Genomic DNA, 115,343 nt, shown 5'->3' with positions numbered 1-115,343 from the left:
CGATCGGCATGGTCCTGGTGCTCTTCGACGCCCTCTACTCGGCCGTGTTGCACAGCGGCCCGACGGCGCCACGGCGCCTGCTGACCACGGTTGGCGGGGTGATCGGCGCCGGAGCCGTCGCCAGTTTCATCGTGACCGGCAACCTGCAGGTGAGTCTGTGGACGTTCATCCAGTTGTTCGCGCTGCTGGGCACGCCCCTGTGGTGGGGCATGTCCGTGCGCCAGCAGAAGAGGTTGACCGAACTCGCCTCGGCCCGGGCGAGGGATCTGCAACGGTTGGCGGAACTGCGCCACTCCCAGGCACTTCAGGACGAACGCGCCCGGATGGCCCGGGACCTGCACGACGGGCTGTCCAGCAATCTGTCCGCGATCGCGATCCATTCCGAGGCAGCCCTGCAACCGGCAGGCGCCGCTCGGGCACCCGATCCTGTTCGGGAGCGGCGAGCCCTGACCGATATCCGGTCCGCCAGCCTCGCTGCCCTGAAGCAGATGCGATCGATGGTGCTGCTGCTGCGGGAGGGCGGGGGTGGTACCAGCCCACCGGCGCGTCTGGCCGAACTGCCGGGCCTCGTCGAACAGGCGCGTGCCACCGGCCTGGATGCGCACCTGCGGCTGGAGGAGGAGGACGTCCGCGAACTTCCCACCGAGACCGAGCACGCTGCCTATCGCATCGTGCAGGAGGCGCTGACGAACGCCGTCAAGCACTGCCCGGGCGGGCGAGCCGGCGTCGCCATCCATCGAAACGGTGACGCGCTGCAGGTCCAGGTGGACAGTACGCCCGCCGACGCGCCGATCGGGGTGGATCCAACCGGGACCGGCCCCGGTGTGGGTCTGACGCACATGCGGGAATGGGCCGAGATGCTCGACGGCTCCCTCACCGCCGGATGGCAGGAGACCGGCGATGGCCGATGGCAGGTCCGGGCCGACCTTCCACTGACGGCGCCGTCATGACGATCCGGGTGCTTCTGGTCGATGACCACGCCGCGATCCGCTCCGGCCTGCGGTTGATGCTCTCCGCCGCCGAGGACATCGAGGTGGTGGGCGAGGCCGGGGACGGCGCCGCGGCGGTGGCCAATGCCCGCTCGCTGCGTCCCCATGTGGTGCTGATGGATCTGCGGATGCCCGGAACCGACGGGGTCAGCGCCACCGAGCAGATCACCTCCCGGGGTCTGGCCGAGGTGCTGGTGCTGACCACCTACGACCTGGACGAGTACGTCGACGGGGCGCTGCGGGCCGGTGCAGCCGGGTTCCTGCTGAAGTCGGTCGAGGCCCAGGCGCTGCTCGACGCGGTGCGACGGGTCGCCGCCGGGGAGGCGGTCCTGGCCCCGGAGGTCACCCGGCGCCTGCTCGAGGCATTCGTCGAGGCCCGCACCGCCCGGGATACCGAGCCCGAACCGGCCTGGCCGGCCGAGTTGACGGAGCGGGAGCGGGACGTGCTGACGTGTCTGGGGCGAGGGATGTCGAACGCCGACATCTGCGCGACCCTGACGATCTCCACCGCGACCACCAAGACCCACGTGTCCCGGGTGCTGTCCAAGCTGGGCTGCACCTCCCGGACCCAGGCGGCGATCCTGGCCCGGGAGGCCGGACTGGTGTAGGCCCGGGTGTGCGGGCTGGTCAGCCCCGCACGCGCTCCATCACCAGTTCGCGCACTCGCCCGGCGTCGGCCTGCCCCCGGGTGGCCTTCATCACCGCACCGATCACCGCACCGATCGGGCCCATGTTGCCCGACCGGATCTTCTCGGCGATGTCGGGCTGATCGGCCAGGGTGGCGTCGATGACCTCCAGCAGCGGGCCGTCCTCGGAGACTACCCCCAGACCGCGGTCGGTCAGCACCTGCTCCGGGTCACCCTCCCCGGCCAGGACTCCCTCGAGTACCTGGCGGGCGAGTTTGTCGTTGATCCGCCCGGCGTCGATCAACTGTTGCAGCTGGGCGATCTGCGCACTGGTGACATCCAGGTCGGCCAGCTCCACGCCGTCGTTCTTGGCCTTGCGCGCCAACTCGCCCATCCACCACTTCCGCGCCGCCGCCGGGGGCGCCCCGGCGGCCACGGTGTGCTCGATCAGGTCCACCGCGCCGGCGTTGATGGCATCGCGCATCTCCTCGTCGGCGAAACCCCATTCGAACTGCAACCGGCGACGACGCAGGGCCGGCAGCTCCGGCAGGCTCGCGGCGATCTCGGCGATCCACTCCCGCGACGGGGCCACCGGCACCAGGTCCGGCTCGGGGAAGTAGCGGTAATCCTCCGCATCGGACTTGATCCGCCCCGAGGAGGTGGTTCCGGTGTCCTCGTGGAAGTGGCGGGTCTCCTGCACCACCGTGCCGCCACCGGCCAGCACCGCACCCTGACGGGAGACCTCGTAGCGCACCGCCCGTTCAATGGAACGGAAGGAGTTGACGTTCTTGGTCTCGGTGCGGGTACCCAGGGGCGCATCGGCGTCGGCGCGCAACGAGAGGTTCACGTCGGCGCGCACGTTTCCCCGCTCCATCCGGGCCTCCGAGACGCCCAGCGCCACGAAGATGTCCCGCAGCATGCGCACGTAGGCGCTGGCCACCTCGGGTGCGCGGTCACCGACGCCGGTGATGGGCCGGGTGACGATCTCCACCAACGGGATGCCGGCCCGGTTGTAGTCCACCAGGGAGTGGGTCGCGCCCGAAATTCGACTGCTGCGGCCGTCCGCTGTTCTATGGGTGTTCTTCCCGGCGTCCTCCTCCATGTGCGCCCGTTCGATCTCCACGCGCACCACGGTGCCGTCGGCCAGTTCCACATCCAGGTAGCCGTCATAGGCGATCGGCATGTCGGACTGGGACGTCTGGAAGTTCTTCGGGATGTCGGGATAGAAGTAGTTCTTCCGGTCGAACCAGCACACCTCGGCGATCGTGCAGTTCAGCGCCAGTCCGATCTTGATCGCATACTCCACCGCCTTGCGATTCAGCGCGGGCAACGCCCCGGGCAGGCCGGCCGAGACCGGCGTGATCGCGGTGTTCGGCTCCGCGCCGAAGTGGGCCGGGGCACCGTCGAACATCTTCGAGGCGGTACCCAGTTCGACGTGCACCTCGATGCCCAGCACGGGGTCGAAGCGGCCGGTGGCGTCGTCGTAGTCCAGCAGGTCCTGGGTGCTGATGTCGGAACTCATGCGCCGGCCTCCACGGAACGGATTCGGTCGATCAACGGGCCACCCCACGCGCTGAGCTGGTGGGCCTCCAGGGCCGCGCCGACCCGGTACAGGCTGGCGTCGGCCCGGGCCGGGGCGAGAATCTGGAACCCGGCCGGCAGGTCATCCTCGGCCAAGCCGGAGGGCAGCGACAGGGCCGGGATCCCGGCCAGGTTCGCCGGGATGGTCGCGACGTCGTTGAGGTACATCGCCATCGGATCGTCCACCTTCTCACCCAGCCGGAACGCCGTGGTCGGCGTGGTCGGGGAGACCAGCACGTCCACCTGCTCGAACGCGGCGGCGAAGTCGCGTTGGATCAGGGTGCGCACCTTCTGGGCGCTGCCGTAGTAGGCGTCGTAGTGCCCGGCGGAGAGCGCGTAGGTGCCCAGGATGATCCGTCGCTTGGCCTCCGCGCCGAACCCGGCACCACGCGTGGCTGCCATCACCCGCTCGGCGGTGACGGGCCCCTCGGACGGTTCCACCCGCAGGCCGTAACGCATCCCGTCGAAGCGGGCCAGGTTGGAGGAGGCCTCCGAGGGCAGGATCAGGTAGTAGGCCGCCAGCGCCGCATCGAAATGGGGGCAGGAGACCTCCACGACCTCCGCCCCGGCGGCCACCAGGAGGTCCAGGGACTCGCTGAACCGGTCCCGCACACCCTGGTGGTAGCCCTCGCCGCCCAGTTCACGCACCACGCCGACGCGCAGGCCGGTCAGGTCCGCGTTCGCGGCGCCCGCACGGGCTGCGTCGGCGTAGGGCTGCGCGGGCTCGGGCAAGGAGGTGGCGTCGAGCGGGTCGTGCCCGGCGATCACATCGTGCAGCAGTGCCGCGTCCAGGACGGTTCGTGCGCACGGCCCGGCCTGGTCCAGGCTGGAGGCCAGCGCGACCAGTCCGTACCGGGACACCGAGCCGTAGGTGGGCTTGACCCCCACGGTGCCGGTGACGGCGGCGGGCTGGCGGATCGAACCACCGGTGTCGGTGCCGACGGCGAGTGGAGCCTGGAAGGCGGCGACCGCCGCGGCCGAACCGCCGCCGGACCCGCCGGGAATGCGGCTGGTGTCCCACGGATTGCGGGTGGGCCCGAACGCGGAGTGCTCGGTGGAGGAGCCCATGGCGAACTCGTCCATGTTCGTCTTGCCCAGGATCGGCATCCCGGCGGCACGCAGTTTCTGCACGATCGTGGCGTCGTAGGGCGGCACCCAGCCCTGCAGCATTCGCGACCCCGCGGTGGTGACCTGTCCCCTGGTGACCACCAGGTCCTTGACGGCGACCGGCACCCCGGCCAGTTCCGGAAGGTCCTCACCGCGCCCGCGGCGGGCGTCCACATCGGCGGCGGCGGCGAGCGCCTCGTCGGTGTTGACGTTCAGGAACGCGTGGATCTCCTCCTCCACCGCAGCGATCCGGTCCAGGTGCGCCTGGGTGGCCTCGACGCTGGAAATCTCCCCAGCGCCCAGACGGTGGGCAAGGTCCGCCGCGGTCAGTCCGAACACCTCGCTCATGCGTCCTCTCCCAGGATCTGCGGGACGGCGAACATCTGGTTCTCCTGCGCCGGCGCCTGGGACAGCACCTCATCGGGGTCGAGGGTCTGGGTGATCTCGTCCTCACGGAACACGTTCGTCAGCGGGATCGGGTGGCTGGTGACCGGGACGTCGTCGCCGGCCACGGACGACACCTTGGCCACCGCCTGCACGATCACGTCGAGCTCACCAGCCAGGCGGTCGGTCTCGGCGTCGGTCAGGTCGATCCGGGCGAGCGCGGCAAGGCGCGCCACCTCGGCGGTATTGAGGGTGGACATGGTCGCGAGTCTACCGAGCATCGGGGGTGCTCCCGTGCGCGGCTACCCTGGTGCGGATGAGTCACCCCGGCACCCCCGACGACGGCGAGCGGCACCTCTCCCCCGATTCCACCGAGCCCGGTGGTCGACCCGCCGAGCCCGGTGTTAGCCCGGCGGAGCCCGGTGGGGTTGCTGAGCCCGGTGGGGTTGCTGGGTCCGGTGGGGCTGCTGGCAGCGCCGAGGATGCCGGCCTCACCCCGGAGACCACAGGTACCGACTCGGAGACCACCGAGGCGCCGGTCACCTTCACCGAGCGCCACCGGGTGCCGGTGGGCGCGACGGCGGTCCTGGCGTGCCTGGCCGTCGCGACGTTCTTCGCCGTGGCCGGGCCGGCCGGTGCTGAGCGCCCGGGTGCGTTGGGCACCGCCCTGCGCTGGGGCACACCGGCGATCTGGGTGCTGCTGGCCGCGGTCGCCGTCGCCTGGACCATGCGGGTACGCCGCGAGATCGTCAACCGGATGGGATTCGTGGTCCTGGGGGCCTACCTGCTCTACCTGATCGTCCGAGCGGTCTGAGCCCACCCGCCGCTACCCGGCGCTATTATCGGTGCCACCAGGCACAGCGGAGGACGGCGCCACGATGGCGAAGGTCGACACAGTCACGGTGGCCGACGTGGAAGCCCTGCGGGGACCGCTCACCGGGTACTGCTACCGCCTGCTCGGTGCGGCCGCGGACACCGACGACGCGGTCCAGGAGACGATCATCCGCGCCAGCACCCGGCTGGAGACGTTCGATCCGCGCCGGGCCCGGCTGACCACCTGGGTACACCGGATCGCCACCAACATCTGCCTGGACATGCTCCGGTCCGCTGCACGCCGCGCCCTGCCGGTGGACCTGAGCCCGGGATCGGCCGGTGCGGCCGCCTTCGACGCCCCGTTGCCCGCGGAACGGTTCGTCGAGCCGATGCCCGATGCCCGCCTCTTCGAGGCGACCGATCCGGGCCACGTGGTCGAACGGCGCGAGACGGTCCGGCTGGCTTATATCGCTGCGCTGCAACACCTGACGCCCCGCCAACGTGCCGTCCTGGTGCTTCGCGACGTCCTGGGATTCTCGGCCGCGGAGACCGCGGTGGTCCTGCAGGTCTCGACCGCCGCCGCGAACAGTGCCCTGCAGCGGGCTCGGGCCCGCCTCGCCGCCGCTGCGCCGCAGCCCGCAGAGATCACCGACCCTGCGGATCCGGCGCAGCAACAACTGGTTCAGGCCTTCATCGACGCCTTCGAGGGCCACGACGTCGAGTCGATGATCCAGGTGCTGCACGCCGACGCCGTCCAGACCATGCCACCGTTGGCCTGGCAGGTGGCGGGCGGAGCGCAGATCGCCCACATGATCTGCACCAGTGACGCCTGCGCCCGGAACCGGATGCTGCCGATCGCGATCAACGGCTCGATCGGCGTCGGCCAGTACCGGCCCGATGAGACCGGGGTGCTGCGGCCGTTCGCGCTGGTGCTGCTGGAGAGCGCCGGTGGGCAAGTCATCGAGATGGTGACCTTCCTGGGCACCGAGGGGCGGTTCGCCGAGTTCGGCCTGCCGCACGTCCTCGAGCCGTCCGCGGCGGGGCGGTAGAGCACAGCGCCCTTCCACCACGTACCGAACCTGCCGGGGGGCGAGGGGTCTGTGGTGGCTGGCTTGGGACTGGCGCCCGCGTCGGCCGGCGCGCGTGCCCGGCGGCGAAGGTCCGTAGGAACGACCGGAGCATGGGGCCGGGCGCGATGAGTTCGCCGGGTCTGGTTCGTACAAGCAGTGACCGTACGCACCCGACCTGGCCGAGGAGACCAACCATGACCACCGAGGACCTGACCGCTCACACCCACGCCGAGCGGGAGCGTCTCGCAGGCGTCCTGTCCTCGCTGTCCGAGGAGCAGTGGGCCGCACCCTCCCTGTGCGCGGGCTGGCGGATCCGGGAGGTGGTGGCGCACATCACGATGCCCTACCGGATCGGCGCAGCCACGTTCTTCCTCGGGCTGGCCCGATCGCGGTTCAACTTCGACCGCTACGCCGACCGGGCCGCACGGGCCGACACCGCCCGGCTCACGGACGCCGAACTGCTCGAGAGTCTGCGTGCCAACACCCACCATCCCTGGCGGCCGCCGCGCGGCGGGCAACTCGGCGCCCTGAGCCATGACGTGATCCACGGCCTGGACATCACCGAACCGCTCCGGCTGCCGTCCTGCCCGCCGGAGCGGATCGCGCTGGTGCTGCGCCAGACCGGTTCCCAGAACCTGGGCTACTTCGGCGTGGACCTGGCGGGCCGGCAGCTCATCGCCAGCGACGCCCGGGCCAGCCTCGGCGAGGGCACCCCCACCTATCTGCCGGCCAAGGAGATCCTGCTGATAGCGACCGGCCGGCATCCGCTTCCCGCCCCGGGTGCCTCCGATGCCGACCAGGACGGTCAGGCCGGCGCGCACCGAACAGACCAACCGGGTCACCGCGACGAGCGCCGTACCCGGCCCGGCCCGGCCCGGCCACCTGAACCCCACGCAACCACCGACCTTCAGGAGCCCTAGTGACCACCACATCTGCGCCGTCAGCCGTCCTCATCGCCCTGCCCATCGCCGATCGGCCGGCGACCATGGCGTTCTACGCCCGGGCCTTCGGCTGGCAGCCACTGGGAGAACCGGACCAGGACGGTGTCCCCGAGCCGCTGCAGTACTCCCTGGATGAGCGCACGAGGCTCATGTTCATCCCGACCGGCGGCTTCGGGTGGGTACTCCCCGGCCGTGACATCGCCTCTGCAGGCGTGAGTGAGTGCCTGCTCGGCCTGACCCTGCCCGGGCGCCGGGACGTCATCGAGGTCATCGACGCGATGCGTGTCGCCGGCGGGGACGTGCTGGCAGAACCCGCCCAGCAGGCGTGGGGTTTCACCGGTGTGGCCACCGACCCCGACGGCCACGCCTGGCAGATCCTCAGCGACCCGGAAGGGTAGTGCGTCGCCTCTCATCGGATCGCTGGGGCGGAGGAAGCCTGGCCGAGGTCGACGGCGCTGAGGTCACCGGGTCGGTCACGGTCACGAACGGCCCGACCTCCCTGCTCGACAACGGCACCGGGCGGTTCGTCGAACGAGATGAGGCCGCGGGCCGGATCGTGATCACTGCCCGAAGAACGTCGCACCTGAGCGCACGTGCACACGCCGACACCCCGGGGGCCGCCCCGCCCGCGCTACGGTGAACCGGGAGATCGCACGACCCGGGAGGCGCGATGGGCTGGCAGTTCTGGATCGACCGCGGTGGGACGTTCACCGACGTGGTGGCCCGCGACAGCCACGGCGAGTTGCACACCCACAAACTGCTCTCGGAGGACCCCGAACGCTACGACGACGCCGCCGTGGAGGCGATCGGCCGCCTGCTGCCCACCGGCGAACGGATCGATGCGGTCAAGATGGGCACCACCATCGCCACCAACGCGTTGCTGGAACGCCGCGGCGAGCCCACCGTGCTGGTGATCACCGCCGGGTTCGCCGACGCGTTGCGCATCGGCTACCAGGACCGGCCCCGCATCTTCGACCGACAGATCGTGTTGCCCGAGCTCCTGCACACCCACACGATCGAGGCCGACGAACGCCTGGGCGCCGATGGCCAGGTGCTGCGGCCGCTCCGGGCCGAGGCGCTGCGAGACGAACTCGCAGCCGCGCGCGCTGAGGGTTACCGGGCGGTGGCGATCGCATTCCTGCACTCCTACCGCGAGCCCGTCCACGAGCAGCAGGCCGCACAGATCGCCCGCGAGGTGGGCTTCACCCAGGTCTCGACCTCGGCGGAGGTCAGCCCGCTGATGAAACTCATCTCCCGGGCCGACACATGCGTGGTGGACGCCTACCTGTCCCCGTTGATCGACCGGTACATCGCCGGGGTGCAGGACCAGTTGCCCGGCACCGAGTTGTCGTTCATGCAGTCCAGCGGCGGCCTGGCCCCCGCGGAGGCGTTCCGCGGCAAGGACGCCATCCTGTCCGGGCCGGCCGGCGGGATCGTGGGGATGGCCCGCACCTCCCAGGCGGCGGGGTTCGACAAGGTGATCGGCTTCGACATGGGCGGCACCTCCACGGATGTGTCGCACTTCGCCGGTCAGTACGAGCGCCAGTTCGAGACCCAGGTGGCCGGGGTGCGGATGCGCGCACCGATGATGTCCATCCACACCGTGGCCGCCGGCGGCGGATCGATCCTGCACTTCGACGGCTCCCGCTACCGGGTGGGGCCGAACTCTGCCGGCGCCCGGCCCGGGCCGGCCAGTTACCGGGCCGGGGGCCCGCTGACCCTGACCGATGCGAACGTGATGCTCGGACGCATCCACGCCGAGTTCTTCCCCCGGGTGTTCGGGGACGGGACCCAGCCGCTGGACACCGAGATCGTGGCCACCACGTTCGCCGAGTTGGCCGCCCGGATCGACGACGGGCGCTCTCCCGAGCAGGTCGCGGCAGGTTTTCGCCAGATCGGGGTGGCGAACATGGCCAACGCCATCAAGAAGATCTCCATCCAGCGCGGCTACGACACGTCCGACTACACCCTGAGCACGTTCGGTGGCGCCGGTGGCCAGCATGCCTGCGCGGTGGCTGATGAACTGGGGATCACCCGTGTGCTCATCCATCCCCTGGCCGGGGTGCTGTCCGCCTACGGGATGGGCCTGGCCGACCTGACGGCGATGCGCGAGCGCAGCATCGAAGCGCCCCTGGCCGCGGACCTGAGCGAGCACCTGGAACAGATCGCGGGCGAGTTGGCCACGGCGGCCGCCGCGGAACTGGGTGCCGGGGCCGACGAGGTGCACGCGCGCGCCCACCTGCGCTACGCCGGTACCGACACCTCCCTGCAGGTGCCGCTGGGGCAGGCCGATCAGATGCTCGCCGACTTCGAGGCCGCCTACCGCAGGCGTTTTTCGTTCCTGATGTCGGACAAGGAGGTGATCGTCGAGGCCGTCTCGGTGGAGGCCGTGGTCTCCTCCGGCATCGAACTCACCGAGGATGAGGACGTCGACGGCGACCCCGCGAACGGCGACAGCGCCACCACCGGCGCGCCGGTCGAGGCGCGCGCTCAGGTGCCCATGTTCATCACCGACGCCTGGCAGCAGGTGCCGCTGTACGAGCGCGCGGACCTGCCGACCGGCCAGGTGGTCAACGGCCCGGCCATCATCGCCGAGGACACCTCGACCACCGTCGTCGAGGCCGGTTGGTCGGCGCGGGCCACCTCCTCGGGCAACCTGCTGCTGCGCGCAGTACGCGACGCCGATGAGGTCCGGGTGAGCACCGAACGCGACCCGGTGCGCCTGGAGATCTTCAACAACCTGTTCATGTCGATCGCCGAGCAGATGGGAGTGCGCCTGCGCGGCACCGCCCAATCGGTGAACATCAAGGAACGGCTGGACTTCTCCTGTGCGATCTTCGATGCGCAGGGGAACCTGATCGCCAACGCCCCGCACATCCCGGTGCATCTGGGTTCGATGGGCGAGAGCATCCGGATGGTGATGCGCCGCAATGCCGGCACCATCGGTCCCGGGCAGGTGTTCGCGCTGAACGACCCGTACAACGGGGGCACCCACCTGCCCGATGTGACCGTGGTGACCCCGGTGTTCATCGGCCAGGACCTGCAGTTCTTCGTCGCCTCCCGGGGCCACCACGCCGAGATCGGCGGGATCACGCCCGGTTCGATGCCGGCATTCAGCCGTCATCTCGACGAGGAGGGGGTGGTGATCGACAACTGGCTACTGGTCTCCGACGGCCGGATGCGGGAGGCCGAGACCATCGATCTGCTCACCTCCGGTCCCCACCCCAGCCGCAACCCCCGGGCGAACCTGGCGGATCTGCGTGCGCAGATCGCAGCCAACGAGCGCGGTGTGGCCGAACTACGGGCCATGGTCGACACGTTCGGCACGGAGGTGGTGCAGGCCTACATGGGCCACGTCCGTGACAACGCCGCCGAGGCGGTGCGCCGGGTGATCGACGCCCTGGACGCGGGCAGTTACTCCTACGAGATGGACAGCGGCGCCGTCATCGTCGTGCGGATCACGCCCGATCCTGCGCACCGCACCGCCACGATCGACTTCACCGGGACCAGCGAGCAACTGGAGTCCAATTTCAACGCCCCCTCAGCGGTGGCCAAGGCCGCGGTGCTGTACGTGTTCCGCACCCTGGTCGACGATGAGATACCGCTGAACGACGGCTGCCTGGAACCGTTGGAGATCATCATCCCCGAAGGGTCCATGCTCGCCCCCACCTACCCGGCGGCGGTGGTGGCGGGGAACGTGGAGACCTCCCAGGCCATCACCGGCGCGCTGTACGCCGCCCTGGGGGTTCAGGCCGAGGGAGCGGGGACGATGAACAACGTGACCTTCGGCAACGACGAGCACCAGTACTACGAGACGTTGTCCTCCGGCTCCGGTGCCGGAGACGGTTTCGACGGCACCGACGTGGTGCAGACCCATATGACCAACTCCTGGCTCACCGACCCCGAGGTGCTGGAATGGCGGCTGCCGGTGCGCGTCGATGCCTACCAGATCCGGCGCGGAAGCGGCGGGGCCGGCCGGTTCCGCGGCGGCGACGGCGGACGACGGCGGCTGCAGTTCACCCAGGACGTCACCGTCACGGTGCTCAGCGGACACCGTCGGATCCCCCCGTACGGGATGGCCGGCGGGCAGCCCGGGGCCCTGGGCCGGCACTGGGTGGAGCATCCCGACGGGTCCACCACCGAGATGGCCGGGTGTGATTCGGTGGACGCTTCCGCCGGGGACACCTTCGTCATCGAAACGCCCGGCGGCGGTGGCTATGGCTCGCCCGCCCGGGAGTGACCGGGCCGCCCGGGAGTGACCGGGCCGCCCGGGGATGAACGCGCCAGCCAGGGATGAACGGGCCGGGTCAGGCCGGTTCGACGGCGTGGCGCACCAGGTCCAGTAGCCCCTGCCCGTAGGCCTCGGCGGGTGTGCGGCCGGTGTAGGTGGCCTCGGCGCCGTCATGGGAGCGGGTGGTCAATTCGTAGTCGTCGCCGACGCGTTCCAAGCGCACGAAGGCCCCGCCGAGCCGGTCGCGCAACTGGTCCTCTCGGGGCAACCACAGCGCATCCTCCTTGGCCACGCTGTCCAGTGCCCATTCCGTGGTGCCATTGAACCGCAGCACGGTGCCGGTGTCGAACTCGCGGGCCTCGATCACCATGTGGGAGAGGATGAACACGTCCTCGGTCAGGGCCTGAGCGCGGATCCGGAAGTGGTCGCCGGCCTCGGGGTGCCAGACCAGCCCGGCATCCTGCAGTTGCTGCGCCAGGGAGTCACTGATCAGTTCCTGCTGGGGACGAGACATATCTCCTCCCTACCCCACTCCGGCGGGATCCGCTACCGCCCCGTCAACGCGCGTCACCCCCGGGGGTCCGGTTCGATGAGGTCGGCGACCGCTTCCGGCCCGCCGGCCAGCAACGCCTCGAATCCCGCCTCGTCCAGGATGGGCCGGCCCAGTTCGCGGGCCTTGGCTTCCTTGGACCCGGCACCGGGACCGACGACGACGAAGTCGGTCTTCTTCGACACCGACCCCGCTGCCCGGCCGCCCCGGGTCACGATGGCTTCCTTGGCCCCGTCCCGGGTGAAGTGCTCCATCGACCCGGTCACCACCACCGTGAGGCCCTCGAGGGTGCGTGTGACCGACTCGTCGCGCTCATCGGCCATCACCACCCCGGCAGCGGACCACCGGTCCACGATCGCCACATGCCAGTCGTGGCTGAACCACTCCACCAGTGCCTCGGCGATGGTCGGGCCCACTCCCTCCACCGCAGCCAGTTCCTCCACGCCCGCGGCCCGGATCGCGTCCAGGGATCCGAAGTGGGCCGCCAGCGCCCGGGCCGCCGTGGGGCCCACGTGCCGGATCGACAGCGCCACCAGCACCCGCCACAGCGGTGCCGTCTTGGCCTGCTGCAGGTTGGCCAACAACTTCTCCCCCGAGGCCGACAGGACGCGCCCGGCCAGCACCGCCTCCTCGGGGTCGGTCTTCTTCGCCGTGCGGGTGTACAGGGGCACCGTGCGCAGTTTCTCCGGGGTCAGGTCGAACAGATCCGCTTCATCGGTGAGCACCTCGGAGGTCAGCAACGCGCCGGCGCCCTCCCAGCCGAGCGCCTCGATGTCGAACGCGCCCCGCCCGGCCAGCGCGAACAGCCGCTCACGCAACTGCGCCGGGCAGGTCCGCGCGTTCGGGCACCGAATGTCCACGTCGCCTTCCTTGGCCGGTGCCAGTTCGGTGCCGCACGCCGGACAGTGGGAGGGCATCACGAACTCACGCTCGGTGCCGTCGCGCAGCGCCACCACCGGTCCGAGGATCTCCGGAATCACGTCCCCGGCCTTGCGCAGCACCACGGTGTCGCCGATCAGCACGCCCTTGCGGCGCACCTCACTGGCATTGTGCAGGGTGGCCATCTCCACCGTGGAACCGGCCACCAGGACCGGTTCCATCACGCCGTAGGGCGTGACCCGGCCGGTGCGACCCACGTTCACCCGGATGTCCAGCAACGTGGTGTTGACCTCCTCCGGTGGGTACTTGTAGGCGATCGCCCACCGTGGCGCCCGGGAGGTGGACCCGAGCCGGCGCTGGGCGTCGATCAGGTCCACCTTGATCACCACGCCGTCGATCTCGTGAGCGACCTCGTCGCGGTGCTGGCCGTAGTAGGCGATCATCTCGCGCAGTTCAGCCAGGTCCGGTGCGACCTGGTTGCGCTCGGAGGTGGGCACCCCCCAGGAGCGCAGCAGGTCGTAGACCTGGGACTGTCGCGTCAGGTCGGCCGGGCGCTGCCCGCCCCAGGTCAGCGCACCGATCCCGTGGGCGTACAGACCCAGCGGCCGGGATGCAGTGACCCTCGGGTCCTTCTGCCGCAATGACCCGGCTGCGGCGTTGCGGGGGTTGGCGAACGGGGCCTTGCCGGCCTCGACCTGAGCGGCGTTGAGTTCGGCGAACTTCTCCTGGGGCAGGAACACCTCGCCCCGAACCTCGATCAGGTCGGGCACCGGGCGCTCCTCCGTGGCGGTGAGCACGTGCGGCAGGCCCTCGATGGTGCGCACGTTCAGCGTGACATCCTCACCGGTGCGTCCATCGCCGCGGGTGACCGCTCGCACCAGCCGGCCCTCTTCGTACACCACCGAGACGGCCAGGCCGTCGATCTTGAGTTCCCCCAGCAGCGGGACGGCATCGGTCTCCAGTTCGCGCAGCACCCGCTCCCACCACGCCTGGAGTTCCTCGTCGGTGAAGGCGTTGTCCAGCGACATCATCTGCTCGAGATGGTCCACCGCGGTGAACTCGGTGGAGAACGTCCCGCCGACCTGTTGCGTGGGTGAGTCCGGGTTGCGCAACTCCGGGTGAGCCGCCTCCAGTTCCTGCAGGTCCCGCAGCAACTCATCGAAGCGGGCATCGGACATGACCGGGGCGTCACGCACGTAGTAGGCGAACTGGGCGTCGCGGATCTGTTCGGCGAGTTCGGTCCACCGTGCCCGGGCACCGGGGTCGCCCGAGGACAGATCGTCGGGAAGTGTCTGCTCGGCGTTCATCAACCACCATTCTGTACCCAGTCGCCCACATCGGCCCATGTGGTGGGATAGGCCCGTGACGTACCCCGCACGCCGCGCGCCCGAGTCGCAGACGCAGGCCGTGCCCGGCCCGGCGCCGGCCGGGCCGACGGGGCCGCGTGCGGCCGGGCCCACGGGGCCGGCTGTACCCGGGCCGCCGTCTCGCGGCCGCGGCGGCCTCGGGATCCTTGCCGGCCTGGTCCAGTTCGCGCTGCTAGCCGGCATCGTCTGGTCGGTATGGCGTTTCAGCCCGGAGTCGGTGATGCGGGCCTCAGACGCGGTCGCAGCCTGTGAGCGTGCCGGCGGCAACCTGTCCTGCGTGACCAGCGCGCCGGTATGGCGGCACGTGTTGTGGCCGCTGGCGGCGGTGCTTGCGGCGTTCAGCCTGTTCCGCGGCGCCCGGGTGGCCAATGCCCGCCGTCCCGGGGATGGCCTGGTGCTGAGCCTGCTCGCCATGGCCATCCTGGCCGGAACCCTGATCTGGGCGATGGGCTGAGGCCGCGATGACGATCTATGACCCCTATGGCGACCCGAACCGGGTCCCGACCACCGTGGACACCGGGCGACGGGACCGTTCGGCCCGGGGCCGGGCTGAGACGCACGCGCCTGCGACCCACGTCACGACCCAGGTGGGTCCCACAACCACCGAGAACACGTCCGACCCGTACGCCTCGCACGTCGGCGGGCAGATCCTGGACCGGAACCGCCAGGGCGAACCGGACTCACCACGAGCGATCGACGAGCCCTATCCCTATTACGGTCGCCCCCCGCACCGCTCGCCAGTGCTGACCGCTCTCGGCTCCTTCGTCTCCCTGAGCATCATCCCCCTCACCGTGATCCTGATGATGCTGATCTGGCTGAACCAGCAGTTGTGTGCCGACGGCCTGTCCACCATCGAATGCCCGGGCACCGAGGCCACCGGGAACGGACTGATGGCCACCGCCATCACCGGGGTCGCTGCGCTTGTGGTGGGCATGATCGGTGGCGGCCGGATCAAACGGACCCGGAACACCGCCGGGGTCGTGCTGGTGACACTGGCCGCGGGCGCGATGACGATCCTGATCGCCTGGCTGCGTCAGAACCTCGGCGTGCCGTTCCCCTTCTGAGAGGTCCGGGCTGGTTCAGCGGGCCGCCACCGGCGCCTGCTCGGAGAACTGCTCGCGTGCGGCCCGGCCAGCGGCGCTGATCGTGGCCTGGCCCAGCACCCGGGTGCCCCCATAGACCACCAGCGACTGGCCCGGGGCGATGCCACGCATCGGCTCGGCCAAGGTGACCCGGACGTCGTCGTCAGTTCGGACCACGGAGGCGGCGACCAACTGGCCGTGCGCACGCAACTGCACCTGCGCTCCGAACGCCTGGCCCACCGGTGACCCACTCGCGAACCACACCACGTCGTCCGCGACGATGTCGTGCACGCTGAGCAACTCACTGGCGCCCACGACGACCTTGTTCGCCGCCGGGTCCACCTCCAGCACGTACCGGGGCCTGCCGTCGGGCGCCGGGCGGTTCAGGCCCAGACCACGGCGTTGGCCCACGGTGTAGGCATAGGCACCGTCGTGCTCTCCGACCACCTGGCCGTCGGCGTCGACCACCTCACCGGGCCGCGAGCCCAGGCGATCGCGCAGGAAACCCTTGGTGTCGCCGTCGGCCACGAAACAGATGTCGTAGGAGTCCGGCTTCGCCGACACGCCCAGACCGCGGCGCTCCGCCTCCGCTCGCACCTCGTCCTTGGAGGCCACATCCCCCAGCGGGAACAGCGAACGGGCCAACCGCTCCGGGCCCATCACGGCCAGCACGTAGGACTGGTCCTTGGCCTCGTCCACCGCCCGATGCAACTCCAGATCGCCGCTGGTGCCCGTCACGATCCGGGCGTAGTGGCCGGTGGCCACGGCGTCGAACCCCAGCGCCATCCCGCGGTCGGCCAGCGCGGCGAACTTGATGTGCTCGTTGCAGCGCACGCACGGGTTCGGGGTGCGCCCCGCCTCGTACTCGGACAGAAAGTCGGCCACCACGGTGTCCTCGAACTCCTCCGACAGGTCCCACACGTAGTACGGGATGCCGAGCAGGTCGGCGGCGCGGCGGGCATCGGAGGCGTCCTCGATCGAACAACACCCGCGGGAGCCGGTGCGGTGCTGGGCCCGCGAGCGCGACAGCGCCATGTGCACCCCGACCACCTCGTGGCCGGCATCGACCGCGCGGGCGGCCGCTACCGCCGAGTCCACTCCGCCGGACAGTGCTGCCAGAACTCTCATCAGGCCACCTCCACCTGGTCACCACGTCTGGGGCTGTAGGCGGCCCGGGCCCGCCGGACCACCTCGGGCAACGCCTCCAGCACGGTCTGGATATCGGCCGGGGTGCTGGTGTGTCCCAGCGTCAGCCGAAGTCCGGAACGGGCTCCGGCCTCGTCCAGGCCCATCGCCTCCAGTACGTGCGAGGGCTGGTTCACCCCGGCCACGCACGCCGCCCCGGACGCGGCGGAGATCCCCGCCATGTCCAGACCGAACAGGACCGCCTCGGCATCGGTGCCCTCGATCGTCAGCAGCACGTGGGAGGCGAGCCGGTCCGGACCGGGCTCCGGCCCCCGCAGCACTGCGCCCGGCACGGTGTCACGAACCCCGCCGATCAGTACGGTCGCCAGCGCCGAGAGCCGGGCATGCTCGATCTCGCGCTCCTGCTCGGCCATCTCCATCGCACGCGCCAGGGCCACCGCCCCGGCCACCGGCACCGTGCCCGAGCGGACCGAACGTTCCTGTCCGCCACCGTGCAGCACCGGCGTCAACGGCACCTCGCGGCGCGCGAGCAGCGCCCCGATGCCGACCGGGGCCCCGAGCTTGTGTCCGGACAGGCTCAGCATGTCCAGGTCCGAAGCGGCGAAGTCCACGGGTACCCGGCCCACGGCCTGCACCGCATCGGAGTGCACCAGGATCCCGTGATCGCGCGCCAGGGCCGCGACCTCGCGGACCGGCTGGATCGTGCCGGTCTCGTTGTTCGCCCACATCAGCGAGACCAGCGCCACCCGCTCACCGTGGCCGGCCAACAGATCGGCCAGTTCCTCGATGCGCACGCGCCCCTGCTCGTCCACCGGCGCCAGGTGCAGCGGCGCACCGTGGGTGTCGGCGAGCGCCTGGGCGGTCTCCAGCACCGCGTGATGCTCGACGGCGGAGGTCACCACCTCCCGGCGCTGCGGTTGGGCGGCACTGACCCCGAGCCAGGTGCCCGTCACGGCCAGGTTGTCGGCCTCGGTGCCGCCGGAGGTGAAGATCACCTCGGTGGGGTGGGCTCCCAGGAGGGCACCTACCTGCTCGCGGGCCTCCTCCAGCATCCGCCGGGTGCGCCGCCCGTCGGCGTGCAGGGAGGAGGGGTTGCCGACCACGGCGCAGGCCTCGGCGTAGGTCTGCGCCACCTCCGGGCGCACCGGGGTGGTGGCCGCGTGGTCCAGATAGATCGTCACAACGTTCGAGTGTACGAAGCCGGTCGCCCCGTTGCCCAGGGGCGGTGATCCAGCACACCCAGGAGCCGCACGGGGGCGGAGCGGTTAGTCTGTGCGGGGCAGGGCGTGGGAAGGGCGGAACGTGGGGCGTTGGTCGGACCGGCGCGCGGCCAAACGCGCGCGCAAGCAGTACCTGGCCGACTACTACGGTCAGGACGATGCCGGGCCCACCGGGCCTGCCAACCCCTACCGCAGCGCACTGCCACCGGAGTCCACCGCGGGCCGCACCAGCACGGCCGGCACCGGCCGTGGCTCCCGCCGCCGGGTCCGGCGCGCCCAGCGCAGGAAGCGCCCGCGCCATCAGGTCCCGGGGTGGGTGAACCAACCCGCCCGGCTCGATCCGGCCCTGGCCGGGCGGCTGGCACGGGAGCAACGCCGGACCGAGGCCGGTTGGCCCACCGCCCGGCACACCCGGTTCGGCGCCTCGGCACGGGCCGGTGGCGCCGCCGCCCCGGCCTCTACCACGCCCGCCGCATCCACCTCCGCCCCCTCCGGCCGTGACGGTGACCGATCCGGCCGCGGCCGCAACCGAGGTGGCCTCGCCCGGTCCGCAGCCACACCGTCTGGGTCCCGGCCCCGCCGGACGGGGCGATCCGGAGCGGTACCGAGGCGCCAGTGGATCCGCCCGGTCCTGGTTCTGGTCGCCGCGTGCGTGGTGATCCCTGTGGTGGCCGGGCTGCTCCTCGCTGCTCCCGGGGGCACCGACCTGTCCGAGCGCGTCGCGGCGGACTTCGAGGTGATCTGGGAGACGGAGGTGCCCGAGTTGGACCCGGACGGCGGCTACAGCTCGCTGGTGCCCGTGGACTCACCCGACCGGTATACCTCGGCCGGCACCGAGATCGTCACCACCGAGGACACATGGGTCGTGATGGTCGAGCAGGACACGTCCCGGGCGTTGCTGGGCCTGGATCCCCGGGACGGGTCGGTGCGGTGGCGCCAGGACCTCGACCGGTCCCACTGCAGCGCGCGCACCGGCCCGGACGGCACGGTGGTGTGCCTGTCCCAGGAGGCCCCCGGCGGTTCGGCCTGGACCGGGCACGTGCTCGACGCCGCCAGCGGCGACGAACTGACCTCCTGGCAGGCACCGCTCACCGGGGCGTGGGGGGTGCACCTGACCGATGCCGGCCTGCTGGTGCTGGCCGAGTCGGACGCCCGGACCTACGACCGCCTCACCCTGCTCGACGTGACCGACGGCACCGAGGCCTGGGCGGTCGACCTGCTCGACATCGACGACGCGGAGTCGATGTTCTACGAGCGCGAGGTCGATGACGTCGAGCACACCATCATGAGCACCCGGCAGTGGCAGGACGAGGGCGAGCACGCGACACTGTCCGCCTCGACCACGGCGTTGTTCGTCGACACCGGCACCGGAGATGTCACACCCCGGCACTGCTATCCGATCCTCCTCACCGAGGACGCCCTGGGGTGCGACTCCTACCGGCACATGGTGTTGTACCACCTCGACGGTACCGAGCGTTGGTCCTCGGCGCGGGTAGACCTGGCCCAACCGGCGTACCGGGGCGAGCACGTGCTGGTCAACATCGCCGGTGAGTCGCTGCACCACACCGACTGGGACAGCGGCTATGTGGGAGCGTCGGTGCAGCGGGTCGAGCGTGGTTCGATCGCCACCGGCACACAGGCCGACCCCTTCCTGATGAGTGACCACGAGTTGCTCAGCCTGGCCCCCGACGGTTCCCAGGTGCGCTGGAGCGAGGAGATCCACGGGATGAACTCGATCACCACGGTGCTGGTGACCGATGAGGTGGCCATCGTCAACGCCTTCAGCGCGATGGGCCTGGACCTGACCGCCGGGGAGCGGTTGTGGACGCGCTACGGCCGCGGCAACCTGCAACTGGCGGGTGACGCGCTCATCGCCACCAACAGCAGTTCTGTGGCCCTGCTGGAGATCCCCTGACCTACGATCGGACCATGCCCGCCCGCCTCCACCTCGCCCCGGCTCGGCATCACGTCGGTGAGTCGGGGCGCGCTGTGAGGAGACATCCATGATCGAGCGCGAGATCACCGAACGCGTCGCGTTGTGCCACCCCGATGGCCGGTTGAACCCCGAAGCCGTCGGTTGGACCCGTAAGCCCCAGCACGACACCTCCGGAATCGGGCGTGGCCGCTACGCCCGGGCCCGGAACAAGCGCTGGGAGTACTGGAACGTCACCACGCCCACGCACATCCTGGCGCTGACCATCTCCGACATCTCCTACGCCGGCGTCCACGAGGTGTGGGTGTTCGACCGGGCAACCGGCGAAGCGATCGGGGCCAACGCGATCGCCCCGTTCGCGGTGAACACGACGCTGCCGGGCACGCTCGGCCAGGGCCCGGCGCGCGCCCACGCCGCAGACCTGGCCATCGCGATCGATGAGGTCGAGGGTGGCACCCGGCTGCGGGCGATCACCTCCCGGGTGCGCTTCGATGTGCTCGCCTCCCGGCCGCCCGGCCATGAGGCGATGGGCGTGGTGGTGCCCTGGAGCGAGCGGTTGTTCCAGTACACCGTCAAGGACGTGGCCCGTCCCGCCGCCGGGCGGCTTTGGGTCGACGGCGTGCGCCAGGAGGTACCGGAGGGCTCCTCCTGGGCGGTGCTCGACCACGGCCGGGGCCGATGGCCCTACCGGATGCGGTGGAACTGGGGCGCGGCCTCCGGCATCGTCGACGGCAGGCGGATCGGGGTGCAGATCGGCGCCAAGTGGACCGAGGGGACCGGTTCGACCGAGAACGCGCTGGTGGTCGAGGGCGTCGTGCACAAGATCAGCGAGGAACTCACCTGGACCTACCACCCGGGCAACTGGCTGGCGCCGTGGCGGATGCGGGGTGAGCGTGCCGACCTGACGTTCACGCCCTTCTACGACAAGAGTTCGCGCACCTGCCTGGGCGTGGTCGCCACCGAAGGTCATCAGTGCTTCGGTCACTACACCGGCTGGATGAGCGAGTCCACCGGAGCCCGGGTGAGCGTGGACGGCCTGACCGGCTGGGCCGAGGACGTGGCTCAGCGGTGGTGAGTGCGCGCATGACCGATGCCCGGATCACGGAGGTGGTCGACGCCGGCACCGTGACCTCCCTGGCCGCCCGGCGCGAACGCCTCGGCGCCCACCTGGTCCCGGGCGGGCTGGACGTGGTGGTGCACGCCCCGCACGCCACGCAGGTTCAGGTGTGCCTGCTCGACGTCGCTGCCGGGGGCCTGCGGGAGCGCCGCTACTGGCTGGTCCCGGGTACCCACGGGCGCTGGTCCGGGCACGTGCCCGGGGTGGTCGCCGGGCAACGGTACGGACTGCGGGTACACGGGCCCTGGGATATCGCCCACGGGTACCGGCACAACCCGAGCAAGTTGCTGCTGGATCCCTATGCCCGTGCGGTCACCGGCGAGGTGGACCTGGTTCCGCAGATCTACGGCGGCGTAGTCGATGAGCACCTGGAACCGGTGTCCGACGAGCCCGACGGGCGTGACTCGGCTCCCTACGTACCGCACGGGGTCGTGGTCGCAGAACCCGGGGTCGTGGAGCACCGGCCCCGCCTGTGGTGGTCCGAGACGGTCATCTACGAGGCTCACGTCAAGGGCCTGACGATGCAGCTGCCCGGGGTGCCGGAGGAGCTTCGGGGCACCTACGCCGGGCTGGCGCATCCGGCCACCATCGCCCACCTGCGGGGACTGGGCATCACCGCGGTGGAGTTGCTGCCCATCTTCGCCAAGGCCACCGAACCGGCCCTGAGACGCCGCGGCGCGGTGAACTACTGGGGCTACAACACCCTGGCGTTCTTCGCCCCCGAGCCCTCCTACGCCACCGCCGCAGCCCGCGCCGCCGGCCCTGCGGCGGTGATCGAGGAGGTCCGCGCGATGGTCGAGTCCCTGCATGAGGCGGGACTGGAGGTACTCCTGGACGTGGTGTACAACCACACCGCCGAAGGTGGCGTGGACGGGCCGATGCTGTCCTGGCGGGGGCTGGACAACGCCGGATACTACCTGCACACCACCAGCACCCACGGCCGGTACCTGGACGTCACCGGAACCGGGAACTCGGTGGACTTCCGCTCCCAGCACGCGGTGGCCATGGCGATCGACTCGATGCGGTACTGGGTCGAGCGGATCGGGGTGGACGGGTTCCGGCTGGACCTGGCGGTCACGCTGGGTCGCAACGGCACCGAGTTCGACCCCCGGCACCCGGTGCTGGTGGCGATGGCGATCGATCCGGTGCTGGCCGGGGTGAAGCAGATCGCCGAGCCGTGGGACGTGGGGCCGCACGGGTGGCGCACCGGTCAGTTCGCGGCCCCGATGGCGGAGTGGAACGATCGGTTCCGCGATGTCACGCGGTCCTTCTGGCTCTCCGATGTCGCATCGATGCGCTCGGGCGGGCAGGGGCAGGACCTGCGTGACCTGGCCACCCGGCTGGCCGGGTCGGCCGACCTGTTCGCCCACACGGGCATCCCGGGCGGACGCGGGCCGACGTCGTCGGTGAACTACGTGACCGCGCACGACGGGTTCACCCTGGCGGACCTGACCTCCTACGACGTCAAGCACAACTGGGGCAACGGGGAGGACAACCGGGACGGCTCCGACCACAACCACTCCTACAACCACGGTGCGGAGGGACCCACCGAGGATGCGGAGATCCAGACCGCCCGGCGCCGGTCGATCCGGGCACTGCTGGGCACGCTGTTGGTCTCGGCGGGCACCCCGATGCTCACCGCGGGTGATGAGATCGGCCGCACCCAGAACGGCAACAACAACGCCTACGCCCGCGACGACGCCTCGGTGTGGGTGGACTGGAACACCGAGCCCTGGCAGCGGGATCTGTTGGCCACCACCACGCACCTGCTCGCCCTGCGCCGCGAGCACCTGGCCCTGCGCACCGACCGGTACATGACCTTCACCTCCGGTGCCCACGACTGGAGCGCACTGGTGGCCTGGTTCGATCGCAACGGCTCGGCGATGGAACTGGACGTCTGGCACGACGCCGACCACCGCATCCTGCAGATGCTGCGGCATCCGCCCGAACCGGGTGCTGCCCAGGCACTGGTGCTCTTCAACGGCACCCTGGCCGAGGCCGACGTCCCGCTGGCCGGCCAGCACGACGTCACCCTGGTCTGGGATTCGGTGTGGGAGCGGCCCGGCCCGGCCGGACCGGTGCGCACCCCGGGTACAGCGGTGCGGATCGCGCCGCTGAGCATGCAGATCTACCTGAGCGGGCCGCTGCCCTGAGTAGCCGCCGATCGGTGCCCGCCCGGCGAGTAGGCTGGACGCCGTGAGTTCTGACACCAAGATCGACGGTACCGACGGTCCCCACCTGGACAGCGCCGAGGCGCTGGACCGGTCGCTGAGCGCCGCGCAGGCCCGCAGCGACCAGATCGAGCAGCAACTGGCCACCGACCCGAGCAACTTCCGCATGCTGACCGGGGACCGGCCCACCGGGCGGCTGCACCTGGGACACTACCTGGGCACCCTGGTCAACCGCGTGCGCCTGCAGGATCTCGGCCTGGAGACGATGGTGCTGGTGGCCGACTACCAGGTCATCACCGACCGGGACGAGACCGGCCGGCTGGCCGATGTGGTGCTGGAACTGCTCACCGACTACCTGGCCGTGGGCATCGACCCGGCCAAGTCCACGATCTTCGCCCACTCGGCGGTGCCGGCCCTGAACCAGCTGATGCTGCCGTTCCTGTCCCTGGTCACCGACGCCGAACTACGCCGCAACCCCACGGTCAAGGCGGAGTTCGAGGCCTCCGGAGGACGCCCGATGAGCGGTCTGCTGCTCACCTACCCGGTGCATCAGGCCGCCGACATCCTGTTCTGCAAGGCCAACCTGGTGCCGGTGGGCAAGGACCAACTGCCGCACCTGGAGATGTCCCGGGTGATCGCCCGCCGGTTCAACGAGCGCTACGGCGGCGGACGGCAGGTCTTCGGCGCCCCGGAGGCGCTGCTGTCACCCGTGGTGAACCTGCTGGGCACCGACGGGGTGCACAAGATGTCCAAGTCCAAGCACAACACCATCGACCTGGCGATGACCGAGGACGAGACGGCCCGGGCGCTCAAGCGCGCCGTCACCGACTCCGACCGGAACATCACTTATGACCCGCAGGACCGCCCGGCGGTGGCGAATCTGCTGTCCATGGCTGCGCTGTGCTCCGGGGCGGACCCTCGCGACCTGGCCACCCAGATCGGCGACGGCGGCGGTGGTGCGCTCAAGGCGCTGGTCACCGAGGCGGTCAACGAGCGCCTGCGGCCGGTACGTGCCCGTCGCGCCGAACTGGCCGCCGATCCCGGTTACCTGCTGAGGGTGCTGCGCGAGGGCAATGCCAAGGCCAACGAGATCGCCGACGCCACCCTCTCCGAGGTGCGCGAGGCGATGGAGATGGTCTACTGACCGGGCGCGGTTGCTGCGCCGGTGCCAGCGGTCAGCGCACCTTCAGCCGCGCGGTGAACGTGGCCCCGAAAGCCTGATCTGTTCGCGCGGTGATCCGGGTTCCGCCAGGGGCGGGTTCGACGTGCACGCCCTCATCGGCCTCGATCACCTCGGGAGCCCGCCCACCGCGCAACGTCAACGGGATCTGCGACCGGCCCATCGTCGGATCGGAGACGGCAATGTCGACCTCACCCCCCTGCTCACGCATCAGCACGCATGCCGGCCCCTCCACGCTGAGCAACCGGGCCCTGTGGGTGCCGGCGGAGAAACTGTTCATCGCGGTGATGCCCGAGGCGGGGTGGCGCACGGTCTGGGCGCGCTCGTCATTGGCCAGCACGTGCACGCCCCCATCGCGGTAGGCATCGGCCACCGCTGCGTCCCCACCGGGAACGATGACATAGGCCAGCTGCGGACGTTCATGGCTGACCGAGACCGTGAAGACCTGCCGGCTCACCACGGTGTCGGGGTTGCCGGCACGCACCGAGCGCAGGCTCTGCTCCACCTGCTCGTTACGGACCTCCACCGGGTCGCCGTCCAGGAGCGCATAGGCCACTGCGACCCCCGTGCTCTGGTTCGCCCACCGCAACCAGGCCAGATCGGCACGGTCCTGCCCCGTCCACGGACGGCCGCCAGGGTTCGCGCCGGTGATCTCGACCTGGTCCTGGGGGCCGGCCACCCGGGCATCCAGGGTGGTCGTCACCGGCCCGCGCTCGGCGGGGTCGGTGATGCCGGCCGCCAGCACCACCACGGCGTCGTCGAATCCGAACCAGGACTTCACCCCGCGCACCCCCGCGTAGGCGACGAAGTCCTCCGGCAGCAGCCCGGCCTGCTTGTCCCGGTAGGCCACGTCGTCGGACAACACGAGCGCCGCACTTCCGAACCCGTCCAGGGTGACGCCTCCGGAGTGGTCGGTGGTGCCCACCGGGAAGTAGACGTAGGTGTTCTGGGACTCCGAGGAGGAGGTGAACTCCAGCGGGTGGGAGGGGTTCTCGTACCAGAACTGTCCGTACAGCTCCGGGATGGTGGCGCGCTCCTCATCGGGTGCGCTGACGCCGGGCAACCGGTAGGGAGAGACGGTGGCCAGGAACCGGGCGCCGTAGGCTTCCTCCTGGTCCTGCCCGGCCAGGTACAGGTGGAAGGCGCCGTCACCGGAGAACCAGGGCATCAGGTTCTCCCCGTTCATGTACTCGTACTTGCTGATCCGCTCCGAACTGCGCGAGACCGTGAACGCGAACCCCGGCCGGCGGTGGACCATCCGTTCCATCGCGTTGTAGGCCACGCTCGACGCCTCCGGGTTCAGATCGGACGCCCGGACGTCGTCGTCGGCCATGATCTGCGCGTGCCGGACCACCGAGACCGGGGAGACCCAGGAGGTGGTGTCCGGCGGATTGGCCGCCGCGGTGGCCAGGTGCTTGACGTAACCGGCCAGCCGTTCTGCGCGCTCGGGTGAGCTGCGGTCGATCAGGTCCACCACCGCCTCGGCGACCGACCCCACGTCGGCATAGCCGGAGTTCGTCCGCGAGACGGCCCGGCCCTTGACGGCCTCCATCATCCAGCCCTCGAAGATCAGCGGGGCGAACCCGTCGGCGACCCAGTCGAAGACCACATCGGCCAGGTCGGTGGAATCCGAGCCGGCATCGGCCCCGTCCAAGATCTTGATGGTCTGCATCACCCGGGTCAGCAGGATGCGGCCGTAGGAGCCGGTGTAGGCCACTGTGTGGTGCTGGATGAAGGAGCCGTCGGCGTAGTAACCGTCGGTCACCCCGTGCTGCAGGTCGTAGGGATCGATGGTGGCATAGGCGGTGGCCTGGTCCGAGACGGCCTTGGAGATCCGCCCGGAATCGCCGGTGAGCGCGCCCTGCAGGATCCGGTTGGTGGTGATGTCGGCGAGGTTGGCACCGGTGTGGAAGCGTGAGTCCAGATCCACATCGCCGTCGGAGCCGTTGCGCAGGTAGTCATCCATGACCGCGACGTAGTCGCCCACCCGCTCCGGATCGGCCTCCTCGGCCAGCAGCACCAGCGTGCGGGTCAGGTGCGTGGGGATCCCGATCTCCCAGGCGTACCAGTTGCCGTAATAGCCGGAACCGGTGTCGGCGAGGAAGTCGGTGTGCACCCGGTGCACTTCGGTGAGCACGCGCTGACGTACCTCGACGTCCCCGACCAGATCCGACTCCACACCGGGCGTACAGGTAGCCAGGGCGATCTGGTACAACCGCTGCAACGTGGTGGACAGGTTGGCCTCGTTCTCACCGAGCGGCACGCCGGCGAAGACCTCATCCGGCCCGGCCGCCTCGAGTTGCCTCAGCCGGGTCCGGGCAGTGTCGTGGATGCGCTGCAACGACGCGGCGGCCGCCGGGTGGGCGTTCACCTCACCGGTGCCGGCGACCATCGCCACGGTGTTGTCCAGGATTCTCTCGTGATCGGTCACCGCGTCGGCCCTGGCCTGCAACCGGGGCCTCAGGGCAGCGACGGCCAGGCCCGCTGGAGCCAGGGCGAGCAGGTGACGGCGGGACATATGCACCATGGGTGAGCCTTTCGTGTTCGTCCTCGAACGCACCCGCCACCCAACCAGAAGGCACCGAAATTGGCAATGCCTTACTGCTTCAATGCTGGAAGGGTAACCCGCCTACCGAACCGGCCGCCCGGGTCGCACCCGCTACGATGCCGCGGCCACCAGTCCCAGTTCGGTGTCCCCCACCAGCAACTCGTGCGACGGCACGACGCGCACGGTGTAGCCGAACGATCCGGACTGATCCATGGTGAAGGTACGGGAGAACCGGTGCCGGCCCTGCTCGTATGCCTCCGCGTGGTGCAGGTCCGCCGTCGAGAAGTCCACGAGTTCGTCGTTGTCGAAGACGCTGCCGTACACGACCTGCACGCGCACATCCGCCGGGTCCAGTTCGCCGAGCGAGACGAACGCGTTCGCGGTGATCCGCTGGCCCACCTGGGCGGACTCCCCCGCCCCCTCGGACTCCACATGGTCCACCCGCACGCCGTCCCAGGCCGCGCGCAGCCGCTGCTTCCACTGCGCGAAGGCGACCGCGCCGGAGTGCCCCGGGCCGTCCATCGCCCGGGCCGCCGCCGCGGTGGGGGTGTACAGGTCGGTCACGTACTCGCGCAGCATCCGGGTGGCCTGCACCTTCGGGCCCAGCGTGGCCAGGGTGTGGCGGACCATCTCCAGCCACCGCTCGGGCACCCCGTCGGTCCGGTCGTAGAACCGGGGCACCACGGTGTTCTCCAGCAGGTCGTACAACGCCGCGGCCTCGAGATCATCGCGCCGGTCGGGGTCCTCGACGCCGTCCGCGGTCGGGATCGCCCAGCCATTGCGCCCGTCGTACATCTCGTCCCACCACCCGTCCAGGATGGACAGGTTCAAGGACCCGTTCAGGGCCGCCTTCATCCCCGAGGTCCCACACGCCTCCAGCGGGCGCAGCGGGTTGTTCAGCCACACGTCGGTGCCCGGGTAGAGGGCCTGGGCCATCTCGATGTCGTAGTTGGGCAGGAACACGATCCGGTGGCGGACCTCGGCGCTGTCGGCGAACTGCACCAGACGCTGGATCAGGCTGACGCCCTGCTCATCGGCCGGGTGGGACTTTCCGGCCACCACGATCTGCACCGGGCGTTCGGGGTCGGTCAGCAGCGCCTTGAGCCGGTCGGTGTCGCGCAACATCAGCGTGAGCCGCTTATACGTGGGCACCCGCCGCGCGAACCCGATGGTCAGCACGTCCGGGTCCAGCACGCCCTCTACCCATCCCAACTCGGCCGGAGATGCCCCGCGCCCCCGCCACGAGGCGTGCACCCGTTGGCGCGCATCGGCGACCAGGCGTTCACGCAGCCGGCGGCGCAACTGCCACAGGGTCGCGTTGTCCATCTGCTCGCTCAACCAGCCTGAGCCGTCGGCGATCTGCTCGGGTGTGAAGTACTCCGCCTGCGCCGCGGTGAACAGCGGATCGGTCCAGGTGGGGCCGTGCACCCCGTTGGTCACCGAGGTGATCGGCACCTCGCTGGTGTGGAAACCCGGCCACAACGCGGAGAACATCCCCCGCGAGACGCTGCCGTGCAACCGGGCCACGCCGTTGGCGTACTTCGCCATCCGCAGGCCCATCACCGCCATGTTGAACACGGTCGGGTCACCCTCGTGGTAGGTCTCCCGCCCCAGGGCCAGCACATCCTCGACGTCGACACCCTCGATGGCGTTGCCGTCGCCGAAGTAGGTGGCGATCAGGTCGGCGCCGAACCGGTCGATCCCGGCCGGGACCGGGGTGTGCGTGGTGAACAGGGTGCCGGCCCGCACCGCCTCCACCGCCGCGTCCCAGGGCAGGTTCTCACTGGCCACGAGTTCCCGCACGCGCTCCACGCCCAGGAACCCGGCGTGCCCCTCGTTGCAGTGGTACACCTCCGGGGTCGGGGCGCCGGAGAGCCTGGTGTAGGCACGCACCGCCTTCACCCCGCCCATGCCCAGCAGCAGTTCCTGCTGCAGCCGGTGCTCGCTGGTGCCTCCGTAGAGCCGGTCGGTGACGCCGCGGGCAGCCTCGTCGTTGTCGGGAACCTGGGAATCCAGCAGCAGCAACGGCACGCGGCCCACGTCGGCCCGCCACACCTGTGCGTGCAGCGTGCGCCCACCCGGCAGCGGCAGGCTGATGCGCACCGGGGCGCCGTCACCCTCGCGCAGCAGCGTCAGCGGCAGGTTGTCCGGATCCAGCAGCGGGTAGGTCTCGTGCTGCCAACCGTCTCGAGTCAGCGACTGGCGGAAGTAGCCGGAGTCGTACAGCAGCCCGACGCCGATGATCGGCACACCCAGGTCGGAGGCACTCTTGAGGTGGTCACCTGCGAGAATCCCCAGGCCACCGGAGTACTGCGGCAGAGCCGCGGTGATGCCGAACTCGGCGGAGAAGTAGGCCACTGCCGCGGGCAGCGCGTCCTCACCGGCCTCCGCTCGGCGCGCAGCCTCGCTCTGGTACCAGCGAGGCTCGTCGAGGTAGTCGTGCAGTTCCTGGACCTGCTGCCGGACGCGGACCACGAAGGCCTCATCCGCGGCGAGGTCGGCCAGGCGTTCGGTGGGGGTACCCGCGAGCAGACGCACCGGTTCCCCCCGCACCTCCCGCCACCGCTGCGAGTCGATGCTCTCGAACAGCGCGCGGGTCGGCTCATGCCAGGACCAGCGCAGGTTGCGGGCCAGATCGTCCAGACCCGCGATCGGCTCGGGCAACACGTTGCGGACGGTGAATCGGCGAATGGCTCTCACGCTCGCGAGCATAAGTCACGACCAGCACGTCGCACGAATACCGGCGCTGTGGGCTGCACCGCATCCGCCGCACCGCTCACCCCAGCAGCCACGCCACCCAGACCACCGCCGGCGCCACCACCAGCCCGCCACCCGCGCCCGTCCGTGCCACGGACCAATCGACACCGATCGGCACCTATCGGTCCACTCGACCTGCCACACACCGGCCCTTCTGGGTAGGTTCGGACTGTGACGTACCCGCAGCCAGTGCCCCAGAGCCCGATCGGGCGGATCCCCGTCCTCGACGTGACCCCCAGCGCCCAGGGCGGACGCTGGCCCACGAAGGCGGTCGTCGGCGAAGCGGTGCCGATCCGGGCCACCGTGTTCCGGGAGGGTCATGACGCGGTCGCGGCCACCGCGGTGCTGATCGCGCCCGATGGCACCGAGCACACCCGCACCCCGATGGTCGACGTCTCTCCCGGCAACGACCTGTTCGAAGCCACCGTGGTGCCCACCAGCACCGGCATCTGGACCTTCCGGGTGGAAGGCTGGTCCGACCCCTACGGGACCTGGCACCACGACGCCACGATCAAGGTGCACGCCGGGGTCGACACCGAACTGATGCTCGAGGAGGGTGCCCGCGTCCTGGAGCGCGCACTGGCCGAGGTCCGCAGGGCCGAGCCCCACCGACACCTGCTCTCCGATGCCGTCACCGCGCTGCGCGACACCTCCCGTCCCGCCTCCGTGCGCCTGGCCGCGGGCACCGCGCCCGAAGTGGTGGACCTGCTCAGCGCCGCCCCGCTACGGGACTATGTGTCGCCGTCGGCCACCTACACCCTGGTGGTGGACCGGCCGCTGGCGCTGGCCGGAGCCTGGTACGAGCTCTTCCCGCGCTCCGAGGGTGCCCGCCGGGACCCCGACACCGGGCACTGGGTCACGGGCACCCTGCGCACCGCGGCGGAACGGCTGCCGGCGATCGCGCAGATGGGTTTCGACGTGGTCTACCTGACCCCGATCCACCCGATCGGGACCACGAATCGCAAGGGTCGCAACAACACCCTGAACGCCCGGCCCGAGGACCCCGGCTCGCCGTACGCGATCGGGTCGCCCGACGGCGGCCATGACGCGATCCACCCCGACCTGGGTGATTTCGATGACTTCGACGCCTTCGTCGCCCGCGCCCGGGATCTGGGCATGGAGGTCGCCCTGGATGTCGCTCTGCAGGCCTCCCCGGACCATCCCTGGGTCACCGAGCGCCCCGAGTGGTTCACCACCCGCGCCGACGGCTCGATCGCCTACGCGGAGAACCCGCCGAAGAAGTACCAGGACATCTACCCGCTGAACTTCGACAACGACTACCCCGGGATCTACGCCGCGGTACGGGGCGTGCTGCAGACGTGGATCGATCACGGTGTCACGGCGTTCCGGGTGGACAACCCGCACACCAAACCGGTCCGGTTCTGGGAGGAGATCCTCGCCGACGTCCGCGCGGACCACCCCGACGTCATCTTCCTCTCCGAGGCGTTCACCAAGCCGGCGATGATGCACGCCCTGGGCATGGTGGGGTTCCACCAGTCCTACACCTACTTCACCTGGCGCCACTCCAAGGCAGAACTCGCCGCGTACTTCACCGAGGTGGCGCACGAGTCCGCGCACCTGATGCGGCCCAGTTTCTGGCCCACCACCCATGACATCCTCACCCCCTACATGCAGCAGGGCGGGCAGGCGGCGTTCGCGATCCGGGCGGTGCTGGCCGCCACCGGCTCCCCCACCTGGGGCGTCTACTCCGGCTACGAACTGGTGGAGCACATAGCCCGTCCCGGCGCGCAGGAGCAGATCGACAACGAGAAGTACGAGTTCAAACCCAGGGACTGGGAGGCCGCGCGGACCGAGTACGGCATCACCGACCTGATCACCCGGCTGAACCAGATCCGTCGTCGTCATCCGGCGTTGCAACAACTACGCAACCTGACCGTGCACCCCACCACCGACGACGCCACCTTCTGCTTCTCCAAACGCCTGCGCGCCGAACACGCCCCGGACGGGCGCGAGGACGTGGTGATCGTGGTGGTCAACACCGACCCCTACTCATCCCGCAGCGCCCACCTGGACCTGGACATGCAGGCTCTGGGCCTGGCCGCCGATGCCACCTTCACCGCCCACGACGAGCTCACCGGCGAGAGCTACCCGTGGAACGCGCGCCCGTGGGTGCACCTGGACCCGTTCGGACGGTGCGCCCACGTCCTGGAGGTGCAGACCGGATGAAGCGCCCGGCCCGCACCTTCGCCCTGCCCGGACCGGACCCCGGGGGGTCGGGCCTGAGCGAGGACCCGCACTGGTACACCACCGCGGTGTTCTACGAGGTGCTGCTGCGCGCCTTCTCCGACTCCGACGGGTCCGGGGCCGGTGACTTGCGCGGGTTGATCGACAACCTGGACTACCTGGCCTGGTTGGGCATCGACTGCCTGTGGCTGCCCCCGTTCTACCCCTCGCCGCTGCGCGACGGGGGTTACGACGTGGCCGACTACACCGCGGTGGCCTCCGAGTACGGCACCATCGATGACTTCACCGAGCTGATGCAGGCCGCCCACTCCCGTGGCATCCGGGTGATCATCGACCTGGTGATGAACCACACATCCGACGCCCACCCGTGGTTCCAGTCCTCCCGCTCCAACCCCGAGGGACCCTACGGGGACTTCTACGTCTGGCGTGACGATGACACCGAGTACTCCGATGCACGGATCATCTTCGTGGACACCGAGACCTCGAACTGGACCTTCGATCCGGTGCGCCGACAGTACTTCTGGCACCGGTTCTTCTCCCACCAGCCGGACCTGAACTTCGAGAATCCGCGGGTTCTCGAGGCCATGATGGACGTGGTCCGGTTCTGGTTGCGCAAGGGCGTGGACGGGTTCCGCCTGGACGCGGTGCCCTACCTGTTCGAGGAGGAGGGCACCAACAGCGAGAACCTGCCCGCCACCCACGAGTTCCTGGCCGACGTCCGGGCGATGGTCGATGCGGAGTTCCCCGGCCGGTTGATGCTGGCCGAGGCGAACCAGTGGCCCCGGGACGTGGTGGCCTACTTCGGCACCCCGGAGCGGCCGGAGTGCCACATGTGCTTCCACTTCCCGGTGATGCCGCGGATCTACTACGCGCTGCGGGAGCAGAGCGCCGGAGCGATCGCGGAGATCCTGGCCGATACCCCGGACATTCCCGCCGGGGCCCAGTGGGGCACGTTCCTGCGCAACCACGACGAGTTGACCCTGGAGATGGTCTCCACCGAGGAACGTGCGGCGATGTACGGCTGGTACGCCGAGGACCCGCGGATGCGCGCGAACGTGGGGATCCGCCGCCGGCTGGCGCCGTTGCTGGAGAACTCCCGCGCCGAGATCGAACTCGCCAACGCTCTGCTGTTGTCCCTGCCCGGCTCGCCGTGCCTGTACTACGGCGATGAGATCGGGATGGGCGACAACATCTGGTTGCCGGACCGGGACTCGGTGCGCACCCCGATGCAGTGGAACCCGGACCGGAACGCCGGGTTCTCCACCGCCGACCCGGGTAAGCTCTACCTGCCCACGGTGCAGTCGCTGACCAACCACTTCTCCTCGGCGAACGTGGAAGCGCAACTGGCGATCCCGACCTCGCTGTTGCACTGGGTGCGAGGCATCCTGCAGGTGCGCCGGGCCCACCCGGTGTTCGGCAACGGGGACTACATCCCGCTCACCTGCGACAACCACGCAGTGCTGGCGTTCCTGCGGCGCAATGACAACGAGACCGTCCTGTGCGTGATGAACCTGGCCAACACACCGCGCTCGGCCACGGTGGAACTGCCCGGTCTGGGTGGGGCGGGCCTGCAGGACGTCTTCGGCGGGACCGCGTTCCCGCCGGTGGCCGTGGCCGGTTCGCCGGGCCAATCCGCCGACGACGGCGAGACCGCCGACCGCGACGAGGTCGCGATGGGTGGGGCTGCCGTGGGCGGACCTGCGGTGGGTCCCGGCAGTGCCGACGACGGCGACCGCGCCCCGAGCAGCGAACGCGCCACTGCGGACGCGCGCAGCCAGGGCGCCACGGGCGTGGGCGGCGTGGGCGTGCATGGTGAAGGCGTGCCTGGTGAGGGCGTGGCAAGTGGGGCCGCCGATGCAGCCGCGCACGCCGACGACACCGGCGTGCGGCACCACACCCCGGACTATGCCCGGCACGACGGGGATACTCAGCCGGCACCCCCGGTGACTCACGCCCCCATCACCCCCACGCCGTCGGGCCCCGACGGCGTGGCCACATTCACGTTGGGTAGCCGGGACTTCTTCTGGCTGCAGGTTCGGGAGCGCCCGTGAGCACCGACCAGGACCCGCCGAAGGCACCTCCCGCCCTGAGCCCGGCCTTCGGGGACTTCCTGCCCGAGTGGTTGATGCGCCAGCGCTGGTACGCCGGCAAGGGACACACACCGGTGCTCTCCCGTGTGGGCGGACTGCGGTGGCAGGACCCCGAGGGCGAGGTGGGGATCGACACCCATTTGATCCTGGACTCCGCCGGGGACGAACCGGTGCTGTACCACGTGCCGCTCACCTACCGCGGGGAACCACTGCCGGAGCGGGTGGCCGGTCGGCGGGCGCTGGTGGCCACCGTCGAGCACTCCGAACTGGGGAAGCGCTGGATCTACGACGCCTGTTATGACCCGGTGTACGTGCAGGTGCTACTCGACTCCCTCACCGGTGCCGGCGCGTTACCGGATCTGCAGATCCGCACCGAGCCGGCACCGCCGGACTCGCAGCGCTCCGATCCGCCTCCGGTGCGGTCCGAGCCGGCGCCCGACGCCGCACGCGTCACGGTGCGCTCCTCCCGCGTGCTGCGCGGGGAGCAGTCCAATACCTCGATCGTGGTGAACGCCGAGGACGGGACCGGTCCCGGCGGGGATCAGGCGCGCGCTGCCGGGGATCCGGTGCGCGCTCCGGTGCATGCGGCCGGTGCTGCCGAGCACGCTGACCCCGAGCACCCCGAGCACCCCGAGCACCCCGAGCACCCCGAGCAGGTGATCATCAAAGTGTTCCGCGTGCTGCGGCCCGGCGCCAACCCCGAGGTCCAGGTGCAGTCGGCGCTGGCGGCCGGCGGCAGCAGGCTGGTCCCGGCTCCGGTCGGGGCGCTCTGGGCCTCCTGGCTCCCGGAATCCGGTGGGCACCTGGCCTTCGCAAGTGAATTCCTTCCCGGCGGGAGCGATGGTTGGACGCTGGCGCTGCAGTCCGCCGCCGGCACCGGCACTACTAGCACCGGCACCGGCACTAGCACTCGTGACTTCACCGCCGAGGCCTTCGCCCTGGGCGAGGTAACCGCCCACCTGCACCAGCAGCTGCGCTCGGTGTTCGGGTCCGCTGGGCCGGCGGAATACGCCCAGGACGGCGATGGGGCGGATGCTGATCAGATCGAACTTGCTGATCAGGCCGAACAAGCCCGCGCCCATCTGATCGTCGACGTGCGCTCCCGCTTCGCCACCGCCGCGGCCGAAGTCCCCGACATCGCCGGGTACGCCGGCGCGCTCGAGCAGATGATCGCCGACGCCCTCGCCGAACCCGACTGGCCACCGGTGCAGCGCGTGCACGGCGACTATCACCTGGGCCAGCTGCTGCACACTCCCGACCGTGGCTGGGTGGTGCTGGACTTCGAGGGCGAACCGTTGCGCCCGATCGCCGAACGCACCGCTCCGTCCTTCGCACTGCGTGACGTAGCCGGGATGCTCCGCTCGTTCGACTACGCCGCCGGCTCGGTAGCCGCTGGCGCCCCGCCGCCCGGCGAGGCCCCGCCCACGGCCGGACTCCCGCCGTCGGGCATCCCATCGCCGTCGACCCTCCGGTCGGACTGGGCGCGCGGCACCCGGGCGGCGTTCCTGGACGGCTATGCCCGCACCGCCGGCGCCGAAGCGATGAACCATCCGGCGCTGCTGCGTCTGCTCGAGATCGACAAGGCCTGCTACGAGGCCACCTACGAAGCCCGCAACCGTCCCGACTGGGTGCACATCCCCGTGTCCGCCATCCGGTCTCTCTTCGAGGAGCACACCGTGACAACCCCGGATCCGCACACCCCGCCCGCCTCGTCCCCATCCACAGAACCTGAGCCGCCGGCGGCCGATCCGGCAGCCCTCGCCCCCGCCGCCCCGGCTCCGGCCGAGTCCGACCAGACCGACCCCGCAGTCACGCCGATCCGCGTGGACGCCGCCACCCTGGCCGCCGTCGCCCGTGGTGAGCACCACTCCCCCCACGACGTGCTCGGCGCCCACGTCGCCGATGAGGTGGTCACCTTCCGCAGCCTGCGCCGGTTCGCCGAGCAGGTCCGGATCGTCACCGACACCCAGTACCTCGAGGCCAGCCACGAACAGGACGGCATCTGGGTGGCCACCATGCCCGGTGCCCACGTTCCCGACTACCGGGTGGAGGTCACCTACGACCGGAGGGCCTCCGTCGTCGATGATCCCTACCGGTTCTGGCCCACCCTCGGGGAGGTGGACCTGCACCTCATCGGTGAGGGACGCCACGAGCGGCTCTGGCAGGTGCTGGGTGCACACGTGCGCACCTTCCCCTCCGAGCTCGGGACGGTCCGTGGAACCTCGTTCGCGGTCTGGGCGCCGAACGCACAGACCGTGCGCGTGGTGGGCGACTTCAACAACTGGGACGGGACCGCCCACGCGATGCGCGTCCTGGGCGGCACCGGGGTCTGGGAGTTGTTCATCCCCGGCGTCGGGGTCAACAACACCTACAAGTTCGAGATCCGCGGGTCCGACGGCACCTGGAAGTCCAAGGCCGACCCGATGGCCCGGGCCACCGAGCACCCCCCGGCCACCGGGTCGGTGGTGACCGATTCCCACTACGTCTGGGGCGACGGGGACTGGATGTCCGAACGCGCGCAGCAGGACCCCCACACCGGTCCGTTCAGCGCCTACGAGGTGCACCTGGGTTCCTGGCGGCCCGGGCTGGGCTACCGGGAACTGGCCGAGGAACTGGTGGAGTACGTCGCCTGGATGGGCTTCACGCACGTGGAGTTGATGCCGGTGGCCGAACATCCCTTCGGGGGATCGTGGGGCTATCAGGTCACCTCCTACTACGCTCCATCCTCCCGGTTCGGCAGCCCGGATGAGTTCCGCTACCTGGTCGACGCGCTGCACCGGGCCGGCATCGGGGTGATCGTAGACTGGGTCCCGGCGCACTTCCCCAAGGATGACTTCGCCCTGGCCCGCTTCGACGGCACGGCGCTGTACGAGGACCCCGACCCGATGCGCGGGGAGCAGATGGACTGGGGCACCTACGTGTTCAACTTCGGGCGCAACGAGGTCCGCAACTTCCTGGTCGCCAACGTCCTGTACTGGCTGCGCGAGTTCCACATCGACGGGCTGCGGGTGGACGCGGTCGCCTCGATGCTGTACCTGGACTACTCGCGCAAGCCGGGCCAGTGGCGCCCGAACGTGCGCGGCGGACGGGAGAACCTGGAGGCGATCCAGTTCCTGCAGGAGGCCAACGCGACGGCGTACCGCACCTCCCCGGGGATCATGATGATCGCCGAGGAGTCCACCGCCTGGCCCGGGGTGACCTCCCCCACCGAGGCGGGCGGGCTCGGCTTCGGGCTGAAGTGGAACATGGGCTGGATGAACGACACGCTGCGCTATCTGGCCGAGGAGCCCGTCAACCGGCGCTACCACCACGGGGAGTTGACGTTCTCCCTCGTCTACGCCTTCTCGGAGCAGTTCGTGCTGCCGCTCAGTCATGACGAGGTGGTGCATGGGAAGGGGTCGCTGCTGCGCAAGATGCCCGGTGACCGATGGCAGCAACTGGCCGGGGTGCGGGCGTTGCTGGCCTACCAGTGGTCGCACCCGGGCAAGAAGTTGCTGTTCATGGGCTCGGAGTTCGCCCAGGAGGCCGAGTGGTCGGAATCGGCGTCGCTGGACTGGGCCCAGGGTGACTCGCCGGAGCACTCCGGGGTGCGTTTGGCGATGAAGCGACTGAACGAGGTCTACCGTGAGCATCGCGCGTTGTGGGCCGAGGACTTCAGCCACGCCGGCTTCGAGTGGCTGGAGGCCAACGACGGCGACCACAACGTGCTGGCGTATCTGCGCAAGAGCAGTGCGGCGGAGCCCGGCAGGGTGCGGGACGCCTCCGATGGAGCGGGGAACACCTCCGACCGGGTGGGGACCGACCCCGATCGAGCAGGGCATGATCCCGACGGGGCTGGCAACGCCCCGGACAGGGCGAGGGCCGACTCCCACATGGCGGGCATCGGCTCCGACGTGGTCGCGGTCGTGGTGAACTTCGCGGGTACCCCGCACGAGAACTACCGCGTGGGCCTGCCGCACGGCGGGGCCTGGGACGAGGTCTTCAACTCCGACGCCACCGAGTACGGCGGGTCCGGAGTTGGCAACCTCGGGCAGGTACGGGCCGAGGAGGTGCCCTGGCGAGGTCAGCGGTACTCGGTCGCCCTGCGGGTACCTCCGCTGGGGGCGGTGTTCCTGGCGCCCGCGAGGGACTGACCCAGGCAGCTCACCGCCCCATTCCTCGAACGCGCGTGCGGAGAATGTCAGTGGTCGGCGATACCGTGGTTCCATGCCCAGCACCGCTGCTCAGCACCCGGGGGTACGCACTCCGGGCGATGACCCCTGGAGCGAGCGGAGAAGGGCGGCCCGGGCGCTGGCGGGCACGCATCCGCACCGGCGGATCTTCAAGCGCCTGAAGTCGTACCTGAGCAGTGGGACCACCGATGCCGGCGTGCTGACCGAGATGGTGGCGTGCTGCCGTCGACTGCGCTCGAACCTGGATGGCATCGAGGCGGAGATCCTGCAGCGTCTCCAGGACGCCCATCCCGGCACTGGGACAGCCGAGGAACTCGCCGCCCGGCTACGGATCACCACCGCCGCAGCCGACCGGATGCTGAACCGGGCAGCAGCCCTGGATGACTATGCGGAAGTGCACTTCGCCCTCCTCGGCGGAGAGATTGACCTACCGAAGGCCGAGGTGTTCATCGACGCCACCAGGACGTTGCCCGATGCCCAGGCACGCGCGATCCACCGCACCCTGTTGCCGGAGGCTCCGGACCTGACCTCCGGACAGTTGCGCCACCGTCTGCGCGCGGCCGTCCTAGCGGTGGATGCCGACCTTGCGCAGGAGCGGCATGAAGAAGCCGCCACGCAGCGCCATGTCAGCGTCACCGCGGCCGACGACGGCATGGCGTATCTGACCTTCTACCTGCCGGCAACCGAAGCCGTCGCGGCCATGACGACGCTGGACTGCCTCGCGGTCAAGGCCGATCCGGACGACGACCGTCCGGTCGGGGCGCGCCGCGTGGACGCCTTCACCGACTTGATCAACCAGACGATGACCAGCGGTCGGACCCCGGAGGGACGGCCGGTGCCGACCCAGCACCGCAAGCGCCCGCACCTGGTCCTCACCATCGCCCAGTCCACTCTCGACGGCGACGACGACTCGCCGGGTTACCTCGCCGGCTACGGCCCTCTCTCGGCTGAGGTGGTCCGGCACCTGGCCGCAGAGAGCGTGCCGTCCCCGACGGTCGCGGGCACCAACGCGGCGCATGCGGAAGTCGCAACCACCAACAGCCGGGGCAAGGGAACCGATGCCACCGCGGCCCAGGGCGAGGGAACCAGCACCACAACCGTGCAGGCCGAGGACGCTGCCGGCACGGCGGGTGAGGTCGAGGCGACCACCCCCACGGCGGCCCAGGCCGAGGACGCGGCCGATGGTGCGGAAGCGGCCCAGGCCGCGGCACCCGCCGTCGCAGTCGCCCAAGCCGAAAGAACTCACGCCGCAGGCACTCGCGTCCGGGGAACCGACATCACAACCGCCCGAGCAGGACGGGTCACGACCAGGGCGATCCGCACTGACGCCTTCACCGGCACGCTGCTCCCGCCGAACCCGTCACCGGTGACCTTTGTGAGCCCAACTCCGCAGGGCTGCTTGCTTGACCACGATCCGATCGCCTCGATCTTCGAACGACTCCAACGCCGTCAACCAACCCGGTCAGAGACGCCGAATGTCCGGACGGACGCGAACGGAACAAAGCCCGACGACGCAGCCGACCCCGTTGCCGTCATGGCGGCGCTGGGGATCCTCAGCAGTGACACCTATCAACCGGCAGCGGCCCTGCGCGAGTACATCCTCACCCGGGACGCGACCTGCCGGTTCCCCACCTGTCGCCAGCCGGCCCGGCGCTGCCAGTTTGACCACATCGTCGCTTTCGACCCCACCCGGCCGGCCTGGACCCAGACGCACCTGGGCAATCTGCACCTGCTGTGCGCCCGGCACCATCAACTCAAGACCGCCGGAGTCTGGTCGGTTCGCCGTGATCACCACACCGGAGACACGCACTGGACCTCACCACTGGGCTTCCACCACACCAAGCCCGCCGAGGTCGTCGATCCTGCTCATCACACCGACAAACTGGTCCGCGCGCTGATAACCATCCGGGCCGAGCACGCCGAGGATCCCGGATGGCTCAACCGGGCCGCCCCGGTCAGTCCCGGAATCGCCAGCGACGCCGAACTCGACGAACTCACCGGTCGCGATCCCACGCCACTGGACCGACATCGTGTCCAGGATTTCCCGAGCACCACCGGACCTCCGCCGTTCTAACGGGCGGCGGGGTGCTGGAGCGCGCGGTGTGGTGTGGCGTAGCGACGCCGTCACGCTCAGTACAGCGCGACAGCCAGTTCGCGCCGGGCCTTGAGCAGTTCCGGCGAGCCCTCGGGCACGATGAGGAAGAGTTCGAGAAGTCGCTTGCGTGCGCGCTCCCGATCGTCGCCGGCCGTTACCCGCACCAGCGAGATCAGCCGGGAGAAGGCCTGCTCGATCTGCCCACTGGCGGCCTCGACGTCGGCGGCGGCAAGGTGAGCCTCGACGTCGTCCGAGGCGGCCTGGGCCACCGTAGTGAGCACGCTCTGGATATCCAGACCGGAGAGCCGCCGGCCCAGGTCCACCTGGGCCAGGCCGGCCTTCGCTTCGGCATCGGCCGGGTTCTCCTTCAACCCTTGCTCGAATGCCTCGGCAGCGGCGTCCAGGTCGTCATTCTCGATCGCGTCGTAGGCGGCCTGGATGTGCGGCGGCAACGGCTCCTCGGCGGCCTCCTCACCGTCCTCATCCTCAGCCGGTTCCTCCACGCCCTCGACCTTGCCGGTCACCCCGTTCTCGGCCGCGACCCGGAGCACCTCATCGATCACCGCGCGGATCTGCTCGAGTGGCTGCGGTCCCTGGAACAGCGGTAAGGGCTGGCCCTTGATCACCGCGCAGACCGCCGGGGCGCCCTGCACCTGGAAGGCCTGCGCGATCTGTGGGTAGGCGTCCACGTCCGCGCGGGCCAGCAGGAACCGTCCGCCGTACTCCCCGGCCAGGGTCTGCAAGGTCGCGCTCAACTCTCCCGAGGCGGGCGAGCGGGGCGAGCGCAGATCGATGATCACCGGCACCTCGACCGAACGCTGCACGACCTCCTGGAAGGACTGCAGCGTCACGTCGACCACTGCGCCGCCGCCCGAGGACGGCGCCTCGCCACCGGGCGGCGACGGGGGTGCGGACAGGCTCGACAGGTCCACGGCGCCGCGCAGGTTGATGGACGGTTGACTCATCGCACTCTTCCTCGCTGGTTCACGAATCTCACTCCTCGGAGACATCCGCGAGAACACGCTCCACACCGAGCACGGTGATCTGGGCGTCCTCCTGCTCCGTCGGCACGTACAGCGCCACCATCACATGGTAGGTGCCGCGCAGGCTTTCGTTCACTTCGCCGTCGTCCTCCGACAGCGCCGCCAACTGCCCGCCCACCTCGACCTCGCCGTCGTCCTCGGTCTTGGTGAAGGTGTGTCGGGTGCGCATCGCCCCGATCACCACCACCCCGCCGTCGGCGGTCAGCATCGCGACCGTGTCGTCCTCACGCACCGCGGTGTCATGGGTGAACTCACCGGCCGCTTCCACGTTCTCCGACAGGGTCTGCGCCTCCTGCTCGACGAGTTCGCGGAAGGGCTCCTCGGCGAAGTCATCGGCGAACTCACTGTCCTCACCCTCGGTGAGCAGGTCGGCGTAGTTCTCCAGCGCCTGTTGGGGGCTGGTCAGGAAACTGTCATCTGCTGGATCAACGGGGGTACTCCCGATCTCGGCCACGTCGGTCTGCGGGGTCGTCACGCCGGGCAGCAGCCGCACCCACGAGAACATCCGGTACGGCTCCTGCGGAGTCTCCTGGCGCAGACCGATCAGCAGGGGGCTGTTGGCCTCATCGGGGATCTCGGTGATCACGAACACCGCTCTGGGCCACTCCTCGGTGGCGGCCACGATCGAGACCGCGCTGGAGGTGGTCAACGGCTGCAGGCCGGTCTCGTCGTCGGTGTCGGCGGTGGCGCTGCGCAACCGGTACTCCGCTGTGCGCACCGCCAGCGCCGGGTCCTCCATCCGCTCGGCGAGGATGTCGCCGTCGGACTCTTCATCGGCGGCGTTGATGTGTTCCTCGATATCGGCCAGCACGCGCTCCAACCGCGGCACATCCAGTACCGGCTGGGCCTCGGTCTCCTCGGGGTCGGGCGACACCTCGGGAATCTCCGGTGTGCAGGCGACAAGCAGTACCGCCAGTGCCGCACCGACAAGTGCCGCCACACGGTTCCGACGGATCATCGGTTGTCCTCCTGCTGAATACCCCAGGTCTTTCGCCACCGCGCCCCCGAACTGTGCGGGTCCTCGGTGTCCAACGGCTCCGGTTCGCCTTCAGGTAGGTCCTCGGGCGCCTCCGGCTCAGGGGCGTGGCGCTCCTTCCGGCCCCACAACTTCTGCCACCGCACCGGAGGCCGTTCCTCGTCGTAGTCCTCCCTGGTTCCAGGCTCGTCCCCGGCTTCGGGCTCGACCGCTGCGGCGTCGTACTCGGCCTGCTCCGGTGTGGCCGCGCTCGGGGACAGGCCACTCCCGGGGGCAGATTCAGTTCCGGCTGGTGTTGCACCGGGTGCGGCGGCCGGGTACGTGCGGATCGGGCCCGCCTGCGTGCCACTTCGGCCGCTGCTGACCCAATCCGACAGTTCCGTGGCGGAGTGCTCGGCGTCCGCCTCGGCGTCGGTTCCGTGCCGGGCATCCAGGCGGTCGGCCCCGTCCGCACCGGCAGCACCGTCGCCGTCGGCCACATCCTGGCCCTCGACCGTGCCCTCGCCGTCGGCCTTCTGCTTCGCCGGACCGGACCCGAACCTCCACCACGCGCGCTTCGCGCTGGCACGCTCGGCCTCCTGTCGGGCACGCTCACGCTCGCGCAGTTCCCGCCGGGTCAGGGGCTCTCCGTCGGCGCCGAGCACGCTGGTGGGCAGCTCGCCGGTATCGGTCGGCGGTTCCTCGGCGTCATCCCGCTCCGCAGCACCCGCCTCGGCGCTGGGCCAGCCAAGCCGTTCGGCGTAACTGAGTTCGTCATCGGTGGTCGGCTCACGGTGGCGACCCTCGCGGCGCGCCGGGACCTGGGTGTCGACCACCTCGCTCTCGGTGCGGGCCCGGCGGGCTCGTGCGGTCTCCCGATCCATCAGCAGGAACAGGATCAGGGCGATCAACCCGGCCAGTACCAGCACGCCGCCGACGATCAGGCCTGGAACCAGCAGCGGAGTCTCCACCTCGCGGTCCCACGTCAGTTCCACCTGCGGAGCGGGTTCGGTTCCGTCGGAGGCGGCGAGCAGCACCCAGCGCCCGGGCACCACGGTCCACTCATACGTCAACTCGGCGGTACCGGTGACCTCTTCGATCCACAGGTCCGAACCGGCCGGGTCCGGCAGGATCGGCTCCTCGGCGGCGTCCTCGTCCTCGGCGGCCTCCTCGTCCTCGGTGGCCTCGTCCTCGTCGGGTTCGGGCTCGACCGCCTCCACCTGGCGGACCGCCAGCTGCTCCCACGTGGTCAGGCCGGTGATCTCCACATAGGGCGCCCCGTCGATCCAGGCGTGCACGTCCGCCTCGCGGCCCATCGCCAGCACCACCGGGGTGGAGTCCGTGGCACCGACCACCCGCACCTCGACGGTGTCGTCCACCATGTCCAGCACGCCGGGAGCGGTCACGACCACCGGCTCCTGGGGCGCCGCCGGCATGGTTGCGGTGACGCGGTCGTCAGGACGCCAGAAGGTCGCCGAGCCCACCGCCCCGACCAGGGCGGCGATTCCGATCACGATGATCGCGATCGCGATGATGCGTCGAAGCACGAGCTAGGAGTCCTCCAGGTTGCGCGGGACGCCGGACCGACTCCGGCGCCAGTCAACAATACGTGACCAAACCGTGATCTAGCACCATCCTGTGCCGCGCAACACAACCCGACACTTCACGCACACACGGCCTGCACACCACTCCGGGGGCCCGGTGCTCCACGTGCTCGGTTCCGCCGGCTCCCCTTGGGCGCCCCGATCCAGACGGACTACGCTGTGGTTTGCTCATCCCTAGCGAAGGAGGCCACGTGGCCGAGGCCGGTTCGAACTTCCCTGTCGTCATGCGTGGATACGACCGCGCCCAGGTCGATCACCACATCCAGTCGCTGCAACGCCAGTTGGACGATGTGCGCGAACAGGTGGAGGCGCTGGACACGGCGAACATGCAGATCTCCGGCGAACTCTCCGAGGCGCAGGCGCAGTTGCGTGAGGCCGAGAAGCCCTCCTACTCCGGCCTGGGCTCCCGGGTCGAGCAGTTGTTCCGCTCCGCCGAGGAGCAGTCTGCGGACCTGCTCACCCAATCGGACGCCCAAGCCAAGGACATCGTGGCCCGCGCGCACGCCAACGCCGAGCACCTGACCGAACAGGCAGAGAGCGAGGCTGCCGAACTACTCGCCAGCGCCCGCCGGGATGCGGCCACCGAGCGGCAGTCCGCCCAGGCCCAGGCCGAGGGCACCATCACTTCCGCCCGAAGCCGCGCCGAGGAACTGGTCTCCTCCGCCGAGCGGGAGGCGGCCCGGATCACCAGTGAGACCAACGCCGAGCTCAGCGAGAAGCGGGCCAGCCTGGACCGTGAGCTGGGCACGTTGCGCGCCACCACGGAGAACGAGACCACCCAGGTGCGGGTGAACAGTGAGCGCGCCGCCCGCGAACTCAAGGCCGCCAGCGAGGCCGAGGCCGAGGAGTTGCGCGCCCAGGCGCGCGCCGAGGCCGAGGCGCTGCGCGAGGACGCGATCCGGGAGGCCGATGCCGTCCGCGCCACCGCCCAGACCGAGGCCAGCGAGATCCTGCGTGCCGCCAACGCCGAGGCCGAGACCACCCGCCGGTCCGTCGCGGAGTTGCAGGAGGAGGCGGCCCTGGAGATCGCCGCCCGTCGCCAGGCCGCCGAAGAGGCAGACGCCGCGAACCATGAGCAGGCCCGTGCCGAGACCGAGAACATGATCACCCAGGCGCAGAAGCACGCCGAGGACGCCGAGGCCCGGGTCGCCGAGGCACTGGAGCAGGCCGAGAAGGTCCGCACATCGGCGGAGGAGCAGGCCGCCCAGATCATCGCCGATGCCCAGGCCAGTGCGGACCGGATCACCACCGAGGCGCGCGAGAACGCCGACCGGCTGCGTACCGACACCCGTGCCGAGACCGACCGCGAGCGCCGCAGCGCCCAGCGCCACCTCGATGAACTCGAGGATCAGCGCCGGACCATCACCGGCTACCTCGATGAGTTGCGGGGGCTGTTGGGGTCGGGACAACTCAACCAGGCGGCGGAACTGGCCGACCAGGGCTCGGCGCCGGAGCAGATCTCGGGCTCCAGTGCCGGGACCGGTTCCGATCCGGATGAGGGTGCGGACGGGGACATGGGACCAGCCACGAGTACCGGCGGGGACGCCGAGGTCGACGCGGATGCCGAGGCGGAGGCGCGCGCAGACGCGGACACGAGCGCAGACGCAGACGCAGACGCAGACGCCGGAGCGTCCGGCGACACAGTCGACACCATCGACGCCGATGCCGAACCCGTGACCGATGATGCCCAGCCCACCGAGGTGATGGTCGCCGTGGGTGCCGAACCGGGCCCCGAGGATGATCCAGCCGGCCCCGAGGCTCAGGCCGAGGCGATGGCCGATGCCGTCGCCGACGAGCAGGAAGCGGCCGAGGAGCAGGTTGAGGCCGACGAGCAGGGAGTGGCCGAGGTTGAGACCCGTGCAGGGGACGCCGACCCGGATGAGACCGTGGTCATCGAACCCATCGGTGTAGCCGAGGACGACGAGCCGCAGCGCTGAGCACCGGGCGGCCTGAGGCCTCCGATGCTCCCTCGGGCTTCCTCAGCGCACCATCCGCACCAGGGTGAGACCGCCGAACTCCTGCGCCCGCCGGACCTGCCCGTCGGTGACGAAGTCGTGGCGGGCGTAGAACGACCGGGCCCGGGCATTGTCACGAGCCACCCAGAGGAAGCACGGCGCCTCACCCACTGCGCAGACGAGCAGGTCGTCGGCCACGCCGGTGCCGTAGTGCTGCTCCAGGACGTACAGACCGATGAGCTCCAGCGGCCGCACCTGTCCCGGGCCGGCGGCTTCGGCCCAGGAGAAACCCACCATCTGCCCGGCCCGCTCGGCTACCCAGTAGGCCGCGTGGCCCGGGTCGGCCAGTCTGCGGGCCCACTGCTCGGCCGCGTTGTCGGCGTGGGCCTGCACCACCTCGGCCGGAAGCAGGTCCGCGAACGCCTGCCGCCACGTTCTGATGTGCACCTGCGCCAGGATCTCGGCGTCTCCCGGTCCTGCCGATCGGATCGCCGCGCGCTGTCTGCCCTGTCTCACGATGAGGCAGACTACGCCATGTGCACGACTCCGACTGGGCCACCCGACGCACCGAAGCCGCCCGCATCCATGCCGAACGCCTTCAGGCGCGCAAAGACGTCGAGCACGAACGTGCTGAGTCGCTGCTACGGGAGTTCGTCACCGCCGCCACCCGTGCCGGCCTCGCGCCGCAGCCCTTGCGCGTGCGTGGGTACGGCGGCTCGGCGTCGGCACGCACCCCGCTGACCGGCTGGTACCTGCGAAGTGACGCCAGTGCGGGGGTGAGTACCGAGGCGGACTTCTACGTTCTGACCGCGCCGTTGAGCCTGCTGGACCGACTCCGTGGGGTACGGCCTGAGCCGGCCCGGCCACCGTTGGTGCTCGGCGCCGGCGGTAAGGACGGTGAGTCCATCGACCTGACCGAGGCGCTGGAGCGACTGCTGCCGGGCTGGCGCACACGGGACTGACCTCGTCGCTGCCGCTCAACCGCAGCGCTTGTACGCATTCAAATGCTGCGTTGGTACAACTGGGCGAGCGCCTCGGCCACGGCCGCCGGCTCCTCCACCGCGCTCAGGTGCCCGGCCCCCTGGACCACCACCGGTTCGGTTCCCAGGGCTCGCGCCATCGCCTCATGCGCCTCGGCGCCTGCCAGGGCGTCCTCCGAGCCGTACAGCACCAGGGCGGGCACCTGGAGGGTCTGCAACACCGCGAGCCGGTCCGGGCGCGTGGCCATTGCCCGCTGCGCGCCCGCGATGCCCTCCGGGGGCGCCTGGGCCAGCCAGTGCCGGACCTGCTCCACCACCTCTGACCTCTCGGCGCGCGAGGTCGGCCCGAGCAGGCCCTCGATCATCCCCGCGACCGCCTGCGCCCCGTCCGGGCCGAGGGCACGGTTCGCCACGGACAGTCGACCGGTGCGCGCCTCCACGGTGTCCTCCCCGGCCTTGGTGTCCAGCAGCCCCACGCCGGCGAGCAGGTCGGCGTGCCGCTGGGCCAACGCCATCAGGACGTATCCACCCATCGACAGACCCGCCACCACGGCCCGGGAGATCCCGGCATCCCGTAGCGCCCCGACGACGGCGTCGGCAAAGGACTCCAACGTCGCGCCGTCGGGCTCGGCCGCCTCCCGCGCCGCACCGAACCCGGGCAGGTCCACCGCCAGGACCGGGATCCGCGGGAGTTCGGCGATCACCTCGGCCCACATCTGCGAGTCCAACGGGAATCCGTGCAACAAAACCAGTGGTGGGCGACTGGCACCGGGCGACGGACCGTGATGATGGACGACGGCGACCATGGTGTCCCCTTCGACTGACACTGACTCCACTGCGCACTCACCGTCCAGACTAGAGCATTGCCCATCACGGCGGCATCTGCCCAACCGTGCCCCTGCGCCCGGGTGACAGGTCCGTCGGAGCCTGGTTTGCTGTGACTCATCGCGAGTCCGCGAGGTCAGACCAGCACCGGAGGGGTAATCCACGATGGGTGATGACATCTCCACTTCGACCTTCAGCCGCGAGCAGCGCCTGCGCTATCGGGAGAAGGTTCGACGCTGCCTGGACGTCTTCGCCCGGATGCTGGCGGAGGACGCCTTCCACACCGAGGTCCGCCTGACCGGACTGGAGATCGAACTGAACCTCGTCGACTCCTCCCTGCGGCCGGCGATGGCCAACGCCGAGGTACTCCGGTCGATTGCCGACCCAGCCTTCCAGACCGAACTCGCGCGCTACAACATCGAGTTGAACGTGCCGCCCCAACCTCTACCCGGTGATGCGGTGATCGACTTGGAGGAGCAGTTGCGCACCTCCATGAACGAGGCCGAGGCCAAGGCCGCCAAGCACGACGCCTCGATCGTGATGATCGGGGTGCTGCCCACCCTGCGCACCGAGGACCTGACCGGTGACTGGATGAGTGCGAACGAGCGGTACCGGGCCCTGGAGGAGGCGATCTTCTCCTCCCGACGCGAGGACATCGAACTCGACATCAGCGGGGTTGAGCACCTGCGCATGCTCACCCCGACGATCGCCCCGGAGTCGGCCTGCACCTCGGTGCAGTTGCACCTGCAGGTCACTCCCGACGCCTTCGCGCCCACCTGGAACGCCGCCCAACTCCTGGCCGGGCCGCAACTCGCCCTGGGTGCCAACTCGCCGTTCCTGTTCGGCAAGCACCTGTGGGCCGAGACCCGCACCGAACTGTTCCTCCAGGCCACCGATACCCGCTCGCCCGAGTTGCGCAACCAGGGGGTCCGCCCGGTGGTCTACTTCGGGGACCGCTGGATCACCTCGATCTTCGACCTGTTCGAGGAGAACGTGCGTTACTACCCCGCCCTGCTGCCCGAGACCACCGAGGAAGACCCCGAGGCGGAACTCGCCGCGGGCCGGGCGCCGAGGTTGCAGGAACTGCGCCTGCACAACGGCACCGTGTACCGCTGGAACCGTCCGATCTATGACGTGGTCGAGGGGCGCCCGCACCTGCGGGTGGAGAATCGTGTCCTGCCGGCCGGGCCGACGGTGGTGGACGTGCTGGCCAATGCCGCGTTCTACTACGGCGCCGTGGAGATGCTGTCCGTCGACGACCGGCCGGCCTGGACCAAGATGTCCTTCGAGGCGGCCCGTTCGAATTTCGCTGAGGGCGCCCGTGCCGGCGTGGACGCCAGGTTCTATTGGCCAGGGTACGGCGAGGTGCCGTGGGACGAACTGATGGTGCGCCACCTGCTGCCATTGGCTGCCGAGGGGCTGACCCGACGGCGGGTCTCGGCGCGGGTGGTGGACCGGTACCTGGGCATCGTGGAGGAGCGCTGCAAACTGCGCCGCAACGGGGCCTGGTGGCAGGCCGAAGCCGTTCGCCGACTGGAGTCTTCGGGGATGGACCGCGATGAGGCCCTGGTACGGATGCTCGGTCTCTACACCGAGGGGATGCACAGCAATGAGCCGGTGCACACCTGGGACCTGCCGTGACCGGGCTGCCTTGACCGGGACGCTCGAACGGACCTGCCCGCCGCTACCCGAACCGCCGCGCCCGCCAGCAACCGGTGTGCCAGTGCCGCCGTTCGGCCAGGCCTGCCTCAGCGCCGAACAAGTGCTCCTCGGTCCAGGCGACCACATGTTCGATTCCTGCCGGAATGGTGTGCATGCAGCCGGGGCAGATGTAATCCTTCTGCCCCCCTGCCAGGGTCCGCACCCGCCAGCGCAGCCCGTCCGGACCCGTCTCCGTGCGCGTCATCCCACGCAGCACCATGTCCGGGTCCAGTTCCCGGTGCGGATCGCGGTAGGGACGGCGGCGGGATCGGCGGGCCATCCACCCATTGTGGCCCACGTGTGGCAGGAGGCTCGGCCCAGTTCGATCATGCGTGAACTGGTCCGGCGCCACGGGCAGTGCACCCGAACCCCGCGGGCCCGCGCACCGGAACTCCAACTCCTCAGAACAGGCGTGAACTGGGGTCATCCACCCCGCGCATGGCGTCGTAGTCCAGCACCATGCACCGGATTCCGCGGTCGGTGGCCAGCACTCGGGCCTGCGGCTTGATCTCCTGGGCGGCGAACACGCCCTGCACCGGGGCCAGCAGTGGGTCCCGGTTGAGCAGTTCCAGGTAGCGGGTCAGTTGCTCCACGCCGTCGATGTCGCCACGCCGCTTGATCTCCACCGCCACCGCCGCGCCCGCGTCGTCCCGCGCCAGGATGTCCACCGGTCCGATCGCGGTGGGGTACTCGCGACGCACCAGGGCGTGCCCGGGGCCGAGCAGGTCGATCTGCTCGGCCAGCAGAGCCTGCAGATGTGCCTCAACGCCGTCCTTGATCAATCCCGGGTCGACACCCAGGTCCACCGAGGTGTCGGAGATGATCCGATGCAGCACGATCCGCAACTGGTCATCGCTCTTGGTGGCCTGCACGGTCCACACCTGGCTGGCGCCGGCTTCGGCTTCGGCGCCCTCGGCCGGCGCGGTGGTGAGCGTGCACGGCGGGCTCATCCAGTTCAGCGGCTTGTAGGAACCGCCGTCGGAGTGCACCAGCACCGACCCGTCGGCCTTGACCATCAGCAACCGGGGCGCCAGCGGTAGGTGCGCACTGAGCCGGCCGGAATAGTCCACGGCGCACTCGGCGACGACGATCCGCACGGTCCTGCCTCAACTCCTCAGATGGTCTCGTTCGCCGACCTGGGTGGGGCGGCCTCGAGCCAGGACACCAGGCCGTCCAGGGCGCTGCTCTGCGCGGCCAGGTAGAACTCACTGTTCTCGTGCCGGCAGTGCATCTCCACCACCCGGCTGGCCCTGCCATCGATCTGCCGATTCCGGCGGGCCAGTAACACCAACTCCTCCCGGTCCCAGCGGCGGCTCGGGCGCAACGACAGGGAGACCACCCGGTGCCAGTCCAGACCGGAGCGGGTGTAGGTGGCGATCCCGGCGTGCCAGTGCTCGCCCTCCCGGACCGCGCACTCGAAGGATCCGACCCGGCGCCCCAGTGCGTGCAGGCGCCACAGCAACAACCCGGCGACGAGCAGACTGGCCGCCAGGAGCCCGCCGATCCAGATCAGTGCGGTGGCCATCGCCTCCCCGGTCCGTGTACGTCAGTCCTGCCCAGGTGTCTGGACCTGGGGCGCCCCGTCGATGTCGGCGGTGCTGGGGTCGATGACCACGGTGACCTGATCCTGGTCCACGGACAGGAAACCTCCGTCGACCTGCATCTCCATGTCCTGGTCCTCGATGGCATCGATCCGGATCTTCCCGGTGCGCAGCACCGCGAGCACCGGCTGGTGCCCGGTCAGGATACCGAGATCGCCGTCCGAAGCCGGGACAGAGACCGACCTTGCCTGGCCCTCCCACAAGAGGCGCTCGGCGGAGACCACTTCCACAGTCAGTGGCACGTCGCCCTCCTTCTTCTCGTCACTCGCTCTGGCTCGGTCAGCGCAGTTCGGACTGGATCCGGTCCCAGTTGCGTTCCAGGTCCTCCAGGCCACCAATGTTGTAGAAGGCCTGCTCGGCGACGTGGTCGTACTCACCGTCGGCGATCTTGCCGAACGCCTCGACCGTCTCGCTCAGCGGCACGGTCGAGCCGACCACACCGGTGAACTTCTCGGCCATGTAGGTGTTCTGGGACAGGAACTGCTCGATCCGCCGGGCCCGGTTCACCGTGATCTTGTCCTCCTCGGACAACTCATCGATACCCAGGATGGCGATGATGTCCTGCAGTTCCTTGTTCTTCTGCAGGATGGCCTTCACCCGGGTGGCCACGCGATAGTGGTCCTCGCCCAGGTAGCGCGGGTCCATGATCCGGCTGGTCGAGGCCAACGGGTCCACCGCGGGGTAGAGCCCACGCGAGGCGATGTCACGGGACAGTTCCGTGGTGGCGTCCAGGTGGGCGAACGTCGTGGCCGGCGCCGGGTCGGTGTAGTCGTCGGCGGGCACGTAGATCGCCTGCAGCGAGGTGATCGAGTGCCCCCGGGTGGAGGTGATCCGCTCCTGCAGCTGGCCCATCTCATCGGCCAGGTTCGGCTGGTAGCCCACCGCCGAGGGCATCCGTCCCAGCAGCGTGGAGACCTCCTGGCCGGCCTGGGTGAAGCGGAAGATGTTGTCGATGAACAGCAGCACGTCCTGCTTCTGCACGTCCCGGAAGTACTCCGCCATGGTCAGCGCCGAGAGCGCCACCCGCAGCCGGGTGCCCGGCGGTTCATCCATCTGGCCGAAGACCAGCGCGGTCTTGTCGAAGACGCCGGCCTCCTCCATCTCCACGATCAGGTCGTTGCCTTCACGGGTGCGCTCACCAACGCCGGCGAATACCGACACACCACCGTGGTCCTGGGCCACCCGCTGGATCATCTCCTGGATCAGCACGGTCTTGCCCACACCGGCGCCCCCGAACAGGCCGATCTTGCCGCCCAGCACGTACGGGGTGAGCAGGTCGATCACCTTGATGCCGGTCTCGAACATCTGGGTCTTGGACTCCAGTTGGTCGAAGGCCGGTGGCTGGCGGTGGATCGACCAGCGCTCGGTGACGTCCAGGGTCTCGCCCTCTTCGAGGTTGAGCGGCTCACCGATCACGTTGAACACCTTGCCCTTGGTGACATCACCAACCGGCACGGTGATCGACTCACCGGTGTCGCGCACCTCCGCACCGCGGACCAGGCCGTCGGTGGGCTTGAGCGCGATCGCCCGGACCAGGTTGTCCCCCAGGTGCTGGGCGACCTCCAGGGTCATCTCGGTGCCGGCGTCGTCGGCACCCATGGTGATGGTGGTCTTCAGGGCGTTGTACATCTCCGGCAGGGCGTCCGGGGGAAACTCGATGTCGACGACGGGGCCGATCACCCGAGCAACCCGGCCCACGCCCGGCTCACGCTCGGTGGTGTCCGGGCCGGCGGTCTCGGTGGCAGTCATAGTGGCGTCCTTCTCCTGTGGTGGGCTTAGCTCGCGGCCATGGAGTCTGCACCCGAGACGATCTCGCTGATCTCCTGGGTGATCTCCGCCTGCCGGGCCTGGTTGGCCAGCCGCGTGTAGTTACGAATGAGGTCTTCGGCGTTCTCGGTGGCCGTGTGCATGGCCCGCTGGCGAGCTGCCAGTTCGGAGGCACTGGCCTGCATCATCGATGAGAAGATCCGGATCCGGATGTACCGGGGCAGCAGGGCGTCCAGCACCTCATCGGCGTCGGGTTCGAAGTCGTACAGCGGTAGGGCATCGGTGCCGGGCTCGGCCACCCCCTCCACCACCTCCAGTGGCAGCATCCGGACCACCTGGGGCTCCTGGGAGACCATGGTCCGGAACCGGGTGTACACCACGTGCAACTCGCCGACACCGCCTTGCTCAGGGTCGGTCAGGAACGCCCGCAGCAGGGTATCGGCCACCTCGTTGGCCCGGTCCAGACTGGGTGAATCGGAATCACCGGTCCACGACTTCACGATGCTGCGCTGACGGAAGGTGTAGAAACTCACCCCGCGCCGGCCGAGCACGTACAGGTCGATTTCCTTGCCCTCGTCCTGCAGATGCTCGCGCAGCCGCTCGGCCTCGCGCAGCACCATCGCCGAGTACGCACCGGCCATCCCTCGGTCCGAGGTGATGACCAGCATCGCGACCCTGCTGGTGTCCTCGCGCTCGGAGGTGAGCGGGTGGGCGATGTCGGTGTGGGTGGCCACCGCCGAGACTGCACGGGTGATCGCGCGCGTGTAGGGCACGGTCTGCAGGGCGCGGTCACGGGCCTTACCGATCCGTGAGGCCGCGATCAACTCCATCGCCCGGAACATCTTCTTCAGAGTCTGGGTGGAGCGGATGCGCTGCTTGTATACCCGTTGGGACACTGCCATTGGTCAGCCCCGCTTCTGCCCGACGATCTGCTCCTGGTCGATGTCGACCTCCGGATCGTCCTCCACCTCGTGCCCCACCGGGGACTTGCCATTGGTACCCAGGAAGGTGTCGCGGTAGTCCTCCACGGCCTTGGTCATCGCCTCGATCGTGGAGTCCTCGAGTTTGCCGGTCTTCTCGATCTCATCGAGTACGTCGGTGGTACGCCCGACGTGGTCGAGCATCTCCCGCTCGAACCGGACCACGTCATCGAGTTCGACCTGGTCCAGGTACCCCTTGGTTCCGGCCCAGATCGACACGACCTGCTCGGCCACCGGGTAGGGGGTGTACTGGGGCTGCTTGAGCAGTTCCATCAGCCGGGCACCGCGGGTGAGTTGCTGGCGCGAGGCGGGGTCCAGGTCGGAGGCGAACATCGCGAAGGCCTCCAGCGAGCGGTACTGGGCCAGGTCCAGCTTCAGCGTTCCGGAGACCGCCTTCATCGCCTTCACCTGAGCATCGCCACCGACCCGGGAGACCGAGATCCCCACGTCCACCGCTGGGCGCTGGTTGGCGTTGAACAGGTCCGACTGCAGGAAGATCTGCCCGTCGGTGATCGAGATGACGTTGGTCGGGATGTAGGCCGAGACGTCGTTGGCCTTGGTCTCGATGATCGGCAGCCCGGTCATCGAACCCCCACCGAGTTCATCGGAGAGCTTGGCGCACCTCTCCAGCAGCCGGGAGTGCAGGTAGAACACGTCACCGGGGTAGGCCTCACGGCCCGGGGGCCGGCGCAGCAGCAGCGAGACCGCACGGTAGGCCTCGGCCTGCTTGGACAGGTCGTCGAAGATGATCAGTACGTGCTTACCGCCGTACATCCAGTGCTGGCCGATCGCCGAGCCGGTGTAGGGAGCGATGTACTTGAACCCGGCCGGGTCCGAGGCCGGGGCAGCCACGATGGTGGTGTACTCCAGCGCGCCGGCGTCCTCCAGGGCGCCGCGCACCGAGGCAATGGTGGAACCCTTCTGACCCACCGCCACGTAGATGCAGCGGACCTGCTTGGTCGGGTCACCGGAGTCCCAGTTGGCCTTCTGGTTGATGATCGTGTCCAGGGCGATCGCGGTCTTCCCGGTCTGCCGGTCACCGATGATCAACTGCCGCTGGCCACGGCCGATCGGAATCATCGAGTCGATGGCCTTCATCCCGGTCTGCAGCGGCTCGTGCACGCTCTTGCGCATCATCACCCCGGGTGCCTGCAGCTCAAGCTCACGCCGGCCATCGGTCTCGACCTCGCCGAGGCCGTCCAGCGGCTGGCCCAGTGGGTCCACCACGCGACCCAGGTAGCCATCCCCCACCGGAACGCTCAGCACCTCACCGGTGCGGCGAACCTGCTGGCCCTCCTCGATCCCGGCGAACTCACCCAGGATCACCACACCGATGTGGCGCACGTCCAGGTTCAGCGCCAGGCCCAGGCTGCCGTCCTCGAAGCGCAGCAGTTCGTTGGCCATCGCGCCGGGCAGACCCTCGACCTGGGCGATTCCGTCGCCGGCCAGGATCACGGTGCCGACTTCCTCGGCCACGCTGGTTGCCGGCTCGTAGGATTGCACGAAGGAATCCAGCGCCGAGCGGATCTCCTCGGGCTTGATCGTCAACTCAGCCATCGTTTCTCGTCCTTTTCTCCTGACCGCCACGGTGGGCGATCGTTTCGTCTCGTTCAGCCGGCCAGGCGCCGGCGGGCGTCGTCCAAGCGGGTCAGTATGGTGCCGTCCAGCACGTCGTCACCGATCTGGATCCTCACCCCACCCAGCACCGTGGGGTCCACAGCCACGTTCACCTGGACCTGGCGCCCGTAGGAGCGGGCCAGGATCTCTCCGAGCCGGTCCCGTTGGGCGGTGGTCAGCGGGGTGGCGGCCGTCACCACGGCCACCAGCCGACGACGACGGTGCGCCGCCAGCTCGCTGATCTCGGTCAGTGCCGCCGCCAGCGAAGCATGCCGGACGCTGCCCAGCGAGCGGTCCAGCAAGGTGGCCGTGGCGGGGCTGACCTTGTCGGCGAACACGGTGCGCAGCAATTCCTGCCGCCGGCTCACCGGAATCGCAGAGTCCGCCAGCGCCAGCCGCAGTTCGCGGTTGGCGGCGAGCAGACGTCCCACCCGGAACACCTCGTCCTCGACCTGCTCCAGGGAGTCGGCGGCAGAGGCGCTGGCCAGCATCGAGTCGATCGCGAGTTGGGACAACGCGTCGGCGATGTCGCCCTCGGACGACCAGCGACTGCGGGCCATCCCCGAGACCAGGTCCACCACGGCCTCGGAGACCTTGTTTCCGAGCAGGTCGGCCACCACCTGGGCCTTGTCCGCTCCGTCCCGGCCCGGGTCGGTCAGGGCGCGGCGCAGTGCCGCCGAGCCGTCCAGCACGTCCACGACGGCGAACAACTCGGTGCCCAACTCCAGCGCGTTCTCTCCGGCATCGGCCAGCACGGACTCCCACCGCTGCTCGGCCGCCTCCAGGGAGGCCTGACTACTTGCCCGCATCACTTCTCCTGGTCAGCCGGGCCGGTGTCAGCCGAGACACCGGCGTCAGCGAGTTCCTGCTCGCCGGTGCCGGACTCCAACTCATCCAGGAAACGATCGATCACCCGCGACTGGCGGGCATCGTCGGCCAGTGCCTCCCCGATGATCCGTGAGGAGAGCTCCGTGGCAAGCCCCCCGATCTCGGAGCGCAGTGACACCACCGCGCTGCGGCGCTCGGCCTCGATCTGCCGGTTCGCGGTTTCGACCAGACGGGTCGCCTCCGCCTTGGCCTGCTCGCGCGCCTCGGCCACGATCTGGGCGGCCTGGGCGTTGGCGTCCTCCCGGATCTCCGCCGCTTCGCGACGAGCCCGGGCCAACTCCTCCTGCCGTTCGCTCTTGGCCGCCGCGGCATCCTCCTGAGCCTGCTCGGCCAGCGCCAGCCCGCCCTCGATCTTGGCGGCGCGCTCGTCCAGGACCGCGTTGATCCGCGGCAGCAGGAACTTGTAGAAGAAGAAGCCGATGATCACCAGGACGACGAGCGACCAGAGTATGTCGTAGCCCGGGGGCACGAACAGGTTCGGCTCGTACTCGTCCGCCTGGATCACAGCGGGTGACTGGATGTACTGCATGGGCACCTCTTTCAGCGTTGTGCTGGTATCAGAGGATGATGCCCGCGACCAGACCCAGCAGGCCGAGCACCTCGATCAGACCGGCACCGATGATCATGTTCCGGAAGAGCTGGCCGGACACCTCGGGCTGACGCGCGGTGGCCGCCTGGGTCTGGCCGATCATGATGCCCAGACCCACACCGGGTCCGAGGGTCGCAAGACCGTAACCGATGGTGGCGATGTTGCCGGTGACGTTGCTATCCACTGTGTTTCCTTCCTATGGCGCCCGGGCTGGGCGTCGGTGGTGTAGTTCAGGGTAGTTCGGTGAGACGAACATGGGGCCGGGCGTTCCCGGCCCGGCCCGTCAGTGGTCTTCCAACGCGAAATTGAGGTAGACCGCGGACAAGATGGTGAAGATGAAGGCCTGAAGGGCCGAGATGAACACTTCCAGGACCGTGATGAACAGGCCACCGAACAGCGTCACCGGGGCGAACACGGTCATCCCCGCGCTGGCCTCCAGGAGCAGGAAGTGGGTCGCGGCGAATGCCAGCACCAGCATCAGGTGCCCGGCGACCATGGCCACGGTGAGACGGAGGGTGAGCGTGGCCGGCCGCAGGATGAATACCTGCAGGATCTCGATCGGGGTGATGATGAAGTACATCGGCCACGGGATGCCCGGGGGGAACAGTTGGCCCCTGAGGTACTTGCCCAGCCCCTGGGCCCGCACACCGGCGGCAAGGTAGGTCAGCAGCACCCACACCGCCATCACCAACGGTAGGCCGACCCGCGAGGTGCCACCGATGTTCAGGAACGGGATCACGCTGGCCAGGTTCATCGCCAGGATCGTCACGAAGATGACCGTGAGCATCGGCAGGAAGGGCTTGGCCCGCTCCTTGCCCATGATCTGCTCCACGATCTGGAGACGGACGAAGTCCACCAGCAGTTCCACGACCGCCTGACCGCGGCCGGGCACCAGCGTCACCCGGCGGACCGCCAGCCACAGCAGCAGCAGCAGGACGGCGGCCACGACGAGGCGGACCAGCATCAGCCGGTCGAAGGCGAACCAGCCGTCCGGCTGTCCGAAGATCATCTCCGGGAAGAATTCCTCCATCCCGGGGGCGTGGAACTCGGCGGGGTCGTCAGCGGCCGCGACGAGGGGCATGGGGGCAGCGGCGGACAGGACTCTCTCCCTCAGATGCGTGGCCTGGGAACCTCCGGCCCGTGACCTCGCTCAGAGGCAGGTCAGGGGCAGGGCGACAGGCGCGGGGGTGGGAATACGGCGATCAGCCTACCTGATCCTGATCCCTCCCGTGTTCACCGCCGGGGTCCTTCCCCGCGGTGGCGTCCGGGCCGGGCGCATCGTCGGGCGATGCCGCGGACGTCACCGTCGGTTCCTGGTCGGCGTCGACGGGGAATCCGGGCCGCAGCGGTGCGCGCCGGGACAGGTCGACGGCGGGCAGCGGGGTCCGGATGACTGTGACCAACTCCACCGCGACCAGGGTCAGGGCGAGCAGGATCAGCACCCCGACGAAGGTCTCCCGGTGGTAGAAGTCCAGGTTTCGCAACCACAGCAGTAGCACCAGGACCACCGCCATCTTGATGATCCACCCACCCAGCAGCACCAGTTGGAGCAGTTCAGGGCCGCGGCCGACCACCAGGTAGATCAGCAGCACGGTGGTCCCCGTGAAGAAGAGGCCGATCCCGGCGGCTACCAGTGCCGCCCATACGCCCGGCACCTGGGCGATCAGATATCCGATCCCGCTTCCCAGGACCGCGCCGATTACAGTGGCCAGCAACATCCGGCGCAGCACGGTGCGGATCATGTCGAGCATGGCGCTGGTGCGCACCACGGCGTCGTTGAGAAAGACGGGTTCGTTCACGAGGTGAGGTCCTTGACCGTTCGGGGAGGGGCGGTGCGGTGTGGTCAGCGGCGCATCCTGTGCCAGCCCTGCGCGGTGCGTACCGGCAGGTGCACCACGGAGATGAAGACGGCCAGGACGACGGCGACCACCGTTCCCAGTATCACCCACCCGACCGGGAAGATCGCTGTGGCGGCCGCCGAGGCGGCGAAGACGGCGGTCCACCCGTACAGGATCACCACGGTACGACGGTGGGAGTGGCCGTGGTCGAGCAAGCGATGGTGCAGGTGTTTGCGGTCGGCGTGGAACGGGGACTTGCCGGCGGCGATGCGGCGCAGCACCGTGATGACCACATCGAGCAGCGGGAGCATCAACACCGCCAACGGCAGCAGGATCGGCACGAACGCCGGGAACGCCTGGCGGGTGGCGATCAGGCCCGGGTTGATGTCCCCGGTCACCACGATCGCTGCGGCCGAGATCACCAGGCCCAGCATCATCGCTCCGGAATCGCCCATGAAGATGCGCGCGGGGAAGAAGTTGTGCGGGAGGAACCCCACACAGGCCCCCACCAGGCAGGCGATCACCACCGTGGCCAGGTTGGAGTAGTCGGTGGGACTGGTGATCTGGGTGAGCAGATAGGTGTAGACGAAGAAGGCCGCACCGCCGATCGCGATCACGCCCGCGGCCAGGCCGTCCAACCCGTCGACCCAGTTCACCGCGTTCACCGCGAAGACGACCGCGATCACGGTGGCCACGAGGGACAGCCGGGAGGAGCCGATGGTCAGTCCGAACACCGGGAAGGTGATCAACTGCACACCCTGCCAGGCGAGCAGTCCGGCGATGAGGATCTGCCCGACCAGTTTGGTCAGCCAGTCCAGGTCGAAGATGTCATCGGCAACCCCGAGCAGGCAGATCAGCCCCGCGCACAGCAGGATCGCCCAGGGCAGGTTGTCGGCGAAGACGCGCTCGAGGAACTCCACCTGGGCGGCCACCACCATCGCGGTCGCCAGCCCCAGGAATATCGCCACCCCGCCCAGGCGGGGTGTGGGGGCGGTGTGCACGTCCCGATCCCGCACCGGGGTGACCGCCTTGAGCCGGTGCGCCACCTGCCACGCCAGTGGGGTGGCCAGGAAGCTCACGGCAGCGGCCACCGCCATCAGGAGCAGGTAGATCCTCACTGGTTGTCAGGCTCCCGGGCCGTATCGGAGATCGGTGCCGGGCTCTGGGTCTGTTCGTGGGCCTGGTCCGGCTCTGGGGCGGGCTCCTGGGCCTCACCCGGCCCCGGGGCGGGCTCCTGGGCCCTGTCCGGGTCCAGTGCCGGATCCTGGGGATGGTCCGGCTCCGGCGCCAACTCCGGGGCCACCTGCGCCAACTCCTCGGCACTGATCGCTCCCTGACGAACGATCCGCAGCCGCTCCCCGGTGGCGTCGACGATCGTCGAGGGCTGCTGCCCGGGCGCCGGCCCGCCGTCCAGGTACAGGCTCACCGCACTGCCCAGTTGCTCGGCCGCCTCGGCCGCACTCAGCGCCGCTGGCTGCCCGGTGCGGTTCGCGCTGGAGACCGCCAGCGGCCCGGTCTTGCGCAGCAGAGCGAGGGTGAACTCCTCGTCCGGCATCCGTAGCGCCACTGTGCCCTCGGTCTCGCCCAGGTCCCACATCAACGAGGGCTGGGCGGGCAGGATCACGGTCAGCGCGCCCGGCCAGAAGCGCTCCACCAGGTCACGCACCACCTGGGGCACATCGATGGCCAGGCCGTCCAGCGTGCGCACATCACCGATCAGCACCGGTGGGGGCATCTGCCGTCCGCGGCCCTTGGCCGCCAGCAGTGCATCCACCGCGTCCGGAGTGAAGGCGTCGGCGGCGATCCCATAGACGGTGTCGGTGGGAATGACCGCGAGCGCCCCCCGGGACAGGGTGCGCACGGCTTCGTCCACATGCGGCCACCAGGTGGCCGGCTCGGTGCAATCGCGCAGGTTGTGCTCAGTCACGGCACAAAGTCTCCCATGACCGGCGCTGCCGTCGTGGCTCCGGTTCGTGCCATGGTGTCTCGTGCCATGGTGTGCTGGTGAGTTCTGCCTCCCGGGCCCATGCGGTCCTGCTGCGCATCGCCTTCGCCGTCAGCGTGGGGGTGCACCTGCTGGTGCTCTACCTGCCCATGGTGCCCGCGGTCGCCGAGGTGGAGGTGCCCGGTGCGGACAAGGTCGCACACATGCTCATCTTCGCCGGCGTGATCCTCACCGGGCGATTGCTGGGACTCTCCCTGGCCTGGTTGGCTCCGGCACTGATCGCACACGCCTTCGCCAGCGAGCTCATCCAGCACCTGGCCCTGCCCGGACGCGGTGGCGAATGGCTGGATGTGCTGGCCAACCTCGGCGGGGTGGTCCTGGGTTGGTACCTGGCCGGTGTGATCACGCGGCACCGACTCAGCGGCGCCGGGCCAGCACCATCCGCGCCCGCCCGCTCAGGTCCTCCGCCGTCGACACCTCGGTGAAGCCTCCGGTGTCGCTGACCACGTCACGTACCGCGCCCGCCTGCACCTCGGCGTGCTCCATGATGAATACGCCTGAGGGCCGCAGCAGCCGGGCCGCGGCGCGGATGACGGCGCGGGGGATATCGAGCCCGTCCGGGCCGCCACCGTACAGGGCCAGGTCCGGATCGTGCTCGCGAACCTCGCGCTGCTGCGGCACCGCATCGGGAGGGATGTAGGGCGGGTTGGCCACGAGCACGTCCACCTGCCCCTCGTGGTCGGCCAGGAGGTCCTCCTGACGCACATCCGCGACCATCGCCCGAATGCGGACGCGCGCGGCGGCGGCGTTGGCCAGGGTCAGGTCCACCGCGGCGCCCTCGGCGTCCACCGCCAGCACCGACGAGTCGGGGACCTCGCTTGCCACCGAGACGGCGATCGGACCGGCACCACAGCACAGGTCCACTACGAGCGGATCACGGCCGGCCCGGCGCACAGCGTGCGCGGCGGATACCGCGTGTTCGGCGACGACCTCGGTCTCCGGGCGCGGGATGAACACCCCCGGGCGTACCTGTAGGGCCAGGTGCCGGAAGTGCGCACGGCCGGTGATGTGCTGCAGTGGTTCCCGGCGCCGCCGCCGCTCCACCACGGCCGCGTAATCGGCGGTGAACTCCTCCGGGAGCGGCGGAGGCATCACCAGGACCAGGCGGTCGATGCCGAGCACGTGCTCGGCCAGGCTGATCGCGTCGGACTCGGCGCTGGGCACCTGCGCCTCGGTCAGGATGGCGGTCGCGGCCCTGATCAGGTGGCGCAGGTCCGGTTGCTCAGGTGTAGCCGATCGGTCCTCACTGGGTGGCACCGGCGATCCGCTCCGCTTCTTCCATCTCGATCGCCGAGCCGATCAGCGCGCCGAGGTCGCCGTCGAGTACCTGATCCAGGTTGTAGGCCTTGTACCCGGTGCGGTGGTCGGCCACCCGGTTCTCCGGGAAGTTGTACGTGCGGATCCGCTCGCTGCGGTCCACGGTGCGCACCTGGGACCGGCGGGCCTGAGCGGCCTCAGCAGCAGCGGCCTCGGCCTGTGCGGCCAGCAACCGGGCGCGCAGCACCCGCATGGCGGCCTCGCGGTTCTGCAACTGCGACTTCTCGTTCTGCATCGAGACCACGATCCCGGTGGGCTCATGGGTGATCCGGACCGCCGAGTCGGTGGTGTTCACGCTCTGCCCACCGGGCCCGGAGGAGCGGTAGACGTCGATCCGCAGGTCGTTGGCGGCGATCTCCACCTCACCGGGATCCTCCACCTCTGGCAACACCACGACACCGGCGGCCGAGGTGTGGATCCGCCCGGCCGACTCGGTCACCGGCACGCGCTGCACCCGGTGCACCCCACCCTCGAACTTCAGATGGGCCCATACCCCGTCGCCGGGATCGGCGGACCGGGACTTGATCGCCACCGAGACGTCCTTGATCCCGCCCAGGTCCGAGGCGGTGGTGTCCAGCACCTGGGTCGACCATCCCTGCCGCTCGGCGAAGCGCAGGTACATCCGTAGCAGGTCGGCAGCGAACAACGCCGACTCCTCTCCCCCGGCGCCGGCCTTGACCTGCAGGATCACGTCACGTCCGTCGTCGGGGTCGCGCGGGATGAGCACCTGGCGCAACCGGTCGGCTGCGGTCGCCTCGGCCCGTTCCATCGGCTCCACCTCGGCAGCGAACCCTGGGTCGTCCCGGCCGAGTTCGCGCGCGGCCTCGGCGTCGCCCCGGGCGCGGGTCCACTCCCGGTAGGCCGCCACGATCCGGCCGAGTTCGGCGTAACGCCGCCCCAGCGAGCGGGCCCGGGCAGTGTCGGCGTGCACGTCCGGGTCGGCCAGATCCTCCTCGATCCGGGTGTACTCGGACAAGAGCGCCTCGACGCCGTCGAACTCACTCATCACGACAGCCTCTCAGAAGTTGCCCACCGGCACACCGGATGCTCAGTTGGCAGCCTTGCTCGCGGCCCTGCCGGTGGAGGTAGTGGTCTTGTTCACGGTGGCCAGGAACTCGGCGTTGGTGGCCGAACCACGCATCCGGGTCAACAACGCCTCGATCACTTCCTGGGGACTCTTCCCGGCCAGGCTGCGGCGCAGTTTCCACGCGATCTGCAACTGGCCCTCCCCGATCAGCAACTCCTCCCGGCGGGTGCTGGAGGCATTGACGTCCACCGACGGGAAGATCCGCTTGTCCGCCAGTTCGCGACTGAGCCGCACCTCGGAGTTCGCGGTGCCCTCGAACTCCTCGAGGATCACCTCGTCCATGGTCGAACCGGTCTCCACCGCAGCCGAGGCCAGGATGGTCAGGGATCCCCCGTGCTCGATGTTGCGCGCGGCACCGAAGAACCGCTTCGGTGGGTACAGCGCCGCAGCATCCATGCCGCCGGAGAGCACCCGGCCGGAGGCGGGCAGGGCCAGGTTGTAGGCGCGCGCCAACCGGGTCAGGGAGTCCAGCAGCACCACCACATCCTGGCCGAGTTCGACCAGCCGCTTGGCCCGCTCGATCGCCAGTTCGGCCACCACGGTGTGATCCGAGGCGGGTCGGTCGAAGGTGGAGGAGATGACCTCACCCTTGACCGTGCGCTGCATGTCGGTGACCTCTTCGGGGCGCTCGTCCACCAGCACCACCATCAGGTGAGCCTCGGGGTTGTTGTCCGAGACCGCATTGGCGATCTGCTGCAGCAGGACCGTCTTCCCGGCCTTGGGCGGCGCCACGATCAGCCCACGCTGGCCCTTGCCCAGCGGGGCGGCCAGATCGACGACCCGGGTGGTCAGGTTCGAGGCCGTGGTCTCCAGTCGAAGGCGTTCGCTGGGGTACAAGGGCGTCAGCGAATCGAACTCGGGACGGTCCAGCGCCTCGGTGGCCGGAGCCCCGTTCACGGTGTCCAGTCGCACCAGGGCGTTGAACTTCTGCCGCTGGTTCGCCTGTTCGCCCTCCCGGGGCTGACGGACCGCACCAACGATCGCATCACCCCGGCGCAACCCGTGCTTCTTCACCTGGTTCAGCGAGACGTAGACGTCGTTCGAGCCGGGGAAGTACCCGGAGGTCCGCACGAATGCGTAGTTGTCCAGGATGTCCAGGATCCCCGCGATCGGGATCAGCACATCATCGGGTGAGATCTCGACGTCGTCGTAGTTCGCCTCCTCGGAGCGCCCACCGCGACGCTTACGGTCCCGGCTCCGCTCGCGCCCCCGGCGCCGCCGGTTACCGCGGTCGGAGTCATCGGGGCGGAAGTCGCCATCGGAGGGCCCCGGACTTCCCTGGCCGCGGGTGGCTCGACGGCGCTGGTCGCCCTCGGAGTCCAGGCCGCGCGGCTCGGGCAACTGGATGTCATCGACGCTGGGACGACGACGGTCGCCCTGCCCGGACTTCTCACCCTGGCCGCGCTGCTGGGCTTGCTTGCCCTGTTGGTCCTGCTGGGCTTGCTTGCCCTGCTGGGCTTGCTTGCCCTGTTGGTCCTGCTGGGCTTGCTTGCCCTGCTGGGCTTGCCGACCCGGCTGATCCTGCTGGCCCCGCCTACCGGACGGGTCCTGCTGGGCTTGCTTTCCCTGCTGATCCGACGTGTCCTGCTGATCCCGCCGGTCCTGCCGACCGGGTTGGTCCTGCTGTCCCTGCCCGCCCTGCCGATCCTTCTTCCCGTTCCGGTCGGAGTCACCGGAGCCACCGGCACCGCCGGAGGGACCCTGCGGAGCACGGCCGCGCTGCTGCGAGACCCCCTCCGGTGCATCCTGGCGCGGGCCCGCCCCGCCCGGGGCGGGATCTCCGCTCGCGGTGGCCGTACCGCCGTCATCGCCGTCGAGTGTGCCCTGCGTGGGTGTCTCGGCTGGGCGCTCGGGCTGTGCCGGGCCGCCCTGACCCGAGCGGAGGGCGTCGATCAGATCGCTCTTGCGCATCCGCCGGGCGCCCTTGATGCCGAGTTCGGCCGCGATCTGCTGCAGCTGGGCAACCTTGAGCGCACTGAGGTCGCCGCCGGGGGCGTTGGTGGTATCGGTCACGAGGTTCCTTCCCTCGATGAGACCAGGGCCCGGTCACCGGGCCCAGGCACGAGAGTCTGCCGGTGCGATCACCGGCGTCGGTGCGCCGCACGGCCGGAAAGCACCGGCCCGCGCCACAGCGCCTGAAAACTTTGGGGGTACACCCTGGTCAACGGCGGCGTGTCCACGCCCGCCCGGGGTGCGATGCAAGCCTAGCACCGCACTCTCCCCAGAAATCAACGCCGGGCCCCTCAGGGCGCGGCGACCCGCGGTCCGTGCCGGTCGACGTCGGGGTGGCGCACCCGCCAGCCGGCCGGGATGGTGGCCAGTTGCTCTGCCGGCAGGGCCCCGAACAGCAGCAAGGTGGGTCCGGCGCCGGAGATCACCGCAGGCAGGCCCGCCCGGCGCAACCGGTCCAGCAACTCCAGGCTCTCCGGCATCACGTCGGCCCGGTAACGCTGGTGCAGCCAGTCCTGGGTGGCTGCGAACAACAGATCCGGGCGGCTGCCCAGTGCGAGCGTGAGCAGCCCGGCGCGGGCGGAGTTGGCGGCGGCGTCGGCATGGGCGATGGTTCGTGGAAGCGCGGTACGAGCCCGGGAGGTGGACAGCCGGCGCTGCGGGATCAGCACCGTGACCTCCAGGTCATGCACCGGTACCTGTGCCGCGTGGGCCTGTCCCTGGTCCGTCCAGGCGATGGTGGCGCCCCCGTGCAGGGCCGGGGCGGCGTTGTCGGGGTGGCCTTCGAGTTCGGTGGCCAACTGCAGGATGAGCCCGTCGTCCAGGGCCTCGGGCTCGGAGATCAGTTCCCGCACCGCCAGCAACCCGGCGACCACCGCTGCGGCGGAGGACCCCAGTCCTCGCCCGTGCGGGATCGCATTGGCGCACCGCAGTTCCAGCCCCGCCTGTGGGGCGCCCACCTGGTCCAGGGCCACCCGCATCGCGCGGACCACCAGGTGCTCCTCGCCGTCGGGCACCTCTTGCGCCCCGGCGCCGCTGACGTGCACGCGGGTGGCGCCGGTGGTGGCGCGGACCTGCACCACGTCATGGATGGCCACGGCCAGTCCGAACGAGTCGAAACCCGGACCCAGGTTCGCGCACGTGGCGGGCACCGTCACGGTGACCTGATCACGGACCAGCCGCACCGCTCAGTCCAATCCGAGTGCGCGGGCCGCAGCTGCCGGGTCGGTGGAGATCACGGGCGGGTCGACCTGGCGCTGCCCCAACGCGGTAGCGGTGTCCTTCAGGCCGTTCCCGGTCACGGTGCACACCACCTGGGCGCCTTCGGGCACCGCTCCCTCCTCGGCGCGGGAGAGCAGACCGGCCACGCTCGCCGCGGAGGCCGGTTCGACGAAGATGCCCACCTCGCGGGCCAGGAGCTCCTGGGCAGCCAGGATCTGGGCGTCACTGACGGCGTCGATGCGCCCGCCGGAATCGTCCCGCGCCGCCACCGCCAGTTCCCAGGAGGCGGGGTTGCCGATCCGGATCGCGGTGGCCACGGTCTCCGGGTGCTCCACCACCTCCCCCTTGACCAGCGGAGCCGCGCCCTCGGCCTGGACGCCCCACATCTGTGGGGTGCGGGTGGCCAGGTCATCGCTGAGGTACTCCCGGTACCCCATCCAGTAGGCGCTGATGTTCCCGGCGTTGCCCACCGGGAGCACGTGGATGTGCGGGGCGTCCCCCAGGACGTCGACCACCTCGAAGGCAGCCGTCTTCTGCCCGTGCAGCCGGTACGGGTTCACCGAGTTCACCAGTGCCACCGGGTAGGCCTGGGACAGGTGCCGCACGATCCGCAGGCAGTCGTCGAAGTTCCCGTCCACGGCCACCAGTTCGGCACCGTGCACGATCGCCTGGGCGAGCTTGCCCGCCGCGATCTTTCCGGCGGGCAGGATCACCGCGCAGCGCAGCCCGGCCCGGACTGCGTAGGCCGCGGCCGAGGCCGAGGTGTTCCCGGTGGAGGCGCAGACCACAACCTCGGTGCCGGCGCCGGCCACTTTGCTCATCGCCATCGTCATCCCGCGGTCCTTGAACGACCCGGTGGGGTTGGCGCCCTCGACCTTGATGTGAACCTGGGCGCCGGTCGCGGCCGAGAGGCTCGGGGCCGGGACCAGCGGGGTACCACCTTCACCCAAGGTGATGACCGGATCCACGTCATCGATCGGCAGTCGCTCGGCGTACTCGGCGATCACGCCCCGCCACGGCTTGGCCATCAGTGTCCCTCCACGCGTAGCACCGAGGAGATCCTCAGCACGTCCTCGAGCCTATCGACTGCCTCGATCATCGCCTGCAGGGCCCGCTCATCGGCCAGGTGGGTGATGAGCACCAGCGTGGCCTGGCCCTCCTCGGTGGCCGTCTGCCGCACGGTCTCCACCGAGACGTGCTGCTCCGACACGGTGGTCGCCAGCGTGGCCAGCACGCCGGGCCGGTCGCGCACCTCCAGGCGCACCTGGTAACGCGTCTGCACGTACTCGGCCGGCAGGGAGCGCAGCGCGGCGTAGTCGGACTCCGCCGGTGCCCGCCCCCCGGTGGAGCGGTGGCGGGCCGCAGCGACCAGGTCACCCAGCACCGCCGAGGCTGTCGGCGCTCCGCCGGCACCGGCGCCGTAGAACATCAGCGTGCCCGCGCCCTCGGCCTGCACCAGCACGGCGTTGTAGGCCTCCCGCACATTGGCGAGGGGGTGGTCCAGCGGGATGAGCGCAGGGTGGACCCGCACCGCGACGCCGCGGGCGGTCTCGTCCTGACGCTGTTCGGCGATCGCCAGCAGTTTGAGCACGTGGCCGGAGTGCTTGGCCGCCGCGATGTCCGAGGGCGTGATGTCGCGGATCCCGGAGACCGCCACGTCATCGAGGTGGATACGGGAGTGGAAGGCCAGGGAGGCCAGGATCGCCGTCTTGGCCGCGGCGTCCAGCCCGTCGACGTCAGCGGTGGGGTCAGCCTCGGCGTAGCCCAGGGCTTTGGCCTGGGCCAGGGCCTCGTCGAAGTCGACGCCCGCGGTGCTCATCTGGTCCAGGATGTAGTTCGTGGTGCCGTTGACGATGCCCACGATGCGACTGATGGAGTCTCCGGCCAGGGATTCGCGCACCCCGCGCACCACCGGCACCGCACCGGCCACCGCAGCCTCGAAGAACAGGTCCGCCTCGGCGGCGTCGGCGGCCTCGAACAACTCCGGGCCGTGGGTGGCGAGCAGCGCCTTGTTCGCCGTGACCACGCCGGCACCGCGGCGCAGTGCGGCCACGATGAGGCTGCGCGCCGGTTCGATACCGCCCATCAACTCCACCACGAGGTCGGCCGACTCGACCGCGGCCCGGGCATCGGTGCCCAGCAACTCCGTCGGCACCACCGGGTCTCGCGCGAGGGTGGTGTCACGCACGATGATCGCACTGATCTCCATGCGGGTCCCGCTGCGGGCAGCCAGTTCCTCGGCCTGCGTGCGCAGTCCCCGGATCACCTCGGTGCCGACCGTTCCGCAGCCCAGCACGGCGACCCGCAGGACTGGTTCTGACGCGATGGTGTCCATGATCTCCTCTCGGCGGTGACGGACTCACCCTAAGGGGCGCCGTGGAAGGCCCGTGGTGCTGACCGATGCGTGGACGGGTGGACGGGGGGGCGAGGCTGGTGCCGGCTCAGCCCACGTCGAGTGCGAGCAGGTCGGCCACGCTCTCGCGGCGCACGATCTCGCGCGCCGCCCCGTCCTGCACCGCGACCACTCCGGGTCGGGGCACCAGGTTGTAGTTGGAGGCCATTGAGCGTCCGTAGGCTCCAGTGACCGGAACCGCGAGCAGGTCCCCGCGGCTGATCCCGGCCGGCAGCCTCACGTCACGCACCACGATGTCCCCGCTCTCGCAGTGCATACCCACCACACGGGCCGCCACGGTATCGCCGGGGACGTCCCGGCCGACCACCTGTGCGTGGTAATCGGCCCCGTACAGGGCCGGGCGCAGGTTATCGCTCATCCCCCCGTCGACCGAGACATAGAGCCTGGTGGTGCCTTCCTCGGTGCGCACCGGTTTGCACGTGCCGACCCGGTACAGAGTCAGCATCGCCGGGGCGATGATCGCCCGCCCGGGCTCGAAGGAGATAGCCGGGGCAGGCAGCCCGTCCCGGGAACTCCGGGAGCGCACCACCTCGGCGAGTTCGCCGGCGGCCGCGGTGATGTCGAGTTCCTGCTCACCGGGTGTGTAAGCCACTCCGAAGCCACCACCGAGATCCACCTCTGGCATCACGTAGTCCTGGTCGGCGGCGAAGTCGGCGCGCAGGCCCAGCAGCGCCTGGGCAGCCGCGGCGAATCCAGCGCTGCCGGTGATCTGGGAGCCGATGTGGGAGTGCAGGCCGAGCAGGCGCAACGAGGTGGTGGCAGCGATGGTCTCCAGCGCCCGGCGGGCCGCGCCGGTGGCCAGCGACAGCCCGAACTTCTGGTCCTCGTGCGCGGTCGCGATGAAGTCGTGCCCGCCGGCGTGCACTCCTGTGGTCACCCGCACCAGGACGCCCTGGCGCACCCCGTGCGCGGCGGCTACCTGTGCCAGACGCTCGATCTCCTCCAGTGAGTCCACGACGATGCGTCCCACACCGGAGCGCACCGCCAGGTCAAGTTCGTCGTCGGACTTGTTGTTCCCGTGCAGGCCGAGCCGGGTGGGTGGCACCTGCGCCTTCAGCGCGGTGGAAAGTTCCCCCAGGCTCGCCACGTCCACCGCCAAGCCTTCCTCGTGCACCCAGCGCAGCACCGCGGTGGAACTGAAGGCCTTGGAGGCGTAGTAGACGTCCACCTCGATGCCCTGCGGAGCGAATGCGCCGGCGAGGGCGTCGCGGTAGCGCCGGGCCCGCTCCCGCAGCGTGGCCACGTCCAGCACGTATGAGGGTGTGCCGAACTCCTCGGCGATGTCAGCGAGGGAAAGCCCGTCCACGGACCACGCCCCCTCGGTCACGGTGGTGCGGGACGGCCACAGGTGGGCGTCAGGTGGTGTGCTCACAGGTTCTCCGGTGCGGTCAGGCCCAGTTCCCGCAGGCCGGTGCGGAGCACCAGCCCGGTCGCACAGGCCAGGGCGAGGTTGAGGCGGTAGGTATCCATGATGGGGGCATCAGCGGTGATCGGGCCACGGGGTGTGGACCGGGAGTGGGCGAACCAGTCGGTGAACGCGCCCGTGATCTGCCGGAGGTTGGACACCACCGGGGCGCCACGGTCCTGAAGGCGGGCGCGATGGCGGGCCAGGTGGGCGGCCGCCAGCGCCAGCAGCAGCGCGCGGGTGCGGGCGTCCTCGGTGCGGGTGTGCGCCAGGTCCCGCCAGATCCCTGCCAGCACCCCGGGCAGTACGTCGCCGGCCGGGCCCTCGGGCGCAGGCAGCACCCCGTGGTCGACGCCCTGGCGCAGCAGCATCGCGGTTCGGGCACGGGCACGACGTACCGGGTAGAGCCGGCCGGGCATGAGGTCGACTCCGCCACCGGCGCGAGCCAGTGTCGCCGAGCGCCTGGCCCGCTCGGAGTCGGCCGGCGGCGGGGCCGGCGGTGGCGGGTTCCGTCCGGTGAGGACGTCGGCCACGACCTGACCGCGAGCGGTGGTGGTCAGGGTGAGGAAGAGCCGGCCATGCTGCCAGGTCGTCCGCTGCACGACCGGCAGGTCCAGCACCGACCCCACTGGTCGCGGCGGTAGCACCAGGGTCGCCCAGTCGCCCTGATCGGCAGGTGCGCGCACCAGCACCAGATCGTCACGATCGAGCGCCGCGGCCACCTGGCCGGTCAGGTCCTCCTGCCACACAACGTCAGATCGAGACCCACAGGTAGAAGTCCCAGGTGGATTCGGCCGGTCCGCTCAGGTGCCGCACCACGCCGGTGTCGTCCCACCAGATCACCTCGATCTGGGATCCGTCCTGCCACATGTGGAAGACGCCGTACGCGAGGTCGTCCTCAACCTCGGAGTCATCCTCGATACGCCAGACCTCGCCGGTCTCATCGGCGGGGCCGCGTTCGTCCACCAGCCCCTCGGCGGTGGTGACCGCCTCGTCGAGGTCATCCCACAGCGCGGCCCACATGGTCAGGGACTCGTCGGCATCTGAGGTGAAGTCGGCGGTGTAGGCCTCGGCCGGGCTGGCCCCGTCGAGTTCGTGGTCGGTCCAGCCGGCCTCGTCGATGGTCCACTGGGAGTTCTCCGCGTCCACCACGGTGGCGTGCTGGTTCAGGTGGTCGTACAACTCGCCACCGGTGGGCTCGGTCTCGGGTTCGTCACGGGCGTCGTCCTCGGCCGCGCCCTCCTCGCCGGCGTCCCCCTCGTCGGCGCTCCCTTCGTCGGTGTCCTCACCCGTATCGGTGTTGGCCGGTTCAGGCTGGTCCCCCGCGTCCGGTGCCTGCGTCGTCTCCTCGGTCCCGGGGCCTACGGCCGGGTCCTCGTCATCGCCGCCGGCGAGGCTCACAGCGGCGAAGACCAGGCCAGCGAGCACCAGTACGGCCACTATCACCCCGACCACGATCGGTGCGGGCGACCGACGGCGTTGCTGCGGCCCGGACGCTCCGCCGTAGCCGGCCTGCTGACCATAACCGGGCTGCCCATGAGCAGGCTGCTGGCCGTAACTAGGCTGCTGGCCGTAACCAGGCTGCTGGCCGTAGCCGGGTTGCTGGCCGTAACCGGGCTGCTGACCCTGGGCAGGCTGCCCATGAGCAGGCTGCTGGCCGTAACCCGGCTGAGCGTCACCACCCGGGGACGGGAAGGAACGCGTGGGCTGGTCAGCTGCGGGGTGACCGAAGGACTGGGTGGGGTGATCAGAACCCTCCGGTCCGCTACCGGGTCCCTGCGCGGGCGGTTGGGTCATCGCGGCAACTCCTCGGTGCGATCAATCGGTGGTTCTCGTCAATACATCACGGTTCTCATCGTAAGGGCACCCCGCTGCGGGGCGGCCTCAGGTGTGACCCCGGACGCACCTTGCCCTGCGGTTCGGTCTCACCCCGCCAGTGCTGATAGCCTCTCGTCTCGGCGACCACGCCCCCGTAGCTCAGTGGATAGAGCGTCTGCCTCCGGAGCAGAAGGCCACAGGTTCGAATCCTGTCGGGGGCACCAGCACTTTGGTGTCGGGGCCACCCAGCAGCGGCGCCGGAATCCCCCTGACACCAGACCGGTCGACGGCGAGATCGCGCGCAGAACCACCCAGTCGTCGCTCAGGCGATTGCCGAGCCCGTCGCTCAGGCGCATTGCCGGGCCGTTCGGGCCTTCGGGCCAACTCAGTCCTGGGCGCAGGCCATCGTCTCGGAGTTCAGCGGCAGCGCGCCCTGCTGGTTCAGCCAGACGTTCGGGTCCACCGTGGTCAGATTCTGATCCACGTGGATCTCCAGGTGCAGGTGCGGCCCGGTGGAGTTGCCATAAGAGCCCACCGCACCGATTACCTCGCCCGCAGCCACCTGCTGGCCCACGTTGACGTAGACGCCGTTGGGGTACATGTGCACGTACCAACTCCACACCGGAGCACCGTTGATCTCGTGCTCGATGATCACCAACATTCCGCTGCGCCCGTCCCGGCCCGCACCGGCATGGGTCACCACGCCGTCGGCAATGGCATGGATCGGGGTCCCCACCGGTGCGGCGAAGTCCAGCCCGGTGTGTTCGGAGTAGCGCCCGAAGATGGGGTGGATCCGGTAGCCGTAGTGGGAGGTGAGCCGGTAACTGCCATCGGACAGCGGTCGCACCAGGTCCACCTCGCTGGAGGAGGACTCCGCGGCCAGGGTTCCGTTCGCCTCCACCGCCGACACCCCGCAACCGGGGGCACCGCGCTCGGCCAGGTTGCGACTGGCGGCCACCAGCGCCCGGCCGGAGGCCTCCGGGTCGGCGAGCAGCGCCGTCGTCGCGTGCGCGTCGGACTCCGAGGGCACATCACTGACCAGGGTGTCCAGCGCACTGGCGTCGGCCAGCATCGCCGGCCGATCCTCCTCGACCTCGACCTGAGGCAGCACCACGCCCGTGGCCGGGACCACCCAGGTAGCCAGGCCCAGCGCGGTGAGCACGGCCAATCGACCCATCCACCGCCCTGCAGGGCGGTGCGGCCGGTTCCTCCTGGCGGCCTCGAGCCGGGCCTGCTCGCGCAACTGGCGTCGGGTCAGCGCGGTCTCGTTCGACACACGCTTGGCAGTCACACAGTCTCCGGCGGCACGGCGGGGATACAGGAACATCGGACGGTGCGCAAACGCACCGCGAGCCACTATAACGGTACGGACACGGTGCCGGGGCAACGTTGCCGGCTTCCGCTGTGGAAGTCGCCACACCTGTGGACAATTCCTTCACAACCCGCAGCACCCGGCACCCCTGCCCGCGCGCACGGTTCACCCCCTCGCGCGGGGATGTGTGCGCCAGACGGATGACGTGCTGGGCGGACGCGGGGGTTCACCCCCTCGCGCGGGGATGTGTGACAGAGTTTGGCCATGCCTGGCACGACAGCGACCGTGGCCCTGATCATCGAGGACGAGACGGAGATCGCCGCCCAGATCGCCCACCGGCTGGAAGCCGAAGGGTGGCAGGTGCACGTGGCCCACGACGGCCACGCCGGGGTCGAGCGCGCCCGCGAGGTGCGCCCGGACATCATCGTGCTGGATGTGATGCTGCCCGGCATCGACGGCCTGGAGGTGTGCCGCCGGATCCAGTCCGACCACCATGGTGAGTCGGCACCGGGCGCCCCGATCCTGATGCTCACCGCGCGCGACGATGAGACCGACATGATCATCGGTCTGGGGGTGGGCGCCGATGACTATATGACCAAACCATTCTCGATGCGTGAGTTGCTCGCCCGGCTCAAGGTGCTGCTGCGACGAGTGCAGCGGGCCCGCAACGCGGCGGTGAACAGTTCCGCCGAACCTCCGATCCAACTCGGCGACGTGCGGATCGACCGCGCCTCGCGCCGGGTGCAGCGGGGCGGGGAGCCGGCACATCTGACCCCCACCGAGTTCGACCTGTTGGTCTGCCTGGCCACCCAACCGGGCACCGTCCTGTCCCGCGAGCGCCTGCTCGCCGAGGTGTGGGACTGGGCCGACGCCTCGGGCACGAGGACCGTGGACTCCCACGTCAAAGCGCTGCGGCGGAAGCTGGGTGCGGACCTCATCCGCACCGTGCACGGCGTCGGCTATTCCTTCGAACCCACCGGTGGTTGAGGCACCACCGTGAACACCTCGAGCCTGCGGCACGCGCGTTCCACCGAGGTGACCTGGTGGCGCCGGTTCACCACCGCGCTGGCGGAGTTGCGTCCGCTGGACCCGATGCGCTCGATCAAGATGAAACTGATCGTGATCATCGCTGCCACGGTGGTGATGTTCACGCTGGTGACCTGGGTGGGTATCCGGTTCGATTTCGGGGTGCTGCGCACCTTCCCGGTGGCCCTGGTCTCCTCCTTGCTCATCACGCAGATCCTGGCGCGGGGGATGACCCGGCCGCTGCGCGAGATGACTGCCGCTGCCCGGGCGATGGCGCGTGGGGAATACAGCACCCGGGTGCACACCGACAGTCAGGACGAGGTCGGCGAACTCGCCGCCGCCTTCAACTCGATGGCCACCGAACTGCACACCCTGGACAGCCAGCGACGGGAGATGGTGGCCAACGTCTCGCACGAACTGCGCACCCCCGTCGCCGCACTGCGCGCGCAGCTGGAGAACATGGCCGACGGGGTGGTGCCGGCCGACGGTCCGGCGCTGGAGGCCACGCTGACCCAGTTGGAACGGCTGTCCAGGCTGGTCACCTATCTGCTGGACCTGTCCCGCCTGGAAGCAGGCGCGGTGAACCTGGACCTGACCGATGTGACCGTGCAAGACCTGCTCCAGGAGGTGGCGGACCAGGCCCGTCACGCCGCCGCGCAGCACACCCGTGAACTGACCTGGCAGGTGCGCGCCACCCCGGAGGACCTGCGCTTGCGCGCCGACGTGGAACGCCTGCGGCAGGTCCTGTCCAACCTGGTCGCCAACGCCTCCCGGCACTCGCCCGACGGCGGCCGGATCCAACTGCTGGCACGGTACGGCAGCGCCGGCGACGAGGTGGTGATCGATGTGACCGACGAGGGCGAGGGCATCCCGAAGGCGGACCGGGTCAAGGTCTTCGAACGATTCGAACGCGGCAACGCCCCGGACCAGCGTGTCGGTGAGTCCACCGGCGGCACCGGTCTGGGCCTTGCCATCGCCCGCTGGGCTGTCGGCCTGCACGGCGGCACCATCGCCATCGCGGACTCCAGCCCGCCGCTGGGCACCACGGTCCGGGTTCGGCTGCCCACCACGGGACCCTCCCCGGCCCGCAGCACCTGGCCCGGGTCGAAGTGACGGCCACACCAGCAGTCGACCCCATTGAGCGCGATCGCTGACTCGGTGTTGACCGGCTCTTGAACAGCCGGGTCGACATCCGCTCGATCCCGAGATTTCCGTGTGCTCCACGGCACTTTGACGACGTTCCCCGGGACCTCGTCGCTTAGGCTGGGGGTGTTCATCAACACACTCATCGTTGTGGAAGAGGGCGATCCCCGCGTGTCCGAGCAGGCCCCAGCAAACCCCGCGCTGAGCGCGGAATCCTTCGGCGGAAACGAATGGCTCATCGAAGAGCAGTTCGCGAAATACAAGAAGGATGCCTCCCTCGTCGATCCCGCTTGGCGGAAGTTCTTCGCGTCCTACCGTGATGAGGACGCGAGCGCGAGCGCGGACAACGGCACCGACGGCGCGCCCGCAGCCGACGGCGCGGATGACGCCGAACAGTCCGAGTCCGGCACCGACGAGACCGGCGGCGCCGAGTCCGGTCGCGACGAAGCCGAGTCCGGTCGCGACGAAGCCGAGTCCGGTCGCGACGAAGCCGAGTCCGGTCGCGACGAAGCCGAGTCCGGTCGCGACGAACCCGCCCGGCAGGCCAGGGCCGCCCGGGCCGTCGCCGAGCCCGCCCCGGACCCCGCACCGGTGGACGCCGAGGCACACTCGGCCGACTCGGTGCAGGCCGAGAAGACCGACGCCTCGGGCACCCAGGTCCCCGCCGACCTGCCCCCGGCCGCTCCCGAGGTGACCGCCGTGGCCGCCACTGCCACCTACACCTCGGCCCCCACCGCCGGTGGCCCGCGGAGCACCGGCGGCGATGACGAGGCCTCACGGCTGCGTGGGGCCGCGGCCCGCGTGGTCACCAACATGGAGTCCTCGCTGACCGTCCCCACCGCCACGAGCGTACGCTCCATCCCGGCGAAGTTGATGGTGGACAACCGGATCGTGCTGAACAACCACCTGCAGCGCGGCCGGGGCGGGAAGGTCTCCTTCACCCACCTGATCGGGTTCGCGATCGTCGAGGCACTGGCGGACATGCCCGAGATGAACGCCGGCTACCGCGAGGTGGACGGCAAGCCGGGGATCGTCAACCCGGCCAACGTCAACTTCGGCCTGGCGATCGACCTGCCCCGCCCGGACGGCACCCGCCAGCTCCTGGTGCCCTCGATCAAGGGCGCGGAGCAGATGAACTTCGCCGAGTTCTGGCTCGCTTACGAGCAACTGGTTCGCAAGGCCCGCGACGGGAAACTGACGGTGGAGGACTTCACCGGCACCACCATCACCCTGACCAACCCCGGAACCATCGGCACCGAGCACTCGGTACCGCGGCTGATGCAGGGCCAGGGCACCATCGTCGGCGTGGGCGCCATGAACTATCCGGCCGAGTTCCAGGGCGCCTCGTCCGAGACCCTGGCCCGGATGGGCATCTCCAAGACGATGACCCTGACCTCCACGTACGACCACAGGATCATCCAGGGCGCCCAGTCCGGTGACTTCCTGCGGATCGTTCACTCCAAGTTGCTCGGTGAGGACGGCTTCTACGACCGCGTCTTCGCGTCGTTGCGCGTCCCCTACGAGCCGGTCCGCTGGACCACCGACATCGCCGGCACCGAGGACGAGGAACTCACCAAGCCGGCCCGGATCGCCGAACTGATCCACGCCTTCCGGTCCCGCGGCCACCTGATCGCCGACACCGACCCGCTGGCCTACCGCCAGCGCAAGCACCCCGACCTGGACGTGCAGAACCACAACCTGACCCTGTGGGACCTGGACCGGACCTTCCCCACCGGCGGATTCGGTGGCAAGGCCCGGATGCCGCTGCGCGACATCCTCGGGCTGCTGCGCAACTCCTACTGCCGCACCATCGGCGTGGAGTACATGCACCTGCACGACGGCGCCCAGCGCCGCTGGTTGCAGCAGCGCCTGGAGTCGGGCTGGACCAAGCCGGTCGGAGCCGAGCAGCGCCAGATCCTGCGCACCCTCAACGCCGCCGAGGCGTTCGAGACGTTCCTGCAGACCAAGTACGTGGGTCAGAAGCGCTTCAGCCTCGAAGGTGGTGAGTCCCTCATCCCGATGTTGGACCGGATCCTGCAGCGCGCCGCCCAGGAGGGCCTGGACGAGGTGGCCATCGGGATGCCGCATCGTGGCCGGATGAACGTGCTGGCCAACATCGCGGGCAAGTCCTACCGGCAGATCTTCGCCGAGTTCGAGGGCAACCAGGACCCGCGCACGGTACAGGGCAGCGGTGACGTGAAGTACCACCTGGGCACTGAGGGCACCTACACGGCCGTGGACGGGGAGACCACCAAGGTCTACCTGGCTGCCAACCCCTCCCACCTGGAGGCCGTCAACGGCGTCCTGGAAGGTGTGGTGCGGGCCAAGCAGGACCGGATCGACATGGGCGGCTCGGGCTTCTCGGTGCTGCCGATCCTGATCCACGGTGACGCCGCCTTCTCCGGCCAGGGCGTGGTGACCGAGACCCTCCAGCTCGCTCAGTTGCGCGGCTACCGCACCGGCGGCACCGTGCACATCCTGATCAACAACCAGGTCGGCTTCACCGCCGGTGCCTCCTCCACCCGGTCCACGCTCTACGCCACCGACGTGGCCAAGGGTCTGCAGGTACCGATCTTCCACGTCAACGGTGATGACCCGGAGGCGGTGGCGCACGTCGCGGCGCTGGCCTTCGACTACCGCCAGGAGTTCAACCGCGACGTCATCATCGACATGGTGTCCTACCGCCGCCGCGGGCACAACGAGGGTGATGACCCCTCGATGACCCAGCCGGTGATGTACTCCCTGATCGAGGACAAGCGCTCGGTGCGCACCCTGTTCACCGAGGCGCTGGTGGGACGCGGTGACCTCACCGAGGAGGAGGCCGAGGAGTTCCTCGCCGACTACCGCAAGGAGTTGGAGCGGGTCTTCACCGAGTCGCGCAACGCCGAGAACTCCGGTGACCCGACAACGGTGGCCGGCCTGGAGCGTCCGGAGTCCCAGCAGGAGGACGCCGGGGTGATGGTCGGCTGGCAGACCGCCGTGCCGGCCAACCTGCTGGCCCGCGTCGGTGAAGCGCACACGCGCCCGCCGGAGGGCTTCACGGTGCACCCGAAACTGGACAAGCTGTTGCAGCGGCGGGCCAAGATGGCCACCGAGGGCAACGTGGACTGGGCCTTCGGGGAGTTGATGGCCTTCGGGTCGCTGCTCCTGGAGGGCACCCCGGTGCGCCTGGCCGGTCAGGACTCCCGTCGCGGCACGTTCGTGCAGCGGCACGCGGTCCTGCACGACTACCACACCGGTGCGGAGTGGACCCCGCTGATGTATCTGGCCGCCGACCAGGCCAAGTTCTGGGTGCACGACTCCCTGCTGAGTGAGTACGCGGCACTGGCCTTCGAGTACGGCTACTCGGTGGAGCGTCCCGATGCCCTGGTGCTGTGGGAGGCCCAGTTCGGTGACTTCGTCAACGGTGCCCAGATCGTCATCGACGAGTTCATCTCCTCCGCGGAGCAGAAGTGGGGCCAGAATTCCTCGGTGGTGCTGCTCCTGCCGCACGGGTACGAGGGCCAGGGTCCGGACCACTCCTCGGCTCGGATCGAGCGGTTCCTGCAACTCGGCGCCGAGGACAACATGATCGTTGCCCAGCCCTCCACCCCGGCCAACCACTTCCACCTGCTACGGCGCCAGGCCTACCAGCGCCCGCGTCTGCCCCTGGTGGTGTTCACCCCCAAGCAGCTGCTGCGGCTGCGGGCGGCGACGTCCCAGGTGGAGGACTTCACCACCGGCACCTTCCGCCCGGTGATCGGCGATGAGCACATCGACGCCGCCAAGGTGGACCGGGTGATGCTGTGCAGCGGACGTATCTACTACGACCTGCTCGCGCGCCGGATCAAGGAGAACGACGACCGCACCGCGCTGGTACGGGTGGAGGAGCTCTACCCGCTGCCGGCCGAGGAGATCGCTGCCGAACTCGACCGCTACGGCGACGCCGAACTGCTCTGGGTGCAGGACGAGCCGCGTAACCAGGGCGCGTGGAACTACCTGTACGTGAACCTTCCCGAGGCGGTGCCCGCGGTGGCGCAGCGGGGTATCCGGGGCGTCACCAGGCCGGAATCGGCGGCACCGTCCACCGGCTCGGGCAAGGTGCACGCGCGCGAGCAGGAGACACTGCTGGACGAAGCCTTCACCCGGTGAGCACACGGATCTGCATCGTCGGGGACGAGTTGGTCGCCGGAGTCGGCGATGCCCGCGGCATGGGGTGGGTCGGCCGGGTGGCCGCCCGCACCCGCGCCGAGGAGCCACCGGCGTTCTTCACCCTGGCCGTACCCGGGGAGACCAGCACGGCTCTGGCCGGTCGGTGGGAGAGCGAGTGCAACCGCCGGTTCGGCAAGGAGCCCGGCCACCTGGTGGTGGCGCCTGGGTGTGCTGACCTGGAGCACGGGATCTCCCTGGCGCGGAGCCGGCTGAACCTGGCCAACGTCCTCGACGACGCGGCCTCCCGCGCCATCCCGACCTTCGTCGTCGGGCCTCCCCCGCGTCCGGGAGCGTCCGAGACCGGCCTTGCCGGGTTGTCCGAAGCCTACGCCGACGTCTGCGGGCGGCGGCGGGTGCCCTACGTGGAGACGTTCGCGCCGCTGCGTGCCCACGAGCAGTGGCAGGCAGACGTCGCCGCCGGGGACGGCGTGCACCCCGGCCAGGCCGGCTACGGGCTGCTGGCCTGGCTGGTGTTGCACAACGGCTGGCACTCCTGGCTGGGTCTGCCCGAGGAGAACTGAGGGCTACTCAGTCGCGGCTGAGCACGACCTTGCCGAACGCCGCACCGGAGTCCAGGCGCGCGAACGCCGCGCGGACTCCCTCCTCGTCGAACCGGTGCACCGAATCCACCACCGGGCGCACCCCGGTGGCCTGCAGCATCGCGAGGAGGCCGTGCAGTTGCTCCAGGGTGCCCATGGTGGAGCCGACCACCCGCAGGCTACGGAAGAACACGCGGTTGAGGTCCGCCGGCGGCATCGCCCCGGAGGTGGCTCCGGCGACGGCGACCACCCCGCCGGGACGCAGCGCACGGAGCGAGTGGGACCAGGTGGCCTCCCCGACGGTCTCGATCACCGCATCCACCGGTTCGATCCGCTCCCCGGCCACTACCGCCTGGTGCGCACCGATCGCCAGGGCCGCCTCCCGACGCTCCTCGGAGCGGGAGGTGACCACGACGTGCGCGCCCATGGCCCGGGCGAGCACCGTCGCGGCGGTCGCCACCCCGCCGCCGGCACCCTGGATCAGCACCCGCTGCCCGGGCCGTACTCCCGCGGCATCGACCAGGAGGCGGTACGCGGTCAGATAGGCGGTGGGCAGGCAGGCCGCATCGGGGAAGGACATCCCGTCGGCGATGGCGACCACGTTCCGTGCGGGAACCCAGACCCGCTCGGCCAGTGTGCCCGGGTAGCGCTCGGAGAGCAGGCTGCGTCGCGGGTCCAGGGTCTCCTCCCCCACCCAGCCCGGGCTGGTCAGCACCGCGTGCACCAGCACCCGCCGCCCGTCGGGGTCGAATCCGGCCGCGTCGGTGCCCAGCACCATTGGAAGCCGGTCGGCGCTCAGACCCACACCGCGAAGACTCCACAGGTCATGGTGGTTCAGCGAGGCCGCTCGGACCTGCACCGGCACCCAGTCGGCCTCGGGCGGGTGAAGATCCAGCGGGCCGATGCCCAATCCGGTCAGCGGGCGGTCGGGATCCTGGCTTCGGACGTAGACACAGCGCATCGGCACAGCCTAGTGGTGGGCCCGGACCCGACGCCCGGGGTCGCGATCGTGGCGGCCTACCCCTGTGATTGTCACCCGAGGGGCCCCGTGTGGGATGATGGGCGGTGGTCTCCGACCCCTACGTGACCGACGAACCGGAAGGTGCGCCCGATGAGCAAGCGCGGACGTAAGCGCAAGGCCCGCCGCAAGAACGCTGCCAACAGCGGCAAGCGTCCCAACAGCTGAGCCAGCGCGACACGCAACCAGTCAGATCAGCGCCGAGTGCGGATCCTTCGATCCCCTCGGCGCTGTTGCGTCTCCCGGCTGCGTGCCCGCACTCAGCGTGAGGTGCTGCGCTGCACCGTGATCTGGGAGAGCACCCGCAACCGCAGCGAGGGCGGCGCCACCTCAGCGCAGGAGCGACGCAGCACCACCCGCAGGGACTGTTCGGAGGCGAGGGCCTCCAGGCACTGGGCGCAGTCTTGGATATGGGTGCGCAGGCGTTCCAGTTCGCGCTCGTCCATCTCCGAGTCCAGGTACTCGGACAGATGCTCCAACGCCTCGGCGCAGTTGCACAACTGGGCTGCGCGGCGGATCTCTGAGTTCATACCTTCTCCACCTTGATCCCCAGGGACCGGGCATGGTCGGCCAGCAGGGTGCGCAACTGCGCGCGGCCGCGATGCAGGCGCGACATCACCGTACCGATCGGGGTGTCCATGATCTCGGCGATCTCCTTGTAGGCGAACCCCTCCACGTCGGCCAGGTACACCGCCAGGCGGCGATCCTCAGGAAGCGCTGTCAACGCCTCCTTCACCACGTCGTCACCCAGGGCGTCGATCGCCTCGGCCTCGGCCGAGCGCAACCCGGTGGAGGTGTGCGAGGCCGCGCGATGGATCTGCCAGTCCTCGACCTCCTCGGCGTCGGACTGCTGCGGCTCACGCTGCTTCTTGCGATACGAATTGATGTAGGAGTTGGTCAGGATCCGGTACAGCCACGCCTTCAGGTTGGTGCCCGGGCGGTACTGACCGAAGGCCGCATAGGCCTTGGAGAAGGCCTCCTGGACCAGGTCCTCGGCATCCTCGGGCTTGCGGGTCATCCGCAGCGCTGCGCCGTAAAGTTGGTCCAGGTAGGGCAGTGCTTCGTCCTGGAAGCGGCGGTCGCGCTCTGCGACGGTCTCCTCCTCGGGCGCACGCCGGGGCGACCGCTCGTCCTGAGCGGCGCCGGTCCCGGAGGCTTCACCGTGATCATTCATCACCTGCAAGCCTAGCCCTCCCCAGCCCTCGCGCAGCCCGGCGGGCACAGCCTGCTCACGGTCCCTCGTCATCACCTGCACATCATGGACAACCGTCTCCACCCGCCCGGCTATTCCCAACGCTCGCCGATACGGCTATCTCACCGAAAAGCTCGCGCTCGAGCCCATTCTGCGGTAGCAATGGACCTATGACTTCGCTGCGCAGACTGGCCCGCCCGTTGCTCGCCTCCGTGTTCATCGTGGACGGGTGGGACGCGATGCGGAATCCGGAACGGCACGCCGAGAACCTCGAGCCGGTCGCCAAGCCGCTCAAAGCCGCCTCCGAGAAGGTCTCGGGACTGCCCGAGGACACGGTGACGCTGGCCAAGATCAGCGGTGCCATCTCGGTGGGGGCCGGGGTGCTGCTGGCCACCGGCAGAGCGCCCCGCCTGGCCGCCGGGATCCTCGCCCTGGTCGCAGTCCCGCTCACAGTGCTGAACCGGCCCACCGACGGCACACCCGAGGAGCGCCGCGCCGCGCGCAGCACGCTGCTACGCAACCTGGGTCTGCTCGGTGGGTTGATCATCGCCGCCTCCGACCGTGAGGGTGAGCCGTCGCTGGGTTGGAAACGGCGCAACGCCAAGGAGCACCGCGCCGAACTCGCCGAGGTGAAGTCGGACATGCGCGGCCGGGTGAAGGCAGCCAAGGCCGCATGAGGCCCTCTCGATGACCACCGATCAGGTGTGGGCGGCTCCGCTTGCCACCCTGGGCCTCGACGCCACCGTCGTGATCCCCGGATCGAAGTCGCTGACCAACCGTTACCTGCCCCTGGCCGCCCTGGCTGAGGAGCCGACCACCATCACCGGTGCGCTGCGCTCCCGGGACGCGGACCTGATGATCGGGGCGCTGCGGTCGCTGGGCACCACGATCACCATCGGCGAGCAGGACCCCACCTCGATCTCCATCACTCCTGGTCAATTGCAGGGCGGGGTCCGGATCGACTGCGGACTGGCCGGGACAGTGATGCGGTTCATCCCCCCGATCGCGGCGCTGGCCACCGGCCCGGTGCATCTGGACGGTGACGCAGCGGCCCGGTCCCGGCCGATGGGCCCGGTGCTGACCGCCCTGGCGGACCTGGGCGTGGCTCTCGGCGGCGAGCAGGACCCGCCGCAGTTCCTGCCGGTGACCGTGCACGGTGCCGGTGCGGTGGCGGGTGGACAGGTGCAGATCGATGCCGCCGCCTCCTCCCAGTTCGTCTCCGCCCTGCTCCTGGCGGCCCCACGGTTCACCTCCGGGCTCACCCTGCGCCACGTCGGATCGGTGCTGCCCAGCCAGCCGCACATCGACATGACGGTGGCCGCGCTGCGGGAACGGGGCGTCGTGGTGGATGACACCACCGCGGGTCAGTGGCGGGTCGAACCGGGCCCGATCGCCGGTGGGCACGTCGCCGTCGAGCCGGACCTCTCCAACGCCGCACCGTTCCTGGCCGCCGCGCTGGTGGCCGGTGGGCAGGTGCGGATCCCGCACTGGCCTGCCCGCACCACCCAGCCGGGAGCTCTGCTGCCAGAGTTCCTGACCGCCTTCGGCGGCCAGGTGAACCTCGACGACGACGGCGTGCTCACCGCCCGCGGCGGCGGCACCCTGGCACCGGTGGACCTGGACCTGAGCCAGGCCGGGGAACTCACCCCGGCCCTGGCCGCACTGGCCGCCCTGGCACCTGGTCGTTCGAGGCTGCGCGGCATCGCCCACCTGCGCGGGCACGAAACCGACCGGTTGGCTGCACTGGTCACCGAGATCACCCGGCTCGGGGGTCGGGCCGAGGAGACCGAGGACGGCCTGATCATCGACGGCGGCGACCTGCGCCCCGCGGTGCTGCGGACCTACCACGACCACCGGATGGCGATGTTCGCCGCCATCATCGGCCTGGCGGTGGACGGGGTGGGTGTGGTGGATGTAGCCACGACCGCCAAGACCGTGCCCGGCTTCGCCACCATGTGGCACTCGATGCTTACCGGGGCATGAGGTCACCGCGCGAGTACTCCGAGGCGGACGTGCGGATCCGTCCGAACTCCCGTGGCAGCCGGCCGCGCAGCAAGAGGCGGCCGGACCACGCCGACGCGATCCCGGCGCTGGTGATCGGACTGGACCGTGGCCGGGCGCGGCTACTCACCGACGACGGCGTGGCAGTGGTGGCGATGATGGCCCGGGAACTGGGCCGGGCCGCCGTCGTGGTCGGGGACCGGGTGGATGTGGTCGGGGACACCTCCGGCGCCTCCGACACCCTGGCGCGGGTGGTGCGCGTGCACGAACGACACACCGCGCTGCGCCGCTCCGCCGAGGACGTCGAGGGCGCCGAGCGGGTGCTCGTGGCCAATGCCGATCAACTGGTCATCGTCACCGCGCTGGCCGAGCCCGAACCGCGCCCACGCATGGTGGACCGCTGCCTGGTAGCGGCCTTCGACGCCGGCATGGATGCCTTGCTGTGCCTGACCAAGGCGGACCTGGCCGACCCCGAGGAGTTCCTGTCCGCCTATACCTCCCTGGGCGTCTCCGCGGTGGTCACCGCCGCACCCGGGGCGGCCACGCCGTCGGACATCACCGGCTTGGCGGAACTTCGCGAGGCCGTGACCGGACGGATGTCGGTGCTGGTCGGTCATTCCGGGGTGGGCAAGTCCACGCTGGTCAACGCCCTGGTCCCGCAGGCGGACCGGGCGGTGGGCAAGGTCAACGTGACCACCGGCCGCGGGCGGCACACCTCTACCTCGGCGGTGGCCCTGCCGCTCCCGCAGGGGGGCTGGATCATCGACACCCCGGGTGTGCGCTCCTTCGGTCTGGCGCACGTGGACCCCGACAGTCTGGTGCTCGCCTTCGAGGACCTGGGTGCCGTCGCCCAGGACTGCCCGCGGGGGTGCACCCACACCGCGGACGCCCCGGACTGCGTACTGGATGACTGGGTGGCCTCGGGGCGGGCCGGAGCGGTCGGAGAGGCCAGGTTGGCCTCGTTCCGCAGGCTGCTGGCCAGCCGCACCTCCTCCGATTGAGGCTGCCGGACACAGAACCGGAACCGCTGCGGAACGCGCCAGGTCACCGCTGCACTCGTCGCAGTGGGCTCACCGACGGGGCCGCGGGATGGGCACTTCGCGCAGGGGGTGTGCGCCGGCGATGAAGAGTCGCGCGCGTGGGTGAGTGGCTCCGGCGATGCGCTGCAGGGCCGCGTGCCCGGCTCGGGGGTGGCGGCCGTCGAGCGCGCCGACCCGCACTGCGAAGACGAGATCGAAGGGCTCCTCGTCCTCGGTCAGGACGAAGTCCTCGATCGCCACCTGCCGCGCGCTCAAGCGCCCGGAGTCGATCTGTGCGGTCGACCGCTTCTTGAGTTGGTCCACTGCCGTGGCGGACCTGTCGATGGCGAGGAGGTGGCCGGTGGTCAACCGGTCGGCGATCACGCGCGCAGCAGCACCGGGTCCGCACCCGATCTCGAGCACCCGCAGGTGTGGCTCCAGCGGTAGTGCTTGGACGATCCGGGCCAGGCGGGGTGACAGGTGCGTGGACATGCGACTCAGTTCCGGCTCGTGGTCCGCGGGCCGGTGGGCACCGGCTCCAGGTCGACCAGTGGGGGCACCAGGACCTCGCTCGTCGCGGCGTCCGGGATGCGGGCGGCGACCTGGGCCGCCTCGTCGGTGGTGGGGCACTCGATCAGGTAGTAACCGGCGAGCACGCCGTCCTGGTAGCCGACTTCTTCTCCGGGGGTACCGGTGGCCAGGGTCACGCCATGACGGACGCGGACCGCCACGGCCTCCTCGGGCGGAGCGAGTGGGCTGCAGTCCAGGAGCCGGCCCTGTGAGTCGAGGTCCTCAATCAGCGCGATGTGCCTCTGCATCTCCCCGTCCGCGCCGTCGGCGGGTATTCCCTGCCACCGGCCCCGTGGCCAGTGCACGAGCAGCAGGAACCTCATAGGGTGGTCTCCTCAGAGCGGAGGGCCCGGCTCATCGCCTACCTCCTGAGCGCCGGTGCAGCCAGTCGATCGGGTCGCCGCCGTCGGTGCTTGCTCCGGTCTCGCGCAACATCATCCGCACCAACTGGCGCCGATGTGCGGAGAAGGTGAGCACATGGGCGATGACGCTGCCGATGACGAAACTTTGGGGCGGCCGGCACAGCGCGTCGATGAGTCGGTCCGCCCACGCACCGCGGCGGTCGATGTTGCGGATCGTGGCCAGCCAGCGACCGGCGAGCGCCTCGTGGCGGCCGGCGAGCGTCACGGCGTCGTCGTCACCGAGCACCTCCGGAAACTCATAGCCGGCGATCGCGGCCAACCAGACCTCCTTGGTCGCGACCAGGTGGGACATCGCCTGAGCCACCGACTCATCCGGACCATCCCACTCCAGGGGAGCGTTCCCGGGTAGGCGTACCCGACGGTACTCCTCCTCCGACAGCCCTTCGACCGCCTCCAGCAGGTGACGGACGTCGTCGATGTCGTGGTGCGCCATCATCTCGATGACCTCGCCCGATCCGGACCGGGCCGAGGCGGCCTCACCCTCGCCGAGCCACAGCGAGGTCGGGGGGTGGAAGTGGATGCCGTTGGGGGACGGAAGCCAATGGCTGCTACTGCGGTCAGTGACGGTACTGGGCGGGGAGCCGAACGCCTTCGAGAAGGCCCGCCCGAACCCGTCGACCGACTCATACCCGGCCGCGAGAGCCACCTGCGTCACCGAGGCGCCCCCACCGAGTTGCCACGCCGCCCGCTCCAACAGCACCCGGCGCCGCATCTGCACCGGCGGCTCCCCCGTCCCTCGGGCCAACTCCCGACTGAAGTGGAACGGAGACAGGAAGGCGCCCTCGGCCATCTCCGCCAAGGTGCGATTGTCCTCATCGAGGGCCGTGTCGAGCAACTCCCGCAGGCGGTCGCGTTCCTGATCCGGCATGACAGCAGTATGACCGGGACCACCGCTGCCGCGCCCGACCGATCTTGCGCATCAGGAGTGCGCCGGCCTCACTGCCTCACACCGGTGCGCAGGGCTACCGGCCCCCGTGGGAGAGCGCACCGAGCACGTCGGCGTTCGTCTGGGAGATCACCGACAGCGGGATCCCCTTGGGGCACACCGCTTCGCACTCCCCGATCTGGGTGCACCCGCCGAAGCCCTCGTGGTCGTGCCGGGCGGTCATCGCCAGCGCCCGGGCGTGCCGTTCGGGCTGGCCCTGGGGGAGCTTGCCCAGGTGATCGATCTTGGCGCCCAGGAACAGCGAGGCCGATCCGTTCGGGCAGGCCGCCACACAGGCTCCGCAACCGATGCAGGCGGCGGCGTCGAAGGCGTCCTGGGCGTCGTCCCGGGGCACCGGGGTGGCGTGGGCGTCCGGGGCCGAGCCGGTGTTCACCGAGATGTAACCGCCGGCCTGGATGATGCGGTCGAAGGAGGAGCGGTCCACCACGAGGTCGCGGACGACGGTGAACGGCTCGGCCCGGAAGGGCTCGACGTCGATGACGTCGCCGTCGTTGAAACTACGCATGTGCAACTGGCAGGTGGTGACGAGCTGTTTGGGCCCGTGCGCCAGGCCGTTGATGACCAGTCCGCACGCACCGCAGATTCCCTCGCGGCAGTCGTCGTCGAACGCGATCGGGTCGTCGCCGGCCATGGTGAGGCGCTCGTTGAGCATGTCGAGCATCTCCAGGAAGGACATGTCCGGGGAGATGCCCTCCACCTGGTAGGTGACCATCCGGCCGTTGTCGGTGGCGGTGCGCTGCCGCCATACGCGCAGAGTGATGTTCACTTGTAGCTCCGCTGCTTCATCTCGACGTACTCGTACTCCAGGTCTTCCTTGTGCAGGACCGGTTTGGCGTCCTCTCCGGTGTACTCCCAGGCCGCCACGTAGGCGAAGTTCTCGTCGTCCCGCAGCGCCTCACCGTCCTCGGTCTGATGTTCGGCGCGGAAGTGCCCACCGCAGGACTCCTCCCGGTGCAGGGCGTCGATGCACATGAGTTCGCCGAGTTCCAGGAAGTCGGCGACCCGCCCGGCCCGCTCCAGGGACTGGTTGAACTCCGCCGCGGTACCGGGCACCCTGACGTTGCGCCAGAACTCCTCACGCAGCGAGCGGATCAGGCCGATCGCCTTCGTCAGGCCCTCGGCGCTGCGCTCCATGCCGCAGTACTCCCACATGATGTCGCCGAGTTCGCGGTGGAAGGAGTCCACCGTACGCTCGCCGTTGATGCTCAGGAGTTTCTCGATCCGCTCGGTCACGGCCGCCTTGGTGGCCTGTGCCTCGGGGTGGTGCTCATCCACCGGCGGCAGCGGGTTGTCCGCGAGGTAGTGCGCCAGCGTGGGTGGCAGCACGAAGTAGCCGTCCCCCAACCCCTGCATCAGCGCGCTGGCACCGAGCCGGTTGGCGCCGTGGTCGGAGAAGTTGGCCTCCCCGGTCACGAACAGCCCCGGGATGGTGGACTGCAGGTCGTAATCCACCCACAACCCGCCCATGGTGTAGTGCACCGCGGGATAGATCCGCATCGGCATCTCGTACGGGTTCTCCCCGGTGATCTGCTCGTACATGTCGAACAAGTTGCCGTACTTGCCCTCCACCGCCTTGCGGCCCAATCGGGCGATCGCATCGGCGAAGTCCAGGTAGACCCCGCGCGCTACGCCGTCGACCTTGTGGCCCACCCCGCGGCCCTCATCGCACACGTTCTTGGCGGCCCGGGAAGCCACGTCCCGAGGCACCAGGTTGCCGAAGGCGGGGTAGCGACGCTCCAGGTAGTAGTCGCGCTCGTCCTCGGGGATATCCTGCGGGGCGCGTTCGTCACCGGGCTTCTTCGGAACCCAGATGCGCCCGTCGTTGCGCAGCGACTCGCTCATCAAGGTGAGTTTGGACTGGTTCGCCCCGGACACCGGGATGCAGGTGGGGTGGATCTGGGTGTAGCAGGGGTTGCCGAAGAAGGCGCCCTTGCGGTGCGCCTTCCAGGTGGCGGTGACGTTGGAGCCCATCGCGTTGGTGGACAGGAAGAACACGTTGCCGTACCCGCCGCTGGCCAGCACCACCGCGTCGGCCATATGGGTCTGGATCTCGCCGGTGACCAGGTCCCGGGCCACGATGCCCCGGGCGTGGCCGTCGATCACGATCACATCGAGCATCTCGTGGCGGGAGAACATCTCCACCGTCCCGGCCCCGATCTGGCGTTCCATGGCCTGGTAGGCCCCCAGCAGCAACTGCTGACCGGTCTGGCCGCGGGCGTAGAAGGTGCGCGAGACCTGCACACCGCCGAAGGAGCGGTTGTCCAGCAACCCGCCGTACTCCCGGGCGAACGGTACGCCCTGGGCCACGCACTGGTCGATGATCTCCACGCTGACCTGGGAGAGCCGGTAGACGTTGGACTCCCGGGCGCGGTAGTCACCGCCCTTGACGGTGTCGAAGAACAACCGCTCGATGGAGTCCCCGTCGTTGCGGTAGTTCTTGGCCGCATTGATCCCGCCCTGGGCGGCGATGGAGTGGGCCCGGCGGGGGCTGTCCTGATAGCAGAACGCCTGGACGTGGTAACCGGCCTCACCGAGGGTGGCCGCTGCTGCGGCGCCGGCCAGTCCGGTGCCCACCATGATCACCGAGAGTTTGCGGCGGTTGGCGGGGTTGACCAGTTTCGCCTCGAACCGGCGGGTGTCCCACCGCTCGTTGATCGGCCCAGCCGGAGCCTTGTCATCAGCGATCGGGGCGCCCGAGATGTAGAACTCAGTGTCGACGGGCTGGGTGGTACTCACTACACGACTCCGAACAGGACGGCGAAGGGGGGAATGAGGAAGGCGAGGATCATCGCTACCGCGACGACCGTGGCGGCGATGTTCAGGTTCGCACGCACCCGCGGCGATCGGTTCCAGCCGATGCTGGCGAAGGCCGCCCACAGCCCGTGGCGCAGGTGGAAGCCCAGGGCGATCAGGGCGATCGTGTAGGTGGCCACCACCCACCAGATCTCGAACCCGTTCACCGTTCGCTCGTACGGGCTTCCGGAAGCACCACCGGGGGCGATGTGGTTCGTGGTCAGGTGCAGGATGTGGTAGATCACGAACAACCCGATGACCACCCCTCCCCACCGCATCGTGAACGAGGCGTAGGACCGCTGGTGGCCGCGCCGGGCGTTGCTGCTCACGTACCGGGCGGCACCCTTGCCGGCGGTCGCGCCGCGGTTGCGCCGCCATAGCGTCACCGCTGCGTAGATATGCGCTCCGATAGCGGCCAGCAGCACGATCCGCAGGATCCACAGCGCGCCGCTGTAGGGCAACAGGGGCTGGCCGATCTCACGCAGGTAGGCCGAGTAGGCATCGAAGGCCTCCTGCCCGGAGAAGATCTTGAAGTTGCCGTAGGCATGGGCGATCAGGAATCCGACCAGGATCAGCCCGCTGACGGCCATGACAGATTTGAGCACGATGCTCGAGCGCCACGTCGGGATCGGTGGCCTGGTGTTCAGTGTTGGGGTTGCCACCCCTTCACCGTACTCTCTTTGGCGACCGTCCCCTCACACTTCCTTCACCGGCAGCGGGTCGTGTCGCCGGGTGGTTCAGCCCTCGGATCCTCCAGTGCGGCCTGGATCTGCTCGGGGCTCCAGGTCATCGGTGTCTGCAGCAGCCACTCGTGGCCGAAGGGGTCGCGCACCCGTCCGCCGCGCGCCCCGTAGGGCTGGTCGGCCACCGGGAAGACCACCTGGCCGCCGGCCGCCACCATCTGCTCGGCCAGACCGTCCGGATCGTCGGTGGTCACATCGAGCAGCACGCCCGGCCGGCCCAACGTCTGCGGGCTGGGGTCGTGCTCGTCGGCATCCTTGAGAAGAAGGGCGAGGCCGAACACCGCCAGTTCGGCGAACACCACGGAGTCCCCCATCGTGTACCGCTGCCGCACCGTGGCCCCGAGGGCCCGGGAGTAATAGTCGATCGCGCTATCGGCCTCGTGGACGACGAGTTTGGGCGTGAGTGTGATGGGCATGCCTCCAGTGTGCCGCCCATGCTGGTCCCGGGCTTGGACATTTCAGCGGGATGGGTTCGTTCCGTTCAGTGGATCCGCGCCCCGGCCATGAGCGATTCAAGTGCCGTTCGCGCTCCGTCCCGGTGCAAGTCGGTCAGCGCGGACCGGTATGCCGTGACGAACCGGTCGTCGTCGACGAGGTCACCGAACAGCGTCCGATCGCGCAGGAACGCAAGTTCATCCTGCCGCTGCCGGCCCGCTGCCGCCATCACCCGGTCCCGGCGCTGATCCACAACCTCGATCGGCCGGCCCTGCTCGTCGGTGCCTTCGGCGTACCGCGCCCACGCCGCGACGACGAGGGCCGAGCATGCCACGGATCCGCCGGCCTGCAGGTTCTCCACGACCACCGGTACCAACCACGCCGGAATCCGGTCCGAACTCTCCGCGCAGAGCCGCGCGAGGGTGTCGCGCACATGGGCGTTGGCGAACCGTTCGATGAGTTGGTGCTGATAGTCGCGCAGATCGACACCGGGCACCGGGGGCAGGGTCGGGGCAGCTTCCTCACGCATGTACCGGAGCAGGAAGGACCGGAACAACGGGTCCGCGGCGACCTCATGGGCGTACCGGTACCCGGCGAGGTAGCCCAGGTAGCACAGCGCCTGATGGCTGGCGTTGAGCAGGCGCAACTTCATCATCTCGTATGGCACCACGTCATCGACCATCTGCACGCCGGCGTCCTGGAACGGCGGACGGCCGGTCGGGAAGTCGTCCTCGAGGACCCACTGGACGAACGGTTCGGCGACGACCGGCCACTCGTCGATGATGCCGAACCGGGTCGCCACCATGGTGCGGTCGGCAGCGGCGGTGGCGGGGGTGATCCGGTCCACCATGGAGTTGGGGAAGGAGACCTCGGCGTCGATCCAGCCGCCCAGATCCGGATCCTGCAGCCTGGCGAACGCCACCAGCATCGCCCGGGCCACGTCCCCGTTGCCCTGGATGTTGTCGCAGGAGACCACCGTGAACGGCGGTACTCCCGCGGCACGGCGCCGCCGCAGCGCCGCCAGCACGTAGCCGAACATCGACGACGGCTCGTCGGGGTGGGCCAGATCGTGCTGCAGTTCGGGGGCGGCGGGATCGAGTTCGCCGGTCACCGGGTTGACGTGGTACCCGCCCTCGGTGACGGTCAGCGAGACGATCCGAACCCCGGGATCAACCATCTGATCGAGCACCGCCGCAGGGTCCGCCGGCCCGTACAGGTACCGCGCGATCGAGCCGATGACCCTGGGTTCCAGCGTCCCGTCCGGGTGCTTGGTCACCAGTGTGTACAGCCCGTCCTGCGCCTGGAGCACGTCGGCCATGTGCCGGTCCCCCGGTAGCAGCCCCACGCCGCAGATGGCCCAGTCCCGGGCGGTCCCGTCCTGCATGAGTCGATCCACGTACATCGCCTGGTGGGCCCGGTGGAATCCGCCTACCCCGAAGTGCACGATCCCGACGCGCAACTGCGTGCGGTCGTAGGCCGGAGCCGGCACCGTCGCGGAGACTGCCTCCAGCGTGTCACGGTTCAGCACTTTCACGGGTGCCTCCTTCTCCTCGGCCGGTTCACGGTACGCCCGGCGCGCCTCGGAAACCAAGTGACACGCGCGCACCGGTGCCGGTGGGATACGCAGAGGTGCCAGCGAGCGCCGGCCACCAGGTACACCTGGTTCACCCGGTGGCCTCCCGCAGGGCCACGGCCTCGTGCCGCAGATGCGAGGCAGCCTCCGGCGTCAAGGTGTCGGGGCGTTTGGGGTTGTCCAGGTGACGGATGAACCGGTCCAGTGCGACGTGCGCAGGCTGGGTGCGCCCATCGTCCAGGTGTCGTTCGACTTGGTCCAGCGCTCCGGCCAACTGATGAGCGATCGGTCCGGCCACCGCACCGTCGGCCGTGTAGGCCTCCAGACTGGCTCGCAGCGCGTCGACCGAGGGCGGGTCGGGTTCGGCCTCGGTTCCGCCGGCGATCAGCGTGAAGTCGTCGATCTGGACCCAGCGGTCACCGTCCAGGTTGCTGCCGACGTAGACCTCCACGGCGGTGTTCGGTCCGGAATTGAAGGTCAACGCCTGACGCTCGTACACGGGCAGTTCGGTGAACTCGGTCTCGGCGAGGACCTGGGCGCCCGGGCCCACCTGACGAACGCCCAGCGCGCCCTGGGCCGGTTCGCCACCGGTGGTGACGAAGGCCGACAGGTCGTAGGTGGTGTTCGGCTCCACCGGCACCTGCTGGTGCACATCGATCCATCCGGTGTTGTGCCGCATCCAGGCTTGGTTGCTGCCCGAATGGGCCCAGTTGATGTCGCGATCGATGCCGCAGTTCCCGGTGCAGGACCAGACGTCGCTCACCGCACCGGATTCGCCGGCGCGTTCGAAACTGGGATCGGCGATCAGGTTGGGGCGGGTGATCTGTCCGTCGGTATCGAGATCGAAAGCGAGCTGATAGATGTTGTACGGCTCCCACAGCGACATCATGAAGTGCACCGTGGGGCCCTCGTTCCAGGGGTGCATGTACGGGGAGTACAGGCCGGGATAGTCTGCGAAACTCGCGACGATCTGAGCCTGGCCCCACGGGCCCTCGGGAGCCGGCGCGGTGCGCACCACGACGTCGACCTCCTCGTTCAGATACATCATCAGCCACTGCCCGGAGTGTTCGTGGTACTGCACGGACAGTTCGGAGACGTTGGGGGCCACGACGTCGACCGCGGCGGTCTCCTCGGGGGCCCAGCCGGCGCCGTCCCAGTAGGTGTAGGAGTCCTTGTCCAGGATCTCTTCCTCGGGTACCCGCGCCACCTGGGCCGCGCCGAGGCGGCCGTTCGGCGTGCCGTGCATGTAGATGTAGCCGTCCCCCTGCCCGCGCACGAAACTGACCATCTGGAAGTTGTTGTCACCGGCTTCGGTGTTGGTCCACTCCGGACCGTCGGTGTCATTCCAGGTCTCCCCGTTGTCCTCGGAGTAGGCGATCCGGGAGTAGTTGGTGTCCCACTCCCCCGGCTCTCCCCACTGGCGCACTGACATGAACGCCAGGTACTGGGTGTCACCCACGGCGATCCCGGCGGTGGGGATGGTGGTGTGCTCGGTGCCCGGGTCCTTCAGCGAAGGGATGATCTCGGCCGCGTCGCCGTCGCCGTCCAGCACTGCGCTATCCAGCATCATGCCGGTGGTGAAGTCGGCATCGGAACTGCGCAGCAGACCGTTGGAGCGCCAGTCCGGCCCACCAGCAGGGGCCGTGGCGAAGGTGTCCCCGATGGCAAACATGATCTGCCCGGCCCCGTTGTCCCACATCAACCCCAGGTCGGTACCCCCGACGTTCCACCGGGAGTCCGTGTCGTTGATCGAACCCGGCCCGGTGATCTTCGCGATCATCTGCGCCGGAGAATGTTCTTCCGAGGCTGCTGCGGGCGTAGCCACCAGGACCACCCCCGCTGCTGCCAGCGCCAGTGTGCCCAGGGCCGCGGTTGCCCTGGTGCCCGTGCTGCTAGATGTGCTAGATGTGCTCATATCCCTCTCCTTGGCGTCATTGCCTGAGCCGGCGACCGCCGGCACCAGTGCCCTCCTGGACGGCTGCGCTGCTTCGACGGCGCAGCGCATCAACGGATGGTTCTCCCCTCCCCCGTGGCCAACATCAGCGGGCCACCGAGCAGATCCTGCCCGTCGACCACGAGACGCTCGATCTCGAACCGACCGTGCCGGCACGTCAACTCCACCCCGTCGGGCACCGGCCGGAGCGTGCCCCAGCCGCCGTCGGTGAGCACCGGCCAGCCGCCGTCGGGCATAGCCGCCACCTGCAGGGTGCCGGTGGTGGCGTCCCAACGGTGCCCGGTGCGAGCTTCCAGGACCGTCCATCCCGACAGAGCCCGCACATAGTGGTCTCCGCACTCAACCTGGTTGTACGGATTGCGTCGGCGCCCGTCGTACCGGGCCCACAGTCCGGTCAGGATCGCGTCGGCTTCCTCGGTCAGCCCTTCCATCAGGCAGTGCGCGGCCACCTGCTGCTCGATCCCGGTCCACACCTCATCGCAATACCGGGTGGGCGTGGCCGGGCGGCCCCCGTGCGGCCAGGAGCACATCAGCAGCCCGGTCTCATCCTGGACCGCGAAGGACCGGAATGGGTGGTCGAAGCCGTCGAAGCCGGTGCGCAGGTTGTGACGGACCACCGAAGCCAGCGCAGTACGCACGTGATCGGCCGGGAGCAGGTACCCCAGGTCCAGGGTGTGGGCCCACCACTGCCCGATCAGTTGGTCGGACAGGCAGCCGCGCTCCCATTGGAACTTGGTCGGATCGCCTTCCTCGAGCACCTGGATGTAGTACTCCCCGGTGAAGAGGGCGTCATCGTAGGCGACCGAGGACCGTTCGAACCATTCCCGCCACCTGGTGGCGATGTCGGTGTGGCCGAGCAGCCGGGCCAACTCCTCGCCCGCGCGCAGTGCCGCGAGCCAGTAGGTGCCCATGAAGGTGTTCAGGCCGGCCAGGTCGATGTCGTGGGTGGAGGGTTGTATGCCGTGCAGCATCCCGGTGCCCTGGGGATCCCAGGATGCGGCGACGTACTCCAGCAGTCGGTGGATGTTGGGCCAGTACGTCCTGAGCCAGTCCTGTCCGGCTCCGGTACGCACCTCCCGATACGTCTGCAGGACGGTCGCGAGCATCCCGTCCAGTGCGGGCTCTCCCGGTCCCCCGATCGGCCGGTCCCATAGTTGGGGTAGGTGGGTCGGGGCGATCAACCGGTGCGGGATGAACCCTGGCGGGGCCTGCATGACCTCGAACTGAGTCCGCCGCATCGACCGTTCCAGTTCCGGGAACAACTTCGCCAGTCCCTGGGCATAGGCGAACACATGCGTACAGTTCAGCGGACAGGACCCGCCAACGTCCCCGGACCACATCGTGGTCGAGGCGCCATGCACGCCCTCGAACCCGTAGAACCTTCCGTCCTCATCGCGGAAGAAACTCGGGCTCCTGATGATCGCGGCCTGGGCGAGCAGATGCTCGGTCTCGGTCGCGCTCAGTCCCGAGCCGGCGACCGTGCGTACCCACCGGCGGGAGACCGACTCCAGACCCTTCCATTGCTGCTGCACCTGCCGGCTCACCGCCAACGCGTCGGCATGCACGGTGGTGTAGTGGTTGCCGAGCCGGTGCCTGGTAGCCCCCCACTCGGGCCGGATCCCCCCGAACTGTGTGAAGTTGACGTACCGGTTCGGAAAGTGCCACGTGAGGACGAACCGCACCTGCACGCTCTGCCCGGGAGGCACGTCGATCTGACCCGCCAAACCACCGTTCCAGGTGGCTCCGGTCGGGCTGGGCCGTGCCTGGCTCCAGGTGCCCGTGGGTTGTGGATCGGCGATCCATGAGGGCATGTGGGCCCAGTCCTGGGGACCGAACGGTTGCCGCGAGCGCATGAAGTCCAGGAACTGGTGCGGGCTGGTCCAAGCGGGTAGTGCCGTGGTCAACGGAGCATCACAAGCGAGCACCATGGAACCGGCGCCGGGGTGATCCGCGGACAGCGACGGGTTCTCCAGCACCAGGTTGGTCCAACCCCCGTCCCGGTTGACCCGGTTGACGTTGCCACCGTATCCGGGCGCGCGCACGCCGTCGGGCGCCAGGACGCCGTCACCTCCCACAGCGTTCTGGATCGCCCCTCCCAGCCAGGCGGCCACGGGGGTCACGTCGTGGTTGGTGAGGGTGAGGGTGAACAGGGCGGCGGGCAGCGAGCTGTTCTGCACATCCAGCGGCACGAACGGGGTGAAGGCTTCCAGGCTCACCTGCACGGGCAGCGTCTCGTCGTGGAAGTCGACCCGCCCGAAGGGGTACTGGCCGGTGAAGGTGGATTCGGGCATCGGCTCGGCCTGCTCGAGCAGTTCACGCTGCCAGTTCGGGACGTGGTCGTCGTTGACCAGCGGGGTGTGGGTCTGTTCAGCCGCCGGCGCAGGTGCCTGCAGAATCCGCACGGCGTCGAACGGTGGTTCCCACTGGCTCACCCGGAGCGCGAAGAAGGATCCGGGGAGATCGCCACGGTGGTTGCCGATGTTGTGCAGTTGCCACTGTCGCAACCCGCCATCGGCGCCCAGGGCGAGGTTGCCGGTGCCGATCCCGCCCAGCGGCAGGGCCACATGGGGCCCGAGTGCATGCGGGATCGACCGGGGGCCGGTGTCAGCCATGGGACTCCTTCACTGCAGCGCATCGAGCGCCGCTGCGTTGTCGTACTCGCCTACTTGATCCCGGAGATCCGGATTCCGCTGATGATGTACCGCTGGAAGATCAGGAACAGCACGATCACCGGGGTGGCTGCGAGGGTGGAACCCGCCAGCAACAGGCCGTACTCGGTCCGTCGTTCAGAGCGGAACATGGCCAGGTACTGCTGGATCTGGGTGAGTGGACTGTCCGGCTCGGTGATCGTCATGATCGGCCACACGTAGGCGTTCCAGAACGCCAGGAAAGAGGTGATGCCGACGACGACGAATACCGGTTTGGACATCGGCAGGAAGATCCTCAGGAAGATCTGCCACCGGCCGCATCCGTCCAGGAACGCTGCCTCCTCCAGGCTGGTCGGGACGCCGAGATAGAACTGGCGGATGAAGAAGATGTGGATCGCGGCGGTGGCGCCGGGCACCACCAGGACTGCCAAGGTGTTGAGCATGCCCATCCGGGTCACCACGATGTAGGACGTCAGCAGGATCGCCATCCCGGGAATGAACATGGTGAGCAGCGTCAGGGTCCAGATGATCCGTTTGAAGGAGAACTCCAGACGCGCGAAGGCATAGGCCGCCATCGAGTTCACGGTGAGGCTGAGCAACGTGAACAACACCGCGCCGAGGAAGGTGATCCCCAGGGCACGGGTGAACTGGGGATCGCTCAGGATCTCCGCGTAGTTCTCCGGGCGCCAGATCTCGGGGAAGAACTGGAACGGCGAGGTCACGACCTCATTGCGTGCCTTGAACCCCGAGATCGCCATCCACGCCAACGGAAACAGGGCGGCGAGCACGATGAGGAAAGCGAACAGGTATCGGAACACGGTGCCCACAGGACCGGTGGATCGGGCGCTGCGGCGCCGTTTGGTCACCGTGGTCACCCCGGAGATGATCTCCGGGGCCATATCGCGGGTAAGTGCTTGTCCGGTGACTGCCATCAGCCATCCACCGCCTTCTCCGAGTTGATCAACCGGAAGATCACTGCCGACAACGAGCCCAGCACTAGGAACAGCAGCAGGGCGGCAGCGATCGAGTACCCCACGTACAGATCACCGGTGAACCTCTGGAAGATCAGCAGGTTGGGCAGCAGCGTCGATTGCGTCGGGCCACCACCGGTCATGATGAGGGGGAGTTCGTACTGCTGGATCGCGGCCACGAACCCGGTGACCAGCAGGTACAGGATGACGTTCTTCATCAACGGGATGGTGATGTAGAACGTGCGCTGGAACCAGTTCGCGCCCTCGAGTTCGGCTGACTCGTAGTAACTCTCCGGGACGTCCAGCAAGCCGGCGAGCATGATGAGCGAGGCCAGGCCCAAGCCGAGCCAGATCGCCGGCACGGTCAGGGCGTACAGCGCGGTCCGGGCACTGCCCAGCCAGGCGATGTCACTGATGCCCACCAGTCCGAGCAGGTAGTTGAGGATGCCCTGGCGGTACTCGTACACCAGCACGAACACGATCGAGGCGATCACCCCGGAGATCACCGTGGGGATGTAGATGCTCACCTTGAGCAGGGTGGCCATCCGCTGCCCCATCGTCTTGACCAGGTTGGCGAACAGGAAGGCGATCGTGAGAATCACCGGCACCACGATCAGCGCGAACACCAGGCCGCGCACGATCGACTCGCGGAACGTGGCATCGTTGAGCACGATCTGGAAGTTGCGCAGGCCGATGAAGATCGACTCCTGGTAGAAGTTCCATTGGTAGAAGCTCACCACCCAGGCGTAGATCAGCGGCCAGATGACGAAGATCGAGAGCAGGATGAGCGCCGGGGCAAGCATCGCGAACGCGATCTTGTTGTCCTTCCGGTGCGGAGCGGGTCGTCGTCGCGCCGCTTGCCCATCGTGGTGGGTACCACGACGTTGCTGGGACAGCACCGCCATGACCGTCACCTCCTTGTGAGTCGGGGTGCTACCGACGGGCCCGGCCGGGCCCGTCGGTAGCACAGGGTCAGGACCCGGCCAGGTCTGAGTTGTCGATCTCGGTCTGGATCTCGCTGTCGGCGTACTCCAGCGCCTCGTCGACCGGTGTGCCCTGCATGGCCATCTCGATGGCCTCACCCATCGCTAGGCTCACGCCCCAGGGATACTGCGGCTCCGCCTGGGCGTAGGGGACGATGTCTTCCTGGATCACCGCGTTCCACGGGTTGATCTCATCGACATCCGGGTGCTCGGCGATCGCCTCGGCCACCGAGATACGGGGGGAGACCTTGGAGAAGACGGTGGACTCGAAGAAGGGCACCAGGACATCCACGTCGCCACCCAGGGCCCATTCGATGAAGGCCGCGGCCTCTTCGGGTACGTCGCTGGCGCCGTCAACCACAAGGGTCCAGCCACCGAGGGTTGCGGTGGTCTCGCCGGGCTGGCCGGAGAAACTTGGCATGGCGGCGACCGCGACGTCGTCGACGAGGTCGGGGTAGTCGGCCAGTAGTTCACTGGCTGCCCAGGAGCCGTTCGCCATCATGGCGTAACGACCTTCACCGAAGGGGGAAGCCTCCGGGTAGCCCCCGCCGTCGGCCGGTGGGATGGCACCGGAGGCGAACATGTCCTGGAACGCCTGCAGCAGCGGGGCGTAGTCCTGCGTCGCCTGCGGCTCGGACCAGTCATCGCTGATCGGCAGGTGTCCGGCCACGTTCCATTGGTAACCCCAGGTGGACCACGCCATGTCCCCGGCGTTCTGCGCCAGCCGCAGCCCGAATGTGGTGTCGTCGGTCAGTTGGTCGGCATAGTCGACGAGTTCGTCCCAGGTGGTCGGCGGGCCATCGAGTCCGGCCTCCTCGAACAGGTCGGTGCGGTAGTACAGCACCGCCGAGGGTTCGACCAGCAAGGGGTAGGCATACTCCTCGCCGTCGTAGGTCACCATCTCCCGGACGTTGTCCTCCAGGTCATCCCATGCTGCGGAATCGATGAGGTCGGCCAGTGAGGTGATCTGACCGGTACGAGCGCCATCGGAGATGTCGCCGTAGTTGACCGTGCGGACATCCGGCTGATTACCGGCCGCTTGGGCAGCGGTCATGCGTTGGTCCCAGGCATCGCCAGGAACGATCGTGTGGTTGATGAAGATGTCGTCCTGGGCGTCGTTGAACTCTTCGACGACGCCTTCGTACCACTCGTTCTCCTCATCGGTGTACTGGGTCTGCCAGAAGGTCACCTCCACCGCGCCCGTGGGGGCATCGGAGTCCCCGTTCTCACCCCCGGGCTCGCCGGTGTCGCCCGGGCCACCTTCCGGTGTCCCGGAGCACGCAGTCAACACCAGACCTGCCGCCGCGATGGCGCTCATCGCGCCCATCGTGCGTCGTGTGCGTCGTGTGCGTCGTGTGCTCATTGTCGTCATCCTCCTTGATGTGCTCTGGACGAGCGGGTGGTTATGGATTGCTGATCTCGAGGTCGAGGCTGTACCAGAAGACGTTGTACGGCCCCCACAGGGACAGGGTGAAGTAGAGGGTTCGACCGTCATCACTGACGTAGTCCGGATGCGTATAGGGCCCGTACAGGCCGGGACTGTCCACCTGGTCGGTGATGACGTGCGGCTCGCTCCACGGTCCCCAGGGGTTGAGGCCCTCCAAGAGCACCGCGTCACCCTCCGCGAACCGCATTGTGGTCAGGAGCCAGCGCTGGAGTTGCTCGGAGTAGATCACCGACAGTTCGCCGAACTGTCCCGGGACCACATCGACGGCGGCGTCCATCTCCTGCGACCATTGCGCAGCACCGTCGCCATCAGTGCCGGTGAAGTAGCGGTAGGAGCCCAGGTCCTCCACGGCCCCGGTGCTGGCGGGGACCTTCATCAACTGCACCGGGCCGGTGCGGCCGGCCGGGATGGAGAAGAAGTACAGATAATCCTCACCGTCCTCGGAGACCTCGACGGTGGAGACCTGGATGAAGTTGGAGTCTCCCGGCCACTGGATGTCCAGCTCGGTCCAGTTCTGTCCGCCGTCGTCGCTGCGGGCCAACCCGGCGTAGTTCGCCTCCCACTCCCCCGGTTCACCCCAGAGATGTACCGACATGAACGCCAGGTACAGGACGTCGTCCACCGCGAAGCCGAAGGTGGGGATCTTGGTCACCTCCCCGACGCCGTTCGGATCGTGGGCACCGGGAACGGCTTCGGCGGCAAAACCGATGTCGTCAGTGATCCAACCGTCGAAGGTGATGCCGTCCGAGGGGTCGTCATCGGTGGTGTAGGCGAGTACGTTCGAGCGCCAGTTGCTCCCCTGCCCGCCGTGGGATTCCGGGTCGCGCTCACCGAAGGTGTCACCGAAGACGAAGAAGGTCCGCTCTCCGGCGGTGAACATCGAGCCAAGATCGGTCCCGGCCACCGCCACCGCTTCGGTGTCGTTGATCCGCGAGTCCGGGCCGGTCAACTGCGCGATCTGGGTCACGTCGCTGACGCCGGTGATGAGGAAGTCACCCCCTTTCGACTCGGCGACATCCACGGCGCCGGGGTCCGGTGAGCACGCCGCCAGCAGCACGGCGGAACCCGCTGCGGTCGCCCTCACCATCGCCCGCCTCCTCATCCCTGCCTCGGCCGGCGCTGATCCAACGGTGCCAGCGTGAGGCCCGGCGTCGGCTGATCGGCGTACCAGTACGCTGTGGAGGACAGGTCGTCGCTGCGCTTGTTGGCATGCCCGTGTTCGATGGTGACCTTGATCGAGGTGGTGAAGGAGATCGGGTCCTCGACATGGAAGCGGTAGGTGGAGATCTGGCCACTCCAGTTCTCCCCGCCCGGCAGCGTGAGCCCGTGGTAGGGCGCGGCATAGGACTGCGAGGGACACCAGGCGGTGTTGAAGTAGTCCTCGGTGCCAGTGCCGTGCAGCCGCGGGGGCCACGGCTCCCCGTCGATGAAGATCATGTCGTCGCCTTCGCCGTACCAGTTCCAGTCGCTGGTATCGCGCAGGTTCGTGATGTTCAGGACGCATCCGATGTAATGCCCGCGCCCGGTGGTGTCCAGGATCGTGTAGTTGCCGTGCCCATCCCGGTTCTCTCCGCCGAACAGGAATTCCGCGTTGGACTGTCCGCCCTGTTCGACGCCGTCGGTGGGGCACTGCCGGTTCCACGAGGCGTGGAACCTGCCGAACCCCTCCTCGAGTTCATCGAAGGCGTCGTAGTCGATGTAGTAGTAGAACCACATGTCCTCCGCTTCGCATTCACTGGTCAACTCGAACCGGGCGCCATCAGCGAAGGGCATGTGGAAGAAGGAGTTGAACGCTTTACCGTCCTGTGGGCTCATCTGCAGGGGCAGCGAGGCGAAATTGACCGTCCGGGCATGCCCGACGCCGAAGAAGTCACCCAGCGGGACCAGCACACTCGGGTACTGGGCGCCGTCCCAGTAGATCTTCAGCACCAACTTGCGCAGGTAATCGTTGTCCACCGAGTCCGGGGTTGGCGCCTCCCGGGGTGCGACGGTCATCCAGATGTGGTTCACCGAACCCGCCCCGGGTATATCGGCAAGCGTGACGGTCTGCCCCGGTCGGACCGTGACGCGATCCTCATTGCCGCCGGTGGGGTCCCAACTGGATTCGCGCATGCGCCGGTGTGCGCGCAGCCGCGGTAGGTCTCGCAAACTGCTTCCGTAACTGCCGTAGCGGCCGCCGCTGGTCGCCATCGTTCTCATTCGCTCCTTTGGGAAATCGATTACCCATCTCATCGCACCTTGAACCTCGCGGTCAAGGGTCGGCCTTGAAACTCCGATCGCGACTGGCGACGAATCGCTCCGTCTCGGTGGCGGTCGGTGCTGCGGGGGCCCCTCCCGGGCGAGTCACGGCCAGCGCCGCTGCTGCGTTGGCGTACCGCACCGCGGTCAGCAAGGCGTCACCCAGGGCGAGCCGCGCACCAAGGTTTCCGCAGAAGGCATCGCCGGCACCGATCGTGTCGGCGACCTGCACCTCGTGGGCCGGAACCCGCAAGAGCCGGCCTTCCTTGCCGACCACGAGGAGGCCGGCGGCCCCGCAGGTCACCACCACGGCGCAGCCACTGCTGAGCTGCAGCATCTCAGCGGCGCGGTCCAATGCGCCTTCGCCGGGCACCATCTGGCGCAGTTCCACCTCATTGGGCACCAGGACGTCCACCAGTTCCACCAGTTCCGGTGGCAGCGGCGCATAGGGTGCCGGATTGAGGATCACGGTGGTACCCGCTGCCCGCGCGATCCGGGCCGCATGGACGACCGGGGCGATCGGGACCTCCAGTTGCAGCACCAGGACCGCCGCCGCGGCAATCTTCTCCCGCGCCGCCTCGATGTCCTGCGCACTCAGCGCATGGTTGGCTCGCGGGACGATGATGATGGCGTTCCGCCCATGCGCGTCCACGACCGGTAGCCCCACACCCGTGCCGTGCTCGCCGTCGGCGGCCAGATTCCCGTCGTCGATTCCTTCGGTCTGCAGGAACTCGCGGAACTCGGCGGCGAACGGATCGAGGCCCACCCGCCCGATGACCCCGGTGGTGGCCCCGGCACGGGCCGCCGCGATCGCCTGGTTGAAGCCCTTCCCGCCGACGTAGGTAGCAAATCCGGTTCCCATCAGGGTCTCCCCGATCTCGGGCATCCGCGGCGCCGTTGCCACCATGTCGTACATGAACGAGGCGACCACGCACACCTGCACCGACCCGCTCACCGTCGGCCCCCGGCGTCAGCCGTCCTTCGGGTGGAGTGACCGAGGGCGCCGCCGGGGTGGCGCTCGCCGAAGGCTCCGGCGTCGAATCCTGAGCGGGTCATCAGCGCTGCGGCCAGCGCATCGCCGACGGCGAGAGTCACCAGCGCTGAGGAGGTCGGTGCCAGCCCGAGCGGATCCGACTCGCGCGGCACCGAGATGTCCAGCCATACCTGCGCTGACTCGGCAAGCGGTGAGGCGGGTTCTGCAGTCATCGCGATGACGGGAACGTCCCAGGAGGCCAGCATCCTCGCCACCTGGCACACCTCAGCGGTGGTCCCGGAGTTGGAGATCAGGATCCCGATGTCACCGGCAGCCACCGATCCGGAATCCCCGTGCAAGGCGTCCGAGGCGTGCATGAAGTGCGCAGGGGTTCCGGTGCTGGCCAGTGTGGCAGCGATTTTGGCACCGATGAGACCGGACTTGCCCAATCCGGAGACGACGACTTTCCCGGGTCGGGAGCGGATCAGGTCCAGCGCCGCGCCGAGCGCGGGCAGTACCGTGTCGATGCTGCGCCGCAAGGCTTCGACTTCAACCTGCAGGCTCTCCCGCGCGGCCACGAGCTCGGCTCGCAGCCCCGTCATCGCCGCGGCCTTCCCGGCCGGGTGACCAGGCAGCCGATTCGGCATCGCACGGACATCGGGCTCCTCTTCCGTCAGCGCTGACCTCTGGGTAATCGATTACTGGTAATCGATTACCCGATGCTAGGGCACAGCGTCAGCCGTGGTCAAGCCTCACCTCAGAGAATCTCCAGGGCGTCGGCTACCGGCGACGGCGGGCGTCGGGTGCTGGGGCGATCCAGGTAGAAGAATGCCACCGACGCGATGTCGTCGCGGAGCGGCAAATAGCGTCCGCCACTGCGCCATCCCAGCGCCTGGATGTCCACGGCGAGTTCGGAGTGGAACGTAATCGGGTCGGGCACGTGCCAGCGGTACATGCCGAAGCGTTGCTGGGACCGGTACAGCCCATCGGGGCGGATCACCTGCGGCATCCCCAGGTAGGGAGTGGAAAACGTCGTGTATCCCTGCCCCGGGACATCGAAGTTCCAGGCACCACCGACGTAATCCTCCGTACCGGTGCCGCAGATGGTCGGGTGCCCGCCGGCCTGGTCACCGTCCAGATAGAACTTGATCTCACCCTCTCCCCACCACCCGGAGGAGTTCACTCCCCAGGCCAGATACGTCCCGGCGTAATGCCCGCGGCCCTGCACGCCCTCCAGGAGTACGTGGGGGGATGCCTCCGGCAGCGGATTCGAGCGACGCCACTGGGCATGCAGTCGCGCAGATCCCGGTTGCTCCCCGATCTCATACGTGACCTGGAAATACACGATCGCTTCGTCATCGGAGAGGTTCTCCAGGGTCAGCCGGGCCCCGTCGGCGAAGGGCATCGGCCAGTAGGAATTGAACCCACCGTGTGGATTCACCGCGATCATGGCCGAGTTCACCTGGGCGAACTGCCCCCAGCCCTGACCGAAGAAGTCGCCGACGGGAACCTCGACGGCCGGTTCCTGGGCACCGTCCCAGTACGCGCGCAGCAGGAGCCGTCGCCAGTTACTGGTGTGGGTGGTCAGCCAGATGTGGGTGATCCGACCCGGACCGGCGATCTGGGCCAGGTCGTAGGTGCTGTGTGGGGCGATCGCCACACTGGGTGAGACCTTCCAGCCGACTCCCAGGTCACGGGCTGCCGCTGCGCCCGTGCCGTCCGTCGCGCGAGCGCCCCCACCCCGTTCGCCAGTGGGGTTCTCGGGGCTGATCGATCTGGTCTCGGTCTCACGCAGGGCTGCGATATCTCGGTGCATCCTTCTCATTTCCTCGCCATTGTCGGTGGGCATCGTGACGGCGGCCCGGCCCGGAGCCCGCCGCGCTTGGTTGCTTCAGGAAGCCGGAACCGGCCCGGTGGTCCCGCGGACCTTCATCTCCGGTGCCATCAGGACGTGCACGGCCTCGGTCTGATCGTCGGCGGCCCGGGCAAGCAATCGCTCCGCCGCCAATCGGCCCAGAGCCTCGACCGGTTGGGCGATCAGGGTGAGGTTGGGGTTGACCATGGTGGTCCACCGTTCATCGTCGACGCCCAACAACGAGATGTCGTCGGGCATGCGGAGGCCGCTGCGCTGGATCGCGCGGTAAGCACCGGTGCTCAGCGGGCCGTTGCTGGCGAAGATGGCCGTCGGACGGTCCGCCCGGTCCAGCATGGCTCGCACCGCCGTCTCGGCTTCATCGGCTTTGAGGTCGGTGCGCACCAGGTGCCGGCCCTGCATCGGCAGCCCCGCGGCCTCCAGGACCTCACGGATCCCGAGCAGCCGGTCCTCGGTGGTACTCACCCCTGAGGGACCTGCCATGGTGAAGACCTCCCGGTGGCCCAGGTCCAGTAGATGGCGGCCCGCCAGTCGCCCGGCCTCGACATTGTCCATCAGGATGGTGTCCCCGGTGAAACCCTGCACCCGGCGGTCGACCACCACAGTGGGGATGTGCGCATCGAGCAGTGGCGTCAGATCCGAGTGCTGCTCCGACGTCACAGACACCACCACGCCGGCCATTCGTTGCGCGATGGCCGCCTCCAGATAGGCCCTCTCGCGGTCGAGCTGTTCGTCTGTGTTGCACAACATCACCGAGTAGCCCGCGGAGACGGCGACGTGTTCGACGGCCGTCACCAGCGAGGTGAAGAACGGGTTCTGCACATCTGAGACGACTGCCGCCCAGATGTCGGCGCGCTGGCGGCGCAGTGCCCGGCCGTTGGAGTTGGGTACGTACCGAGTTGCTGCTGCGGCGGCGCGTACCCGCTCGGCCAGCTCTGGATCCACCGACGGGGCACCGTTGAGCACTCGAGAGACCGTTGCCGTGGAGACCCCGGCCTCCCGGGCAACGTCGGTAATCCGCACAGTACGTCGCCTCACGTCTCGATGCTCCCATAGTCGTCGCCCGTCGACGCCTCCTCACGCAGGTACACCTCGATCTCACTGACTGACGTGTAACCACCCCAGCCACCACTGGGCCCGCACAGCCGCACGCCGGTGGTCACCTGGGGGCCGAAATCGAAGGTGTACCGGCGCGCACCGGTAGCGGTGGAGTCCGGTGGATAGGGCGGGCTGATCCGGGCCGGAACGTGTTCCCACTGCCCGCTCCGGCGCACCTGCACTACTGGCGGCTGCGCGAACCAGCCCGCTCCGGCGTCCCGGGGTCCGGTGCTCAGCACTACCTGATTGCACCGGATCGGCGCCGGCCAGGTGTAGCCCCACCAGTCCTGCTCCTGGCGCAATCCGTTCCAGGAGTCCTCGGCACGCGCGCTGGTGCCGTCGTTGAGGACCTCGAGCCGTCCGTTTCGGGACGCGCTGGCGATCGGATGCACTCCGGGTATGCGGGCGAGGTTCGTCCGGCTCGGATGCTTCTGGGCGGCGCCTTGCCGCTCAGGATCAAGGCGCAGAGGACGCAGCGAGAATTGATAGGAATTCCCGGGGTAGCTGCCGGCCCGGTAGAACCAGTTGGATTGCACCCAGGCATCCCGACCATCGGAGGAGATGAATTTGCTCGGGATCGTGGTGGCATAGCCGCCGTGGTGGGCCAGGTCGACCTTGGGACCCAGCCAACCACTGAGCGGACCGAAGTCCCGGCGGAGGAAGTGCCGCCACGGCCCCCAAGGGGCAGGCGCTTCGTAGAACTCGAAGGTGTATTCGGTCCAGGAGGAATACAGATACCGCCGCAGTCCGGCGTTATAGACCACTCCGCCCTGGGCGATCATCGTCCCGTCGGGGCGCGGCGACACACCGGGTAGGGACGGCCACCGACTTGTGCGCCGACGGTCGGTGAGCACCGCAATCCGGTCCTGCAGGTGCACGCTCCACATCGGCCTGCCATCAGCCCGGTGGCCGGCAAAGAACTCCCAGGCGTCGCGGTCCTGCACCGCCCGGGCGGGTACCCGGGCCAGGAAGAGGTCGACCGGGTCGGGCACGGCGCCGGAGTAGGACGTGCGCCAGTTGTGGTCCAGACCGTAGGCATAGACCATCGGCTGGCAGTCGCCGAGAACTGAGACCCCGGAGTTGCTCTGCCCGAAATCCAAGAACATCACCGTGGTGAACTCGCCGGTGAACATCACTCCTGAACCCTGGTCCCATGTGCGGCCGTAGTCCTCGGAGCACACGATGCCCGCAGCCGGAGCAGTGTTGAAGGTGTCCGGGGATTCGCCGCAGCGCAAGTCCTGCACCGCCAGGTACAACTCATCACGCCCGTCGCCGTTACCGTCCACTGCCACCATGCCGGTGGGCTTGGAATTGAACGTGGCCGGGTCAGTCCATACCGGACTCACCTCGCGCCCGGCAGCGAGCCGGGCACCCTCCAATCCAGTGCGGGGGTGCCCTTCGATGCGGTTGACCACGATGTCGGCGAAGTCGTCCTGAGCGAACCCGGTACCGTCCCCACAGGCGGTGTACAACGCACCATCGTCAGCCCATGCGCTCGGCCACAGATCTCCGTCGCTAGACGTGCTCAGGGTCGCAGCCGCCCCCACGTGCGCGACCGCGAAGAAGTCCGACGACGCAGCACCCTCGACATCATCATCCGCTGCCATGGCACCGATAGTAATCGATTACCCATTGGCCTGCGAACATCTCTCCGGTGTTTGCGGCGCCCCGCCCCGCCACCTGGGACTCCCGGGCCCCGCCGGGCGCTACCGTGACCGGGTGAGCACCGATACCGCCCCGCGACGCCCCCGCTACGACGACGACCTGCGGCTGGCGCACGTGATCGCTGACCAGGTCGACGCCCAGACGATGGCCCGGTTCAAGGCCCTCGACCTGCACGTGGAGACCAAACCGGACACCACGCCGGTCACCGATGCCGACCGCAGCGCCGAGGAGATCGTGCGCGGCCAGCTCAGCCGCACCCGGCCCCGAGACGCGGTCCTGGGCGAGGAGTTCGGCGCCACCGGGCACGGTTCGCGTCAGTGGGTGATCGACCCGATCGACGGCACCAAGAACTTCATCCGGGGCGTGCCGGTCTGGGCCACCCTGATCGCACTGGTCGACGACGGCGAACCGGTGCTCGGGCTGGTCTCGGCGCCGGCACTGCAACGTCGATGGTGGGCCGCGCTCGGGTCCGGTGCCTGGACTGGCCGCGCCCTCTCGGCGGCCAGCCGCATGGAGGTCTCCGGGGTCCGCGATCTGGCCGATGCCTCCCTGTCCTACTCCAGTCTGGACGGATGGGACGAGATCGGGCTGCTTGATGCGTTCCTGGACCTGACCGAGGCGTTGTGGCGCACCCGCGCCTACGGAGACTTCTGGTCCTACATGATGGTCGCCGAGGGCGCGGTCGACATCGCGTGCGAACCCGAGTTGGCGCTGCATGACATGGCGGCTCTGGTGCCGATCGTGACCGAGGCGGGCGGCCGATTCACCTCGCTGGCCGGGGCCGACGGTCCCTTCGGTGGGAACGCGCTGGCCACGAACACCCACCTGCACGACGCGGTGATGGGCTACCTGGCCCGGCCCGCACAGTAGGTCACCCGGGCGTCACGACACGGCTCGTCAGGTCAGCAGATCGGCGCGCTCGCTCACGTCGTACCAGAGCAGGTCCAGTTCGGCGACGGCCTCCTCGGCTCCGGCCTGCCCGGCTATGGCCCCGCGCAACTGGGCGGCGCCGGCGAGGTCTGTTCGGTCGTCGATGTGGAAGGAGACCACGGCGCGCCAAGGTACGGCCGGGGCGAACACCGCCGAGGGCTCCGGATCGCCTTGCGGTACCTCGACATCGTCGATATCGGCCGCGACCACCACCCGCACCGGCGGCTCATGACCGCGGTCCCGCAGCATGGCCAGGCTGTCGGCTGCGGCCGCCACCAGGGCCTGGAACTCCCCTGCCTCGGCGTCGTCACTGTCACCGCCTGCGGTGCCGAGCGCGGCGGCGAGGGCAGGGGTGAGGGCATGGCCGCGGCGCGGGGGCAGGCCCTCGGTGCCGGCCAGGTCGGCCAGCGTGGCTGGGAGATAGACGCGCATGGTCACAGTGTGTCCTATCCGGGCCGGCGCAGCCGTCCGCTCAGCCGTCCGCGCAGCCGTCCGCGCAGCCCGGCCCGCACCGGGGCGGTGCCGCTGATCCGGTGTGCCAGGGCCTGAGCCGCGAGACGGGCCGAGGACTTCGGCGCGGCCTCCGCCCAGGTCGAGGCGGTCAACAGGGCCCGATCGGCCGCGTTCCGGTCGTCGGGGATCAGCACCGGGTCGCTGATCCCGGCGAAGCGGGCCAGCGCCTCGCGCACCGAGTCCTGCGGACGCGGGCCGGCGGCACCTGCGCGCACCCGGTTGACCACCACGGTGCGGCGCGGCAGTTCCTCCAGGTCCAGCACGGTATGCACCAGCCGCTCGATCCCGATGGGTTCGGCCGCGCCGACCACGAGCACCTCATCGGCCTCATCCAAGACCGCGGCGGCCACAGCGTTGCGTCCGGCGGTGAGCATCGGCTCGTAGTCGCCGTCGTCATCGGGCACCCGCACCGGGCCGTCGATGATCACCCATGAGTAGACCGTGCGCGCAACCTGGACGACGCTGCGCAGGCTCGCCGCGCCGATCTCACGCCAACGGGACGCCCGGGGCAGCCCGGTGAGCAGATGCAGCCCGCCGTCGACCTCGCAGGCGATGCGGGCCAACGCAGTGGCGTCCAGGGTGCCCTGGTCAGCCGCCCTGACCGCAGCGGCAAGCCCGGCCGATTCGCTGAGCACGCCGAGCATCTGGGCCAGCGCGGAGCCCCAGATGTCGGCGTCGATGCACAGCACGCCCTGCCCGGTCCCGCTGATCTCGTGGGCCAGGTTCACCGCGATCGTGGACCGGCCCGGGGATCCCGGAGGACCGCAAACGGTGACCACGGTGCCGAGCCGGCCCGTACCCTTCGTCTGCGCCGGATCGGGCACCGGCGGCTCGACGGGGGCCGACACGGGCACCACTCCGCGCCCAGCCACGTCACGGATCGCGGAGACCAGGTCCGCATCGGGATCAGCGGGCACGGCACCCATCTGGCGCACCCGAGCGTGCTCGGTCGGGCCGGCCACCACCACGGTGGGGACCCCGGCAGCGGCGAGCCGGTCGATCGCCATCCGGTCGATGCCGGACTCTGCGTCGGTGACCGCCACCACGCCGACACCGGCGATGGCGGCGGCGAGGAGTTCGGCGACATCGGCGCAGCGCCGGGTCACCGTCATGTCCGAGGCCGCGGCGACGTCCCGGACCAGGCGTTCCTCGACGCCGCCCGGCAGTGCCACCAGCACGCCCAGGCTCATCGGCTACGCACCCGGACCCGGCACCAGGATCACCTCGGCGCCGGAGGACAGCGCCTCGAGCACGTCGGCCAGGTCGGCCTCCGCGATCAGGACCTGGACGTGCACCTGGTTTGCGCCGGCGAACAAGGCGGTGTCCTCGAGCACCTCAGCGACCTGAACGTCCGGCAGAAGCTGAACCGGGGGGAGCACTGCGCCGATGCTCCCTTGTGGGTCCGGCCGGGCCACCCACACGTCCACACGGCTGCCGCGTGCCAACGACGTCGCCGCCGAGGCGTCGGTGGGGATGGTCACCGGTCGTAGGTCCAACTGGACGGCACTGCCGATCGCCGCCGCCGGCACCAGTTCCCCGGCACCGACGGTGCGCAGCACCACCGCATCGGCCGGCACGTCTTCCTCGGGGGTCAGGTAGGTCTGCATCAGCCCGGACATCTGGACCTGGACCACCTCCAGATCATCCATGGTGATGGGTTCACCAGGTACCAGGACCTCCCTGGCGGTGTAGGCGGGCACGGTCGCCCCGGCCTGCGTGACCACCCAGGAGCCCAGTGCGACCGAGGCCGCAACCAGAAGCACTCCGATGCCCAGCCGCGGATCGCGCCAACTCGGCCGGCGCATCCGCAGTCCCCCTGGTGTCTCGTCCACCGTCGCCCTCCCCTGCGCGTTCCAGCCCTGCGTGGATCAGTGCCCTTACGCCCGTCCTATGGTGCCAAGAACACTCCCCTCGTGTAGGAGTTATGCACAGGGGCTTTGTTCATGCCGGGCGATTTGTCCCACCGGGATGCCAGAATGGGCTCATGCAGCAGCGATTCCTGTCCCTTGCCGACGTGGCCGAGATCCTCTCGATCTCGATGTCACAGGTGCGGGCGCTGGTACGCAGCGGGGAACTCAAGGGGATCCAGATCGGCGGCAAGGGCACCTGGCGGATCGAGGACGCACAGTTGCAGGACTACATCGACCGCATGTACGCCCGGACCCAGGAGCGGCTGCGCGAGGAAGGCCGGGTGGACTGACTCCGCGGTCGAGAATCCGAGCGTCAGAATCTCCACCGGCCATGGGTGGCCGAGGCCACTCAGGTGCCGGACTCCACGCTGACCAGTCCGGACCAGGCGATCGTGACCACGCCGCGCGCATCGACCAGGTCGCAATGGTCGCCGCCCACCCGCGCCAACCGGCCACGGTAGGTGCCGGCGATGGTGTGCACCACCACGGCCAGGTGCTCCTGCGCGAGCGCACGCAGGACGTGACCGAGCCCCAGCCCGCGCTCTACCCGGGTGGGTTCGGGTGCGCTGGGTCCCAGTGGCCTGGCCAGTACCACCGCGGAGCGCGGGATGAGGCTGCGGCGAGCCTCTCGGGCAAGAACGAGCCAGTCCTGAGCCGCGTCGCTCACGACCCCGTCGCGGTCCGAACCGTCCCGTAGCCGCACCTGCAACTGTTCCCCGCGCCGGGCCCGCCACCGGTCCGGGAGCATCGTGGTCGCGATCTCTGCCTCGGCGAGTTCGGCCACCTGCATGGGCACATGCTCGTCCGCGGCCGCTTCGAACTGCGCCTGCAGGTCAGCGAACAGATCATCCCAGCGCATCTGTTCACCGTAGCGATCCGTCCGGCCCTGCACCGGCCGACCTCTGGACAATCACAGCCGACCCGTGTACACATAACACCACTTACCATCATGAACTGACACGAACTGATACGTATAGGGGATTATGATGACGAAGTGGACGACAACGGTGTCGCACACCGGGGGCCGGTTGCTGGGGGCGAGCGTCCTGGCTGCCACCGGCTCCGGGGCGCTCTGGCTCGGCACCGCCCATCTGCTGGACCTGCTCCGGGGACTCGGCCAGGGAACCGGCCGAGGAATCGACGCGGCCACCGCCGCGGTACTCGTGGGCCTGGGCCTGGTGCTGCTGGCCTGGTACGTACTCAGCGGCACGATCACCGCGCTGTGCCTGGCCATGCGGCTGACCGGCTTGGTCTGGTCCGGCGGGGAACGGCTGGTGCGCCGGGCCGGCGCCCCGGCGGTGCGCCGGCTGCTGGGGGGTGGTGCCGGGGCCGTCCTGGTTGCCGGTGCCCTCCTGGGCCCGGCCCACGCGGTCGATGGAGACGATGTCGCCTCGAACCCGGTGCACCTGACGTGGACACCGACCCAGGACCCCGGCCCGGTCGAGGGCGAGGACGACGACGAGTCCTCCACGCCGGACGATGGGTACGGCACGCACGGCGGGGCAGAGCCGGACCAGCAGGAGCCACCAGAGCAGGACGACCGGACCGAGCAGGACGTCGCATCCGGGGTCGACGATCCGCCCGGCCCGGTCTACGTCGTCCAGCCCGGCGACACCCTGTGGTCAGTGGCCGCGCACTCGCTCGGCGAGCAGGCCGAACCGGCCGAGGTCGCCGACTGGTGGCCACGGTGGTACCGCACAAACCTCGACGTCATCGGTGACGACCCGGATCTGATCCATCCGGGCCAGGAGCTCACCCACCCCGAGGGGCGTGCGTCATGACCGCGGTCGGCACCCGGCGGTCCCGCAGCCCTGAACCGGTCACCGCCCTACCGCCCCGGCGAGCCCGGGAACTCCGGGTTCGCCCCGATCCGGTCCGGGCACAGTGGGACCGGGTCCGCTTCACCGGCCCGCAGCGGGAGTCCACCGGGGACGCCCCGGCCGGCGCGGATGCCGGGTCCGGGCACACCGACCTACCGGACCCCGCGAGCTGGGCGGCCACCCTGGCCCGTGCCGCGGTGGAGGTCCTGCAGGGACAGCGCCCGCCGGCGCAACTCATCCGCTGGATGGACGCCGACCTCTGGGCTGCCCTGAACCGGCGGGCCCTGCTCGGAGTGCAGGTAGCCGGTCGTCCGGACCGGCCCGCCCAGGTGCGCCCGCGGCGCGTGCACGGCTGCGCCGTCAGCGCCACGACATGGGAGTTCTCGGTCGTGCTGCATGACGGGCGCCGCATGCGTGCGGTGGCGCTGCGCCTGGAAGTGCTCCGGGGGCGCTGGTGCGCCACCGCGCTGAGCATCGGCTGAGTAGGCCGATGCTCAGCGCGGCTCCTCCACCGGTGCGGAGTCGCCCTCCAACAACTCCTGCTGGTGGGTCCTACCGTCGGTGGTCACCACGGTCACCTCACCGACGATGGACTCATCCCCCGGCGCCCAGGCCGCCCACCACCCGTCCTGCACGGACGCGTGCACCCGGTCGCCCGATTCGGTCACCAGGATCACCTGCTCCACGTCGTGCGCGCTTCGCCCGAACACCGAGGTGAGCGCTCCCGGGAGCTCCTCGCCCTCCCGGCTCCACGTGGCGGTGCCGGCGTGCAGCACCTGCACCCCCTGGGCCGGTGCGATCGTCACCGAGTCCCAGGCGTCGGCGGAGAACCCGGCGTCGCTGGACACCGCACTACTCTCCTCGCCCCGGGTCACGAAGCACTCGGCGAACCGGCCCTGGTCATCAGCGCTGATCACGTAGGTGTACTCCCCGCGAACATCGATCAGCACCGGTTCCAGACCCACCTGCCGAACCTCCGGATCGTCCGGATCCCCCACGATCTCGTGAGCGACCATCGGACACTTTTCCCGGGCCACCCGGGCATCGCCGGCCGAGAAGGGCTCGGGCTGGGCGCTCCAGGTGGCATAGACCGGCGGGGTGGAGAAGATCCACACCAACGCACCCACGGCCAGCGCCAGCACCACCAGCACGCTGGCTGCCACCATCGGTCCGGTCCGGCGCTGTGGCACGAAGTCCCCGGCCTGCGGCCGCCGCGGGGAGTTCAGAATGTGGTGCAGCGCCTCATCCTGCGCCGTGGCGCCCTGGTCCGGGAGGTCCCGGGCCGGATCCAGCGCGCCCAACCGCGCAAGCACCCCGTGCGGTCCGGTGCGAGGCATCACCGATCACCCCCGGTGCGGTGGTCGCTCCCGTACCGGGGGCGGCCACCGCACCTCACGCCCTCCCCCTGCTTCCCCCGGTTGGTGCACCCGGGCCCCGTCCCAATCAACCTCGGGTGCACCCTCCCCTCCATCGCGTGGCTCATCGCGAGTCCCCCTCTCCCCTTGCCTTGACCGAGCGCGCGGCCGGCTCGTCCTCACCCAGCGAACCCGTGTGCGGCCCCGCCCCCTCTCCGGTACCACGGTC

General features: G+C 69.5%; 101 protein-coding genes and 1 tRNA gene (2 of these 102 only partly in view). 35 read left to right on the top strand and 67 right to left on the bottom strand.

The window, feature by feature from the left end; genetic code table 11:
- Nucleotides 1-950, top strand: the 3' portion of a protein-coding gene (locus ACPL7H_RS10065) for a sensor histidine kinase (RefSeq protein ID WP_424796794.1). Its footprint begins 283 nt before the window's first position; 950 of the gene's 1,233 nt are visible here — the last part of the coding sequence; its start codon lies beyond the left edge, outside the window; its stop codon occupies nt 948-950.
- Nucleotides 947-1,597, top strand: coding sequence for a response regulator (locus ACPL7H_RS10060; RefSeq protein WP_424796793.1), 651 nt, complete (start codon nt 947-949; stop codon nt 1,595-1,597). Before ACPL7H_RS10065 ends, ACPL7H_RS10060 begins: the two co-directional genes overlap by 4 nt.
- A 19-nt stretch (nt 1,598-1,616) precedes the next feature.
- On the opposite strand, the gene gatB is transcribed toward ACPL7H_RS10060, so the two are convergent.
- Genes gatB through gatC form a run of 3 tightly spaced genes read right to left on the bottom strand, consistent with a single transcriptional unit; the run spans nt 1,617 to nt 4,947 of the window.
- The gene (gene gatB / locus ACPL7H_RS10055; protein ID WP_424796792.1) at nt 1,617-3,137 is read right to left on the bottom strand and encodes an Asp-tRNA(Asn)/Glu-tRNA(Gln) amidotransferase subunit GatB; all 1,521 of its coding nucleotides are present in this window, start codon (nt 3,135-3,137) and stop codon (nt 1,617-1,619) included.
- Entirely contained in the window at nt 3,134-4,651 is a 1,518-nt protein-coding gene (gatA, locus tag ACPL7H_RS10050; protein ID WP_424796791.1) for an Asp-tRNA(Asn)/Glu-tRNA(Gln) amidotransferase subunit GatA, read from the bottom strand. Before gatA ends, gatB begins: the two co-directional genes overlap by 4 nt.
- Nucleotides 4,648-4,947, bottom strand: coding sequence for an Asp-tRNA(Asn)/Glu-tRNA(Gln) amidotransferase subunit GatC (gene gatC / locus ACPL7H_RS10045; RefSeq protein ID WP_424788542.1), 300 nt, complete (start codon nt 4,945-4,947; stop codon nt 4,648-4,650). Before gatC ends, gatA begins: the two co-directional genes overlap by 4 nt.
- A 56-nt stretch (nt 4,948-5,003) precedes the next feature.
- Between gatC and ACPL7H_RS10040 the strand changes: the two genes are divergently transcribed.
- From ACPL7H_RS10040 to ACPL7H_RS10015, 6 genes are all read left to right on the top strand, one after another.
- Nucleotides 5,004-5,501, top strand: a complete 498-nt coding sequence (locus ACPL7H_RS10040) for a hypothetical protein (protein WP_424796790.1) — start codon at nt 5,004-5,006, stop codon at nt 5,499-5,501.
- A gap of 64 nt (nt 5,502-5,565) precedes the next feature.
- Nucleotides 5,566-6,549, top strand: a complete 984-nt coding sequence (locus tag ACPL7H_RS10035; RefSeq protein WP_424796789.1) for an RNA polymerase subunit sigma-70 — start codon at nt 5,566-5,568, stop codon at nt 6,547-6,549.
- Between the two features lie 215 nt (nt 6,550-6,764).
- Nucleotides 6,765-7,490 (top strand): maleylpyruvate isomerase family mycothiol-dependent enzyme, encoded by a 726-nt coding sequence (locus ACPL7H_RS10030; protein ID WP_424796788.1) that lies wholly within the window; start codon nt 6,765-6,767, stop codon nt 7,488-7,490.
- A complete protein-coding gene (locus ACPL7H_RS10025; RefSeq protein ID WP_424788546.1) occupies nt 7,490-7,909 on the top strand; it encodes a VOC family protein in 420 nt (139 codons plus the stop codon). The genes ACPL7H_RS10030 and ACPL7H_RS10025 overlap by 1 nt, the downstream gene beginning before the upstream one ends.
- Complete coding sequence (locus tag ACPL7H_RS10020) at nt 7,909-8,151, top strand: hypothetical protein (RefSeq protein ID WP_424796787.1); 243 nt, start codon at nt 7,909-7,911, stop codon at nt 8,149-8,151. The genes ACPL7H_RS10025 and ACPL7H_RS10020 overlap by 1 nt, the downstream gene beginning before the upstream one ends.
- A 30-nt stretch (nt 8,152-8,181) precedes the next feature.
- The gene (locus ACPL7H_RS10015; protein ID WP_424796786.1) at nt 8,182-11,751 is read left to right on the top strand and encodes a hydantoinase B/oxoprolinase family protein; all 3,570 of its coding nucleotides are present in this window, start codon (nt 8,182-8,184) and stop codon (nt 11,749-11,751) included.
- Between the two features lie 67 nt (nt 11,752-11,818).
- Here the strand turns inward: ACPL7H_RS10015 and ACPL7H_RS10010 are convergent, their stop codons facing one another.
- Both ACPL7H_RS10010 and ligA read right to left on the bottom strand, forming a co-directional pair.
- A complete protein-coding gene (locus ACPL7H_RS10010) occupies nt 11,819-12,256 on the bottom strand; it encodes a pilus assembly protein CpaE (RefSeq protein ID WP_424796785.1) in 438 nt (145 codons plus the stop codon).
- Between the two features lie 53 nt (nt 12,257-12,309).
- The gene (gene ligA, locus ACPL7H_RS10005; protein ID WP_424796784.1) at nt 12,310-14,478 is read right to left on the bottom strand and encodes an NAD-dependent DNA ligase LigA; all 2,169 of its coding nucleotides are present in this window, start codon (nt 14,476-14,478) and stop codon (nt 12,310-12,312) included.
- Nucleotides 14,479-14,533: 55 nt separating this feature from the next.
- On the opposite strand from ligA, the gene ACPL7H_RS10000 reads away from it, so the two are divergent.
- Together ACPL7H_RS10000 and ACPL7H_RS09995 are read left to right on the top strand one after the other, a co-directional pair.
- A complete protein-coding gene (locus tag ACPL7H_RS10000) occupies nt 14,534-14,992 on the top strand; it encodes a hypothetical protein (RefSeq protein WP_424796783.1) in 459 nt (152 codons plus the stop codon).
- A 7-nt stretch (nt 14,993-14,999) separates the two neighbouring features.
- Nucleotides 15,000-15,602 (top strand): hypothetical protein, encoded by a 603-nt coding sequence (locus ACPL7H_RS09995; RefSeq protein WP_424796782.1) that lies wholly within the window; start codon nt 15,000-15,002, stop codon nt 15,600-15,602.
- Nucleotides 15,603-15,617: 15 nt separating this feature from the next.
- On the opposite strand, the gene mnmA is transcribed toward ACPL7H_RS09995, so the two are convergent.
- A complete protein-coding gene (mnmA, locus tag ACPL7H_RS09990; protein ID WP_424796781.1) occupies nt 15,618-16,748 on the bottom strand; it encodes a tRNA 2-thiouridine(34) synthase MnmA in 1,131 nt (376 codons plus the stop codon).
- Entirely contained in the window at nt 16,748-17,947 is a 1,200-nt protein-coding gene (locus tag ACPL7H_RS09985; protein ID WP_424796780.1) for a cysteine desulfurase family protein, read from the bottom strand. Before ACPL7H_RS09985 ends, mnmA begins: the two co-directional genes overlap by 1 nt.
- Before the next feature lie 121 nt (nt 17,948-18,068).
- On the opposite strand from ACPL7H_RS09985, the gene ACPL7H_RS09980 reads away from it, so the two are divergent.
- From ACPL7H_RS09980 to trpS, 4 genes are all read left to right on the top strand, one after another.
- Entirely contained in the window at nt 18,069-19,901 is a 1,833-nt protein-coding gene (locus tag ACPL7H_RS09980) for a PQQ-binding-like beta-propeller repeat protein (RefSeq protein ID WP_424796779.1), read from the top strand.
- An 88-nt stretch (nt 19,902-19,989) separates the two neighbouring features.
- Nucleotides 19,990-20,994: a DUF2804 domain-containing protein gene (locus ACPL7H_RS09975; protein ID WP_424796778.1), complete on the top strand. Its 1,005-nt coding sequence runs from the start codon at nt 19,990-19,992 to the stop codon at nt 20,992-20,994.
- 8 nt (nt 20,995-21,002) lie between these two features.
- Nucleotides 21,003-23,189 (top strand): glycogen debranching protein GlgX, encoded by a 2,187-nt coding sequence (glgX, locus tag ACPL7H_RS09970; RefSeq protein ID WP_424796777.1) that lies wholly within the window; start codon nt 21,003-21,005, stop codon nt 23,187-23,189.
- Between the two features lie 61 nt (nt 23,190-23,250).
- Entirely contained in the window at nt 23,251-24,351 is a 1,101-nt protein-coding gene (gene trpS / locus ACPL7H_RS09965; RefSeq protein ID WP_424796915.1) for a tryptophan--tRNA ligase, read from the top strand.
- Nucleotides 24,352-24,382: 31 nt separating this feature from the next.
- Here trpS and ACPL7H_RS09960 read toward each other — a convergent pair whose 3' ends face one another.
- Together ACPL7H_RS09960 and glgP are read right to left on the bottom strand one after the other, a co-directional pair.
- Entirely contained in the window at nt 24,383-26,914 is a 2,532-nt protein-coding gene (locus ACPL7H_RS09960; RefSeq protein WP_424796776.1) for a polysaccharide lyase family 8 super-sandwich domain-containing protein, read from the bottom strand.
- Between the two features lie 132 nt (nt 26,915-27,046).
- A complete protein-coding gene (gene glgP / locus ACPL7H_RS09955) occupies nt 27,047-29,635 on the bottom strand; it encodes an alpha-glucan family phosphorylase (RefSeq protein WP_424796775.1) in 2,589 nt (862 codons plus the stop codon).
- A gap of 228 nt (nt 29,636-29,863) precedes the next feature.
- On the opposite strand from glgP, the gene ACPL7H_RS09950 reads away from it, so the two are divergent.
- The 4 genes from ACPL7H_RS09950 (at nt 29,864) to ACPL7H_RS09935 (ending at nt 40,233) form a co-directional block, all read left to right on the top strand.
- On the top strand, nt 29,864-31,879 hold the full coding sequence (locus tag ACPL7H_RS09950; RefSeq protein WP_424796774.1) for an alpha-1,4-glucan--maltose-1-phosphate maltosyltransferase: 2,016 nt from the start codon (nt 29,864-29,866) through the stop codon (nt 31,877-31,879).
- Complete coding sequence (gene treS, locus ACPL7H_RS09945; RefSeq protein WP_424796773.1) at nt 31,876-33,948, top strand: maltose alpha-D-glucosyltransferase; 2,073 nt, start codon at nt 31,876-31,878, stop codon at nt 33,946-33,948. Before ACPL7H_RS09950 ends, treS begins: the two co-directional genes overlap by 4 nt.
- Nucleotides 33,945-38,120, top strand: coding sequence for a 1,4-alpha-glucan branching protein GlgB (gene glgB, locus ACPL7H_RS09940; RefSeq protein ID WP_424796772.1), 4,176 nt, complete (start codon nt 33,945-33,947; stop codon nt 38,118-38,120). Before treS ends, glgB begins: the two co-directional genes overlap by 4 nt.
- A 73-nt stretch (nt 38,121-38,193) precedes the next feature.
- A complete protein-coding gene (locus tag ACPL7H_RS09935; RefSeq protein ID WP_424796771.1) occupies nt 38,194-40,233 on the top strand; it encodes a DUF222 domain-containing protein in 2,040 nt (679 codons plus the stop codon).
- Nucleotides 40,234-40,289: 56 nt separating this feature from the next.
- Here the strand turns inward: ACPL7H_RS09935 and ACPL7H_RS09930 are convergent, their stop codons facing one another.
- Genes ACPL7H_RS09930 through ACPL7H_RS09920 form a run of 3 tightly spaced genes read right to left on the bottom strand, consistent with a single transcriptional unit; the run spans nt 40,290 to nt 43,799 of the window.
- Nucleotides 40,290-41,219 (bottom strand): tetratricopeptide repeat protein, encoded by a 930-nt coding sequence (locus tag ACPL7H_RS09930; protein ID WP_424788563.1) that lies wholly within the window; start codon nt 41,217-41,219, stop codon nt 40,290-40,292.
- A gap of 28 nt (nt 41,220-41,247) precedes the next feature.
- Nucleotides 41,248-42,255, bottom strand: a complete 1,008-nt coding sequence (locus ACPL7H_RS09925; RefSeq protein WP_424788564.1) for a hypothetical protein — start codon at nt 42,253-42,255, stop codon at nt 41,248-41,250.
- A complete protein-coding gene (locus tag ACPL7H_RS09920) occupies nt 42,252-43,799 on the bottom strand; it encodes a hypothetical protein (protein WP_424796770.1) in 1,548 nt (515 codons plus the stop codon). The genes ACPL7H_RS09925 and ACPL7H_RS09920 overlap by 4 nt, the downstream gene beginning before the upstream one ends.
- 248 nt (nt 43,800-44,047) lie before the next feature.
- On the opposite strand from ACPL7H_RS09920, the gene ACPL7H_RS09915 reads away from it, so the two are divergent.
- A complete protein-coding gene (locus ACPL7H_RS09915; RefSeq protein WP_424796769.1) occupies nt 44,048-45,793 on the top strand; it encodes a DivIVA domain-containing protein in 1,746 nt (581 codons plus the stop codon).
- Nucleotides 45,794-45,835: 42 nt separating this feature from the next.
- Here ACPL7H_RS09915 and ACPL7H_RS09910 read toward each other — a convergent pair whose 3' ends face one another.
- The gene (locus ACPL7H_RS09910; RefSeq protein ID WP_424796768.1) at nt 45,836-46,327 is read right to left on the bottom strand and encodes an N-acetyltransferase family protein; all 492 of its coding nucleotides are present in this window, start codon (nt 46,325-46,327) and stop codon (nt 45,836-45,838) included.
- Between the two features lie 20 nt (nt 46,328-46,347).
- Between ACPL7H_RS09910 and ACPL7H_RS09905 the strand changes: the two genes are divergently transcribed.
- Nucleotides 46,348-46,773 carry a hypothetical protein gene (locus ACPL7H_RS09905; protein ID WP_424796767.1) on the top strand — a complete coding sequence of 142 codons (426 nt, stop codon included), beginning with the start codon at nt 46,348-46,350 and terminating at the stop codon, nt 46,771-46,773.
- 38 nt (nt 46,774-46,811) lie between these two features.
- On the opposite strand, the gene ACPL7H_RS09900 is transcribed toward ACPL7H_RS09905, so the two are convergent.
- Complete coding sequence (locus ACPL7H_RS09900; protein WP_424796766.1) at nt 46,812-47,597, bottom strand: alpha/beta fold hydrolase; 786 nt, start codon at nt 47,595-47,597, stop codon at nt 46,812-46,814.
- Nucleotides 47,598-47,781: 184 nt separating this feature from the next.
- Here ACPL7H_RS09900 and ACPL7H_RS09895 point away from each other — a divergent pair, with 184 nt between their 5' ends.
- Nucleotides 47,782-49,257, top strand: a complete 1,476-nt coding sequence (locus ACPL7H_RS09895; RefSeq protein WP_424796765.1) for a glutamate-cysteine ligase family protein — start codon at nt 47,782-47,784, stop codon at nt 49,255-49,257.
- A gap of 43 nt (nt 49,258-49,300) precedes the next feature.
- Here ACPL7H_RS09895 and ACPL7H_RS09890 read toward each other — a convergent pair whose 3' ends face one another.
- The 14 genes from ACPL7H_RS09890 to ACPL7H_RS09825 form a co-directional block, all read right to left on the bottom strand.
- On the bottom strand, nt 49,301-49,597 hold the full coding sequence (locus ACPL7H_RS09890) for a hypothetical protein (protein WP_424788571.1): 297 nt from the start codon (nt 49,595-49,597) through the stop codon (nt 49,301-49,303).
- A gap of 121 nt (nt 49,598-49,718) precedes the next feature.
- On the bottom strand, nt 49,719-50,414 hold the full coding sequence (gene nucS, locus ACPL7H_RS09885) for an endonuclease NucS (protein WP_424796764.1): 696 nt from the start codon (nt 50,412-50,414) through the stop codon (nt 49,719-49,721).
- Nucleotides 50,415-50,431: 17 nt separating this feature from the next.
- Nucleotides 50,432-50,842, bottom strand: a complete 411-nt coding sequence (locus ACPL7H_RS09880; protein WP_424796763.1) for a DUF2550 family protein — start codon at nt 50,840-50,842, stop codon at nt 50,432-50,434.
- A gap of 21 nt (nt 50,843-50,863) precedes the next feature.
- On the bottom strand, nt 50,864-51,160 hold the full coding sequence (locus tag ACPL7H_RS09875) for a F0F1 ATP synthase subunit epsilon (protein ID WP_424796762.1): 297 nt from the start codon (nt 51,158-51,160) through the stop codon (nt 50,864-50,866).
- 37 nt (nt 51,161-51,197) lie between these two features.
- Nucleotides 51,198-52,667 carry a F0F1 ATP synthase subunit beta gene (gene atpD, locus ACPL7H_RS09870; protein ID WP_424788575.1) on the bottom strand — a complete coding sequence of 490 codons (1,470 nt, stop codon included), beginning with the start codon at nt 52,665-52,667 and terminating at the stop codon, nt 51,198-51,200.
- Between the two features lie 26 nt (nt 52,668-52,693).
- Nucleotides 52,694-53,587: a F0F1 ATP synthase subunit gamma gene (locus tag ACPL7H_RS09865; RefSeq protein WP_424796761.1), complete on the bottom strand. Its 894-nt coding sequence runs from the start codon at nt 53,585-53,587 to the stop codon at nt 52,694-52,696.
- Nucleotides 53,588-53,590: 3 nt separating this feature from the next.
- Nucleotides 53,591-55,222: a F0F1 ATP synthase subunit alpha gene (atpA, locus tag ACPL7H_RS09860; RefSeq protein WP_424788577.1), complete on the bottom strand. Its 1,632-nt coding sequence runs from the start codon at nt 55,220-55,222 to the stop codon at nt 53,591-53,593.
- 53 nt (nt 55,223-55,275) lie between these two features.
- Nucleotides 55,276-56,091, bottom strand: a complete 816-nt coding sequence (locus ACPL7H_RS09855; protein ID WP_424796760.1) for a F0F1 ATP synthase subunit delta — start codon at nt 56,089-56,091, stop codon at nt 55,276-55,278.
- Nucleotides 56,091-56,699, bottom strand: a complete 609-nt coding sequence (locus ACPL7H_RS09850) for a F0F1 ATP synthase subunit B (RefSeq protein ID WP_424796759.1) — start codon at nt 56,697-56,699, stop codon at nt 56,091-56,093. The genes ACPL7H_RS09855 and ACPL7H_RS09850 overlap by 1 nt, the downstream gene beginning before the upstream one ends.
- 28 nt (nt 56,700-56,727) lie before the next feature.
- Nucleotides 56,728-56,943 (bottom strand): ATP synthase F0 subunit C, encoded by a 216-nt coding sequence (gene atpE, locus ACPL7H_RS09845; protein WP_424788580.1) that lies wholly within the window; start codon nt 56,941-56,943, stop codon nt 56,728-56,730.
- A 99-nt stretch (nt 56,944-57,042) separates the two neighbouring features.
- Nucleotides 57,043-57,840, bottom strand: coding sequence for a F0F1 ATP synthase subunit A (atpB, locus tag ACPL7H_RS09840; RefSeq protein ID WP_424796758.1), 798 nt, complete (start codon nt 57,838-57,840; stop codon nt 57,043-57,045).
- A gap of 121 nt (nt 57,841-57,961) precedes the next feature.
- Nucleotides 57,962-58,558 carry a hypothetical protein gene (locus tag ACPL7H_RS09835; protein ID WP_424796757.1) on the bottom strand — a complete coding sequence of 199 codons (597 nt, stop codon included), beginning with the start codon at nt 58,556-58,558 and terminating at the stop codon, nt 57,962-57,964.
- Nucleotides 58,559-58,602: 44 nt separating this feature from the next.
- Nucleotides 58,603-59,715 carry an MraY family glycosyltransferase gene (locus ACPL7H_RS09830; RefSeq protein ID WP_424796756.1) on the bottom strand — a complete coding sequence of 371 codons (1,113 nt, stop codon included), beginning with the start codon at nt 59,713-59,715 and terminating at the stop codon, nt 58,603-58,605.
- Nucleotides 59,712-60,524 (bottom strand): L-threonylcarbamoyladenylate synthase, encoded by an 813-nt coding sequence (locus ACPL7H_RS09825; protein WP_424796755.1) that lies wholly within the window; start codon nt 60,522-60,524, stop codon nt 59,712-59,714. The genes ACPL7H_RS09830 and ACPL7H_RS09825 overlap by 4 nt, the downstream gene beginning before the upstream one ends.
- A 77-nt stretch (nt 60,525-60,601) precedes the next feature.
- Between ACPL7H_RS09825 and ACPL7H_RS09820 the strand changes: the two genes are divergently transcribed.
- Nucleotides 60,602-61,027 carry a VanZ family protein gene (locus ACPL7H_RS09820; protein WP_424796754.1) on the top strand — a complete coding sequence of 142 codons (426 nt, stop codon included), beginning with the start codon at nt 60,602-60,604 and terminating at the stop codon, nt 61,025-61,027.
- On the opposite strand, the gene prmC is transcribed toward ACPL7H_RS09820, so the two are convergent.
- From prmC to ACPL7H_RS09775, 9 genes are all read right to left on the bottom strand, one after another.
- On the bottom strand, nt 60,960-61,859 hold the full coding sequence (gene prmC / locus ACPL7H_RS09815; protein WP_424796753.1) for a peptide chain release factor N(5)-glutamine methyltransferase: 900 nt from the start codon (nt 61,857-61,859) through the stop codon (nt 60,960-60,962). The two genes, ACPL7H_RS09820 and prmC, sit on opposite strands and share 68 nt — an antisense overlap.
- Nucleotides 61,846-62,925: a peptide chain release factor 1 gene (prfA, locus tag ACPL7H_RS09810; protein ID WP_424788587.1), complete on the bottom strand. Its 1,080-nt coding sequence runs from the start codon at nt 62,923-62,925 to the stop codon at nt 61,846-61,848. The genes prmC and prfA overlap by 14 nt, the downstream gene beginning before the upstream one ends.
- A gap of 42 nt (nt 62,926-62,967) precedes the next feature.
- Entirely contained in the window at nt 62,968-65,019 is a 2,052-nt protein-coding gene (gene rho / locus ACPL7H_RS09805) for a transcription termination factor Rho (protein WP_424796752.1), read from the bottom strand.
- A 230-nt stretch (nt 65,020-65,249) separates the two neighbouring features.
- On the bottom strand, nt 65,250-66,140 hold the full coding sequence (thrB, locus tag ACPL7H_RS09800) for a homoserine kinase (protein ID WP_424796751.1): 891 nt from the start codon (nt 66,138-66,140) through the stop codon (nt 65,250-65,252).
- A gap of 3 nt (nt 66,141-66,143) precedes the next feature.
- Nucleotides 66,144-67,205: a threonine synthase gene (thrC, locus tag ACPL7H_RS09795; RefSeq protein WP_424796750.1), complete on the bottom strand. Its 1,062-nt coding sequence runs from the start codon at nt 67,203-67,205 to the stop codon at nt 66,144-66,146.
- Nucleotides 67,205-68,512, bottom strand: coding sequence for a homoserine dehydrogenase (locus ACPL7H_RS09790; protein WP_424796749.1), 1,308 nt, complete (start codon nt 68,510-68,512; stop codon nt 67,205-67,207). The genes thrC and ACPL7H_RS09790 overlap by 1 nt, the downstream gene beginning before the upstream one ends.
- A 106-nt stretch (nt 68,513-68,618) precedes the next feature.
- Entirely contained in the window at nt 68,619-69,962 is a 1,344-nt protein-coding gene (gene lysA / locus ACPL7H_RS09785) for a diaminopimelate decarboxylase (protein WP_424796748.1), read from the bottom strand.
- A complete protein-coding gene (locus tag ACPL7H_RS09780) occupies nt 69,959-70,744 on the bottom strand; it encodes a hypothetical protein (RefSeq protein ID WP_424796747.1) in 786 nt (261 codons plus the stop codon). Before ACPL7H_RS09780 ends, lysA begins: the two co-directional genes overlap by 4 nt.
- A gap of 4 nt (nt 70,745-70,748) precedes the next feature.
- Nucleotides 70,749-71,792, bottom strand: coding sequence for a hypothetical protein (locus ACPL7H_RS09775; RefSeq protein ID WP_424796746.1), 1,044 nt, complete (start codon nt 71,790-71,792; stop codon nt 70,749-70,751).
- A gap of 169 nt (nt 71,793-71,961) precedes the next feature.
- On the opposite strand from ACPL7H_RS09775, the gene ACPL7H_RS09770 reads away from it, so the two are divergent.
- Nucleotides 71,962-72,037, top strand: a tRNA-Arg gene (locus ACPL7H_RS09770).
- 161 nt (nt 72,038-72,198) lie between these two features.
- Here ACPL7H_RS09770 and ACPL7H_RS09765 read toward each other — a convergent pair.
- Nucleotides 72,199-73,104 (bottom strand): M23 family metallopeptidase, encoded by a 906-nt coding sequence (locus tag ACPL7H_RS09765; protein ID WP_424788595.1) that lies wholly within the window; start codon nt 73,102-73,104, stop codon nt 72,199-72,201.
- Nucleotides 73,105-73,389: 285 nt separating this feature from the next.
- On the opposite strand from ACPL7H_RS09765, the gene ACPL7H_RS09760 reads away from it, so the two are divergent.
- From ACPL7H_RS09760 to ACPL7H_RS09745, 4 genes are all read left to right on the top strand, one after another.
- Nucleotides 73,390-74,112 carry a response regulator transcription factor gene (locus ACPL7H_RS09760; RefSeq protein ID WP_424788596.1) on the top strand — a complete coding sequence of 241 codons (723 nt, stop codon included), beginning with the start codon at nt 73,390-73,392 and terminating at the stop codon, nt 74,110-74,112.
- A gap of 9 nt (nt 74,113-74,121) precedes the next feature.
- Nucleotides 74,122-75,264 carry a sensor histidine kinase gene (locus ACPL7H_RS09755; RefSeq protein WP_424796745.1) on the top strand — a complete coding sequence of 381 codons (1,143 nt, stop codon included), beginning with the start codon at nt 74,122-74,124 and terminating at the stop codon, nt 75,262-75,264.
- A gap of 180 nt (nt 75,265-75,444) precedes the next feature.
- Nucleotides 75,445-79,425, top strand: coding sequence for a multifunctional oxoglutarate decarboxylase/oxoglutarate dehydrogenase thiamine pyrophosphate-binding subunit/dihydrolipoyllysine-residue succinyltransferase subunit (locus ACPL7H_RS09750; RefSeq protein WP_424796744.1), 3,981 nt, complete (start codon nt 75,445-75,447; stop codon nt 79,423-79,425).
- On the top strand, nt 79,422-80,006 hold the full coding sequence (locus ACPL7H_RS09745; protein WP_424790082.1) for a GDSL-type esterase/lipase family protein: 585 nt from the start codon (nt 79,422-79,424) through the stop codon (nt 80,004-80,006). Before ACPL7H_RS09750 ends, ACPL7H_RS09745 begins: the two co-directional genes overlap by 4 nt.
- Before the next feature lie 7 nt (nt 80,007-80,013).
- On the opposite strand, the gene ACPL7H_RS09740 is transcribed toward ACPL7H_RS09745, so the two are convergent.
- Nucleotides 80,014-80,985: a zinc-binding dehydrogenase gene (locus ACPL7H_RS09740; protein WP_424796743.1), complete on the bottom strand. Its 972-nt coding sequence runs from the start codon at nt 80,983-80,985 to the stop codon at nt 80,014-80,016.
- Nucleotides 80,986-81,135: 150 nt separating this feature from the next.
- Here ACPL7H_RS09740 and ACPL7H_RS09735 point away from each other — a divergent pair, with 150 nt between their 5' ends.
- Complete coding sequence (locus ACPL7H_RS09735) at nt 81,136-81,210, top strand: 50S ribosomal protein bL37 (RefSeq protein WP_424788671.1); 75 nt, start codon at nt 81,136-81,138, stop codon at nt 81,208-81,210.
- 92 nt (nt 81,211-81,302) lie between these two features.
- On the opposite strand, the gene rsrA is transcribed toward ACPL7H_RS09735, so the two are convergent.
- Together rsrA and ACPL7H_RS09725 are read right to left on the bottom strand one after the other, a co-directional pair.
- On the bottom strand, nt 81,303-81,572 hold the full coding sequence (rsrA, locus tag ACPL7H_RS09730) for a mycothiol system anti-sigma-R factor (protein WP_424796742.1): 270 nt from the start codon (nt 81,570-81,572) through the stop codon (nt 81,303-81,305).
- Complete coding sequence (locus tag ACPL7H_RS09725) at nt 81,569-82,288, bottom strand: sigma-70 family RNA polymerase sigma factor (RefSeq protein ID WP_424788602.1); 720 nt, start codon at nt 82,286-82,288, stop codon at nt 81,569-81,571. Before ACPL7H_RS09725 ends, rsrA begins: the two co-directional genes overlap by 4 nt.
- 116 nt (nt 82,289-82,404) lie before the next feature.
- On the opposite strand from ACPL7H_RS09725, the gene ACPL7H_RS09720 reads away from it, so the two are divergent.
- The 3 genes from ACPL7H_RS09720 to rsgA are packed head-to-tail and all read left to right on the top strand — an operon-like array spanning nt 82,405 to nt 85,236.
- Nucleotides 82,405-82,911 (top strand): DoxX family protein, encoded by a 507-nt coding sequence (locus ACPL7H_RS09720; RefSeq protein WP_424796741.1) that lies wholly within the window; start codon nt 82,405-82,407, stop codon nt 82,909-82,911.
- A 10-nt stretch (nt 82,912-82,921) separates the two neighbouring features.
- Nucleotides 82,922-84,217, top strand: coding sequence for a 3-phosphoshikimate 1-carboxyvinyltransferase (gene aroA / locus ACPL7H_RS09715; protein WP_424796740.1), 1,296 nt, complete (start codon nt 82,922-82,924; stop codon nt 84,215-84,217).
- Nucleotides 84,214-85,236, top strand: coding sequence for a ribosome small subunit-dependent GTPase A (rsgA, locus tag ACPL7H_RS09710; protein WP_424788605.1), 1,023 nt, complete (start codon nt 84,214-84,216; stop codon nt 85,234-85,236). The genes aroA and rsgA overlap by 4 nt, the downstream gene beginning before the upstream one ends.
- 69 nt (nt 85,237-85,305) lie before the next feature.
- Here the strand turns inward: rsgA and ACPL7H_RS09705 are convergent, their stop codons facing one another.
- The 20 genes from ACPL7H_RS09705 to ACPL7H_RS09610 all read right to left on the bottom strand — a co-directional run bounded on the left by ACPL7H_RS09705 (nt 85,306) and on the right by ACPL7H_RS09610 (nt 108,528).
- Nucleotides 85,306-85,746: a class I SAM-dependent methyltransferase gene (locus ACPL7H_RS09705; RefSeq protein ID WP_424796739.1), complete on the bottom strand. Its 441-nt coding sequence runs from the start codon at nt 85,744-85,746 to the stop codon at nt 85,306-85,308.
- 5 nt (nt 85,747-85,751) lie between these two features.
- Nucleotides 85,752-86,147 (bottom strand): YciI family protein, encoded by a 396-nt coding sequence (locus ACPL7H_RS09700; protein ID WP_424796738.1) that lies wholly within the window; start codon nt 86,145-86,147, stop codon nt 85,752-85,754.
- A 31-nt stretch (nt 86,148-86,178) separates the two neighbouring features.
- Nucleotides 86,179-87,114, bottom strand: a complete 936-nt coding sequence (locus ACPL7H_RS09695; RefSeq protein ID WP_424796737.1) for a helix-turn-helix domain-containing protein — start codon at nt 87,112-87,114, stop codon at nt 86,179-86,181.
- A 94-nt stretch (nt 87,115-87,208) separates the two neighbouring features.
- Nucleotides 87,209-87,958, bottom strand: coding sequence for a succinate dehydrogenase/fumarate reductase iron-sulfur subunit (locus tag ACPL7H_RS09690; RefSeq protein ID WP_424788609.1), 750 nt, complete (start codon nt 87,956-87,958; stop codon nt 87,209-87,211).
- Nucleotides 87,955-89,928, bottom strand: a complete 1,974-nt coding sequence (locus ACPL7H_RS09685; protein ID WP_424788610.1) for a fumarate reductase/succinate dehydrogenase flavoprotein subunit — start codon at nt 89,926-89,928, stop codon at nt 87,955-87,957. The genes ACPL7H_RS09690 and ACPL7H_RS09685 overlap by 4 nt, the downstream gene beginning before the upstream one ends.
- Nucleotides 89,928-90,647 carry a succinate dehydrogenase cytochrome b subunit gene (locus ACPL7H_RS09680; RefSeq protein WP_424788611.1) on the bottom strand — a complete coding sequence of 240 codons (720 nt, stop codon included), beginning with the start codon at nt 90,645-90,647 and terminating at the stop codon, nt 89,928-89,930. Before ACPL7H_RS09680 ends, ACPL7H_RS09685 begins: the two co-directional genes overlap by 1 nt.
- Nucleotides 90,648-90,691: 44 nt before the next feature.
- Nucleotides 90,692-91,144, bottom strand: a complete 453-nt coding sequence (locus tag ACPL7H_RS09675) for a VOC family protein (protein WP_424796736.1) — start codon at nt 91,142-91,144, stop codon at nt 90,692-90,694.
- A gap of 65 nt (nt 91,145-91,209) precedes the next feature.
- Entirely contained in the window at nt 91,210-92,697 is a 1,488-nt protein-coding gene (locus tag ACPL7H_RS09670) for a mannitol dehydrogenase family protein (RefSeq protein ID WP_424796735.1), read from the bottom strand.
- 130 nt (nt 92,698-92,827) lie between these two features.
- A complete protein-coding gene (locus ACPL7H_RS09665) occupies nt 92,828-94,651 on the bottom strand; it encodes a DUF4185 domain-containing protein (protein WP_424796734.1) in 1,824 nt (607 codons plus the stop codon).
- A gap of 89 nt (nt 94,652-94,740) precedes the next feature.
- Complete coding sequence (locus ACPL7H_RS09660; RefSeq protein ID WP_424796733.1) at nt 94,741-97,302, bottom strand: GH116 family glycosyl-hydrolase; 2,562 nt, start codon at nt 97,300-97,302, stop codon at nt 94,741-94,743.
- 50 nt (nt 97,303-97,352) lie between these two features.
- Nucleotides 97,353-98,270: a carbohydrate ABC transporter permease gene (locus ACPL7H_RS09655; RefSeq protein ID WP_424796732.1), complete on the bottom strand. Its 918-nt coding sequence runs from the start codon at nt 98,268-98,270 to the stop codon at nt 97,353-97,355.
- Nucleotides 98,270-99,214 (bottom strand): carbohydrate ABC transporter permease, encoded by a 945-nt coding sequence (locus ACPL7H_RS09650; protein WP_424796731.1) that lies wholly within the window; start codon nt 99,212-99,214, stop codon nt 98,270-98,272. Before ACPL7H_RS09650 ends, ACPL7H_RS09655 begins: the two co-directional genes overlap by 1 nt.
- A 67-nt stretch (nt 99,215-99,281) precedes the next feature.
- Entirely contained in the window at nt 99,282-100,610 is a 1,329-nt protein-coding gene (locus ACPL7H_RS09645; protein WP_424796730.1) for an ABC transporter substrate-binding protein, read from the bottom strand.
- 85 nt (nt 100,611-100,695) lie between these two features.
- Nucleotides 100,696-101,826 (bottom strand): DUF4185 domain-containing protein, encoded by a 1,131-nt coding sequence (locus ACPL7H_RS09640; protein ID WP_424796729.1) that lies wholly within the window; start codon nt 101,824-101,826, stop codon nt 100,696-100,698.
- An 11-nt stretch (nt 101,827-101,837) separates the two neighbouring features.
- The gene (locus tag ACPL7H_RS09635; protein WP_424796728.1) at nt 101,838-102,938 is read right to left on the bottom strand and encodes a glycoside hydrolase family 172 protein; all 1,101 of its coding nucleotides are present in this window, start codon (nt 102,936-102,938) and stop codon (nt 101,838-101,840) included.
- Nucleotides 102,939-102,990: 52 nt separating this feature from the next.
- On the bottom strand, nt 102,991-103,932 hold the full coding sequence (locus ACPL7H_RS09630; RefSeq protein ID WP_424796727.1) for a ribokinase: 942 nt from the start codon (nt 103,930-103,932) through the stop codon (nt 102,991-102,993).
- Nucleotides 103,929-104,552 carry a KpsF/GutQ family sugar-phosphate isomerase gene (locus ACPL7H_RS09625; RefSeq protein ID WP_424796726.1) on the bottom strand — a complete coding sequence of 208 codons (624 nt, stop codon included), beginning with the start codon at nt 104,550-104,552 and terminating at the stop codon, nt 103,929-103,931. The genes ACPL7H_RS09630 and ACPL7H_RS09625 overlap by 4 nt, the downstream gene beginning before the upstream one ends.
- Before the next feature lie 155 nt (nt 104,553-104,707).
- Entirely contained in the window at nt 104,708-105,766 is a 1,059-nt protein-coding gene (locus tag ACPL7H_RS09620; RefSeq protein ID WP_424796725.1) for a glycoside hydrolase family 172 protein, read from the bottom strand.
- A 75-nt stretch (nt 105,767-105,841) separates the two neighbouring features.
- Complete coding sequence (locus ACPL7H_RS09615; RefSeq protein ID WP_424796724.1) at nt 105,842-106,861, bottom strand: LacI family DNA-binding transcriptional regulator; 1,020 nt, start codon at nt 106,859-106,861, stop codon at nt 105,842-105,844.
- On the bottom strand, nt 106,858-108,528 hold the full coding sequence (locus tag ACPL7H_RS09610; RefSeq protein WP_424796723.1) for a hypothetical protein: 1,671 nt from the start codon (nt 108,526-108,528) through the stop codon (nt 106,858-106,860). The genes ACPL7H_RS09615 and ACPL7H_RS09610 overlap by 4 nt, the downstream gene beginning before the upstream one ends.
- Nucleotides 108,529-108,640: 112 nt before the next feature.
- Between ACPL7H_RS09610 and hisN the strand changes: the two genes are divergently transcribed.
- Nucleotides 108,641-109,456 carry a histidinol-phosphatase gene (gene hisN / locus ACPL7H_RS09605; RefSeq protein WP_424796722.1) on the top strand — a complete coding sequence of 272 codons (816 nt, stop codon included), beginning with the start codon at nt 108,641-108,643 and terminating at the stop codon, nt 109,454-109,456.
- A gap of 27 nt (nt 109,457-109,483) precedes the next feature.
- On the opposite strand, the gene ACPL7H_RS09600 is transcribed toward hisN, so the two are convergent.
- From ACPL7H_RS09600 to ACPL7H_RS09590, 3 genes are read right to left on the bottom strand one after another with little or no spacing between them, the layout of a single operon-like run.
- Nucleotides 109,484-109,948 (bottom strand): DUF6912 family protein, encoded by a 465-nt coding sequence (locus tag ACPL7H_RS09600; protein ID WP_424796721.1) that lies wholly within the window; start codon nt 109,946-109,948, stop codon nt 109,484-109,486.
- A 14-nt stretch (nt 109,949-109,962) separates the two neighbouring features.
- Complete coding sequence (locus tag ACPL7H_RS09595; RefSeq protein ID WP_424796720.1) at nt 109,963-111,219, bottom strand: AAA family ATPase; 1,257 nt, start codon at nt 111,217-111,219, stop codon at nt 109,963-109,965.
- Between the two features lie 3 nt (nt 111,220-111,222).
- On the bottom strand, nt 111,223-111,861 hold the full coding sequence (locus tag ACPL7H_RS09590; protein WP_424796719.1) for a hypothetical protein: 639 nt from the start codon (nt 111,859-111,861) through the stop codon (nt 111,223-111,225).
- 152 nt (nt 111,862-112,013) lie between these two features.
- On the opposite strand from ACPL7H_RS09590, the gene ACPL7H_RS09585 reads away from it, so the two are divergent.
- A complete protein-coding gene (locus ACPL7H_RS09585; RefSeq protein ID WP_424788630.1) occupies nt 112,014-112,229 on the top strand; it encodes a helix-turn-helix domain-containing protein in 216 nt (71 codons plus the stop codon).
- A gap of 59 nt (nt 112,230-112,288) precedes the next feature.
- On the opposite strand, the gene ACPL7H_RS09580 is transcribed toward ACPL7H_RS09585, so the two are convergent.
- Nucleotides 112,289-112,798: a hypothetical protein gene (locus ACPL7H_RS09580; protein ID WP_424788631.1), complete on the bottom strand. Its 510-nt coding sequence runs from the start codon at nt 112,796-112,798 to the stop codon at nt 112,289-112,291.
- A 127-nt stretch (nt 112,799-112,925) separates the two neighbouring features.
- Here ACPL7H_RS09580 and ACPL7H_RS09575 point away from each other — a divergent pair, with 127 nt between their 5' ends.
- Both ACPL7H_RS09575 and ACPL7H_RS09570 read left to right on the top strand, forming a co-directional pair.
- Nucleotides 112,926-113,720 (top strand): LysM peptidoglycan-binding domain-containing protein, encoded by a 795-nt coding sequence (locus tag ACPL7H_RS09575; protein WP_424796718.1) that lies wholly within the window; start codon nt 112,926-112,928, stop codon nt 113,718-113,720.
- Nucleotides 113,717-114,241 carry an Rv3235 family protein gene (locus ACPL7H_RS09570; RefSeq protein WP_424788633.1) on the top strand — a complete coding sequence of 175 codons (525 nt, stop codon included), beginning with the start codon at nt 113,717-113,719 and terminating at the stop codon, nt 114,239-114,241. Before ACPL7H_RS09575 ends, ACPL7H_RS09570 begins: the two co-directional genes overlap by 4 nt.
- Before the next feature lie 12 nt (nt 114,242-114,253).
- On the opposite strand, the gene ACPL7H_RS09565 is transcribed toward ACPL7H_RS09570, so the two are convergent.
- Nucleotides 114,254-115,096 carry a hypothetical protein gene (locus ACPL7H_RS09565; protein ID WP_424796717.1) on the bottom strand — a complete coding sequence of 281 codons (843 nt, stop codon included), beginning with the start codon at nt 115,094-115,096 and terminating at the stop codon, nt 114,254-114,256.
- A gap of 142 nt (nt 115,097-115,238) precedes the next feature.
- Nucleotides 115,239-115,343, bottom strand: partial view of an RNA polymerase sigma factor gene (locus ACPL7H_RS09560; RefSeq protein WP_424796716.1) — the end only. The gene runs 495 nt beyond the window's last position; 105 of the gene's 600 nt are visible here — the last part of the coding sequence; the start codon falls outside the window, past its right edge; it ends in the stop codon at nt 115,239-115,241.

The sequence above is a fragment of the Pseudactinotalea sp. Z1732 genome (assembly GCF_049724975.1).
Taxonomy (GTDB): domain Bacteria; phylum Actinomycetota; class Actinomycetes; order Actinomycetales; family Beutenbergiaceae; genus CALKWS01.
This window is presented reverse-complemented; position numbering and strand designations above follow the sequence as displayed.

Excerpts from the sequence above, each read along its gene's own strand:
- ACPL7H_RS10060 (WP_424796793.1), top strand. The coding sequence starts at position 947 with ATGACGATCCGGGTGCTTCTGGTCGATGACCACGCCGCGATCCGCTCC.
- ACPL7H_RS09725 (WP_424788602.1), bottom strand. The coding sequence starts at position 82,288 with ATGACGAGGGACCGTGAGCAGGCTGTGCCCGCCGGGCTGCGCGAGGGC.
- gatB (WP_424796792.1), bottom strand. The coding sequence starts at position 3,137 with ATGAGTTCCGACATCAGCACCCAGGACCTGCTGGACTACGACGACGCC.
- rsrA (WP_424796742.1), bottom strand. The coding sequence starts at position 81,572 with ATGAACTCAGAGATCCGCCGCGCAGCCCAGTTGTGCAACTGCGCCGAG.
- ACPL7H_RS09760 (WP_424788596.1), top strand. The coding sequence starts at position 73,390 with ATGCCTGGCACGACAGCGACCGTGGCCCTGATCATCGAGGACGAGACG.
- ACPL7H_RS10035 (WP_424796789.1), top strand. The coding sequence starts at position 5,566 with ATGGCGAAGGTCGACACAGTCACGGTGGCCGACGTGGAAGCCCTGCGG.
- ACPL7H_RS09890 (WP_424788571.1), bottom strand. The coding sequence starts at position 49,597 with ATGGCCCGCCGATCCCGCCGCCGTCCCTACCGCGATCCGCACCGGGAA.
- ACPL7H_RS09570 (WP_424788633.1), top strand. The coding sequence starts at position 113,717 with ATGACCGCGGTCGGCACCCGGCGGTCCCGCAGCCCTGAACCGGTCACC.
- ACPL7H_RS09790 (WP_424796749.1), bottom strand. The coding sequence starts at position 68,512 with ATGGACACCATCGCGTCAGAACCAGTCCTGCGGGTCGCCGTGCTGGGC.
- treS (WP_424796773.1), top strand. The coding sequence starts at position 31,876 with ATGAAGCGCCCGGCCCGCACCTTCGCCCTGCCCGGACCGGACCCCGGG.
- ligA (WP_424796784.1), bottom strand. The coding sequence starts at position 14,478 with ATGAACGCCGAGCAGACACTTCCCGACGATCTGTCCTCGGGCGACCCC.
- ACPL7H_RS10040 (WP_424796790.1), top strand. The coding sequence starts at position 5,004 with ATGAGTCACCCCGGCACCCCCGACGACGGCGAGCGGCACCTCTCCCCC.
- ACPL7H_RS10015 (WP_424796786.1), top strand. The coding sequence starts at position 8,182 with ATGGGCTGGCAGTTCTGGATCGACCGCGGTGGGACGTTCACCGACGTG.
- gatC (WP_424788542.1), bottom strand. The coding sequence starts at position 4,947 with ATGTCCACCCTCAATACCGCCGAGGTGGCGCGCCTTGCCGCGCTCGCC.
- ACPL7H_RS09995 (WP_424796782.1), top strand. The coding sequence starts at position 15,000 with ATGACGATCTATGACCCCTATGGCGACCCGAACCGGGTCCCGACCACC.
- ACPL7H_RS10030 (WP_424796788.1), top strand. The coding sequence starts at position 6,765 with ATGACCACCGAGGACCTGACCGCTCACACCCACGCCGAGCGGGAGCGT.
- glgX (WP_424796777.1), top strand. The coding sequence starts at position 21,003 with ATGACCGATGCCCGGATCACGGAGGTGGTCGACGCCGGCACCGTGACC.
- gatA (WP_424796791.1), bottom strand. The coding sequence starts at position 4,651 with ATGAGCGAGGTGTTCGGACTGACCGCGGCGGACCTTGCCCACCGTCTG.
- prfA (WP_424788587.1), bottom strand. The coding sequence starts at position 62,925 with ATGAGTGAGTTCGACGGCGTCGAGGCGCTCTTGTCCGAGTACACCCGG.
- ACPL7H_RS09595 (WP_424796720.1), bottom strand. The coding sequence starts at position 111,219 with ATGAGCCTGGGCGTGCTGGTGGCACTGCCGGGCGGCGTCGAGGAACGC.
- ACPL7H_RS09620 (WP_424796725.1), bottom strand. The coding sequence starts at position 105,766 with ATGCACCGAGATATCGCAGCCCTGCGTGAGACCGAGACCAGATCGATC.
- thrC (WP_424796750.1), bottom strand. The coding sequence starts at position 67,205 with ATGGCCAAGCCGTGGCGGGGCGTGATCGCCGAGTACGCCGAGCGACTG.
- atpD (WP_424788575.1), bottom strand. The coding sequence starts at position 52,667 with ATGACTGCCACCGAGACCGCCGGCCCGGACACCACCGAGCGTGAGCCG.
- ACPL7H_RS10010 (WP_424796785.1), bottom strand. The coding sequence starts at position 12,256 with ATGTCTCGTCCCCAGCAGGAACTGATCAGTGACTCCCTGGCGCAGCAA.
- aroA (WP_424796740.1), top strand. The coding sequence starts at position 82,922 with ATGACCACCGATCAGGTGTGGGCGGCTCCGCTTGCCACCCTGGGCCTC.
- ACPL7H_RS09675 (WP_424796736.1), bottom strand. The coding sequence starts at position 91,144 with ATGCCCATCACACTCACGCCCAAACTCGTCGTCCACGAGGCCGATAGC.
- ACPL7H_RS09635 (WP_424796728.1), bottom strand. The coding sequence starts at position 102,938 with ATGAGAACGATGGCGACCAGCGGCGGCCGCTACGGCAGTTACGGAAGC.
- ACPL7H_RS09610 (WP_424796723.1), bottom strand. The coding sequence starts at position 108,528 with ATGGCAGCGGATGATGATGTCGAGGGTGCTGCGTCGTCGGACTTCTTC.
- ACPL7H_RS09665 (WP_424796734.1), bottom strand. The coding sequence starts at position 94,651 with ATGAGCACATCTAGCACATCTAGCAGCACGGGCACCAGGGCAACCGCG.
- atpA (WP_424788577.1), bottom strand. The coding sequence starts at position 55,222 with ATGGCTGAGTTGACGATCAAGCCCGAGGAGATCCGCTCGGCGCTGGAT.
- ACPL7H_RS09880 (WP_424796763.1), bottom strand. The coding sequence starts at position 50,842 with ATGGCCACCGCACTGATCTGGATCGGCGGGCTCCTGGCGGCCAGTCTG.
- ACPL7H_RS09660 (WP_424796733.1), bottom strand. The coding sequence starts at position 97,302 with ATGGCTGACACCGGCCCCCGGTCGATCCCGCATGCACTCGGGCCCCAT.
- ACPL7H_RS09900 (WP_424796766.1), bottom strand. The coding sequence starts at position 47,597 with ATGGTCGCCGTCGTCCATCATCACGGTCCGTCGCCCGGTGCCAGTCGC.
- ACPL7H_RS09700 (WP_424796738.1), bottom strand. The coding sequence starts at position 86,147 with ATGAGGTTCCTGCTGCTCGTGCACTGGCCACGGGGCCGGTGGCAGGGA.
- ACPL7H_RS09640 (WP_424796729.1), bottom strand. The coding sequence starts at position 101,826 with ATGGTGAGGGCGACCGCAGCGGGTTCCGCCGTGCTGCTGGCGGCGTGC.
- ACPL7H_RS09775 (WP_424796746.1), bottom strand. The coding sequence starts at position 71,792 with ATGACCCAACCGCCCGCGCAGGGACCCGGTAGCGGACCGGAGGGTTCT.
- mnmA (WP_424796781.1), bottom strand. The coding sequence starts at position 16,748 with ATGAGAGTTCTGGCAGCACTGTCCGGCGGAGTGGACTCGGCGGTAGCG.
- rsgA (WP_424788605.1), top strand. The coding sequence starts at position 84,214 with ATGAGGTCACCGCGCGAGTACTCCGAGGCGGACGTGCGGATCCGTCCG.
- ACPL7H_RS09855 (WP_424796760.1), bottom strand. The coding sequence starts at position 56,091 with ATGCGGGCAAGTAGTCAGGCCTCCCTGGAGGCGGCCGAGCAGCGGTGG.
- ACPL7H_RS09625 (WP_424796726.1), bottom strand. The coding sequence starts at position 104,552 with ATGACGGGGCTGCGAGCCGAGCTCGTGGCCGCGCGGGAGAGCCTGCAG.
- ACPL7H_RS09975 (WP_424796778.1), top strand. The coding sequence starts at position 19,990 with ATGATCGAGCGCGAGATCACCGAACGCGTCGCGTTGTGCCACCCCGAT.
- ACPL7H_RS09895 (WP_424796765.1), top strand. The coding sequence starts at position 47,782 with ATGGGTGATGACATCTCCACTTCGACCTTCAGCCGCGAGCAGCGCCTG.
- ACPL7H_RS09645 (WP_424796730.1), bottom strand. The coding sequence starts at position 100,610 with ATGAGCGCCATCGCGGCGGCAGGTCTGGTGTTGACTGCGTGCTCCGGG.
- ACPL7H_RS09655 (WP_424796732.1), bottom strand. The coding sequence starts at position 98,270 with ATGGCAGTCACCGGACAAGCACTTACCCGCGATATGGCCCCGGAGATC.
- ACPL7H_RS09695 (WP_424796737.1), bottom strand. The coding sequence starts at position 87,114 with ATGCCGGATCAGGAACGCGACCGCCTGCGGGAGTTGCTCGACACGGCC.
- ACPL7H_RS09740 (WP_424796743.1), bottom strand. The coding sequence starts at position 80,985 with ATGCGCTGTGTCTACGTCCGAAGCCAGGATCCCGACCGCCCGCTGACC.
- ACPL7H_RS09650 (WP_424796731.1), bottom strand. The coding sequence starts at position 99,214 with ATGGCGGTGCTGTCCCAGCAACGTCGTGGTACCCACCACGATGGGCAA.
- ACPL7H_RS09935 (WP_424796771.1), top strand. The coding sequence starts at position 38,194 with ATGCCCAGCACCGCTGCTCAGCACCCGGGGGTACGCACTCCGGGCGAT.
- ACPL7H_RS09580 (WP_424788631.1), bottom strand. The coding sequence starts at position 112,798 with ATGCGCTGGGATGATCTGTTCGCTGACCTGCAGGCGCAGTTCGAAGCG.
- ACPL7H_RS09865 (WP_424796761.1), bottom strand. The coding sequence starts at position 53,587 with ATGGCAGTGTCCCAACGGGTATACAAGCAGCGCATCCGCTCCACCCAG.
- ACPL7H_RS09575 (WP_424796718.1), top strand. The coding sequence starts at position 112,926 with ATGACGAAGTGGACGACAACGGTGTCGCACACCGGGGGCCGGTTGCTG.
- ACPL7H_RS09930 (WP_424788563.1), bottom strand. The coding sequence starts at position 41,219 with ATGAGTCAACCGTCCATCAACCTGCGCGGCGCCGTGGACCTGTCGAGC.
- atpB (WP_424796758.1), bottom strand. The coding sequence starts at position 57,840 with ATGCCCCTCGTCGCGGCCGCTGACGACCCCGCCGAGTTCCACGCCCCC.
- ACPL7H_RS09705 (WP_424796739.1), bottom strand. The coding sequence starts at position 85,746 with ATGTCCACGCACCTGTCACCCCGCCTGGCCCGGATCGTCCAAGCACTA.
- ACPL7H_RS09850 (WP_424796759.1), bottom strand. The coding sequence starts at position 56,699 with ATGCAGTACATCCAGTCACCCGCTGTGATCCAGGCGGACGAGTACGAG.
- ACPL7H_RS09960 (WP_424796776.1), bottom strand. The coding sequence starts at position 26,914 with ATGGTGCATATGTCCCGCCGTCACCTGCTCGCCCTGGCTCCAGCGGGC.
- ACPL7H_RS09565 (WP_424796717.1), bottom strand. The coding sequence starts at position 115,096 with ATGCCTCGCACCGGACCGCACGGGGTGCTTGCGCGGTTGGGCGCGCTG.
- ACPL7H_RS09600 (WP_424796721.1), bottom strand. The coding sequence starts at position 109,948 with ATGCGCGTCTATCTCCCAGCCACGCTGGCCGACCTGGCCGGCACCGAG.
- ACPL7H_RS09720 (WP_424796741.1), top strand. The coding sequence starts at position 82,405 with ATGACTTCGCTGCGCAGACTGGCCCGCCCGTTGCTCGCCTCCGTGTTC.
- ACPL7H_RS09925 (WP_424788564.1), bottom strand. The coding sequence starts at position 42,255 with ATGATCCGTCGGAACCGTGTGGCGGCACTTGTCGGTGCGGCACTGGCG.
- ACPL7H_RS09585 (WP_424788630.1), top strand. The coding sequence starts at position 112,014 with ATGCAGCAGCGATTCCTGTCCCTTGCCGACGTGGCCGAGATCCTCTCG.